Below are 115,343 nucleotides of genomic sequence, written 5' to 3' on the forward strand. Positions count from 1 at the left end.
CGCGCCCAACACCTTCATCGACTGTGCCACGGCGGCGCGCACGACAGGCTCGCCGACACGTTGCACCATGCGGCGCATCGTATGGATGAGATGCGCCTCGGTCTGCTCGTCCTGCCCTTCCGACCCGTAAAGGCGGCCTGTCAGCATCAGGCCCCAGGATGAGGCATTCAGCAAAAGCGATTCACTTTGCCCGCGATGGCTGCCCCAATCGGCTCCCCCGATCTTGTCGCGGATCAGCGCATCGAGCGTGTGAGCGTCCGGCACACGGAGATAAGCCTCTGCGAGGCACATCAGAGCCACGCCTTCGTCGGTGGAGAGACCGTATTCGGAGAGAAAACGCTCCATCAGATGCGGGGCCGGATCGGCCCGCAGGGCAGACACCATCCCGGCGGCCTTGGCACCGGCACGCTTGCGTGCCGCTTCGTCCAGATTTATCGCGGCGAGGCGGCTTTTGACCACCGCCTCCTCGTCTTCATAGGGCGCGCGACGGATGGCAATACGAGGATCTGTGGCCATGGAGGCTCCGGAGGGCAGAATGGGTAAGGGTCGGTAACCTTCCGCAATGCTGCCCGCAAATACGTCTTCATTTCAACTCGTCGAAATACCAAGTCGGGCAGGATCACCGGCGAAATCACGAAGACCTAGACTTCTCTCACGAGATGACACCGCCCGGGAGATTCCTGCCCCGCCCCGACGCTCATACATGCGCCGGGACTGACAACGGCATTGCTCAACGGTTGTTGAATTGCGGCGAGCGCTTTTCCGTGAAGGCGAGCATGCCTTCTTTCTGGTCTTCGGTCGCAAACAGGGCCTGAAAGATCCGACGTTCGAAGCGAATGCCTTCCGCCATCGTCGTCTCATAGGCGCGGTTGACGCTTTCCTTCGCCATCATGACGGCCGGAAGAGAGAAGGATGCGATCTTCTGAGCGGCCTTCACCGCCTCTTCCAGGACATCTCCGACGGGCACGACACGGGAGACGAGGCCAGCGCGCTCTGCCTCGTCAGCCTCCATGAGACGCCCAGTCAGGCACATATCCATCGCTTTCGCCTTGCCGACGAAGCGGGTGAGGCGCTGGGTTCCGCCGGAGCCCGGGATGACACCGAGGCTGATTTCCGGCTGACCGAACTTCGCCGTTTCCGCCGCGATGATGAAATCGCACATCATCGCGAGCTCGCAGCCACCGCCGAGCGCATAACCGGCCACGGCCGCGACCAACGGCTTTCGTCGCTGGCCGACCTTGTCCCATTCGGAGATGAAATCGTCGCGATAGGCGGTGACGAAATCCAGCTCCTTCATTTCGGTGATGTCGGCACCCGCGGCAAAAGCCTTTTCGGAGCCAGTGATGACGATCGCACCGATCTTGTCGTCGGCCTCGAATTCGTCGAGTGCTGCATTGAGTTCAGCGACGAGACCGGCCGACAAGGCGTTGAGCGCATTCGGGCGGTTCAAGGTGATGAGCCCGGCGCGCCCGCGCCGCTCCACCAGAATATAATCGTAGGCCATGCCCCCTCCTGACTGACGTTTCCCTGGCGATAGCCGTAAAGCGGTTGCGCAAAAGCGGCAAGGCAACCTTGGCCTCATCTCTGACAGACAGGGCAATAGAACGTCGACCGGCCCGACTGCACGATACGGGAAACCACACCCGAACAGGTCGGCCGCGGGCACGGAAAATCTTCCCGGTCATAGACGGCAAAGCTCTCCTGGAAGCGGCCGACGGAGCCATCGGCCTGAACGTAATCGCGCAAGGAGGAGCCGCCCGCCGCGACCGCATCGGCAATGACGGCGCGGACTGCATCCACCAGCCGCGTCAGACGCGCGCTCGGCTCCCCATCCTGGCGCACCAAGGTTCCGGCCGCGCGCCGAGGAGACAGCCGCGCGCGCCATAGCGCCTCGCAAACATAAATGTTGCCGAGCCCGGCGATGACGCGCTGATCCATCAACACCGCCTTCAAGGGCGCCTTGCGGCCGGCGAACTTCGTCGCGAGCAGCGGGGCGGAGAGAGCATTGCCGGTCGGCTCCAGTCCGAGATGGGCGAAAAGCGGATGCTCCTCCAAATGGCCCGCTTCGCCGAGGGCCATGAAGCCGAAGCGGCGCGCGTCGTTGAAGACGAGATCGAGACCACCATCCAAATGAAACACGACATGATCGTGGACGGTCTTCTTTTTGTTGTCGAAATAGCGCCCTTCGGCCGGCGTCAGATTGAGGGATCCCTCGAATCGGAAGGAACCGGTCATGCCGAGATGCATGATGAGAATCGGGCCGCCAGCCGCGGTGTCGGTTTCCACCACAAGATATTTCGCACGGCGGCCGACATGGTCGATGCGGCGACCTTCAAGCGCGGCGGCAAAGCCGGGCGGCAGGGGAAACCGCAGATCCGGGCGGCGCAACTCGACCTTCTCGATCGACCGGCCTTCCAGAACCGGCGCCAGACCGCGCCTGATCGTTTCCACTTCCGGCAATTCCGGCATCGCCACTTATCCTTCATCTTTCCGCGTCACGCCGCATGGCGTGTCGCCAAGGCTTTCGTTATGGTCCGCGGCAACCGCGCCGCAACACCGGCGCCTCCGGATTTGTCCAGAGGATCAGCTATGAGTGAAAAGACCCAGTTCGGCTACCAAGAGGTGCCGATGGAGGAAAAGCAGGGGCGTGTCGACGACGTCTTCCATTCCGTCGCTCGGCGCTACGACATCATGAACGACCTGATGTCGGGCGGCCTGCATCGGCTTTGGAAGAACGCCATGGTCTCCTGGCTCGCCCCGCCCCATTCGGGACGGCCCTACCGGGTGCTCGACATGGCCGGCGGCACCGGCGACATCGCCTTTCGCATCTCCGACCGCTCGCGCGGGCACGCCGAGATCACGGTTGCCGACATCAACGGTTCGATGCTTGAAGTCTGCCGCGAGCGGGCCGAAAAGCACGGCTACACCAATCTCTCTTATGCGGAAGCCAACGCCGAGGAATTGCCCTTCGAGGACAAGAGCTTCGACGCCTATACGATCGCTTTCGGCATCCGCAACGTGCCGCGGCTCGACAAGGCGCTGTCGGAAGCCTACCGCGTCCTGAAACCGGGTGGGCGTTTTCTGTGCCTGGAATTCACGCCGGTCTCCACGCCGGTGATCGCGCAGCTTTACGAGGCCTATTCCTTCCGCGTCATCCCGATGATCGGGCAGGTCGTCACCGGCGATCGCGAATCCTATCAATATCTGGTGGAATCGATCCGCGTCTTCCCGAACAAGGAGCGTTTCGCCAGCATGATCTCCGACGCCGGCTTTGAGCGCGTCAGCTATCGTGACTATACAACCGGCGTCGTTGCCCTGCATTCGGGCTGGAAGCTCTAACGCGATAAAGCTCTAAGGTCGCACAGCGTGCTCAATCTCATCCGCCTCACAAAGGCGGGCTTTCATATCGTCCGCGCCGGCGCGCTTGGCTTCGTCGATGTCGACGAGGTGCCGCCGGTCGCGGCCCGTTTTGTACGTTTCGCGCGGCTTTTCGAGCCACGCGGGCTTTCGGATACCGAACGCGGCCGGCGCCTTTCGGCCCGGCTTCACCGGCTCGGTCCCTCCTATGTGAAGCTTGGGCAGTTCCTGGCCACGCGGGCGGATATCGTCGGCAACGATGCCGCCGAAGCCCTCTCGGGCCTCAAGGATGAGATGCCGCCCTTCCCGACGGAAGAGGCCAAGGCGATCATCGAGATCAATCTCGGCCGCAAGGTGGAGGAGATTTTCACCTCCTTCTCAGAGCCCGTGGCGGCCGCCTCCATCGCCCAGGTTCACCACGCGACGCGGCTCGTCGACGGCGAGGAGCGTGAAGTCGCCGTCAAGGTGCTGCGTCCGCATGTGCGGGGTGGCTTTCAGCGCGATCTGGAGACGTTTTATGCGGGGGCGCGCTTCCTGGAGCGGCTTTCGGCGGAAGGCAAACGGCTGAAGCCTGTCGCCGTCGTGCAATCGCTCGAACGCACCGTGCTCCTGGAAATGGATCTGCGCCTGGAAGCCGCGGCCTATTCGGAGCTGTCGGAAAACATCATCGGGGAAACGGAATTCCGCGTGCCGGCCGTCGATTGGGCCCATACCGGCCGCGACGTCCTGACGATGGAGTGGATCAACGGCATCAAGCTCCGGAATACCGCGGGCATCATCGAGGCCGGAATCGATCGCCAGAACCTCGCCCGCATCGTCGTGCAGTCGTTCCTGCGCCATGCGTTGCGGGACGGTTTTTTCCACGCCGACATGCACGAGGGCAATCTCTTCGTGGACCGGGAAGGACGTCTCGTCGCCGTCGATCTCGGCATTATGGGGCGCATCGGACCGAAGGAGCGGCGCTTCCTCGCCGAGGTTCTCTACGGCTTCATCAAGCGCGACTATCTCAAGATCGCCAAGCTGCATATCGAGATCGGCTATGTGCCGCCGATCCATTCGGCGGAAGATTTTGCGCAGGCGCTCAGAGCGATCGGCGAGCCGATCCACGGCCAGCGCGCGAGTGAAATCTCCATGGCGCGGCTTCTCGGTCTCCTCTTCGAGGTGACGGCACTCTTCAACATGCAGACGCGGCCGGAGCTGATCCTGCTGCAGAAAACCATGGTCGTGGTGGAAGGCGTCGCCCGGCGTCTCGATCCGGATTTCGACATGTGGGCAGCGGCCGATCCCGTCGTCACGGAGTGGATCTCCCGCCATCTCGGCCCCGTCGGGCGTCTTGAAGAGGCGGCGGATTCCCTGCGCGAGATCGGCAAATTCGTCGAGCACCTGCCGGACACTTTGACCCGCGTGGAATCGGCCGTCGACCGGCTCGCGGCGTTCTCCGCCGGCGGCATCAAGCTCGACGACCAGACGGTCGACCGGCTCGCCGACGCCGGAACGCACGAGCTCTTCTGGACGCGCTGGGCGGTGCGGCTCGGCGGGCTTGCGCTCGTCGTCATGGCGGTCGCCTCTCTGTGGCGCTAAAACAGGGCGAGCGACCGGCTTTTTCGACGGAGCGGCAGGCATGACGAAACTCAAGGACAAGCGCATCCTGCTCGTCATCGGCGGCGGTATCGCCGCCTACAAATGCCTGGAGCTCATCCGCCTCTTGAAGAAGGCGGGGGCGTCGGTCAGCACCGTCATGACCAAGGCGGCGCAGGAATTCGTGACGCCACTCGCCGTCGGCGCCTTGAGCCACGAACCGGTTTTCAGCGAGCTCTTCGACCGTCAGGCAGAGGAAGATATCGGCCATATCCGGCTGTCGCGGCAGACGGATCTCATCGTCGTGGCGCCGGCGACGGCGGACCGGATGGCGCGGCTTGCCGCCGGCCTTGCCGACGATCTCGCAGGTGCCGTGCTGCTTGCAAGCGACAAGCCCGTGCTTCTCGCCCCTGCCATGAATCCCAGGATGTGGGCGCATCCGGCGACACGGCGCAACGTCGCGCAGCTTCACAGCGACGGATACGGCTTCATGGGCCCGGAAGCCGGGGAAATGGCGGAAAGGGATGAGAGCGGCGAAGGCCGGATGAGCGAGCCACAGGCGATCTTTGCAGAGATCGTCCGGCGTCTCGGCAGCGATGTCGACACATCCGCGGCTTTGCGACCGCTATCGGGCCGGCGCGTTCTCGTCACCTCCGGTCCAACGCACGAGCCGATCGACCCGGTTCGCTATCTCGCCAACAGATCTTCCGGGCGGCAGGGGCATGCCATCGCTGCCGCTTTTGCCAGAGCCGGTGCGCATGTGACACTTGTTTCCGGGCCGGTCACGATCCCGGCGCCGGAAGGCGTGGACCTCGTGGCGGTGGAGACGGCGCGCGAGATGCTGGCAGCTGTCGAAGCCGCACTTCCCGTCGATATCGCAGTTCTCGCCGCAGCCGTCGCCGACTGGCGCACGGCGGAAGAAGCGGAGCGGAAACTGAAGAAGACGCAAACGGGCGCTCCGGCCCTCACCCTGGTGGAAAACCCGGATATCCTGGCGACGCTCTCCCGGCACGAGATGCGTCCGCGCCTCGTCGTCGGCTTCGCGGCAGAGACCAATGACGTCGTTGCCCACGCCCGCGCCAAACTTCAACGCAAGGGCTGCGACTTCATCCTCGCCAACGATGTCTCGCCCGCGACCGGAATCATGGGCGGCACGGAAAACGCCGTGCAGCTCATCGGGCCTGCGAGCCACGAAGAATGGCCGCGGATGAGCAAAGAGGCCGTGGCGGAACGGCTCGTCGCACAGCTCGGCTCGGAGCTTGCCACCAAGATGTGATGCGCCTCGGCCGCGCTGATCGCGGCCGGGCTTTCACATCTCGCCGGCTACTCGCCGCCCTGATTGATCTCTTTCGCCGAAGGCGTCTCGACGTTCCAGATCTCGCGAGCGTAATCGCGAATGGCGCGGTCTGCAGAGAACCAGCCGACACGTGCCGTGTTCAAGATCGTACGACGCGTCCAGTCCTCTTTGTCCATGAACGCGCGGTCGACCTTGCGCTGCTCGTCGAGATAGGCGGCGAAATCCGCCGTGACGAAGAAATAATCGTCATAGGAGAGCCGGTCGACGATGGCCCGGAAGCGGTTCGGATCCTCAGGCGAGAAAACGCCTGAGCCGATCGCATCGAGAACCGTCTTGAGGGTCTCGTTGCCGTCGATGACGGCGCGCGAATCGTAGCCGGAGATCCGATAATTGGCGACGTCCTCCGCGGTCAGGCCGAAGATATGGATGTTTTCGCGCCCGACCCGATCACAGATCTCGACATTCGCGCCATCGAGCGTGCCGATCGTCAGCGCACCATTGAGAGCAAGCTTCATGTTGCCGGTGCCGGAGGCTTCCATGCCAGCCGTCGAGATCTGCTCGGATAGATCGGCCGCGGGGATGATGCGCTCGGCGGTCGAGACGTTGTAGTTCGGCAGGAAGACGATCTTGAGCCTGTCGCCGATTACGGGGTCGCTGTTGACGGCCCGCGCGACGTCGTTGATCAACTTGATGATCAGCTTCGCCATCTCGTAGCCTGGCGCGGCCTTGCCGCCGAAGATCTTGACACGCGGCGTCCAGTCGGCAGCCGGATCGTTGCGGATGGCAAAATACTGCGCCACGGCCTCCATGATGTTGAGGAGCTGGCGCTTGTATTCGTGCATGCGCTTGATCTGCACGTCGAACATGGCGTCCGGCGAGACATGGATGCCGACGCGGCTCTGGATCTCCGCCACCAGACGGCATTTGTTCTCGTGCTTGGCGGCACGGAAGCGCTCGCGGAACGCGGCATCCTCTGCATAGGGCGCCACCGCTTCGATGGCCTCCAGATCACCGATCCAATCCTCGCCGATGGTCTCGATCAGGAGATCGCTCAAGGGCTTGTTGCACGAATGCAGCCAGCGGCGCGGCGTGACACCGTTGGTGACGCCGAGGATCCGGCTTGGATAGAGCGAATCGAGATCTTGGAAGACCGTCTGCTTCATCAGATCGGCGTGCAAGGCCGAGACGCCGTTGACGCGGTGGCTGCCGACGAAAGCGAGATGCCCCATCCGCACGCCCTGACCGTTGGTGTGATCGACGATACGCACCCGCTCCAGATCGAGCGTGCGCTTGGCGGCGGCCGCCGTTCGCAGATGCTGCTCGTCGATCCAGCGAATGATGTCGAGATGGCGTGGCAGGACGGAGCCAAAAAGCTGCAGCGACCAGCGCTCCAGAGCTTCCGGCATCAAGGTGTGGTTGGTGTAGGAGAGCGTTTCGCGTGTGAGCTGGAACGCCACCTCCATCGACAGGCCGTGCGTGTCGACGAGAAGGCGCATGAGCTCGGCGACCGCGATTGCGGGATGCGTGTCGTTGAGCTGGATCGCCACCTTCTCCGGAAGCTTGCTGATGTCGTCATGAGACGACAGGTAGCGACGCAGAAGATCCTGCAACGATGCAGAGGTGAAGAAGAACTCCTGACGCAGGCGGAGGTTCTTGCCTTCCTCCGTGGTGTCGTCCGGGTAGAGGATGCGCGACACCGTCTCGGCGCGCACCGCCGCCTCCATCGCGGAGAGATATTCGCCGCGGTTGAAGCGGTCGAGATCGACGCGCTTGGCAGGCTTGCCGGCCCAGAGCCGGAGCGTGTTGACATGGCGCCCGCGCCAGCCGGCGATCGGGGTGTCGTAGGCCGCGGCCAGCATGACTTCCGCCGGGTGCCAGACGGCCTTGCCTTCCGGCGTGGTGATGACCTCGCCGCCGAAGGGAATGTTGTAGATGACTTCGGGGCGCTCGAATTCCCAATTGTGGCCCGTGACCAGCCAATCCTCCGGCTCCTCCGCCTGCCAGCCGTCGTGAATGGACTGACGAAAGAGGCCGTTCTCGTAGCGGATGCCATAGCCGTGCGCCGGTATGCCCAGGGTCGACATGGAATCGAGGAAACAGGCCGCGAGGCGCCCAAGGCCGCCATTGCCCAAAGCTGCGTCGGGTTCGGAGCGCAGGATCTCGTCGTAATCGGCGCCGAGTTCCGTCAGCGCTTCACGCACAGGCGCCTCGAGTCCGAGATTGATGATCGTGTCTTTGAGCAGACGGCCGATCAGAAATTCCATCGACAGGTAGTAGACCCGCTTCTGGTCCTGCTCGTAGGCACGGCGGGTGGAGGCCATCCAATGATCAACAAGCTGATCCCGGACCGCCAGAATGAGCGCTGCGCTCCAATCCTGCCGGACCGAATGCTCCGGATCCTTGCCGACCGCATATTTCAGCTTCTCGATGATGAGCCTTTTCACATCTTCCGCATCCTCGATGCGGCGCGAAAGAGTGACGGCTGTCGCTGCATTCATGATCGCGCTCCTCGCGATTGTGGCCCGACGCGCATGCGCATCCAGGCAAGTTGTCACCCACACAAACGGCCGTGACAGCTGACCGGCCGGGCGGGATCCATGACGTTTGTGTTCGTGGCTTTGCAATCCCGGGGGCAAACCACCCTACGATTGCTTGCCTACAGGAATCGGCCGATCCTTGCCTGCCTCAATTTCCTGCAGCACCTGGCTGAATTGCGCGCGCAACTTGCTCTTCTCGACCTTCCCCATGGCGTTGCGAGGCAGGTCTTCGACGAAAATAAGAGCCTTCGGTTGCTTAAAGCTTGCCAGTTTTTGCGCAAGGACCGCGCTCAGCTTTTCAGCTTCGGGCGCTTCTTCCGCCGCGGGGACCACAAGAGCGATCACCGCCTCCCCGAAATCGGGATGCGGAACCCCGATCACCGCTGATTCCAGCACGCCCGCGCAGTCATCGAGGACAATTTCGATCTCCTTCGGATAGATGTTCAAACCGCCGGAGATGATAAGGTCCTTGGCCCGTCCGACGATGTGGACATAGCCGGCTTCGTCGATGAGGCCGAGATCTCCCGTGCGAAACCACCCATCATGGAATTCCTCCGCCGTCTTCTCCGGCATGCGCCAATAGCCCTTAAAAACGTTCGGTCCTTTCACTTCGATGACGCCGATCTCGCTCATCTTCTTTTGCGAACCCGTCTCCGGATCGGCGATGCGGAGATCGACGCCCGGCAAGGGCAGGCCGACCGTCCCGGGTCGGCGATCACCCTCATAAGGAGTCGACGTGTTCATGCTCGTTTCCGTCATACCGTAGCGTTCCAAGACCGCATGGCCGGTCCGTTCGAGAAAAGCAGCATGGGTTGCAGGTAGGAGGGGTGCGGAACCGGAAATGAAAAGTCGTACTTCTTGCACCAGTTTGTGCACTAGGCGCGGATCGTCAAGAAGACGAGTGTAAAATGTCGGCACCCCCATCATCACCGTGGCTTGCGGCAGCGCCTCGATCACTAGGTCGAGATCGAAGCGGGGCAGGAAAATCATCGACGCCCCGGCGGCAAGAACGACATTGCACGCCGTGAAAAGACCGTGGGTGTGGAAGACCGGCAGCGCGTGGAGAAGGACGTCATCTCCGGAGAACTGCCAGAGGTCCGTCAAGGTGAGGGCATTAGAGACGAGGTTGTCGTGGCTCAGCATCGCGCCCTTGGAACGGCCGGTCGTGCCGGACGTGTAGAGGATCGCGGCGAGATCGTCGTCGGCCCGCGCCAGCGTCTTGAATTGATCGCCGGCCGAAACGGTGAGCCGGTCGAGGCTCCCCGAGGCTTTTTCGCGCTTCTTGCGCACGCCGAGCGTCTCGAGCCGGGCCCCAGCCTCTTCCGCGATAGGCGAAAGGATCTCCGCTTTGGCCGGATCGCAGACAAAGAGGGCCGGCTCCGCATCGTTCAGAAAATACGCGACCTCCGCCGACGTGTAGGCGGTGTTGAGAGGCAGGAAGACGGCACCAGCGCGCACGGTCCCGAGATAGAGAAGCACCGCCTCGATGCTCTTTTCGACCTGAACGGCGACGCGGTCGCCGGGCTTCACGCCGAGCTTGACGAGCGCATTGGCAAAACGGGCGGAGCCTTTTTCCACGTCCGCATAACTGAGACTTCGCCCGTCCGTCAGCCGCGCAAAGGGCGCGGTTTTGGTCGCGGCGGGAAAAAGGGCGGCAAGGCGGGTATAGAGATTGCGATCCATGACCGGCATTCAGGCAGCTCACGCGTCCTTGAACAAGAGGTGGCGCGGCCGCAGCCAGAAAGGCCTTCAATCGCCCGTGATCGCCTCGGCCAGAAGACGCTTGCCGTCCTTCACGTCGCGGGCGAAATCGCGCCAGCTCGATTCCACGGCGACGGCCAACCATTGGTCGAGCGCAGAACGCGGCATCTCTTCCACCTCGGCGCCCGCCTTTCGGTAGATCTGCACCAGCCGATCGTCCTGCGCGCGGGATTCTCTCGCGGCCCAGGCTGTGACTTTGTCGCCCGCCGCTTTGAGTGCCGCGCGCTCGTCGTCGCTTAAGGCTTCCCAGCTCGGACGCGCGATGACGATCGGCTCATAGCTGAACCAGAGGGCGTCGCTTCCGGGCGCCGTCAGGCATTTGGCGGCACGCGCCAGTTCCGGGTCGGCAAGGACCGAGGACGAGGCAAGCGCCCCATCGATGACCCCGCCCGCAAGGGCGGCAGCGAGGCGCGCTCTCGGCGCCCGCGCCACCGATGCTCCAGATTTCGTCAAAATGGTCCGCAGGGGCTCGCCCTCGGCATGCAGGGTTTTGCCGGCCGTCGATGGCGGCCCTTCCAGACAGGCGCCGGAGGAGACAAAACCGCCGGCAAGCCAGGCATCGGCGAGAACGATCATGCCGGCATTGTCGAGATGGGTCTTGAGGTCGGCCATGAAGGCCGATTGGGCAAGGGCGTCCGCATCCGCATGCCGGCGCGCCAGACCGGGCATCGACGCCGCCCCAAAAATCGGATCGGAGGAGGTGGCCGCAGCGAGCGGCAGAGCCGCGATATCGACACGGCCGGTCGTGAGCCGGTCCCAGAGTGCCTCGGGTTCGAAGGCCTCCGGCTTTGCGTCCCCTGCCTCGCCCCTTGCCAGGCGCCTCAAGACGAGATCGGCCTTCTCGTCCCGGAGCGCAGTTTCGAGCTCGTCGATCATCGCACCAGCAAAGCTCTCCGCACCGCCCGCCGTCACCTGGCCGGTGCGCAGCATGGCGGCTGTGGCCGGGAATTCCGAGGCGAGGAGGCAGGCGAGGCTCAAAACCGCGAGGAGAGCGCAACGGAGAGGTGTGGCGCGGACAGGCGCGACGCAGACAGGCGCGGTGCAAACAGAGGAAATCGGCGCAGGGGCTCTTTGAAGATGCATCGAGGCTCCAGGCAGGCTTCGGTCGACCGCATGGCACCCTTTCGGGCACTGGCGCTGAAATCGGCCGGCGATGGTTACGAAAACGCACCGTCCGCGGGGAATTGGACGATTGAAGGGCGGGCCACGGAAAGCCCGGCTTGATTTCGTGCCGCTTAGGCCGTCATCTCGCGGACGCACCGGCAAGCGATTCGAGTTGCACATGAATAGGCTCGCTCAGGCGATCATTCTTTCATGGGGGTGGCGCCGACGGGGCATCGCTTTTTCGGCCGGAGCGGTTTCAGCCCTCGCACAAGCGCCCTTCTTTCTGTTTCCGCTCCTGTGGCTGACGCTGCCGGTTCTCGTGCTTCTTGTCGATGGCGCCGTGTCGTCACGGTTTTCCGGCCGCACCGGACGGTTGATGGCAGCATTCGGAGCCGGTTGGTGGTTCGGCTTCGGCTATTTTCTCGCCGGACTCTGGTGGGTCGGGTCGGCCTTTCTCGTGGAGGCTGACCAGTTCGGCTGGCTGATGCCCTTCGCCGTCGTCCTTCTGCCTGGCGGCCTTGCGATCCTCTGGGGCGTCGGAATCGTTGCGGCACGGCTCATCTGGTCGAGCAGCGGCTGGCGGATTTTCGCTCTCGCCTTCGGCCTCGGCAGCGCCGAATGGGTGCGCGGCCATCTCTTCACCGGTTTCCCGTGGAACGCCCTCGGTTACGCGTTGACGGCTGGCGAAGTGATGATGCAGTCGGCCTCGCTCGCCAACATCTATGCCTTGAGCTTCCTCGCCGTCGTCATCTTCGCCGCGCCCGTCACTCTCGTCACCGGCGAACGGCGCAAATATCTGGCGCCACTCCTGTCGGTGGCCGTGGTTCTGGCGCTCGCGGGTTACGGGCTTTTGCGCCTCGGCTCGGCCTCCGATGCGACCGTCCCCGGCACCAATCTGCGCATCGTCCAGCCGGCCGTCGACCAGGCCCAGAAATGGCTGCCGGAAAACCGGAACCGCGTCTTTCAGGATTATCTGACGCTCAGCGCCGAGGCGGGCGGCCATCCCCTCGACGGGCAGACGCTGGTGGTCTGGCCGGAAACCGCCCTGCCCTTCATCCTGACAGACGAGCCCGCGGCCCTTGCCGCCATCGGCCGGCTCCTGCCGCAGGGCGCACATCTCGCCACCGGCGCTGCTCGGCTTGAAAACGAACCGGACGGCAGCCGCCGGGTGTTCAACTCGATCTACCTCGTCGACAGCGACGGAACGATCGTCGGATCGTACGATAAGGTACATTTAGTACCATTCGGCGAGTACCTTCCGCTGCAGAATTTGCTCGATCGCATCGGGCTCCGGCAGCTGTCTCTGCTCGGCGGCGGCTTCTCGTCCGGCACCCGCCGGCGGACCCTCACTCTGCCGTCGACGCCGCCCTTCGTTCCGCTGATTTGTTACGAAATTATCTTTCCTGGTGAGATTCTCGCCGACGAGGGGGATCGCCCAAGTTTCTTTTTGAACGTCACCAACGACGCCTGGTTCGGCCACACCCCGGGGCCCTATCAGCATCTCCACCAGGCTCAAGTTCGCGCCGTGGAAGAGGGCATACCGGTCGTGAGAGCCGCCAATACCGGCATTTCGGCGATCATCGACGCCTATGGCCGCGTCCGGGTCAGTGCGGCACTCGGCGCCAAGACGTTCATCACCGGCGGTCTTCCTGAAACCGCTGAAATTCCCCTGGCCGCACGCTGGGATGGCATATTTACGTTAATTCACTTGTTAATCTGTTTTTCAGCCGGATTTTTGGCTCTCCGCCGAGAAAACGCGGTCGTACCATTGACTCCAGAGGTCTCCCGGCAGAAACGGTGACCCTAGGTTACGAAGTGATCGGACGCCACGAACCGACCCAATCGCGGGCATGATCGGCCCAAGAAAAATTGGCCGTAGCGTGTAAGGAAAAAACATGAACGAAAAGCGGAAGCCGAAGTCGCCGGACGAAATCGACGCTCATATCGGCAGACAGGTCCGGATGCGCCGCAAGATGGCCGGGCTGTCTCAAGAGAAGCTTGGCGAACAGCTCGGCGTCACGTTCCAGCAAATACAGAAATACGAAAAAGGTGCAAACCGCATCGCTGCGAGCCGACTCTTCCAGATCGCAGAGGTTCTCGGCAGTCCTCTGTCTTATTTCCTGCCTGACAACTCGGGAAATGGCGGCGAGGAAGGTTTCGCAGAGCGGCAGACTGCTTTCGTGATGGATTTCGTCTCAACGGCCGAAGGCGTGGAACTGAACCGTTCCTTCACGCACATCAAAAGCAGCAAGGTTCGCCGCCGTCTGATCGAGCTGGTTTCTGAAATCGCACGCGACCAGAACAACGACGCAAGCCAGGAATAGCTGTCGAAAGACGCCGAATCTGGCGATCTGAGGCTGGCTTCACCGATTTTTCTCATCAAGAGCAGCGTCGGGACCGCTCACGACATCTGAGCGGTCGCCCGGCCCACGCGATGGAGCTCGGCGCCGTGACGGCGCAGCCATCCGCGGGCCTCTTCGTAGCCGGGATAAGCTTCGCCAACGAGGCGCCAGAAGCGTGGCGAATGGTTCATTTCCCGCAGATGGGCGACTTCATGGGCTGCGACATATTGCAGCACATGCGGCGGCGCCAGAACGAGACGCCAGGAAAACGACAGCGTTCCGGTCGATGAACAGGAGCCCCAGCGGCTCCGCGTGTCGCGCACAGCGATGCGCCGGTGCCGCACGCCGAGCGCCGTGCAATAGCGGGCGACAGCTTCGCTGAGATCGTGGCGCGCCTGGCGTTTCAGCCAATCGGAGAGACGCCGCTCCAGATGGCGCGGGTCACCAGGAACGGTGACGACGGGTCCTTCATCCGTGTCCGCAACCCGCACGAGCCCGCGGGATGGACCCGCCTTGATGAGGCATTGTTCTCCCCGAAGCGAAAAGTACGATCCCGGCGCAAACGGGGTGCCGCCCTCATGGGCCCGCATCCTTTCGGCGAGCCAATCGCGGTGGCCGGCCAGAAACCTTTCGCCCGCCGAGAGCGGTACAAAGGCCGGCAGCGTCAAAAGCGGCTCGCCGGTCGCAGCATCGAGCCGCAGGATCATACGCCTTGCCCGGCTGGAGCGGCGCACCTTCACGGCAAGCTCGCGCTCCTGAAAGGCAAGACGGCACGTCTCGGGAGTTTTGGAGGTTTTGCGGAGGGAGAATCGCATAGCGCGCACTATGCCTCGTCTGCGAACGCCGCCAAAGGCATTGCTTCGGTCGCCCGCTCCACCTCGTCCAATGCAGCGGCCTCAATCCATGGCGGGACCATTCGCTCGCCGGACGATCTCGACCCGAAAGTCCATATTCGATAGCCTGAAACGACAAACGGGGCCCTGCGGGCCCCGCTGTCTTCGCAATCCGTTCCTGGACTTTAGAACGCGCCCTGCGTTCCGTCGTCCGTGCGCCGGCGGTACTCGGCCATGAAGCGATCGAACTCTTCCTTGTCCTTCGCCCGCCGCAATTCCTTCACGAAGGTCTCAAACTCGGTGCGCATGCCTTCGACCTTACGGCGCTCTTCCTCGATCCGCTCCAACTCACGGGCGCGGTACTCGTCGAAAGCGATATTGCCGGTGTCGCCGACACTGAATCCGGCCTGGCGCGTGATGCCGCCGAACTGGCTGCGGAATTGATTGCGCATGTCCTGTCCGAACCGGACCAATTCCTGGCCCCAGATCATCCAGGCCAGCATGGCAAGGCCGAGCGGCCAGAACAGAGCAAAACCGATCACCATCAGAAGAATGTTCAGCGGTGACCAGCGGCCCCGAGTCGAACAGGCCCGATTGGCAGTAACAGTTTGGTTCATCGAACTCCCCTCAAGCAGTGGATGAACTGGAGATGGGGAGCGCAAAATCGGGATTCAAGAAAAACCGGAAGCTGTTCGCCCCCTAGAGCTCTCGACCTCTCGCGACAGCGAGCGCGGCACTTCGGCCGCTCAGTGCGTCGACGGCGAGGTTCCGGCCAACGGAAAACGTCCGATCAGTGCCGCGTCTCGACGCTCATGCCCATCATGCGCCGCGCCTGTGCGACCCAGCTTTCGAGCGCCTCGCCTGCGTGAGGCGACATCTCCCCTTGCAAGGCTTCGATCGCCTCGCTCGTCATCTCGGCGAGCTGGCTCACCTGGAAGATGCCGAATTCGTTGAGGCTGTCGGCTGCGGCCGGTCCGAGACCGACGATCTCGTTCAGATCCGTCGCGACCGCCGGGAGGTTGTCGACGGCAAGCGCCGAGAAGCCCATCGCATCGGCAAAACGCGCATGATAATCCTCGCGCGGGTTGCTGCGCACGGCCTCCGCCGCCCCGTTCAAGGGCTTGGCGTCCTCCCGCGCGAAGCGGCGGATGAAATCTGCGATGACGGGCACGATCTCCTTGCGGAACCGGGTGCCATTGAAGACGCCGTAATGGCCGACCTTCGGCTGCAGGTGGTGGTGCTTCATCTCCTCGGGCAGGCTGGAGCACAGGGACTGCGCCGCTTCCGTCTGGCCCACACCGGAAATGTCGTCGCGCTCACCTTCCACCGTCAAAAGCGCCGTCTTCGTGATGAGTTCCGGGCGAACGAGGCGCCCGCGATGGCGCATCTCTCCGCGCGGGAGATCGTGGCGGATGAAGACAGTTTCCACCGTCTGCAGATAAAACTCCGCCGTCAGATCCATCACGGCGAGATATTCGTCATAGAAGTCGCGGTGCTTCTCGGCGCTGTCGCCGTCGCCGTCGACGAGGTGCTGAAAGAACTCGTGATGGGCGCTCACATGCCGGTCGAGATTCATGCTCATGAAGCCCGAGAGCTGCAGGAAGCCCGGATAAACGGCGCGCATGAAACCCGGATGCGGGAAAGGCACGTTCATGATGACGTGGCGCCGGAACCAGTCGACGCTCTTGCCGTCGGCAAACATGTTGACCGCGGTCGGATTGCGCCGCGTGTCGATCGGCCCGCCCATCAGCGTCATGGAGGCGGCCTGACAGGGGTCGTCGTCTTCCGCCATCACGGCGGCGGCGGCAAGGACCGGGACGGAAGGCTGGCAAACCGCCATGACATGCGTGCCGGAGCCCAGATGGTGCAGCATCTCGACGATGTAATCGACGAAATCGTCGAGATCGAAATGCCCCTTGGACAAGGGCACCATGCGCGCATCGGTCCAATCGGTGATGAAGACCTCGTGGAAGGGCAGCATCGCTTCCACCGTTCCGCGCAGCAAGGTGGCGTAATGGCCAGACATCGGCGCGACGATCAGAAGTTTCGGATCGCGCGGGCGTTCAGACGGCAGGTCGCGCTTGAAGTGGAGGAGATCGCAAAAGGGTTTCGACCACACCACGCGCTCTTCGATGGCAACGGTCTTGCCGTCGACCTCGACATCTTTCAGGCCGAACTCCGGCTTGCCGTAGCGCCGCGTCGTGCGCTCGAACAACTCCGCCGCAGCCGCGACCGAACGGCCGAACGGCGTCTCCGCGAACGGGTTGAATGGATTCTGGAAGGCGAGCCGCGTCACATCGGCCATGGCCCGCCACGGCGCAAGCACGGCGTGATTGAGCTCGTAGAACTGATAGATGCCCACGTTTCCCGCCCTTTCTTTCGCCGTGACGCCGATGTCCGGGGAATTGCGGCGTCGCAGCATAGTCTTCGGCATTGCAGAATAGGCCGTTTAGTTTCAAAGGCAACTGCGGCACGCCAAAAGTCTTCAGGCGCGATGCTTGCGCGGACCTGTTATTCGCCAAGCTGAAGCAGCGCGCCCGACCGGCGTGCTGAGCGCAAAAACGCAGCAAAAGCGATGGATGCGGCGGTCAAATAAACAAGATTGAGACCGCCGGCCCACAACATCTCGCTCACATCGAAGCGATTCTCCAAAATAAGAGCCCGCATGCCCTCGAAAACATGCGTTGGCGGCAAGGCGAGCGAGATGGGCTGCAGCCAGGCGGGCAGAACGGTGACGGGATAATAGACGCAGGCGAGCGGAAGCAGGAGGAACGAGACGCTCCAGACGAAACTCTCCGCACCGAGCCCGTTGCGCAGAACGATGCCGCAAGCGAAAAGCCCAACCGCCCAGCTGGTTATGATCAGATTGGCGAAAAAGGCGGCGAGCGCCAGACCCATCCCCAGAAGGTTGAAGCCGAAAAAGACGATCGCCATCACCGTCACCGGCACCAACCCGATCAGGAGCCGGATGATGCTCATCACGCCGAGTGCGGCCAGAAGCTCGTACATCCTGAGCGGCGTCATCATCAGATTGCCGAGGTTGCGCGACCACATCTCCTCCAGGAAGGAGACCGAGAAGCCGATCTGACCGCGCAACAGGATGTCCCACAAAAGGACCGAGCCGATCAGGGCGCCGCCGGCGAGTGCGGTGACGGAGGTCTTTTCCGCGAGATAGGCCTGCAGAAACCCCCACATCAACAACTCGACGGTCGGCCAGTAGACGATGTCGAGGAGCCTCGGCCAGGAATCTTTGAGAAGATACCAGTAGCGCAGAACGAGCGCGAAGATGCGGTTGAGGGAGGCAGAGAGCATCGTGTCGTCCTTGAGCGTTCCGGCGGCGAAGAGGCTCGCAAAGAGGCTGGGCGAAGCGGCCGCCCGGTGATCGTAGACCCGCCGCCGCAGCGCGAAAAGCCGGAGAAAAACGCCGCTGACCGGGCCCCGACCCATCGCGTCGCCCCTTTCCTCGCACCGCCCCTCCCTTCGGCGACCATCATTGCCTAAGGTCCTCGCCACCGAATTCAGCGAAGAGGAAGCCTCATGGTCTATGGCATTATCGGCGTCGGAGCGATCGCTGAGGCGATCGTGGAAGGCTTGTGCAGCGTCGACGTGGGCGCACCCGCAATCGTGCTGTCACCTCGCAATGCCGAGATTGCCGCCGATCTTGAGCAGAAATACGCAAGCGTCACGGTCGCGGAGGACAATCAGGCGGTCATCGATCGCTGTTCGGTCGTGATCCTTGCCGTCAGACCTCAGCATGCGGCGGCGGCGCTCAAGGATCTCGTCTTTCCCAAAGAGCGTCCGGTCATCAGCCTTTTGGCCCGCACGCCGCTTGCGCAGCTTGCCTCACTCGTCGCCCCGGCCACAGAGATCGCAAGAGCCATCCCGCTGCCGCCCGTGCGCACGCGCTCAGGCATCACGCCGGTGTTCCCAGCCGGCGGAGAAGCCAAAGCCCTGTTCGATAGGCTCGGCAGCGCCGTCGAGCTGCCGAGCAAGGAAAGCTTTGAGGCTTTCGCCACGGCTTCTGCGACGGTCGCGGCGCATTTTGCCTATCTCGACACCATCGCCGGATGGCTCACGGCTCAGAACGTGCCGCAGGAGGCCGCATCCCAGTATATGGCGACGGTCTTCGCCGGTGTGGCGGGCTCGCTTCAGAGCGAAAGGCCGGACTTTGAGCGGCTCGCCAAGGATCACGCGACACCTGGGGGCATCAACGAAGCTTTTCTCACCGCCCTCATCTCGGCCGGGGTCTTCGACAAGGTGAGGGACGGGCTCGAGACGCTCGCCGCAAAGACTTCGCTTTCCTAGAGGTTTCAGACCACGTCAGGCCGCCTCGCCCTGCCTGCGGCCGCGAGCGACATCGAGGAAGACGTCTTCCATCGTCTCGCGGCCATAGCGCGAGATGAGCTCCGAGGGGGCGCCCTGATCGACAATCACGCCGCCCTTCATCATGACGACATCATCGCAGAGGCGCTCCACTTCGGGCATGTTGTGCGAGGCGAGGAGAATGGTGGCGCCGCGTTCGCGGCGATAGCGCTCCAGATGGGTGCGCACCCAATCGGCCGTGTCGGGATCGAGCGAGGCGGTCGGCTCGTCGAGGAGGAGGACCTCGGGCCGATTGATCAGGGATTTCGCGAGCGCCACGCGGGTTTTCTGTCCCGCGGAGAGCTTGCCCGACGGACGGTCGAGAAAATCCTGAAGCGCCAGCTCGACGGCGAGCTCATCGATGCGATCCTTGAGGTCGGCGACACCGTAGAGCCGTCCGAAAACCTTGAGGTTCTGCCGCACGGTGAGCCGCATCGGCATTTCCACATAGGGGCTTTCGAAATTGATCCGGTGGAGAACCTGGTGGCGCTGATGGGCCATGTCGGCGCCGAGGATGCGGGCTTCCCCCGAGCTCGGCGTGATCAATCCCATCAGCATGGCGATCGTCGTCGTCTTGCCGGCACCATTGCCGCCGAGGAGCCCGGTGACGGAGGCAGCAGGCACCGAGAAGCTGATGCCGTCGACGGCGCCGACCGGGCCATAGCGCTTGCCGAGGCGGGTCACCGCAATCGGGTTGACACCCAGCTGTTGCATCCTCGTGGTCCTCACGCAGTGCTTCGCCCATGCCGGGCGGAGATCTTGCGTCCCCCGCTCGAACGGCTGCGGAAGCGTTTCCTGAGATTACGGATGGACGGCCGGCACTTCCAGCCTCAGTCGCGTGGCTCGCGGGTCACATCTTCGCCGAACCCGCCTTCGACGAGGGCGGCGAGCGCCTCAAGTGCTGCATCCGCGTCCGGCCCGACGGCGGCGATATCGATGAAGCAACCAGGGGCTGCGGCGAGCGTCATCAGACCCATGATCGAGGTACCGCCCACGCTTTGCCCGTCCTTGATCACCACCACCTCTGCATCGAAACAGCTTGCGAGCTTCACGAACTTTGCCGAAGCACGTGCGTGAAGGCCCCGCTTGTTGCAGATGGTGAGGCGCCGCAAAGGCAGGCTACCCAGGGCGATCGTGGTCATTTGGCCGATAAGATCCGACTGGCGACGTTGATATATTTCCGCCCGGCATCTTGCGCCGCGACCGTCGCCTCGTCGAGCTCCGCATCGCCGCGGATGCTTGCGAGTTTGATCAGCATCGGCAGGTTGACGCCGGCCACGACCTCGATGCGGCCAGGTTCCATCACCGAAATCGCAAGGTTCGAAGGGGTGCCACCGAACATATCGGTCAACAGGATCACGCCATCGCCGGCGTCGACCTCCTGCACCGCCTGAACGATGTCCTGGCGTCGATCCTCCATATCGTCGTCGGGACCGATGGAGATCGTCGCGCAGCCCTGCTGAGGCCCCACCACATGTTCCAAAGCAGCGCGAAATTCAGAAGCGAGCTGACCGTGGGTGACGAGGACTAATCCGATCATACGGGGTTTGCCGATCCATTGTGCAAGGGTTGTCATCTTGGCCACAAAAATGCGTCACCTTGCAAGTCCCTCGCTCGCCTGAAGGGCTGCGGCGAGGGCCGTTCGGACGAGCAGCAGCGTCGCAGGGCTCCGTGCCGGAGCCGGTTGGCGCGGCAGGCGTATCCCGGCGATCTCCGTCATGAGCTCCTCGGCATCCGGCAGGCGTTCGAGGGCCGCCTCAGGGACGAGGTCGATGACGAGGTGAATCACCGCTGCCTTCTCATGAGGCAGCCGCACCAGCCCACGGCCCCGCAGCTCTATCAGCCCCTCGGTCGCTGCCGGCGGCGTGGCGACGAGGCGATCGTGGCAGGCGGTCAAATCGCAGTAATCGTCGGCAACGAGGCGCCCACCCTCCGCAAGGATCGACCAGGCGAGCATGGATTTGCCGCTCCCTGACGCGCCGCGAATGAGAATCCCGGCCCCTTGCCAGAGAACGGAGCTTGCGTGCAGCCGCAGCGACATGGATCCCTCAATCGGCTGCGGGCAGGACGACCGTGAAGCGTGCGCCCGCGATGGAGCCGCCCGGATTGCGCCGATTTTCCGCGGTGATGGTGCCACGGTGCGCAACCACGATCTGCCGCGAAATCGCAAGGCCGAGACCGGAATTGTTGCCGAAAGCCTCCTTCTCGGGGCGGTCGGTGTAAAAGCGCTCGAAAATGCGCTCGAAATTGTCTTCCGGGATGCCGCGGCCGTCATCGTCGACCACGACGACGATCCGCCCGGGCACGCGTTCGGCCACGACCCGCACCACACCCTCGTCGGGAGAGAAGGACAGAGCGTTGTCGATCAGGTTGTTGAACACCTGACCAAGACGGCTGTCATGGCCGAGGACATAGAAGGCGTCCTTGCCGAACTTTCCGGACTTGAGGCTCAGGGTGAGCTGGCTCGGATCGGTGGTGCGCACTTCGCGCGCGACACTCACCACCGCCTCGAGAAGGCGGGCGATATCCACCGGCTCCGTGTCCTCGCGTGCCAGTTCGGCATCGAGCCGGGAGGCATCGGAGATGTCGCTGATCAGCCGGTCGAGACGACGAACGTCGTGCTTGATGACAGCAAGAAGCCGTTCGCGGTTTTCCTCGCTTCGCGCGATCGGCAGGGTTTCGACCGCACTCCTCAGCGAGGTCAGCGGATTCTTCAGTTCATGCGCGACGTCGGCGGCAAAGCGTTCGATCGCGTCCATGCGGCTGTAGAGGGCGTTGGTCATGTCGCGCAGCGAACGCGCCAGATGGCCGATCTCGTCCTTGCGCTCGCCGAAATCCGGGATCTGCATACGCGAGCGCACGCCGCGGCCGACCCTTTCCGCGGCCTGGGAGAGGCGGCTGATGGGACCTGCGATCGTGCTCGCGAGCAGGATCGACAAGAGAACGGTCGAACTCGCGGCGACCAGAAAGACCCGGAAGATGCCCATACGCTCGGCATGGACGATCGCATCGATGTCGCCCGATTCGGTCGACAAGAGCAGTGCACCGAGGACGGCCCGGAAGCGCTGCACGGGAACCGCGACCGAAACGATCAAGCCGCCGTCTTCTCCGACGCGCACGACGGACCCCGCCTGGCCTGAAAGGGCGTTGACCACTTCGGGATAGGCCCGGCCATCGCCGGCACCGACCTCGTGATATTTCGGCAGATCGCCGCGCCGCAGCCAGAGACGCAGCTTGTCCCAGGACTTTTCCCACCACGAGCGGGTTTCTTCCGGCGCGGGCAGATCGAAGCGCAGGATCTGGCCACGCGTATAGAGACCCTTGGAATCGACGATCAGATTGCCTTCCTGATCGTAAAGGCGGCCACGAATGCGCGTCGGCGTCATCAGCCGCTTCAACAGCGGCGCGACGCGCTCCGGATTGATCGGAAAATCGGCCGACGTCTCGCCGACATCGAAGGATGAGACGCTTTCGCCCGCCTGCAATTCCAGGAGCTTGTCCGGGTCGATGGTGATCGCGTCGGTTTCGACGGTCGCCTGTGCGGCGATCGCCGCGGCAATGATCTCACCCTGCGTTCTCAGGCTTTCGACGCGGGCATCGATCAGGCCGGCGCGAAACTGGTTGAGGTAAAGAACGGCAAGGACGAGCGCGATGAGGCCGGCGAGATTGAGGGTGACGATGCGGCGGCTGACGCTCGAAAAGCTCGCCTGGGCAAGGATCGACAGACCTCTGGCGAACGGCAAGACCAGGAGCCGCCGCCAGCGCCGGCGCGCCCGCAGCGGTTCATTTTGCCGCGGGGTCTCATCACGCCTGTGCGTCTCGCCTGGATGCGTCTCAGCCACCATGGGCTAAAGCGCTCTCATGTCTCGCGGAAGCGATATCCGACACCGTAGAGGGTCTCGATCATGTTGAACTCGTCATCGACGGCCTTGAACTTCTTGCGGAGCCGCTTGATGTGGCTGTCGATGGTGCGATCATCCACATAGACCTGATCATCATAGGCCGCATCCATCAGTGCGTTGCGGCTTTTGACCACGCCAGGGCGCTGGGCCAGCGCGAAGAGAATCAGAAATTCCGTGACGGTCAGGGTCACATTCTCGTTATTCCACGTGCAGGTGTGGCGCTCCTGATCCATGACAAGGGCGCCGCGCTCCAATGTCTTCGAGCTGTCGCCGGTGCGCGCGGGGCCCATTTCCTTCGGCTGAGCGCGGCGCAGGACGGCGCGCACCCGTTCAACCAAAAGGCGCTGCGAGAACGGTTTCTTGATGAAATCGTCGGCGCCCATCTTGAGGCCGAAGAGCTCGTCGATCTCTTCGTCCTTCGAGGTCAAAAAGATCACCGGCAGGTCGGTCTTCTGCCGCAGCTTGCGCAGGAGCTCCATGCCGTCCATGCGCGGCATCTTGATATCGAGGATGGCAAGGTCCGGCGGGGCCTGCGTGAGCCCGTCGAGCGCGGAGGCGCCGTCATTGAATGTCGTGACGCGATAGCCTTCCGATTCCAGCGTCATCGCCACGGAAGTCAGGATGTTGCGATCGTCATCCACGAGTGCGATGGTCGCCATGGGTGATGCTCCTACGGGTGGTTAGCGGCGACAAAGACTTCGCCTGCGCCGCTCTTGTGACAGAATGCGAACGAATTGTGGCAGGTTGCACAAAAAATGCCGTTGCGGAACATGAGAAATCTGTAAGGTTCCGTAACTTAAGGGATGCCTGCCATCGCAGAGGCACAACTGCGAATTAGGGATCAGAGTTGCAAATGTCGCTCTTGCGACTGCGCACGACACCCGTCTATGCAGAAACAGGGGTAGCCGGCTCCGGGGGGATGTCCGGCTCAAGAACATATAGGAGTGAGTGGTGGAGGAGAGTGGCAAGCGCAACCCCGCATGCGGGGTCGAAGCTGTTGGGCTTGATAGGGTCAAAAGGGTTTTCTGGAATCTTCCGCAGGCGGAGCTTGCCGAGCACGCCATCCGGCGGGGCGAGGCCCGCTTTTCTTCAGATGGCGCAGTCGTCGCCACGACGGGCAAGCACACCGGCCGGTCCCCCAAGGACAAATTCATCGTCCGCGACGAGAAGACGGAAAACACCATCTGGTGGGGCGGCAATGGCGCCATGGAGCCGGAGGCGTTCGAGCGTCTGCGCGAAGACTTTCTCGCCCACGCCGACGGCATGACGCTCTATGCGCAGGACATGTGCGGCGGCGCCGATCCGGTGCATCGCCTCAACGTCCGCGTCTACACCGAGCTCGCCTGGCATTCGCTGTTCATTCACAACCTTTTGCGCGTACCGGACGCAGAGGCCCGCGCCTCCTTCCTGCCGGAGTTCACGGTCATCGACCTGCCGAGCTTCAAGGCGGATCCCGAGCGGCATGGCTGCCGCACCGAAACGGTGATCGCCGTCAACTTCTCAAAGAAGCTCATCCTCATCGGCGGGTCCGCCTATGCCGGCGAGATCAAGAAGTCGGTCTTCACGCTTCTCAACTATCTCCTGCCGGAGAAGGGCGTGATGCCGATGCATTGCTCGGCCAACGAGGCGGAGAACGGCGACGTCGCCATCTTCTTCGGCCTGTCGGGCACCGGCAAGACGACCTTGTCGGCCGATCCTGAGCGCACGCTCATCGGCGACGACGAGCATGGCTGGAGCGAAAACGGCGTCTTCAATTTCGAAGGCGGCTGCTATGCGAAGACGATCCGGCTTTCCGCGGATCAGGAGCCGGAGATCTACGCCGCGTCCACGCGCTTCGGCACGGTTCTGGAAAACGTCGTCCTCGACGAGGACACGCGCAAACCCGATTTCGACGACGGATCGCTGACGGAAAACACCCGCTCGGCCTATCCGCTCGATTATATCGCCAATGCGAGCGACACGGGCATGGGCGGCCAGCCCAACCACATCGTCATGCTGACCTGCGACGCGTTCGGCGTTCTGCCGCCGATCTCCAAGCTCTCGGCCGAGCAGGCGATGGTGCATTTTCTGTCTGGCTATACCGCCAAGGTGGCGGGCACCGAACGTGGCGTGACGGAGCCGGAGGCGACTTTCTCGACCTGCTTCGGCGCGCCGTTCATGCCGCGCCTTCCCGCCGTCTATGGCGACCTTCTGCGCGAGCACATCAACAAGCACGCCGTCACCTGCTGGCTGGTCAACACCGGCTGGAGTGGTGGCCCCTATGGCGTCGGCAAGCGCATGCCGCTGAAGCTGACGCGACGCCTGCTGGAAGCCGCGCTCGAGGGCACGCTTGAGAAGGCGCCGATGGAGAAGGAGCCGGTCTTCGGCCTTGAAATCCCGACCGAGCTCGAAGGCGTCGATAGCAAGGTCCTGCATCCGCGCGAAACCTGGAGCGACAAGGCCGCCTACGACCGTCAGGCCGAGAAGCTCCTTGAGATGTTCTCCGAGAACTTCAAGCAGTTCGCTGGCGACGTCGATGCGGAAGTTCTCGCCGCCGCGCCGCGTCTGAAAGACGCCGCCGAATAGGCGACGCCATCATCTTTGTCGTCACGGCCGGCGTATCACAACGGTGCGCCGGCCGTTTTGTATCTGGCTTCGAGCCCGTTCGATTGATTTCGGGTAGCCAGTTCATCGTTTCGGTCTCACCTACGGCTTAGCGAGGCTTCATGGGCAAAGAGCAGGCAAAGGGTGCGGTCGCCTGCGGCCATCCGGAGACGGCCGCCGCGGCGATCGCCATCCTGTGCGAAGGCGGCAATGCGGTGGATGCCTGCATCGGAGCACTCCTGACCGCCTGCGTCACCGAGCCGATCCTTGCCGCGCCGGGTGGCGGCGGCTTTCTCATGGCCTATGACGGCGCGCAGCCGCATCTCTTCGACTTCTTCTGCGACGCGCCCCTTGCTTTGCCGCCTGACGGGGAGATCGACTTTTTCGAGATCCATGCCGATTTTGGCGAAACCACCCAATCCTTCCATATCGGCGCCGGCGCGGCGGCAACGCCCGGGTTCCTTGCCGGGATCGCAGCCGCCTCGGAAAAGCTCGGCCGCCTGCCGCTCAGCGATCTCGTGGAGCCCGCGATCGCAGTCGCCCGCAAGGGCGTGACGATCGAGCCGTTGCAGGCGCGCATGTTCGAGATCGTCGAACCGATCATCACGGCGGATACCGACGTACGCCGGCTCTTCGCGCCTTCGGGACGCCTCCTGCGCGCCGGAGATCTCTTCCGCAACGAGGCGCTCGCGGAGGCCTTCCAGGAAATCGGAGCCGGGCGCCTTGCCACGCTCGAGGCGGCGATGATCGAGCAATGTGCCACGCATGGCGGCCTCCTCGAAACCGCGGATTTCCGCCGCTACGAGGTGCAGGAGCGCGTTCCGCTTGCGCTTGCCCTCGGCGAAACCACGCTTTTCCTCAATCCGCCCCCGTCACTTGGAGGCGCCCTTTCGGCGATCGCGCTTCAGGCGCTCGTCCGGCTGACACGAAGCGACGGGCCCGCCAGGCTGACAGCTCTCAAGGAGATGGAGAAAGCCCGTCTTTCCGGCAATTTCGACACGCTTCTTGGAGACCGGGACGACGAAGACCCGGCAAGCCGCGTCGTCAGCCGCGGCACGACGCATGCGAGCGTCGTCGACCGCGCCGGCATGGCGGCGGCCGCCACCGTCTCCAACGGCGAGGGCAACGGGCGGATGGTGCCGGGAATGGGCTTCATGCTCAACAACATGCTGGGCGAGGAGGATCTCAATCCGAAAGGTTTCCACGCCTGCGAGGCAGGCATGCGCCTTGCCTCCATGATGGCGCCGACGCTGGCACTCGGCCCGGAGGGCGAGATCACCGCCTTCGGCACGGGAGGATCTTCGCGCATCCGCACGGCGATCTTCAACGTCGCCGCGAACCTCTTTCTGGAACATGCGGATGCGGGCACGGCCGTGTCGGCGCCGCGCCTGCATTTCGAGAACGGACAGCTCGATGTGGAAGCGGCCGGCGAGCGGGCCGATCTCGCACGGCTCCGAGACATCGAGCCGGAGCTCAGGGCCTGGCGCGAGCACTCGCTTTATTTCGGCGGCGTGCATGTTGCCGAAAGTGACGGACATGGCCGCTTTTCCGGCGCCGGCGATGCGCGTCGCGGCGGCGTCTTCGCCCGCGCCTGAGGCCTTAGCTTTTGAAGAAGGTCAGGTAGGCGGGCCGACGGCCTTCCCGCAACGCCTTCGCTTCGTAGCGCGTGCCCGGCCAGCCGGGATAGGGCTCGCGCCAGTCCGCCGCCGTCTCGGCCGGCCAGGCGAAGCCGCCATGGCGCAAGGCGCGGATCATCGTCCAATCGACATAAGAGGGAATGTCGCTTGCAAAGCGAAAGACCCCGCCCGGACGCAGCGCCCGATGAATGCGCGCAAGATTGTCGGCGTTGACGAAGCGGCGCTTCCAATGCCGCCGCTTCGGCCAGGGATCAGGATAGAAGAGATCGACGCGCGAAAGGCTTTGCGACGGCAGCCAATCGAGGAGATTGGCCGCATCGCCATCATAAAGACGGATGTTCGTCAGCTCTTCGCCCTTGATCGCAGCGACGGCCTTCGCCATGCCGTTCACGAAAGGCTCGACACCGAAAAAGCCGCAAGACGGCGTCTTGCGAGCTTCGTGGATCAGATGCTCGCCGCCGCCGAAGCCGATCTCCAGGCGCAGATCCTCGACGTCAGCCGCAAAAAGCCCCGACAGATTGCCGGGCGCCGGCTCGCTCAGATCGAGCGCGAGCTGCGGCAGAAGGCGCTCCATGAGCGCCTCGCGATGGGCAGTGAGCCTCTTTCCCTTGCGGCGCCCGTGAAGCGAGCTTGTGGTCGGCCGGTCCGCGGCCGACCCATTCTCAGAGCGCGTCGCGGATGCTGTCGGCGAGATCGGTCTTTTCCCAAGAGAAGCCGCCATCGGCCTCCGGCGCCCGGCCGAAATGACCATAGGCCGCCGTGCGGGCGTAGATGGGGCGGTTGAGCTGCAGGTGCTGGCGGATACCGCGCGGCGAGAGATCCATCACCTTATTGATCGCACGTTCAATGTCGGAGGAACGTACGTTCTTCGCCGTGCCGTGCGTATCGACATAGATCGAAAGAGGCTTGGCAACGCCGATCGCATAAGAGACCTGGATGGTGCAGCGTTCGGCGAGATCGGCCGCGACGATGTTCTTGGCGAGATAACGCGCCGCATAAGCCGCCGAGCGATCGACCTTGGTCGGATCCTTGCCGGAGAAGGCACCACCGCCATGGGGCGCCGCACCGCCATAGGTGTCGACGATGATCTTGCGTCCGGTCAGGCCACAATCGCCGTCCGGGCCGCCCACCTCGAACTTGCCTGTCGGATTGACGTGCCAGGTGGTCTCGTCGTTGATCCAGCCTTCCGGAAGCGCCTCGTAGACGAAGGGCTCGACGATCTTGCGCACATCCGCGGAGGTCAGGCCTTTGGCATGCTGCGTCGACACCACGATCGAATGCACGCCGACCGGCACGCCGTTTTCGTAGCGCACCGTCACCTGCGATTTGGAATCCGGCATCAATTCCGGCGCACGGCCGGCATGACGCGCTCCTGCCATCAGATGGAGAATCTTGTGCGCATAGAGGATCGGCGCCGGCATGAGCTCCGGCGTCTCGCGGCAGGCGAAGCCGAACATGATGCCCTGGTCGCCGGCGCCTTCTTCCTTCGCCTCGCCCGCATCGACGCCCTGGGCAATGTCGGGAGATTGTTCATGAAGAAGCACATCGACCTGGCAATTCTGCCAGTGGAAGCCTTCCTGGTGGTAGCCGATGTCGCGGATCGCCTCGCGGGCGCATTGTTCGACGACGGCCGCATCGACTTCGGGAGAGCCGCGCACCTCACCGGCGATCAGGACACGATTGGTCGTCGCCAGCGTCTCGCAGGCCACACGGGCCTCGGGAAACTTCGCCAGATGGGCATCGACCACGCAGTCCGAAATGCGGTCGCATACCTTGTCGGGATGGCCCTCAGACACCGACTCGCTGGTAAACAAGAAATGTTCTCGGGGCACGCACACGCCTCCTTTGAATATGGGAGAGCTACCCGAAGGCTGATCCGCACGGGCAGGAAGGTCGTTTGGTGGGTCTTGCCCGGGAGGGACGTCGCCGTCAAGGTCGCTTTGCATGCGCGAGGCGCGCCTGTTGTCGCGATGACATAAATCCTTCTAATTGCCGAAGATACGGCCGAAGAATCCGCCAATGCCTCCCTCGCCGCCATTGCCGCGCTGGGGCCGCGACGGACCGGCATGCGTGCGGTCGCTGTCGCGGTTGAGGATCCAATCGCGGTATTGCGCATCGCCGCCGGGTCCCGCGGCCGATGGCTGTCCCGTCCCGGGGTTTTGTGCGATCGCAGGGCTGTAGAGCCCCTCGCCCGGCAGAGCTTCCACCGCAACGCCGCGATGCGCCGCCTTCATGAAATCTGCCCAGATCATCGACGGCAGATTGCCGCCCGAAGCCTTCTTGGTTGGCGAATTGTCATCATTGCCGACCCAGACGCCCGCCGTCAGATTGGCCGTGTAACCGACGAACCAGGCGTCGCGCCAATCCTGGCTGGTGCCGGTTTTGCCACCGGCAGGCCAGCCAGGAATCTGGGCCTTACGCCCGGTTCCGATCTCCAGCGTCGCCTTCATCATCTCGTTCATCATGGCGACGATCTGCAGATCCACGACGCGTCCGAGCCCCGGGCTGGAACGCTGGAAGAGCGTCTTGCCGTCATCGGTGACGACACGCTCGATCGCGTGCGGGAGGACAGCGAAACCGCCATTGGCAAGTGGCGCATAAGCACCCGTGAGCTCCAACAGGCTCACTTCCGAGGTTCCGAGTGCGATCGTGGCGTTGGCCTTGAGGTCGGAGCTGATGCCCATGCGGTGGGCGGTCGCGACGACGTTTTTCGGCCCGACCTCCGCGGCGAGCTGCGCGGCCACGGTGTTCAGCGAGCGGGCAAGCGCCGTCTTCAGCGTCACCGGCCCTTCGTACTTGTTGGAATAATTGTGCGGCTCCCAATTGCCGATCCGCACCGGCTTGTCGACGCGCACCGTCTCCGGCCTGAGACCCTGTTCGAGAGCCGTCAGATAGACGAAGGGTTTGAAGGAGGAGCCGGGCTGGCGCTTCGCCTGAACCGCGCGGTTGAACTGGCTCTTGGCATAGGATCGCCCGCCGACCATGGCGCGGATCGCACCGGTTCCGTCGAGCGCCACCAGAGCGCCCTGATGCACGCCGTATTTGTCGCCGTTCGCCTTCAGGCCTTCGACAAGCGCCGATTCTGCCTCGCGCTCCAGCGACAGATCGATGGTGGTGTAGACCGTAACGTCTTCGTCGACCGCGCCGACATACGAGGGCAGCCGATCCATGACGAAATCGGCGACGTAATTTTCCGCGTGAACACGATGACGCGAGGCGATGCGCGGCGGATTATCCTTGGCGTGCTTTGCCTGCGCGGCCGTGACAAAGCCTTCGCGCACCATCGCATCGAGCACGAGACGGGAGCGCGCCTCGGCCGCATCGAAATTGCGATCTGGCTGATAATGCGACGGCGCCTTGACGAGACCCGCCAGCATGGCCGCTTCCGCCAGGTTGAGATCGCTTGAATCCTTGGCGAAGAAGCGATGGGCCGCAGCATCGACGCCATAGGCGCCACCGCCGAAATAGACCCGGTTCAGGTACATCTCCAGGATTTCGCCCTTGGAGTATTTGTGCTCCAGCCAGAGCGCCAGAAGCATTTCCTGGATCTTTCGCCGGATCGAGCGCTCCGGCGTCAGGAACATGTTCTTGGCGAGCTGCTGGGTGAGCGTCGAGCCGCCCTGCACGACACCGCCGGAGACGAGATTGCGTACGACGGCGCGGGAAAGACCGATCGGATCGACGCCGAAATGCTGGCGGAAACGATGGTCCTCGATGGCGATGACCGCCTCGGGCACATAATCGGGAAGTTCGGCGAGCCTGACCGCCTGGCCGCCCGTGTCGCCACGATTGCCGATCAGGGCCCCATCGACAGCGAGGATGCGCACATTGGGCGGCCGCTCCGGCACCCGCCATTCCGACGTCGGCGGCATCTGGACGCCGTACCAGGCAATGATGCCGACGACGGCGATCAGGCCCCACACGGCCAGAACAGAACCCCAGTAGAACGTGCGCCGCAGAAATCCGCCGCCGGATCCGCGCGCCTTTTTTCTGCGTGGCGCGGAGGCGCGGCTCTTCGCCGTCTTGGCTTTCGGCTTGCGCTGCGACGTCCCGCCGGCCGGCCGGTCGCGCGCCTCGACGCGGATGCCGCCGCTCTCGCCGAGCCGCGGCTCGACGCGCTGCTTTGCCTTCCGCCCCGCCATCAGATGTCCTGCACTGCCATAATGGTCCGGTGTAACGCTAAAAGCGGCAATTTAAGGCCGGGTTAACCACCATCTTAAGGCTCTCGTCACGCAGCAAGATCGGCAACGACGGCATCGAGGACGACGAGGCCGGCAGGCGTCGCACGCAGGCGGCCGTCCGGTTCGAGCTGCATCATGCCGTGTTCCACGAGGTCTTGGATCCGGCTTTCCTGCAGCGGGCGGCCGGCAAGCGCCTGATAACGGGCAAGATCGATGCCCTCGACGAGACGCAGACCCATCACGAGGAGCTCGTCGGCCTCCTCCTCGACGCTGAGAAGACGATCCTCAATGAGGCCGTTGCCCGCTTCTTCGACGCGGTTGCGCCATGTCTCGGGATGCGCCTCCGCCACGGTCGCGAAACGCCCGCCCTCGCCGCGCACGCGGCCGTGGGCGCCCGGGCCGACGCCGACCCATTCGCCATAGCGCCAGTAGGTGAGGTTGTGACGGCTTTCCGCCCCAGGCTGCGCATGGTTGGAGATTTCATAGGCCGGGAGGCCGGCGGCATTCGCCATCTCCTGCGTCAGCTCGTAGAAATCGGCCGATGCGTCGGGATCCGGCAAAATGAGCTTGCCGGCCCGGTGGAGAGCCGCAAAGGGCGTGCCGGGTTCGATCGTCAGCTGATAGAGGGACAGATGATCCGCTGCAAAGCCGATGGCCTCGCCGAGCTCGCGCCGCCAATCCTCGAGCGACTGGTTCGAGCGCGCATAGATGAGATCGAAGGACAGGCGCGGAAAGATCTCGCGGGCGAGTTCCACGGCCGTGAGCGCCTCGGCGCGGTTGTGCAGCCGGCCGAGCGCCTTCAGCGAGGCGTCGTCGAGGGCCTGCACCCCGAGCGAAACCCGGTTCACCCCCTCTTTGCGATAGGCGCGGAAACGCTCCGCTTCGACGCTCGATGGATTGGCTTCGAGGGTGATTTCCGCGGTTTCCGCCACCGGCCAGTTCGCGGCAACCGCCTCTAAAAGAGCGGCGACCGTGGCCGGCTCCATCAACGACGGCGTGCCACCGCCGAAGAAAATGCTCGTCACTTGCCGCCCGCGCGTGCGTTCGGCAAAAAAGCCGAGCTCGCGCCGGAAAGCCGAAACGAAGGCCCCCTGATCCACTTTCTGATGCCGCACATGCGAGTTGAAGTCGCAATATGGGCATTTGGCCGCGCAGAAGGGCCAATGCAGATAGATGCCGAATTGCGTCTCCGCGGCCGGGATCATGCGGCATCAATCTCCGTTGAGACCGAGGCAGGCGACGGCGAACGCTTCGAAGGCTCGCGCCCGATGCGACAGCGGATTGCGTTCACCGGGCTTCCAGCCGTGTTTTTCTTCCGCACTCATCTCGCCGAAGGTGCGCTGATGGCCTTCGGGCTTGAACATCGGATCGTAACCGAAGCCGTGTTCGCCGCGCGGCGGCCAAACCAGCGTGCCCTCCACTTTTCCTTCAAAGCTCTCCACCACCCCGTCGGGCAAAGCGAGCGCCAGGACACAGACAAAGGCACCGCCGCGGGCCTCGGGCGTGACCGCCCCCTGCATCTGAAGCTTTTCTTCGATGTTGCGCATCGCCTGGGCAAAGTCCTTGTCCGGCCCCGCCCAGCGGGCCGAATAGATGCCGGGATCGCCGTTCAGAGCGTCGACCGTGAGGCCGGAATCATCGGCAAGAGCTGGAAGACCCGCGGCTTCGCAAGCCGTGCGGGCTTTCAAAATCGCGTTCTCGGCGAACGTCGAGCCGGTCTCCTCCGGCTCGATCAGTCCGAGATCGGCCGCGGAATGAACCGTGAAGCCGAACGGATCGAGAAGCGCACGGATCTCGGCCACCTTGCCGGGATTGTGGCTCGCAACGACCAGGGGTCCGGGCTCCAAGGCCAGTTTCAGCATCACTCGACCGCCATTTTCTGGAGATCGACGAGACGGCCGGTACCCTTGCGCGCCAGGCCCATGAGAGCGAGGAGCTCTTCTTCGCTGAAAGGCTTGCCCTCCGCCGTCGCCTGCACTTCGACGAGATTGCCGCTGCCGGTGATGACGAAGTTTGCGTCCGTTTCCGCGTCGGAATCTTCCGCATAATCGAGATCAAGCACCGGCTCCCCGCGATAGATACCGCAAGAGATCGCCGCCACATGGTCGGTGAGAACGGGAGCCTTGACGATGTCGCGGGCGCGCATCCATTCGAGCGCGTCGTGCAGCGCCACCCAGGCGCCGGTGATCGCCGCGGTGCGGGTTCCCCCATCGGCCTGGATGACGTCGCAATCGACCGTAATCTGGCGCTCGCCGAGAGCCTTCAGATCGACGACCGCGCGCAATGAGCGGCCGATCAGGCGCTGGATTTCCATGGTGCGGCCGCCCTGCTTGCCCTGGCTTGCCTCGCGGCGCATGCGATCGCCGGTCGAACGCGGCAGCATGCCATATTCGGCCGTCACCCAGCCGCGGCCACCGCCGCGCAGCCACGGCGGCACCTGCTCAGCAACACTTGCCAGACACATCACCTGCGTGTCGCCGAAGCGAACGAGGCACGATCCTTCCGCATATTTCGAAACCCGGCGCTCAAGCGAGACGGCGCGCATCTCCTCGGCGGCCCGTCGCGATGGGCGCATGAAATCCTCCTTCAAGAATGTCCGCCCTGTTACGCATTCCATCCGCCCACGGCAAGGCGAGTGCCTTGCGTGAAGGCCGCGGCGAAGCAATATGAGGCATCAAAGGTGCCCCGGCACCGGGGAACGTCCCATGATGAAATCGGAAATGCTGACAGCTTTGGACGACCGTTCGCGGGAGATCTTTCGACGCATCGTCGAGAGTTACCTGGAACGCGGCGAGCCGGTCGGCTCGCGCAACATCAGCCGCCTTCTGTCGACGGCCTTGTCACCGGCTTCGGTGCGCAATGTCATGTCGGACCTGGAATCCATGGGCCTCGTCTTTGCGCCGCATACGAGCGCCGGACGCATGCCCACGGAAATGGGCCTCAGGTTCTTCATCGATTCGTTTCTGGAGGTCGGCGGTCTCAGCGACGGCGAGCGGCAGGCGATCGAAAAGCAGGTGCGCACCGGCGACGGCGAGAAGAGCGTCGAATCGCTGCTGACGGAGGCGAGCCAGACCTTGTCGGGCTTGTCGGAAGGCGCCGGCGTGGTGGTTGCCGCCAAACAGGATCTGCGGCTCAAACACATCGAATTCGTGCGCATCGAGCAGGACCGGGCGCTCGTCGTGCTGGTTGCCGATGACGGCACGGTGGAAAACCGCGTCGTCACCGTGCCGCGCGGCCTGCCGACCTCGGCTTTGACGGAAGCCTCCAACTATCTCAACGCCCATATCCGCGGCCGTACGCTGGCGGAAGCGCGCGCCGAGCTCGAGCGCAAGCGCGAAGAGCGCCGACAGGCCATCGACGCCTTGTCGGAGACGATTATTTCGGAGGGGCTGGCGCAATGGTCGGGGCCGGCACAGGAGCCGGCCACCCTCATCGTGCGCGGCCGATCCAAGCTTCTGACGGATCTCAGGGCGATCGAGGATCTGGAGCGCATCCGTATCCTCTTCGACGATCTTGAGACCAAAACGGACATCATCCAGCTCCTCAACCTGACGGAAGAAGGCGAAGGGGTGCGCATTTTCATCGGCTCGGAGAATAAATTGTTTTCGCTCTCCGGCTCGTCGCTCGTCGTGGCGCCTTTTCGCGACAGCGGAGAACGCGTCGTGGGGGTGCTCGGCGTGATCGGCCCGACGCGACTGAACTATGCTCGCGTCATCCCCGTGGTCGATTACACGGCACAGCTGATGACGCAGCTCATTCGCCGCTGAGAATGTGTGATTAGACACCGGTTGCGGGCCTGCGGGTTGATTTTCCCCGTGCGAGCCCTGATATGCCGCTCGACTTGAGATCACCTACGAGAGATCGAAGCTTCGCGATGGATACCGAAAAGCGTAACACCGAAACCAACGAAGCGCCGAGACAGGACAACGAGCCGCCGCTTGGCGCTGGCGCCGAATATGCAGCGGACGCAGCAGAGGCCGCAGAGGCAGACGCCGCCGCGCAGGCCGCCGAGGACGCCGCCGCACAGGAGAGTGTGGAAGAGCTGATCGCCCGGCTGGAGGCGGAGAAGTCCGACCTCACGGACCGGCTTTTGCGGGCTGCCGCCGAGGCCGAGAATCTTCGCCGCCGCGCTGCCCGCGACGTGCAGGATGCGCGTCGCTATGCCATGACCAAATTTGCGACCGACATGCTGCAAGTCGGCGACAATCTGCGCCGCGCGCTGGGTGCCGTCGACGAAAAAGCCTGGGGCACGGAAGATCCGGAGCTGAAGGCCCTGCTTGAAGGCGTGCAGATGACGGCACGCGAGCTCGAGCGCATTCTGGAGCGCCACGAGGTCGTGATGATCCCGGCGATGGGCGAGCGGTTCGATCCGCATCGCCATCAGGCGATGTTCGAGGTCCCGGACCCGAGCGTGCCGGCCGGCACCATCGTGCAGGTCGCCCAGGATGGCTACATGATCGGCGACCGGGTTCTGCGCGCGGCCCTCGTCGGCGTCGCCAAGGGCGGCCCGACCCCGGACAAGGCGGCCAATCAGGCGCCGAAGCCGGAGGCGCAATAAGCGCTATTCCAGCCGAATTTGACCAATGCGCCTCCTCGCAAGAGGGGGCGTTTTTCTTTGGGAAGCGCCGGGCGGCGTGAGCCGCGCGCGGGAGCGTCGCCTGCCGAAAGGCCTGCACAAATCTGCGACCGGCTCTCTGGAGACTTGACCCGTCGCCGGCTTTCCTGCCTTTCGGGAGGCGGAGGCGACATGGACGATCAAGCAGCACTTTTTTCCATCATCAAGGAACGTTCCTTCCGCCAGGGCGGCGAGTTCACGCTCGTCTCGGGGCGCAAGAGCACGATCTATTTCAACCTGAAACCGACGATGCTCGACCCTGAAGGCGCACGCCTCATCGGTGCGGCCGTCGCGGCAAAAGCGCACGAATTGAAGCTCGCTTATGTCGGCGGGCTCGCCATGGGCGCCGTGCCGCTCGTCTCGGCGACGGCAGCGATGAGCGCGGTTGCCGGCACGCCGGTGAAGGCGATCTTCGTGCGCAAGGAAGCGAAGGGCCACGGCACGCAGAGCCAGATCGAAGGGCTCGCAGAAGGCGAGAGCCTCGCCGGCCAGTCTCTTCTCGTCGTCGAGGACGTCACCACCACCGGCGGATCGGCCATGCAGGCGATTTCGATCTTGCGGGAGGCCGGTGCCCAGGTGGAGCATGTGTTGACGCTCGTCGATCGGCAGGAAGGTGCGGAAGACGCCTTCCGTCAGGCCGGCATCACGCTTCACGCTCTCTTCCGCAAAAGCGATTTCGGCAAGGACCTGGCCTAAGCCCCGGCGCGAGCGAGCCTAGTCCTCCTTCGTCACCCGCCGCAGCGTCAGATTGATCCGCCCGCCCTTCGGCAACAGCGTCGAGGTGCCGGCGATGATCCGGTCGACACCGTGGAAGGCGAGACGCGCCTTCCCGCCGAGCACGAGCGCATCGCCCGATTTCAGGCGCAGCGAGCGGGTCGGATCTTTGCGGCTCTCTCCGCCGATGCGAAACACCGCCTCGTCGCCGAGCGACAGCGACACGACGGGTGCTGCGAGATCTTCCTCGTCGCGGTCCTGATGCAGGCCCATGCGCGTGCCGGATGCATAGAAATTGATGAGACAGGCTTCCGGCGGCTTCGAATAGCCGCCGAGTTGCGTCCAGGCGGCGAGAACAACCTCCGGAATCGGCGGCCATGGGCGGCCGGTCTCCGGATGGGTCGGCTGGTAGCGATAGCCGGCGCGATCGGACACCCAGCCGAGTTTTCCGCAATTCGTCATCCGCACCGAGAAGGGCTTGCCGGAGCGCGGCATGACGGGCGTGTAAAACGGCGCCTCTTGCAGGAGGGCGCGGAGCTCTTCGACGAGCTGCTCCTGCGCGCTCCGGTCCAGGAAACCCGGCGCCAGCTTGAAGCCATCAAGACCGTTCATGTCCATTTTCCAGCTCAAACTTTATGTGTTTTCAGACGCTTGCCCGCAGGCACGAGGAGCTGCGGCGACGGCATCACCAATATCTCGGTCGGGCGCCCGGCTTGCGCAACCTCAGGTCCCTTCTTACTTGCGGCTCCGAAACCCCCTTCTTATATGACCGTCAACGCGCGGCGGAGAGCCAGCGCGAAAGGTTTTTTCGAACGTCAGACCATGGGGGCTGGTGAAGGCGTTTTGCCTTGTGCGGATGCCAGAAGGGGTCCGGCCGGCCTGCCGACAAAGGAGTGATTGAACATGGCGAAAGTCATCGGCATTGACCTCGGCACGACGAATTCGTGCATCGCCGTCATGGACGGCAAGAATCCCAAAGTCATTGAGAATTCCGAGGGCGCGCGCACTACGCCGTCCATGGTGGCTTTCACGGAGGAAGACGAGCGCCTCGTTGGCCAGCCTGCGAAGCGGCAGGCCGTCACCAACCCGCAGCGCACCGTCTTTGCCGTCAAGCGCCTGATCGGCCGGCGTTTCGACGATCCGACGGTTGCCAAGGATCAGAAGCTCGTTCCCTACAAGATCGTGCGCGCCGACAATGGCGATGCATGGGTCGAGGCGAACAGCGAGAAATACTCGCCCTCGCAGATCTCCGCGATGATCCTGCAGAAGATGCGCGAAACGGCGGAAAGCTATCTCGGCGAGAAGGTCGAAAAGGCGGTCATCACCGTTCCGGCCTACTTCAACGACGCGCAGCGCCAGGCGACCAAGGACGCCGGCAAGATCGCGGGTCTGGAAGTTCTGCGCATCATCAACGAGCCGACCGCGGCCGCCCTCGCCTACGGCCTCGACAAGAACGACGGCAAGACCATCGCCGTCTATGACCTCGGCGGCGGCACCTTCGATATCTCGGTGCTGGAAATCGGCGACGGCGTGTTTGAGGTGAAGTCGACGAACGGCGATACCTTCCTCGGCGGCGAGGATTTCGACATGCGCCTCGTCGATTATCTTGCCGACGAGTTCAAGAAAGAGCAGGGCATCGACCTCAGGAACGATCCGCTCGCATTGCAGCGCCTCAAGGAAGCCGCGGAGAAGGCCAAAATCGAGCTGTCCTCCTCGCAGCAGACCGAGGTGAACCTGCCCTACATCACCGCCGATTCGTCGGGCCCGAAGCATCTCACCATGAAACTCTCGCGCGCCAAGTTCGAGAGCCTGGTGGATGACCTCGTGCAGCGCACGGTCGATCCGGTGAAGGCGGCGCTCAAGGATGCCGGCATCGCGGCCGGCGACATCGACGAGGTGGTGCTCGTCGGTGGCATGACGCGCATGCCGAAGGTCCAGGAAGTGGTGAAGAACCTCTTCGGCAAGGAGCCGCACAAGGGCGTCAACCCGGACGAGGTCGTCGCCATGGGTGCGGCCATTCAGGCCGGCGTGCTGCAGGGCGAAGTGAAGGATGTTCTGCTTCTCGACGTGACGCCTCTGTCGCTCGGCATCGAGACGCTGGGCGGCGTGTTCACGCGCCTCATCGACCGCAACACGACGATCCCGACCAAGAAGAGCCAGGTCTTCTCCACGGCCGAAGACAACCAGAACGCCGTGACGATCCGGGTCTTCCAGGGCGAGCGCGAGATGGCGGCCGACAACAAGATCCTCGGCCAGTTCAATCTCGAAGGCATTCCGCCCGCACCACGCGGCATGCCGCAGATCGAGGTCACCTTCGACATCGACGCCAACGGCATCGTCAATGTCTCGGCGCACGACAAGGGCACCGGCAAGGAGCAGAAAATCACCATTCAGGCCTCGGGCGGTCTTTCCGACGAGGACATCGACAAGATGGTGAAGGAAGCGGAAGCCAACGCCGACGCCGACAAGAAGCGGCGTGAGGTGGTGGAGGCCAAGAACCAGGCCGAAGCGCTCATCCACGGCACCGAAAAGTCGCTGTCTGAGCACGGCGACAAGGTTGACGGCGAAACCAAGCAGGCGATCGAAACCGCGCTTGCCGAGTTGAAGGAAGCCGCCAAGGGTGACGACAAGGCCGATATCGAGGCGAAGTCGCAGGCCCTTGCAATGGCCTCGATGAAGCTCGGCGAGGCCGTCTACAAGGCGCAGGAAGAATCCGGTGCCGAAGGCGGTGCGGAAGGCGGTGCGGAAGCCGACGGCGAAGCCTCCGGCAACAAGGACGAGGATGTGGTCGACGCGGATTTCGAGGAAATCCAGGACGACGACCAGAAAAAGTCCGCGTAACGCCAATGATCGAGAGCCCGAGGCATCGCCTCGGGCTCGTCATTTTCGCCCAGTCCATGGCCATTGCTGCAATCCTCGCCGCGACTTCTCCCTTCCGCTGTATCTTTCGTGCGGATGGCGGAGAAAATCGCGCGGGAACGCCGCAGGGAAAGCGTCTTTGCTTTTCGTCGGCTTGGCGGGCATCACGATTTGCAGTGGTAAATAAAAGCAATCGGCGCAACCTGCGCCCGTCTCGCATTGCAGCCGTCCGGCGCGCCCGCTACACGCAGGGAAAGCGCAGCCGCGGCAAATTCGCATTGCGGCCGGTGGGGGTTGTGCCTTTCGCATCAATCAAGAGGAGCGCCTGAGCCGTGGCCAAGCGCGACTATTACGAAGTTCTGGGGGTTGGCCGAGAGGCCGACGAGAAGGCTCTCAAATCAGCCTTTCGCAAAATGGCCATGCAATACCATCCGGATCGCAATCCGGGTGATGAAGAGGCCGAACATCGCTTCAAGGAAATCGGCGAAGCCTACGAGGTGCTGCGCGACCCGCAAAAGCGCGCCGCCTACGATCGTTTCGGCCATCAGGCCTTCGAGAACGGCGGCTTCGGCCGCGGTGGCGGCGCCGGTGCCGGGGCTGCAGGCTTCGGATCCTTCTCCGACATCTTCGACGATATCTTCGGTGAGTTCATGGCCGGCGGACGCCGCTCCGGCGGACGCGAGCGCGGTTCCGATCTCAGATACAATCTCGAAGTCACGCTCGAAGAAGCGTTCAACGGCAAGACGGTGGAGATCGAAGTTCCGACCTCCGTCACCTGCGACGTGTGCTCGGGTTCCGGCGCGAAGCCAGGCTCTTCGCCGACCACCTGCCCCACCTGCCGCGGCGCCGGACGCATCCGCGCCACACAGGGCTTCTTCCAGATTCAGCAGACCTGCCCGACCTGCCATGGCCGCGGCACCGTCATTTCCGACCCTTGCAACAAGTGCTCGGGCTCCGGCCGGCTTTCGGAGCGGCGTACCCTGTCCGTCAACATTCCCGCCGGCATCGAGGACGGCACGCGCATCCGGCTTGCCGGCGAGGGAGAGGCGGGTCTCAGAGGCGGACCGGCGGGGGATCTCTATATTTTCCTGTCGATCAAGCCGCACGAGTTCTTCCAGCGCGACGGCGCCGACATTTTCTGCCGCGTGCCGGTGTCCTTCACCACGGCCGCGCTTGGCGGTCAGTTCGAAGTGCCGACGGTCGAAGGCGGGCGCACGCGCGTGCGGGTGCCGGAGGGGACCCAGACCGGCAAGCAGTTCCGCCTCAAGGGCAAGGGCATGCCGATCCTGCGCTCGCGCAATTTCGGCGACATGTATGTGCAGATCGTCGTCGAAACGCCACAGAACCTGTCGCGGCGCCAACGCGAGATCCTTGAGGAATTCGAAAAGGCGCAGTCGGAAGACAACAATCCCGAATCGACGGGTTTCTTTGCCCGGGTGAAGGATTTTCTGGAATCCCTCGGCGACACATAAGTTTCATGGAAATGCCTGAAATGGGGGAAGCGGCGCATTACTTTATGAGTGCCGTGACAAAAGCATGAAAGGTCGAAAAATGGTCCAAACGGGGACGCCTCTAGCGGAACGGATCGAAGACGAATTCCGCTTCTTCAAGACTTGGGCCCAACGCCCTTTGAAAATGGGGGCGGTTTCGCCGTCCAGTCGAGCCTTCGCCCGCATGATGATCAAGCACGGCCGGCCCGACCCGGAGGGCTGGACATTGGAACTCGGGCCCGGCACCGGCGTCATCACCGAGGAGCTCATCCGCTCCGGCATTCCCCAGGAACGCCTCGTCTGCGTGGAGTTCGAGCAGCATTTCTATGAGCTGCTGAAGAAGCGCTTCCCGAGGGTCAATCTCATCCGCGGCGATGCTTTCGACCTTCAGAACACCCTCGGCGAGTTCGCCGACACCAAGTTTTCCGCCGTCCTCTCCGGCGTTCCCGTGCTCCTCATTCCCGAAGAGAAGCGGCGCCGTTTCATCGAAGACTGCCTGTCGCGCGTGCGCCCCGGCGGAAACCTGACGCAGCTTTCTTACTCCTTCACCTCGCCGCAGAAATCCGTGCCCGGCTCCTTCACGGTGGAGAAGTCGCCGTGGGTCGCCTTCAACCTACCTCCCGGGCGCGTCTGGATCTTCGAAAAAGAGGCTGCCTGATGGCCATTCGGGTGCTGGTGCTGCCGGGCTCGCTCAGCTCCGGTTCACTCAACACCCGGCTTGCCGCAGCCGCCACCAAGACGCTCGCCCTTCGCGGCGCGGAGGTGACGCGGGTATCGCTCGGCGATTACCCTTTGCCGTTCTACGAGGGCGATGTGGACTTGCGGGGTGGCGTCCCGGAGAAAGCCCGCGCCCTTGCCAGGCAATTGCGGGCGCACGATGCCGTCTTGATCGTAAGCCCGGAAGACAATGCGGGCATCCCGGCCGTGTTGAAAAATGCCATCGACTGGATGGGCCGGGAGGACGTGAAGTCCTTCCGCGACCGCGTCTTCGCACTCGCATCGGCGTCGAGCGACCCGTTCGGCGGTCTTTGCGGGCTCCTCGCCCTGCGGCAGGTGCTCGAGGCGAGCGCGCTCGGCGCTCTCGTGATCCCCGAGCATTTTCTTCTGCCGGACGCCGAGAACGCCTTCGACGAGCGCGAGGAGCTGAAGGATCGTACGGCATCGCGGCGCCTCGACGGCGTACTTCAGGCGTTGATGCAGCGTGGCGCCGCTCTCAAGCTCGCCCGTGAAAGCTGAACTGGGGTTCGCCCGATGCAAGGCTCGGCAAGTTTTGCGGGACCTTCGCAGGCGTCGAGACTGCGCCGCGAAAAGCCCGTATCTGCTGCCGTTTTCGTATCGGGGCAGGCTCCGCCAGCTTTTGCGAGACAGCCCCACGCAGGTTCCCTATCGTCAACTGGCGGTCGAGAGGCGGAGCGCCTGCGACTTGCTGGCCTCTGCCCACCATGGTAACCGCGCGCCAAGCAACTGATCTTCCACAATCCGAGAACCGCATGTCCCAGAACGAAGATTTCATCGTCAAAGATCTTTCGCTGGCCGATTGGGGCCGCAAAGAAATCGAAATCGCCGAGACCGAAATGCCGGGCCTCATGGCGCTTCGCGAGGAGTTTGGCGAATCGAAGCCCCTCAAGGGAGCACGCATCGCCGGCTCGCTGCATATGACGATCCAGACGGCGGTCCTCATCGAGACGCTGGTCGCACTCGGCGCCGAAGTGCGCTGGGCCTCGTGCAACATCTACTCGACGCAGGACCACGCAGCCGCCGCCATCGCGGCGGCCGGCATTCCGGTCTATGCGATCAAGGGCGAGACGCTTCCCGAATATTGGGATTACGCCGACCGCATCTTCGAATGGCCGAACGGCGAAACCGCCAACATGATCCTCGACGACGGCGGCGATGCGACGTTGCTCGTCCTCCTCGGCGCCCGCGCCAAGGACGATCCGTCCCTCATCTCCGATCCTCAGAACGAAGAGGAAGAGGCGCTCTATGCCGTGATCAAGCGCCGGCTGGAGAAGGACCCCGAATGGTTCGTGAAGGTGCGGAGCGCCATCCGCGGCGTCTCGGAAGAGACCACGACGGGCGTCATGCGCCTCTACGACCTGCAGCGCAAAGGCCTCCTTCCCTTCCCGGCCTTCAACGTCAACGACAGCGTGACGAAGTCGAAGTTCGACAACAAATACGGTTGCCGTGAATCGCTCGTCGACGGCATCCGTCGCGCCACCGACGTGATGATGGCCGGCAAGGTCGCTCTCGTCTGCGGTTACGGCGATGTCGGCAAGGGCTCGGCCCAGTCCCTCCGTGGCGCCGGCGCCCGGGTGAAGGTCACGGAAGTCGATCCGATCTGCGCCCTGCAGGCGGCTATGGACGGCTTTGAGGTCGTCACGCTCGACGAGGCGGCCCCGGAGGCCGACATCTTCGTCACCGCCACCGGCAACAAGGACGTCATCACGCTCGACCATATGCGCGCCATGAAGGACATGGCGATCGTCGGCAATATCGGTCACTTCGACAACGAAATTCAGGTCAGCGCACTGCGCAACCTGACATGGACCAATATCAAGCCGCAGGTCGACATGATCGAGTTCCCGGACGGCAAGCGGATGATCCTCTTGTCGCAGGGGCGTCTCCTCAATCTCGGCAACGCCACCGGCCATCCGAGCTTCGTCATGTCCGCCTCCTTCACCAATCAGGTGCTGGCGCAAATCGAATTGTGGACGAAGTCGGATAAGTACGAGAACCAGGTCTACGTGCTGCCCAAGCATCTCGACGAAAAGGTTGCTTCTCTGCACCTCAAGAAGCTCAACATCACGCTGACCAAGCTGCGGCCGGATCAGGCGGAATATATCGGCGTGTCGCCGGATGGGCCGTTCAAGGCCGACCATTACCGCTACTGATCCGTTTCAACGAAGCGCTTCATCGGGCCGGTCGCTCCCCAGCGGCCGGCCCGATTGTTTTATTAACTCGCGGTAACCTTTTCGACTTTCGGCGAAGCGGGTAAGGTACGATTCGGGTGTGAATGCCGGGGCGGTCACCCGGTATCAAGCAGACGTGGCGGAGACGATATTGAACCGGCAGGCCCGGCACAGAGCGATTCGAGCTTCGGGCAGGCTCATCCCCGGCGTCGCGACCGCCGCCCTGTTCGCCTTTTCCGCCGATAGTGCGTTCGCCCAACCGCTTTTCGGAGAAGGAACGGGTTTTTCCCAGATTCTCTGGCTCGCCATTACGGCGGGCTTCGCCGGTGCCGCCGCGATTGCGCTATCGCTCCTGTTGCGGCGCGACCGCGACAACGGCCTTGCCGCCGCGCAGCAGCAAATCGCCCGGCTCAAGCAGGCGCTCGATCGCTCCGAAGCGCTTCTTGCCAGCGACGACCAGAAAACCCTGTGCTGGAGCCGGCCCGACGCGGCCGCAGACGTTCATGGCACGTTGCCGGAGCATGTCGGCGCGCCGACCTCCGGAGAGCTCTTCCTCGATTTCTTTTCCTGGCTCGAACCGCGCAGCGCCGAAGAGCTGCAATGGGCTCTCGATCAGCTCTGGAAGACGGGCGAAGCCTTCCATCTCTCGCTGCGCACTCAGACCGACTGCTTTTTGGAGGCGAACGGGCGCACCAGCGGCCCCCGCGTCATTTTGCGCCTGCGCGAGCTGACCGGCGAACGCCGCTCGTTCGCGGAGTTGAAAGAACAGGCGGGCGTCGTCATCGCCGAAATGACGGCGCTGCGCAGCCTCGCCGAAGCGCTGCCTTTCCCGCTGTGGCGCCGCAATCAGCACGGCCGGCTCAGCTGGGCGAATTCCGCCTATGTTCAGGCCGTGGGCGCGTCCGATCTCACCATGGTGACGACGCGTGGCACGGAATTGCTGGAGCCGGCGACGCGCGGCGCCGTGCGCGAGGCGCACCGCGACGGTGCCCATTTCCATTCGGTTGCCCCGGTCGACATTGCCGGGGCCGAAAAGCAGATGGAAATCTTCGACATCAAGGTCGAGAACGGCACGATCGGTCTTGCCATCGACGTGACCGAAGTCGAGACCGCGCGCCAGGAGCTCAAACAGAATATCGAGGTCAACTCCCGGCTCCTCGACCAGCTTTCGACGGCCATCGCGGTGTTCGACGGCGAGGCGCGGCTGCAATTCGCCAATGCCGCCTTCCGGGCTTTGTGGGATCTGCCGGCGCGCTTTCTTGCAACCGGGACCGAAGAGGGCGTCCTCCTCGACCAGATTCGGGCCGAGCGACGCCTGCCGGAACAGGCGAATTATCGCGAATGGCGGCGCCAGCATCTTGAGCATTACGCCGATCCGCAGCCGCGCGAGGAAATGTGGCACCTGCCCGACCGGCGCTCCTTCCGTATGATCGCGACGCCCAACCAGCAGGGCGGCTTCACCTATATCTACGAGAACGTCACCGAGCGCCTGTCCCTGGAAAGCCGGGTCAACGCCCTGTCGCGCATGCAGGGAGAGACGCTCGACCACCTGACCGAGGCCGTCGGCGTCTTCGGCTCGGACGGGAGGCTCAGGCTCTACAATCCCGTGCTCGCCGAGATGTGGCAGCTGTCACCGGACTTCCTTAAGGAAGAGCCGCATATCTCGACCCTCATCGGGCATTGGATGCTGTTCTTCCCCGAGCAGGGCGCCTGGACGAAGATCTCCAACGCCATCACGCGGATGGAGGCGGCCGAGAGCCTCGCGGGGCGGATGGAACGGCGCAACGGCTCCATCATCGAATATTCCACCGTCCCGTTGCCGCAGGGCATGACGCTGCTCACCTTCGCCGACGTGACGGAGAAGGCGGAGGCGCATCGCTTCCTGGAGGAACGCAACAGGCTGCTTGAGGAGACGGACCGGCTGAAATCCGATTTCATCCAGCACGTCTCCTACGAGCTGCGCTCGCCGCTCACATCCATCATCGGCTTCGCGCAGATCCTGGCCGCCGGCGCCGCGGGCGAGCTCAACGCTCAGCAGCGCGAATATATGGACCACATCGCGCAATCCTCAGATTCGCTCCTCGTCCTCATCAACAACATCCTCGATCTCGCCACCGTCGATGCGGGCATCATGGAGCTCGAGATCGACGAGGTGGATATCAGCGAAGTCGTGCACGGTGCCGTCGTCGGCGTGCGCGACCGCATCGAGGAGAAGGACATCGACCTGTTCATCCAGGCCGACGAGACGCTTGGGCATTTCCGCGCCGACGCATCGCGCGTGCGCCAGATCCTCTACAATCTTCTTTCCAACGCCATCAATTTCTCGCCGCCGGGAAGCCGCGTGGAAATCCGCGCGCAGCGCCAGGACGGTTCCGTCGTCTTCGTCGTGCGCGACCAGGGGCCAGGCATTCCGCCGGAGATCCGCGACGACGTCTTCGAACCCTTCGAGGGCACGGCACCTGAAGGCGGCCGGCGCGGCGCCGGCCTCGGCCTGTCGATCGTCAAGCGGCTCGTCGAACTGCATCAAGGCGACATCGCCATCGATTCCGAACCTGGCGAAGGCACTACGAGCTGGGTGCGCCTGCCTGCCGATATCAGCAAGGCTCAAGAAGCCGCCGAATGACTGGCGGGGACGCGAGCGAGCTGACGGGGGCGGCGGCTGGGCCAGACTTCAGGCTGCACCTCCAAGACGAAGCGGCGACGGACCGGCTCGCGGAAGATTTCGCGGCCGCTGCAAGACCCGGCGATCGCATCCTCCTTTCGGGCGATCTCGGCAGCGGCAAGACGAGTTTCGCGCGCGCCTTCATCCGCAGCCTGGCGGGCGATCCCTCCTTCGAAGTGCCGAGCCCGACCTTCCCGCTCCGCATCGATTATCCGTTCGCACGCTTTCCGGTCGTGCATGCCGATCTTTACCGGCTGGGGGCCCCAGACGAGGCGGAGGAGATCGGGCTTTTCGACCTTGCAGACGACACCGTGCTTCTCGCCGAATGGCCTGAGCTCGGCGACCTTGCCTGGCCAGATGCCGCCACTCTCAGTTTTGCACTCGCAACCGAAGGACGCGACGTTGTGATCGCGGCCGGGGGCGACTGGGGCGAGCGGCTGACACGCAGCTTCGCGATCCGCCGATTTCTCGATCGCTCGGGACGAGCCGGCGCCACACGCAATCCGATCCTCGGCGATGCGTCCGGGCGCAGTTACGAGCGTATCGTAAACGGCGCCGAGGCGATCTTGATGAATGCGCCCGCCCGCCCCGAGGGACCGGCGGTGTGGCAGGGCAAGAGTTACGACGCGGTGGCGCATCGGGCGCGCGATCTCTCAGCCTTCCTCAAGGTCGGTTCGCTGCTTGCTGAACGCGGCGTGCGGGTGCCGGAGGTCCTGGCGCAGGATGTGAGCGACGGGCTGCTTCTGGTGGAAGATTTCGGCAGCGAGGCGATCATCACCGCCGAACGGCGCCCGCTCATGGAGCGCTATGAAGCCTCGGTCGACCTTCTCCTGCGCCTGCATCTTTGCGAGAACTCCGCGGACGCTTCGCCATCTCGCAGTGCCGGCGCGCCCGATTTGCCGCCCTACGACACCGACGCGCTTCTCATCGAGACGGCCCTCTTCGCCGAGCATTTCGCCGGGCGCGAGGCGGGGCCGGAGATGAGCGAAGCGGCGCGCGATGAGTTTCTGGCGCTCTGGCGCACGCTCTTCGAAAGTCTTGCGGGCCGCGAGCAGGTGATCGTGCTGCGCGATTATCATTCGCCGAACATCATCTGGCGCAAAGAGGCCGACGGGACCGACCGGGTCGGCGTCATCGATTTCCAGGACGCTCTGTTGGGCGATCCCGCCTATGATGTCGCATCGCTCGCACAGGATGTGCGCGTCGACATCGACGAGGCGGAGGAGGAGCTGCTCGTCGCGCGGTATATCCGAGGCCGCCGCGCCGCAGATCCCGCCTTCGACGAGGCGCCCTTCCGCGATGCCTATGCCATTCTCGGCGCACAACGTGCCACGAAAGTGCTCGGGGCCTTCGCGCGGCTTGCACACGAGGGCAAGCCGGCCTATCGCAGCCATATCCCGCGCATCCGCGCGCGGCTCCGTCGCAGCCTCGACAGGCCGGTTCTGTCGGAGCTTCGCCGGTGCTATGACCCCTATCTCTGATCGTTTCGGAGTTGCCGCACTTGGCCGTTCTCTCCACCGCCATGGTGCTGTCCGCTGGCTACGGCCGGCGTATGCGCCCGCTTTCCACCACCACGCCCAAACCTCTGATCGAGGTCGCGGGCAAGGCTCTCATCGACCATTGCCTTGACGGCCTCGCGGCCGCCGGCATCGAGAAGGCCGTCGTCAACGTCCATTACATGGCGGACCTCGTTGAGGCGCATCTCGGACGCCGGCGCGCGCCCAAGACCGTCGTCTCCGACGAACGCGCAAAGCTTCTCGATACGGGGGGCGGCTGCCTCAAGGCCCTGCCGCTTCTGGGCGAGGGCCCGTTTCTCCTGCGCAATTGCGATTCCTTCTGGCTCGAAGGCGTGCGCCCCAATCTCGATTGGCTGATCAGCGGCTGGAACGACGAGGAGATGGACGGGCTTCTCCTCCTCGCCTCGACCGTCGCCTCGGCCGGCTATTGGGGCACCGGCGATTTCATGCTCGGCAAGGACGGGCGCCTGACGCGCCGGGCCGAGCGGACGGTGGCGCCCTTTGCCTATGCGGGGGCTGCGATCCTGTCGCCCCGGCTCTTCCGCGATCCGCCCGGAGAGGTCTTCTCTCTCAACGCGCTTTTCGATCGCGCCCTGGAAGAAGGCCGGCTTTTCGGCGTGCAGCTCGACGGTCTGTGGATCAACGTGGAAAACCCGGAGGCCGTCAAAGCCGCAGAAATGGCCATTCTGGAGAGCGCCGCCTGAACCGATGACGACAAACGCCGGCAAGCAGGACCGACCACACGTTTACACACTGCCTGCCGGTGTCGCCTTTCTCGATGAGCTGGTGGAGGCGCTCTATGACGGGCGTCTTCCCGGTGCCGGGCGTTTCGACGATCCGCTGGCGCTCGCGGATCTCACGCTTTATCTGCCGACGCGCCGCGCCGCCCGCGCCATCCGCGGCAGCTTTCTCGCCCGCAGCCGCGCCGGCATCATTCTACCGAAGATCCGCACGCTCGGCGATCTTGACGAAGACGAGCCGCTCAGCGCGCTCGATGGGCTCGATGCGGAGGATTTGTCCCGACCGGTGATGGCACCGCTTTCCCGGCAATTGATTCTGACGCGGCTCGTGCTCGGCTGGTCGGGCGCGATCGCGCGGCAGAAGGCGGGTCTCGGCGACGAGCCGTCGCTCATCCCGGCATCGCCCGCCGATGCGGCGCGCCTCGCCGCCTCACTCGCAACCCTTCTCGACGATGTCGGCCTTGCGCCGGAGCGCTGGCAGGCGCTCGGCCAACTCGCGCCCGACGATCTCGCCCGCTACTGGCAGATCACCCAGGAATTCCTGAAGATCATCTCGGAAGCCTGGCCTGCTATCTTGGTCGAGCGCGGCCTCGCCGATCCGGGCGCGCAGCGCGACCTGCTTCTGCGGGCAGAGGCGCACCGTCTCGCCGAGCGGGGATCGAATGGCCCAGTGATTGCAGCCGGCTCCACCGGCTCGGTGCCGGCAACGGCGGAGCTCCTTGCCGTCATCGCCCGCCTGCCGAACGGCGCCGTCGTACTGCCGGGTCTCGATCAGGATCTCGATGCGGCCGGATGGGAGGCGATCGGCGATGCGCGCAACGACCCCGCCGATGCCGGTCATCCGCAATTCGGGCTGAAGAAGCTGCTCAAAAGCCTAGGCTGCGTGCGCGAGGAGGTCATCCCGCTCGCATCCGCCCCCGTTGGCCTCAGCCGGCGTATGCGCTTCGTTTCGGACGCGCTCCGGCCGGCCGCCACCACCGATATCTGGGCAGAGACGGTGCCTGCAGCTGAGGCTCTCGCTGACGCGCTCGACCACGTCGCGCTGATCGAGGCCGCCGAAGAGCGAGAGGAGGCCTTGGCGGCTGCGCTCGTCCTGCGCCGGGCCGTGGAAGAGGGGCAAACCGCCGCCCTCATCACGCCAGACAGGGCACTCGCCCGCCGCGTCTCTGCCATGCTGGAACGCTGGCAGATCCGCGTCGACGATTCCGGCGGCATGCCGCTGTCGCTGACACCGCCCGGCATCCTGGCGCGGCTCATCGCGGAGGTGGCCTGGCGCGGTGCAGCCGCGATCCCGCTTCTCGCACTTCTCAAACACCCGCTCGCTCGCTTCGGCTGGCCGGCAGGGCGCGTGCGACACGCCGCCCGTGTCCTGGAACGTGCCGTGCTGCGCGGCCCCGTCCTTGCCGAAGGTCTGGCGCCGCTTCAGCGCACCTTCCACAAACGCCGTGCCGAGTGGCTGGCGAAGGAGGCACGAAGCGCGGCCCTCAACGGGCTCGAAGAGCGCGATTGGGACGAAGCGGAGGCACTTTTAGGCGAGCTCCTGGCTGCGCTTCAGCCCATGCTGGACGTGCCGAGAGAGGCGCCCTTCTCCACACTCCTCGAGGCGCATGTGGCGGCACTCTCAGCCATCGCACGCGACGAGGAGAGCGGCCCTGGCGAGCTGTGGCAGGACGAGGCGGGCGAGGGCATGGCCGCGCGCCTCGACGCGCTCACGGAGGCGGCGCCCGAGGGTCCGGAGCTTTTCTGCGGCGATTATCCGGCACTTTTCGAGGCGTTGATTGCCGATGTCCGGGTGCGCCGGCGTGGCGGCAACGATCCGCGCGTGCACATCTGGGGTGCGCTCGAAGCCCGTTTGCAAAATGTCGACGTCGCCATTCTCGGGGGGCTCAACGAGGGCGTCTGGCCGCGGCCTTCGCAGAGCGATCCATTTCTCTCTCGGCTGATGGCGGCCTCGATCGGGCTCGATCCGCCGGAGCGTCGGCTCGGCCTTTCCGCCCACGATTTCTATCAAGCGCTCGGGCATCCACAGCTCTATCTCAGTCGCTCGCTGCGGCAGGGTGCCGAACCGATGGTGCCGTCGCGCTGGCTGCAACGGTTGACCGCTCGTGCGGGCGAGGGCGCAACAGACGCATTGCGGGCACGCGGCGACGAGATTTTGGGCATGACCCGTCTTATCGATCGGCCGGAGACGAGTATTTCGCTCGCCGCCCCGGAGCCGCGGCCGCCGCTCACCGCCCGCCCCAAACGGCTTTCCGTCACGCGCATCGAAACGCTCATTCGCGATCCTTATGCGATCTACGCGCAATATGTGCTGGGCCTCTCCGCCTTCGAGGAGATCGCCTCGCCCGCCGGCGCGGCTGAGCGCGGCATGCTGATCCACGACATTTTGGAGAGATTCATCAAAGAGCGCCCCGCCGGCCCTTATGACGAAGCGGCGAAGACGCACCTTGCCGAGGCGGGCAGCGCAGCTTTTGCGGCCTACGAGGATTGGCCGGAAGTGGCGGCACTGTGGTGGCCGCGCTTTCAACGCATCGCCGATTGGTTCCTCGCCCAGGAGCGCGGCCGCATGGAGGTCCAGAAACGGCATGTGGAAGCGACGGGCGACTGGGCCCTCAGCCCGGAATTCCGCCTGACGGGTCGGGCCGACCGCATCGATCTTCTGGACGACGGGCGGCTTGCCATCATCGACTACAAGACCGGCACGCCGCCAAGTGCCAAGGCGGTCCTATCGATCAGCCCGCAATTGCCGCTCGAGGCGCTGATGGCGCGGCGCGGCGCCTTCAAAGACACGCCGTCCGGCGAAACCGCCGAACTCCTCTATTACCATCTCTCCGGCCGTGGCGAAGGCGGGCAGGTGCACGCGCGCGGCTTCCGCAAGCCGACGAAAAGCGAGCCGGGCGTCAGCCTGGAGGAATGCCTGCGCGCGACGGAAGACAAACTCATCGCGCTCATTGCGCATTTTGCGCAGGCCGAGACGCCTTATCTTTCCAACCGCGTGCCGCGCTCGGAGCGAGAATTCGGCAGCGATTACGACCATCTTGCCCGCATCGGGGAATGGTCGCTCGGCGAGGGCGAGGAATGAAGCGTCCGGCGAGCCCCACCGAACGCCAGCAGTGGCAAGCCTCCGATCCCGCCGCCTCGGCCTGGGTCGCCGCCAATGCCGGTTCCGGCAAGACGCATGTCCTCACCCAGCGCGTCGTCCGCCTGCTGCTTGCCGGAGCCGATCCCGCCGCGATCGTCTGCCTTACCTACACCAAGGCCGCGGCGGCGGAGATGTCGGGCCGAGTCTTCAAGATGCTCGGCGAATGGGCGACGCTCCCAGACGCAGAGCTGATGGAGGCGATCTCCAGAAGCCAGGGCGAGACGCCACGGCCTGAAACGCTGACGCGGGCACGCCGGCTCTTTGCGCAGGCGCTGGAGACGCCGGGCGGCCTCAACATCCAGACGATCCACGCGTTTTGCGAGCGGATCCTGCACCAATTCCCTTTCGAGGCGAATGTCCCGGGGCATTTCGAGGTGCTGGACGAGACGGCGGCCGAGGGGCTTCTCCTCGAAGCGCGGCAAGCGGTGCTGCGCGCCGCCAAAGCGGACGGTTCCCGCATAGGTACCGCCTTCACCCGGCTTGCAACCTTGAGATCCGATCAGGACATCGAGGCGGCGCTGGCGGCAGTTGTGACCGAGCGGGACCGGCTGGAGCGATGGATCGCGTGGGCGGCGAGGAAACCCCACGCCCCCTCCGAGGACATCGACGGTGCGATTGCCGATCTCCGGCGCCGACTGGGGCTCAAAGACGATGAGAGCGAAGAGGCGCTGTGCACGGAGATCTGCCGCGCCTCGGGCTGGGCATCGCGAGATTGCCGAAGCTTGTGCGATGCCCTTTCGGCGGAGGCAGCCAACCGCACCGACGAGGGCGCACGAACCGCGCTGGAAGCGATCCTCGCCCATGAGGGCGGACCGCTCGAAGCCGATTTTCGCGCCGCCTTCTTTCTGACCGCAAAGCCGGAGGGCTGGTCCCCCCGCAGCGAGAGCCGGCGGTTTTCCGCTGCCTTCCGCCGCAGCCGGGACGGCCTCGACGACCTCTTTTCGGCCGAGGCCGCGCGCCTTCAGCCCTTGCGCGAACGTCTGTCGCTGGCACGCACGGCGGAAGCCACGGAAGCGCTTCTCCTCATCGCAGGCGCCATCCTGCAGCGTTACCGCATCCTCAAGCAGCGGCGTGGCTTCCTCGATTTCTCCGACCTCATCCTGCGCGCCCGCAATCTCCTGCAGCGGCCGGAGGTGGCGGCATGGGTGCAATACAAGTTGGACGCGGGCATCAGCCATCTGCTCGTCGACGAGGCGCAGGACACCTCTCCCGACGCCTGGGCGATCGTTGAGCGGCTGGCGGAAGAATTCTTCGCCGGCGAGAGCGCCGAACGTCGGCCGCGAACGCTTTTTGCCGTCGGAGACGACAAGCAATCGATCTACGGTTTCCAGGGCGCCGAACCGCGGCTTCTTGCCGAGCTCGGCCGCAAATTCAAAGACCGCGCCGTGGCGGCGGCGCAGGAGTTTCGCGCCGTCTCGCTCGGCGTCTCCTTCCGCTCCACGCAGGCGGTGCTCGACGCGGTCGACACCGTCTTCGACGGGCCACTCTCCGAACGGGTGACGCGTCTCGGCTATCAGCGGCATCAGGCCTATCGGCAGAATGTGCCAGGACGCGTCGAGGTCTGGCCGCGCATCGTCCGGCCGAAAGGCGAAATGCCTGAGGATTGGTGGCAGCCCTTCGACGCGCCGGCGGAATCTGAACGCAAGCTCGCAGAAGAGATCGCCGACGAGGTCGCGGCCCTGCTTCACCCTGAGGCACGGCTTCCCTCCGGCAAGGCGATCTCCGCCGGCGAGATCATGATCCTGACGCGCAAGCGCGGCAGTTTCGCGCGCGCCATGGTGCGGGCACTCAAAGCCCGCAACCTGCCGACGGCCGGCGCCGACCGGATCGCACTCGCCGACCACATCATCGTGCAGGACCTCCTGGCGCTCGCCGATGTCGTTCTCCTGCCGGAAGACGATCTGCAGCTTGCGGCGCTCTTGAAATCACCGCTCTTCGGTTTCGACGACGACGATCTGATGGCACTTGCGATCGGGCGCGGCAGGGAGAGCCTTTTCTCACGGCTTCGTGCAAGCGAAGACCCCCGTCACAGTCAGACGGCGGAACGCTTGCGTCATTTGATGGCAATGGCGGACCAGATGCCCCCCTTCGCCTTCTATACGCGCCTCGTCGAGGCCGAGGGGGCGCGCAAAGCCTTCCGAGCCCGGATGGGCAGCGAGGCCGACGACGTGCTCGACCTTTTCCTCTCGGCCGCGCTCAGCCTGGAGCGTGTCGCGCCGCCCGGCCTGCAGGCTCTGGCGGCGGCACTTCGTGAAGGCGGCGGTGACATCAAGCGCGAGCTTTCGGAGACAACGGACGCCGTGCGCGTGATGACCGTGCATGGGGCGAAGGGGCTCGAAGCCGACATCGTCTTCCTCGCCGATACGGGCGGTCAGATCGCGGCACCCCAGCACCGCGACGCGCTCGCCTTCATCGGCGACGACGAGGATCCCGCTTTCATCTGGCGCCAGAGCAAGGAAGACGCGACCCCGCAGCAACGCGAGGTGGAGGCAAAGGAGGCAGAGGCCGCACGCGACGAATATTTCCGGCTCCTCTATGTGGCGATGACGCGGGCGCGCGACGTTCTCTACGTCACAGGTATCAGGGGCGATCGCACACCCAAGGATGGCTGGTACGCGGCGATCCGGAATGCGCTTGCGGCAGAGAAGGATGGGGACGCCGAAGATCCGTCCGACGATGAGCTCGCCGAGCGCATGCACTTCTTTGGGCTGGAACCGGGCGACGGTCCACCGCCCGCGCTCGAAGAGAGGGTGGAGACACCTTCGGTTGCTCCTCCCGTCCTACCGGAATGGGCAGAGCGTCCGGCCGCGCCCGCACCGCGGCCACCGCAGCCGCTTCGTCCCTCCAGTGCACTCGCCGAAGAGGATCCGCCCGACAGCGCACCGGCACCGGTCATTGCCGGACGGAGCGCGGCGATGCGCGCCGCAGCCGGCCGTGGGCGGGCGATCCACCGGCTTTTGCAGTTCATGCCCGACTGGCCGACCGACGAGCGGCAGCGGCGCGGAGAGCTCCTTCTTGCGCGCGACTGGCCGGAGGCCGCGCCCGCGGATGTTGCGGCCGCGCTTTCGGAGGCTGCAGGCGTCCTCGCGCATCCTGACCTTGCCGGGTTCTTCGCATCGGGGAGCCGGGGTGAAGTCTCCCTCGTCGGCGAGATCGCGACGTCCCACGGGACGTTCGCCGTCGGCGGGCGCGTCGACCGCATGGCTGTCACGGAGAGCGTCGTCCTTCTCGCCGATTACAAGACGAGCCTGTCGCCTCCCGCCTCGCTTGCTGCGGTCGACGAAGGGATGATTCGCCAGCTGGCCCTTTACGCGCGTCTTCTCGGGCCTCTTTATCCCGGGCGGAGGGTCCAGGCGGCTCTCGTTTTCACCGCCGGTCCGCGCATTTTCCCGGTGTCTGCCGAGCGTCTCGCCGAAGCGCTCGCACCTCTCGACATCGTGCATGGCAGTCCGTCTTCCGGCACGCCGCTCGCTTGACCGACCCCGAGCCCCTCCCTACGTTCCTGGTGAAATCTCAGGAGAATCTCAATGACCACCGAAACCGTTAGCGACGGCTCCTTCGAGGCCGACGTGCTCAAGTCCGAGACACCCGTCGTCGTCGATTTCTGGGCGGAATGGTGTGGTCCCTGCAAAATGATCGCGCCGCATCTGGAAGAGATCGCGGGCGAAATGCAGGGCAAGGTGAAGATCGCCAAGCTCAATGTCGACGACAATCAGCAGACTGCGATCAAGTACGGCGTGCGCTCCATCCCAACGCTGATCATGTTCAAGGGCGGGGAGCCCGTCGACATGAAGGTCGGCGCGAGCGCCAAGAGCGATCTGCAGAAGTGGATTGCCGGCGCCGCCTGAGCCGCGGCGTTTTCTTCGGCGCCTCCGTTCGATCGGCGGCGCGATGTTTCGACGGCCCTTTGCCTAAACCGGCAGAGGGCCGTTTTCTTTGAGCACCTGCCCTGCGAGATAAAGCGAACCGCAGATCAGGATGCGCGGCGGCTCCGTCGCCATCTCGCCGATCGCCTGCAAGGCGGTCCGCACATCGGGCGCAGAGCGCGCCGGCAGCCCGACCTCGTTGGCACGCACGGCAAGCTCGCGCGGGTCGAAGCCCGCATGTCCTTCGACCGGCACCGTGAAGACGTATTGGGTGAGGCTGTCGAAGGCGGAGAAGAAGCCGTGCGGATCCTTCGTCGTCAGCATGCCGGTGATGAGGAAGAGCGGCTTCGGCGCACGATCGAAGAGCGAGGCCATTTCCGCTGAAATCACCGAGCCGGCAGACGGATTGTGCCCGCCGTCGAGCCAGACCTCGCTCCCGGGAGGAGACGAGGCGACGAGTGGACCTTCGGAAAGACGCTGAAGCCGCGCCGGCCATTGTGCCTCGCGCAGGCCCTGGCCGATCGCTTCGGCGCTGATGTCGACGCCAATGGCCCGGAGTGCCGCGACAGCCGTCCCCGCATTGTCGATCTGATGCTGACCAAGAAGCCGCGGCAAAGGCAGGTCGAGCAATCCGTCCTCGTCCTGATAGACGAGACGGGCGTTTTCGCCGTGCGCAGCCCATTCTTGATTGTGGCGGAACGGAACGGCATGCGCCGCTTCCGCCTCGAGGCCGAGGAGCGCCATCACATGCTCGTCCTGGCGGCCAATGACGGCGGGTGCGCCAGCCTTCAGAATGCCCGCCTTCTCCATGGCGATCTCGGCGATTTCGGTGCCGAGGAACTCCGCATGGTCGAGGCTGATTGAGGTGACGACGGAAGCGAGCGGCCTGGCGATCACATTGGTCGCGTCAAAGCGACCGCCGAGCCCGACCTCGATCAAGGCGAAATCGGCAGGCCGTTCGGCAAAGAGCTTGAAGGCGATGGCCGTGGTGATCTCGAAGAAGGTGATCGGCTCGCCGGCATTCGCCTCGCGTACGGCCTCGATCGCATCCATGAGCGTCACGTCATCGACCAGCTGGCCGCCCCCCGCCGCGCCCAGCCTGATGCGCTCGTTGAAGCGCACGAGATGCGGCGAGGTGTAGACATGCGCCGTCTTGCCGGACGCCTCCAGCATGGCGCGCAGAAACGTGACGACGGAGCCTTTGCCGTTGGTGCCCGCGACATGGATGACCGGGGGCAGTCGCTCCTGCGGGTTGCCGAGGCGCTCAAGCAGCCGGGCGATGCGCTCAAGCGAGAGATCGATACGCTTCGGGTGCAGCGCCAGAAGCGCTTCAAGTCTCTCTTCGAGTGAGGCCATCTATCAGGCCGGCTGCGGCCCGGATGCCGCAGCCGGCTCTTCCGCCGGCTTCTCGGCCGCCGTTGCCAACTGCGCCTCTTCCGCAAGCGTGTCTTCGTCGATCGTCGGCTCGGGGGGAGGTTCGGGCAGCTTCATCAACAGACGGCAGAGGCGGGCCACCGTCGGGCGCAGATCCTGACGCGCGACGACCATGTCGATCATGCCGTGTTCGAGAAGATAATCGGAGCGCTGGAAACCCTCGGGAAGCTTTTCACGAATCGTCTGTTCGATGACGCGCGGGCCGGCAAAGCCGATAAGGGCGCCAGGTTCGGCGATATGGATATCGCCCAGCATGCCGTAGGAGGCGGTCACGCCACCCGTCGTCGGGTTGGTGAGAATGACAATATAAGGCAGTCCGGCTTCCTTCAGCCGATCAACCGCGACCGTCGTCCGCGGCAATTGCATGAGCGAGAGGATGCCTTCCTGCATACGCGCACCGCCCGATGCGGTGATGAGCACGAAGGGCACGCCACGTTCATACGCCGCCTCGGCGCCGGCAATCAGCGCTTCCGCTGCGGCCATGCCGAGCGAACCGCCCATGAATTCGAAATCCTGTACGGCAACGATGAGGGAGACGCCCTCCACCTTGCCTTCGGCAACCAGGATCGCATCCTTGAGGCCGGTCTTCGCCTTCGCGGCCTTCAGCCTGTCCGAATAGCGCCGTTCGTCGCGGAAGCGCAGGGGATCGGTGACCGGCTCCGGGAACTCGATTTCCTGCCATTGCGCGAAATCGAGAAACAGACGCAGCCTGGTGCGCGCATCGATGCGCTGATGATAGCCGGAGCCCGGGAAGACGAACTGGTTCGCCTCCAGATCCTTGTAGAAGACCATGGTGCCGGTCTCCGGGCATTTGACCCAGAGATTGTCCGGCACTTCGCGTTTGGTCCAAAGACCGCGGATCTTCGGGCGGACGACGTTGGAAATCCAGTTCAACGGTGTCTCCTATTCGGCGGCCATCTGGCGTGCGAATCGCACGCCCTCGGCCAGCTCCTGCACCAGCGCCTCGACGGCGGCAACCGTGCCGTCGGTCGCGTGGCCTTGTTCATCCAAGCTTCCGGCGACCGCCTGCACGATCGCAGAGCCGACGACGACCCCATCGGCGGTGCGGCCGATGGCGGCTGCCTGTTCGCGCGTTCTGACGCCGAAACCAACGGCGACCGGCAGATCGGTATGCGCCTTGATGCGCTCCACCGCGGCCGCCACTTCGCTCGTCTTGGGAGCGGACGAACCGGTGATGCCGTTGATCGAGACGTAATAGACGAAGCCGGAGGTGTTTTGCAAAACTGCCGGAAGGCGTCTGTCATCGGTCGTGGGCGTGGCAAGCCGGATGAAATTGAGCCCGCCCTTCAGGGCCGGGATGCACAATTCGTCATCCTCTTCCGGAGGAAGATCGACGACGATGAGCCCGTCGACCCCGGCCGCGCAGGCATCGGCGACGAACTTCTCCGGCCCGTATTGGTAGACCGGGTTGAAATAACCCATCAACACGATCGGCGTATCGGCATCGGTTTCGCGAAAATCGCGCACGAGGGCGAGCGTCTTCTTCAGCGTCTGCCCGGCGTTGAGGGCGCGAAGGCCCGCCGCCTGGATCGCGGGACCATCGGCCATCGGATCGGAAAAGGGCATGCCGAGCTCGATGATGTCGGCACCGGCCTTGGGCAAAGCGGCGAGAATGCGCGCGCTTGTTTCAAGATCGGGGTCGCCGGCGGTCACGAAGGTGACAAGGGCCGGCCGCAATTCCTGAGCGACGGCCGCAAAGCGGCGCGCGATCCGGCCGCCGGAAGACATCTCAGCTGACATGGTCTCTCACTTCGATGGTCACGGCGAAAGCGAAGAAGCCGTTGCGGTCGATATGCTCGCGCGCGACTTCCGCATCGAAGGCGATGCGCGGATTTTCGTCGTCGGGAATGTTGCGGAGGAAGACGAGGTTTTCGCTGTTGCGAACGCCTTCCGCCTCCTCGCGATGGTCGCCGGCACGGATGGCAACGTAGTGGTCGCGATTTTGCAGCGAACGGTAGATCTCAAAATAGGTCATCGTCCCCCCTCAGATCTCCATATCGAGATGCTCGGCCACAGCGAAGATGTCCTTGTCGCCGCGCCCGCTCATATTCATGACGATGATCTGGTCACGGTCCATCTGCGGCGCAAGCTTCAGCACGTGGGCCAGAGCATGGGCCGGTTCGAGCGCCGGGATGATGCCTTCAAGGCGGGTGCACAGCTGGAAGGCGTCGAGCGCCTCGCGGTCGGTCGCCGAGACATAGGTGACGCGGCCCGTCTCCTTCAGCCAGGCGTGCTCCGGCCCGATTCCCGGATAATCGAGACCGGCGGAGATCGAATGGCCTTCGAGGATCTGGCCGTCCTCGTTCTGGAGAAGATAGGTGCGGTTGCCGTGGAGGACGCCAGGCCAGCCGCCGTTCAGTGAGGCGGCATGACCGTTCTCCACCTCGAGACCATGGCCGCCGGCTTCGACGCCGTAGATCTGAACGGCCGGGTCATCGAGGAAGGGATGGAAAAGCCCGATCGCATTCGAGCCGCCGCCGAGACAGGCCACGAGCGCATCCGGGAGCCGGCCTTCCAGCTCCTGAAGCTGGTCCTTCGTCTCATTGCCGATCACCGCCTGAAAATCCCGCACGAGCTCGGGATAGGGATGCGGGCCCGCGGCCGTGCCGATGATGTAATAGGTGTCCTCGACATTGGTAACCCAGTCGCGAAGCGCCTCGTTCATGGCGTCCTTCAAGGTGCCGGCGCCGGCGGTGACGGGTTTCACCTCGGCGCCGAGAAGGCGCATGCGGAAGACGTTCGGCTTTTGCCGCTCCGTATCGGTCTTGCCCATATAGATCGTGCAGGGAAGGCCGAAGCGCGCCGCCACCGTCGCCGAGGCGACGCCATGCTGGCCGGCGCCGGTTTCGGCGATGATGCGCGTCTTGCCCATGCGGCGGGCAAGCAGGATCTGGCCAAGGCAATTGTTGATCTTGTGCGAGCCCGTATGGTTGAGCTCCTCGCGCTTGAAATAGACCTTGGCGCCGCGGCCGGCGCCAGCCTCCTCGCGCAGATGCTCGGTCAGCCGCTCGGCATAATAAAGCGGGCTCGGTCGGCCGGAATAATGCTTGGCGAGATGCGCAAGCTCGGCCTTGAATTCCGGATCGGCCTTGGCGCTCTCATACGCCTCTTCGAGCTCGAGGATATTCGGCATCAAGGTTTCGGCGACGAACCGGCCGCCGAAAATGCCGAAATGACCGCGCTCGTCCGGGCCGGTGCGGTAGGAATTGGGCTTCATTGCTGGCTCAGCCATCAGGGCAATACCTTCACAGTCAAACGTTGCTCAGGCCGCAGCGACCGGGGCGGCATTCGCCGCAGGCCTTGCATCTTCCGCTCCTTCGCAGCGCGCATCATGGGCGCGCACCGCCGCGACGAAACGAGCGATTTCGGCCGGATCCTTCTCGCCCGGCGCCCGCTCGACACCGGAGGATACATCGACGGCCGGCGCGCTCGTCGCCGCCAAAGCGGCGCCAATATTGTCGCCATTGAGGCCGCCCGACAAAAACCAGGCCATACCGGGCTCAAAGCCCTCCAGGAGCCGCCAGTCGAAGGCCGCGCCATTGCCACCCGGCCTCGTCGCGTCTTTCGGCGGGCGCGCGTCGAGAAGCAGACGCTCGACATGACCGGCGTAAAGCGACGCCTTGTCGAGATCCGCACGCTCGCCGATGCCGAGCGCCTTGACCGTGCGCAGATGGAAGCGTGAGCGGATTTCCGCCGTACGCTCCGGCGTTTCCGAACCGTGCAGCTGAATGAAATCGGGCTTCAGATCGCGCGCAATCTCGTCGATGAGATCGTCTTGCGCATCAACGGTCAGCGCGACGATGCCCACACGACCTCGTGCAGGTGCGGCGAGGTCCACCGCGCGCGCAACCGAGAGCGATCGAGGGCTCTTCGCGAAGAAGACAAAGCCGATCCAATCGGCACCGGCAGCGAGTGCCGCGTCGATGTCTTCAGGCTTCGTCAAACCGCAGATTTTGACCTCTGTCTCCATCGCCTTCCAGTCGCACGAATCCGCACTCTTGTCCAACGTCAGCAGGGGTTTGGGGCCCCTCATCACCCTTTGTCGGAGGCCTGTTCGGCGGCCATCGCCTCCACCGCGGCAACGAGCCGCGCGAGATCCTGGGGCCGCGACAGACGGTGGTCGCCATCGCGCACCAGCGTCAGGATCGCATCGTCATAGCAAAGTCGGTCGAGAAGCGCCTCGGTATGGCGCCAGGGGACATCGGTATCGCGCATCCCCTGCAGAATGTGCACCGGGCACCCGATCTCGATCGGATTATCGCCGAAAAGATGCTTTTCGCCGTCCTCGATCAACTCTCGCGTCAGGATATAGGGCTCGGCAGCATAATCGGAAGGCTGTTCGATGAAGCCCTTCTCGGCCATCTGCGCCCGCTCCGCCTCGCCGAAATGGTCGCTCATCAATGCCTTGGTCATATCCACGGCGGGGGCGATCAGGACCATGCCCTGAAGACGGTCCGTTTCGCCGCGCTCTGCCAGTTCCTTCGCCAGAAGGAGGGCGATCCATCCACCCATCGAGGAGCCGACGACGATCTGTGGCTCTTCGGCGAAGGTTTCGAAAACGGCGAGCGCCTCCTCCAGCCAGCGCGAAATGGTGCCGTCGCGGAAGGCCCCTTCCGATTCGCCATGACCGGAATAATCGAAACGGGTCGCCGCGTGACCACTCTCCGCGGCCCATCTGTCCAGGGCCGCGGCCTTGGAGCCGCGCATGTCGGACTTGAAACCGCCGAGCCAGAAAACTCCGGGCAGGCCTCCGTCGGAGCTGCGGCCATTGCGCCTCAAAACGGCGATGCGGCGCTTTTCTTTCCCCTCCCCGACGGCGAGGCTTTGCAAGTCAGTCTCCGTCATTCTAAGTCTCGCTCCTCGCAGCTCGGCTGTGGACTATGGCGCAGGAGGTGCGCCGAGCCCGTGCCGGCGTCAACCCGTCCACAGCCGCTTTCGTTCATGTCAAAGACCATCCTGCAGGTAATCCCCCAGCTCGAAACCGGCGGCGCAGAGCGCACCGCCGTCGACATGGCCGCGGCCGTCGTCGAAACGGGCGGGCGGGCCCTCGTCGCCAGCGAAGGCGGGCGCATGGAAGAAGAGCTGCAGGCGAAGGGCGGGGAAGTGGTGCGGCTGCCGGTCGCCTCGAAGAACCCTTTCGTGATGGCCGCCAATGCCCGCCGGCTCGCCGCGCTGATCCGCAAGGAAAAGGTCGATCTCGTTCATGCCCGCAGCCGTGCGCCCGCCTGGTCGGCGCTTCTCGCCTGCCGCATGACCGGCGTGCCCTTCATCACCACCTATCATGGCATCTACAATCAGAACGGCGCCGTCAAAGGCCTCTACAATTCAGTGATGGCGCGCGGGACGGAGGTCATCGCCAATTCCGATTTCACCGCCCGCATCATCATGCAGCGCCACGGCACGCCGCGGGAACGCATCCGCACGATTTACCGAGGCACCGACCTTGCCCGCTTCGACCCGGTGGCGGTGCCGGAGGCACGCATCGAGGCGTTGCGCCAGGCGTGGGACCTGCCCGCAGAGCAGCCCGTCATCCTCAATGTCGCACGCATCACACAATGGAAGGGTCAGCCCACCCTGATCGAGGCGGCGGCGCGGTTTGCAGAAAGCAAGGATTTTGTCCTCGTTCTGGCCGGCGACGCACAAGGCCGAGAAGCGTATCTCGCCGGGCTGCGCCGGCAGGTTTCGGAGGCGGGGCTCAGCGAACGCGTGCGCATTCCCGGTCATTGCGACGACGTGCCGGCAGCGCTTGCGCTCGCCTCCGTAGCTGTCGTCGCGTCCGTCGAGGCGGAAGCCTTCGGGCGCTTTGCGGTGGAGGCACAAGCCATGGGCGTCCCGGCCATCGTCACCGATCTCGGCCCTTCGCGGGAGACGGTCCTCGCCCCGCCGGAGGCCGGAGAGGCGGAGAGAACCGGCTGGCGCGTGCCGGCGGGCGACGCCGCGGCACTTGCCGAAGCCCTTGACCACGCCCTTTCCCTTACCCATCTGGAGATCGACGATCTGGCACGACGCGCCAGATCCCACGCGTCGCGTTTTTCCCTCGATGCGATGACCCGGGAGACGCTGGCGCTTTACGAAGAAGTTCTGTCGAGAGGCGAAAATACCTAAGACAGATCCCGGCGGGTTGGCCCTGCGACCTTGTTTCGATGAGGTTTTTCTCGGCCCTGCGTTCCGATTTACGTCTCGAAATGCTATTGTGCCCACCCAGCGTGGCTTGCGAGCCCGCTCCAAGCCTGCAAGACAGCAATTATATAAGGAGAGCTGACCATTCGCAGACCCCATCGTGCGCCACCTCCGGTGAAGGAGGGGCCCCGCGTCAACGACGAGATCCGGCTTCCCGAGATCCAGTTGATCGATCATGAAGGCACTAATCACGGCGTCATTTCCACGGACGAGGCCAAGGCCATCGCCGCGGAAGCGGGGCTCGATCTCGTCGAGATCTCGCCCAATCAGCGACCGCCCGTCTGCAAGATTCTGGACTACGGCAAGTTCAAATACATCTCGCAGAAGAAGGCCTCTGAGGCGCGCAAGAAGCAGAAGACCGTCGACGTCAAAGAAGTGAAGATGCGGCCGAACATCGACACGCACGATTACGAAGTGAAAATGCGCAATGCGCGGCGCTTCGTCGAGGACGGCGACAAGGTCAAAGTGACGATGCGCTTCCGTGGGCGCGAAATGGCGCACCAGGAACTCGGGCTGCAAGTCCTCAATCAGGTTCGTGACGAGTTGGAAGACCTTTCCAGGGTGGAACATGCCCCCAAGATGGAAGGCCGCCAGATGATCATGATCCTGGGTCCTGATCCGCGGAAAATCGCAGCTCTGCAGAAGGCGCAAAAGGAAGCCGAGAAGGCTCGCAAGCGCGAGGAACGCCTCGCGGCGCAGCGGGACGGCAATGCATCGGACGAGGCCGAAGAGCCTGAGATGGAGGCCGAAGATCCCGAGCTCGACGCCGACGAGGCGAACGAGGCGGAATCGGAGGACGATACCGATCGGCAGACGGCTCAGGCGGCAGCCGAGGCATAACCGAAAGACCCGGCCCCACGCCCCCGCAAGGCCATCTCGCCTGCGAGCGGCGGTCGGGCGGCTTCTTTCGAGCGAGAGCCGGAGTTATGGCGGCGTTCGGCATGTCTGTTGCCGGGCCGCCGCATCATCGGCTTGCGGCGGCTGACGGCTCCGCGGAGCCGCAGTGACCATCTCGTGAAAATCGGCAGGGGCGGCGCCCTTGCCTTTGATTTGGCGCTTATCTATAAGCGCGCCTGCCGGATCGCCCGGCTATCTGCCTTCGGGCGGATTGGGCATGCCGTGGCGATCCAGAAAGCTCATACATGAGCCGATCAGGGATGGGCTCCGCATCCGGCGGGGCCTCTGCCTTATGGAAAGGAGAGCAAAATGCCCAAAATGAAAACGAAAGCGGGCGCCAAAAAGCGCTTCAAATTTACCGCCTCCGGCAAGGTCAAAGTGGCAGCCGCCGGCAAGCGCCACGGCATGATCAAGCGCACGACGAAATTCATCCGCAGCGCGCGCGGCACCATGGTGCTCAGCGATCAGGATGCGAAGATCGTCAAAAAATACATGCCCTACCAGCGTTAAGGAGAGCGGATCATGGCACGTGTGAAACGCGGCGTGACGGCTCACGCCAGGCACAAAAAGGTCATCAAGCAGGCGAAGGGCTATTACGGTCGCCGCAAATCGACCTTCCGCGCCGCCAAGCAGGCGGTGGAAAAAGCAAATCAGTACGCCTATCGCGATCGGCGCGCGAAGAAGCGCAATTTCCGCGCTCTGTGGATCCAGCGCATCAATGCCGCTGCGCGCCTCAACGGTCTCACCTATGGCCGTCTGATCGACGGGCTCGGCAAGGCCGGCATCGAGGTCGACCGCAAGGTCCTGTCCGATATCGCCATCCATGAGCCGGAAGCGTTCACGGCGCTCGCCAACAAGGCGAAGGATGCTCTCGCTTATCTCAAGGATCATACGCCGAACGAGTTCGAGGCCGCCGTCCGCTGACGCCGGTCGAAGCATGCGATATCCAAGGGCGGCCACGGGCCGCCCTTTTTCGTTGCGGCGATTTCCGAACGGCAGACGCTTGCGTCAGAAAGGCGAGAGGTCTTTTCTCCGGCGCGCGATGACGCTAGAGCGGTTCCCACCATGACCGAAGACACTGATCTCCTCGCGCTGGAGCGCGACATCCTCGAGCGCATCGACACCGCTGAGAACGAGGCGGCGCTGGAAGACGCGCGCATCGCTTCGCTCGGCAAGAAGGGTGTCGTCTCGGAACGCCTCAAAGGGCTCGGCAAGATGACGCCGGAGGAGCGCCAGGTCGCTGGCCCCGCCCTCAACGGCCTCAAGGCGCGCATCACCGAGAAGATCGAGGCGCGGCGCAGCATCCTCAAAGAGAAGGCGCTGACGGAGCGGCTGAAGAGCGAGACGATCGACGTCACGCTGCCGGCACGTCCCGAACAGCGCGGCACCATCCACCCGACGACTCAGGTCTGGCAGGAAGTGATCGCCATCTTCGCCGATATGGGGTTCTCGGTCGCCGAGGGGCCGCATATCGAGAACGACTGGTACAATTTCGGCGCGCTCAACATTCCCCCGGAGCATCCCGCCCGGCAGGAGATGGACACTTTCTATCTGAAGCCGAAGGAAGACGGCTCGCGCATGGTGCTGCGCACGCACACCTCGCCCGTGCAGATCCGCACGATGGAAAACGAGACGCCGCCAATCCGCATCATTGCGCCGGGACGCACCTTCCGCTCCGATTCCGACCGCACCCACACGCCGATGTTCCACCAGATCGAGGGCCTCGTCATCGACGAGACCACGCATATGGGCCATCTGAAGGGCACGCTGGAGGCCTTCTGCAAGGCGTTCTTCGAGGTGGACGACGTGAAGATGCGTTTCCGTCCGTCGCATTTTCCCTTCACCGAACCGTCCATGGAGGTCGATATCGGCTGCCATTGGGAAGGCGGCGAGCTGAAAATCGGCGAGGGCGACGATTGGCTGGAGATTCTGGGCTCCGGCATGGTCCACCCGAACGTCATCCGTGCCGGCGGTCTCGACCCTGAAAAATATCAGGGCTTCGCCTTCGGCATGGGGCTCGACCGCATCGCCATGCTGAAATACGGCATCCCCGATCTGCGCGCCTTCTTCGAGGCGGATCTGCGCTGGCTCCGGCATTACGGCTTTGCTTCGCTCGACATGCCGAGCGTTGCCGAAGGCTTGAGTTGATGCCTCAGGGAGTGCGGCTTCTCCCGCTCTTCTGTCTGATCCTCGGCCTTGCAGCATGCCAGACTGCACCGGCTCCCTCATCGGCGTCCGAGGACACCGTCACTGTGGGCAATTGGACCGTTCGCACCGGCGCAGCGGTTCGTGTCGACGCCGTCTATTCGAAGTGATCCAATAGAACTCCCCCTCTGGTCGCGCCACAAGCTTCGCACAACCTATCGATGTGCAATTTTCCCGTGCAGTCCGCCCTTCCCCCCGGCGGAGAGCGATGGGAAATGACATTATGGAAACAGAATCCGCGCTGCGGGAGCGGCTCGCCTTTCTCAACATCGGGCAAGCGGAGCGCGATCAGCTGCACGCGATGTGGCCGCTGATCGAAACAGCCCTGCCCGCAATCATCCACCGCTTCTACGACCATGTCGGCAAGGTCCCGCATCTCAAAGCGATGATGGGCAACAAGCAGGAGAGGCTGGTGGGCCTCCAGGCGGGGCATTGGGGGCACCTCTTTTCCGGGGCCTTCGACGACGCCTATTTCGCCTCAATCCGGCGCATCGGCCTCATTCATCACAAAATCGGGCTCGAGCCACGCTGGTATATCGGCGGTTATGCCTTCGTTCTCAATGAGCTCGTCCGCCATATCACGTCGCTGCGCCGCATCGGCCGGCGCACCGGCAATCAATGGCTGACCACGATGAACAAGGCGGTGATGCTCGACATGGACATCGCCATCTCCGTCTATGAAGAGGTTCTCATCGAAGAGCGCCAGCGCCGCGGGGCAGTGCTCGCAGACGCGATTTCGGCCTTCTCCGTCGCCGTGGAAGAAAGCCTCTCCGTATCTCGCCAGGCAAATCTCGACCTGTCAGCGAGTGCCGAGACGCTCGACGGCACGACCGGTTCGGCGAGCGCGCTTGCCACGCAGGTGGTGGCCGCGGCCGAGCAGACGGCCTCCAACATGCAGGCAGGAGCGGCTGCAGCCGAAGAGCTCGCAGCCTCCGTCCGCGAGATCGCCGAACATACCGGACGCTCGGCGAAAATCGTCTCAAGCGCCGTTATCGGCACCAAGACGACGAGACAATCGGTTTCTGGTCTCGCCGGGCATGCGCGCCAGATCGGCGACGTCGTCGATCTCATCAACCAGATCGCATCGCAAACCAATCTCCTGGCTCTCAACGCCACGATCGAGGCAGCACGCGCCGGCGAGGCCGGCAAAGGCTTTGCCGTGGTCGCCCAGGAGGTGAAAGCGCTCGCCGGCCAGACCGCGAGGGCGACGACGGAAATCGTCAGCCTCGTCACCGCCATCCAGGCTGCGACGCAGGAGACGGAAGCTTCCATCGGCGACATCAGCCGCATCATCGAGGAAGTGAGCGAGACGGCAACGGCAATCTCGGCTGCGGTCGAAGAGCAGAACGCGGCGACCGCCGATATCGCCAACAACGTGCATCAGACCGCGGACAACGCACGTTCGGTGGTGGAGAGCATGGAGATCCTCAATTCCTCCACGACGGACGCCGCCAGTGTCGCTCATCGGGTCAAGATGGCGAAGGACACGCTCGACCGGGAGCTCGGCCGGCTGCAGGGCGACATCTCGAAGTTTCTGGAGACGGCGCAGGCCGCCTGAGGCCCAAGGCACAGGGCGGCAGAGTTCGACCGCCTTCGCCGGCGTTTCAGCGCTGGTGCGGAGAGCGGAAACTCGAGCTTATACGCGCACTGAGATTTGTCTCCTGGTCCCACGAACAACGAAAAACCGGCGCCGCCTGCGTGCGGCGCCGGTTTTCATGATGACAGAGAGGCTCTCCCCGGCACGGATCGGGCGTTCCCGAACGCCGACGACCAGCGCTTCTGCGTCGCTCTTCGTTGCTGTCGCGACACCTCGCCTGCCTGCCGACCTTGCTTGGGGCGGCAGAGGCGTCTAGGGATCGGCAACGATCGCGACGAAGACGAACATGAAATTCACTCTCTCCTGGCTCAATTCCTTCCTCGACACCGACGCCTCGGCGGAGGAGATCGCCGACAAGCTCACCATGATCGGTCTCGAGCTTGAAAGCCTCACCAATCCGGCCGATGCGCTGAAGCCCTTCGTCATCGCGAAGGTGCTCGAAGCCAAGCAGCATCCGAACGCCGACAGGCTGCGCGTCTGTCAGGTCGATCCGGGAACGGGCGAGGCCATTCAGGTGGTTTGCGGGGCACCCAATGCCCGCAGCGGAATGATCGGCGTTTTCGCGCCCGTGGGCTCTTACGTTCCAGGCACGGGCATCGAGCTCAAGGCCGGTAATCTGCGCGGCGAGGCCTCGAACGGCATGCTGGTCTCGGAACGCGAATTGATGCTCTCCGACGATCATGAGGGCATCATCGACCTTCCCGACGACGCACCGGTGGGCACGCCCTATGCGACCTGGGCGGGACTGGACGATCCCGTCATCGATATTGGCGTGACCCCGAACCGGCCCGACGCTCTCGGCGTCTACGGCATCGCCCGCGATCTTGCCGCGGCCGGGATGGGCACGCTGAAGCCGCTCGATGCCACACCGGTCGAGGGAGCCTTCAAGAGCCCGATCGGCGTCGAACTCCGTTTCGCGGACGGCGATACGAGCCCGTGCCCGCATTTCGTCGGCCGCTATATCCGCGGCATTAAGAACGGCCCCTCTCCCGCCTGGATGCAAAAGCGGCTGCGGGCCATCGGGCTTCGCCCGATCTCGGCGCTTGTCGACGTCACCAATTACATGACCATCGCCTATGGCCGGCCGCTGCACGTCTTCGATGCCGCGAAAGTCAAAGGCACGATCCATGCGCGCCTGGCAAAGCCCGGCGAAACCATCGAGGCGCTCGACGGGCGCACCTATACGCTCGACGGGACGATGACGGTGATCGCCGACGATTCCGGGCCTGAAGGACTTGCCGGCGTCATGGGCGGCGAGGCGTCCGGCGTCAGCGAAACGACGACGGACGTGTTTCTGGAATCGGCCTATTTCGATCCGATCCGCACCGCCTCCACCGGCCGCAAGCTCAACCTTCTTTCCGATGCGCGCTACCGTTTCGAGCGCGGCATCGACCCGGCCTTCACCGAGCCCGGCGCTGAAATCGCCACCCGGCTCATCCTCGAGATGTGCGGGGGCGAAGCCTCCGAGATCGTGATCGCCGGCGAAGCGCCGCTTCGAAACGCCAATGCGCGTCTGCGCATGAACCGCGTGACGACGCTCGCGGGCGTGGAGATCGCACCCAGGGCCCAGGTCGATATTCTGGAAAGCCTCGGCTTCGCCGTTGCCGGGACCGACGAGGAGATCGTCGCGTCGATCCCCTCCTGGCGTCCGGACGTGAATGGCGAAGCCGATCTCGTGGAAGAGATCGTGCGCATCCACGGGCTTGAGAAAATCGCTCATGTCATGCTGCCGCGCACGGAGGCCGTCACCAAGCCGAAGCTTTCCGTGCAGCAGCGCCGCCGCTTCAAGGCTGCCCGTGCGCTTGCGTCGCGCGGCTTCAACGAGGCCGTCACCTGGTCCTTCCTGCCGTCAGATCAGGCGCGTCTTTTCGGCGGCGGCGAAGACCTTCTCGCCCTCGACAATCCGATCTCGACGGAGCTTTCCGACATGCGGCCGTCGCTGCTTGCGGGACTGATCGCGGCCGTTTCCAGGAACGCCGATCGCGGCACGGAAACACAGGCGCTTTGCGAGGTGGGACAGGTCTATCCGGGCGACAGGCCGGAGGATGAACGCCTCCACGCCTCTGGCATCCGTCTCGGCGTGACCGGGCCGCGCAGCGCGCTTCAGGCCCCGCGCGACGTCGATCTCTTCGACGCCAAGGCGGACGTGCTCGCGGCTCTCGAACTTCTCGGCGCGCCGGTCGACAAGGTGCAGGTGCAGGCAGAGGGCCCGAGCTGGTACCATCCGGGACGTGTCGGCACGGTCACGCTCGGCCCGAAGAACAAGCTCGCGACATTCGGCGAACTTCATCCCCACGTTTTGGAAGCCTTCGACGTCTCGGGGCCGCTCGTCGGCTTCGAGATCGACATCGACGCCATTCCGGTGCCTAAATCGCAGCGTGCCGCACGCGCGGCATTGAAGATTTCGGGCTATCAGACTGTCCGGCGCGACTTCGCCTTCGTCATCGAAGACAGTGTTCCGGCAGAAAAGCTGGTGCGCGCAGCCAAGGGCGCAGAAAAGAGCCTGATTACCCAGGTCAATGTCTTCGACGTTTTCAGGGGCGCGGCGATCGGCGAAGGCTATAAATCGATCGCCATCGAAGTGACGCTGACACCTGAAGACCGGACACTGACGGAAGCGGAGATCGAGGCAGTTTCGAGCCGCGTCGTCCAAGCCGTCGAGAAGGCAACAGGCGGGCAGTTGCGGCGCTGACGCCCAAAGAGACCTTCCACAGCTTGTGGTAAAGCTGTGGAAATCTCACAATTCGAGATAAAGAACGTCCGACGTCTCAAGATGTTGGTGAGTGTTTATGATTTGTTCTTCCCGAGCGGAAGGCTCGCGATCAAAGCAGGAACATCGTCTTCAGACGATCTCGTCCATCACCTCGTCTGAGAGGTTCTCTGGGACGATCGTCACGGGGATCGGAAACGCCAGGCCGCCTTTTTGCGCGATCGAGGAGACGAGCGGGCCCGGCCCCTCCGAGCCACCGGAAGCGGCGAGCACGAGAATGGCGATATCCTCGTCTTCTTCGATGAGCTTGCGGATCTCGTCGGCGCGCTTGCCTTCGCGAATGACGAGCTCGGGCTCGATCTTCGACACATCGGCCATGCGCGAGGCGAAGCGCCCAAGAATGTTCTCCGCCTCTTCCATGGCTTCGGCACGCATCACTTCTTCGACGCCCAGCCAGTGCTGGAAATCACCAGGCTCAATGACGAAGAGCATGGTGACGGCGCCGTTGGTGCGCTCCGCACGCTTTGCGGCATAGCGCATCGCGCGCACGCATTCCGGCGTGTCGTCGATCACCACCAGGAATTTCCGCTTGTGGCCCTCTGCCCGGGCGCGTCTCGGCCGCATCATGCGCTCATGCTGCCATTGGCGGGAGCTGTCAGCAAGCGCGGGATCGCCGTCATGCGGCAGGCCCACTCTTGGCATGCGGCCGCAAGAGGCCGACCACGTCCTTCACCTCGTCCATGATCGGATCGGCAATGGCCCGCGCCCGGTCCGCGCCACGGGCGAGAAGCGCGTCGATCTCGGCCGGATCGGCGAGGAGGCGCCGCATTTCGTCCGCGATCGGGGCGAGCCGGGCGACCGCAAGATCGGCCAGCGCCGGCTTGAAGGCCGCAAATCCCTGGCCGCCATATTCCGCGAGCACGGCTTCCTTGCTGGTGCCGGCGAGCGCGGCATAGATTCCGACGAGGTTTTCGGCGCCGGCGCGCTCCTTGAGCCCCTCGAGCTCGGAGGGAAGCGGCTCCGGATCGGTGCGAGCCTTGCGCACCTTCTGCGCGATCGCATCGGCGTCGTCGGTCATGTTGATGCGCGAATAATCGGAAGGATCCGACTTCGACATTTTCTTGGTGCCGTCACGCAGGCTCATGACGCGCGTCGCGGGCCCCGTGATAAACGGCTCCGGCAGCGGGAAAAACTCCTCCGCAAAGCCGTGGGCGGCGATCGATTCGGCGAAGTCGTTGTTGAACTTCTGCGCGATGTTGCGGGCGAGTTCGAGATGCTGCTTCTGGTCCTCGCCGACCGGCACATGCGTTGCCCGGTAGACGAGAATGTCCGCGGCCATCAGGTTGGGATAGACGAAGAGGCCCGTGGAGACGTTCTCACGGTCCTTGCCCGCCTTCTCCTTGAACTGCGTCATGCGGTTGAGCCAGCCCATGCGGGCGACGCAATTGAAGACCCAGGCGAGTTCGGCGTGAGCCGCCACGGCCGATTGATTGAAGATGATCGAGCGCTCGGGATCGACGCCGCCGGCGATATAGGCGGCGGTCAGTTCGCGAATGTTGGAGCGAAGCTCCTTCGGATCCTGCCACAGGGTGATGGCGTGGAGATCGACGACGCAATAGATGCAATCGTGCGTCTCCTGCATCTTCACCCAGTTCACCATGGCTCCGAGATAATTGCCGAGATGCAGCGAATGGGTCGGTTGCATGCCGGAAAAGACACGGTGTGGATGGCTTGTCATGGGGTATGTCCGAAGGAAACGGTGGGAATTTGGGATGCCGTTATCGCCGCTCGATCACCACCACGCAAGGCCGCTTCACGCAGCCCTGCGCCGCAGGAGACCGGCGAGCGCGCGCAGGTCGGCCGCACCGATCAGATGCGCCACGGCGAAGTAAACCGTGGCCGCGACGGCACATAAGCCAAGCAGCAGACCAAAGCGCACGAGGAAGGGTTCGCCCGGCGCCATCAGAGGCGCCAGCCAGAAGGCGCCGGCGTAGAGCACACCGCCCAGAACGGCCGATGCTGCGACAATGCGCGGCGTCCGGCGCAGGACGACGTTGTCGACGGTCCAATGGCCGCGACGGCGCAGCGTCAGAAGAAGCAGCGTGATGTTGGTCCAGCCGGAAACCGCCTCGGCGGTCGCAATCCCCGCCTCGGCGAAAATCGGAAAGAGCGTCAGAGCGAGCGCGACGTTGATCGCGACGGCAATGGCCGAGAACATCATCGGGGTCTTGGTGTCCTCGCGGGCGAAATAGCCGGGCGTGAACACCTTCACCAGAACGAAGGCGGGGAGGCCGAAACCGAAAATGCGAAGGGCTGCGGCCGTCGCCTCGCGTGTTTCCACGGAGAAGGCTCCGCGCTCGAAGAGGACGCTCACCAGCGTTTCGGGAATGGCGATGAGGGCGGCGGCCGCCGGCAACGTCAGGAAGAAGGCGAATTCGAGCGCACGGTTCTGCACATGCGTCGCCTCGCGAAAATGCTCCGCCTTCAAGGTGCGCGACAGTTCCGGCAGAAGGACGACGCCGATCGCGATGCCCACCACACCCAGCGGCAGCTGATAGAGCCTGTCGGCATATTGCAGGATCGAGATGGCGCCCGCCTTGGTGGAGGCAATGATTTGGCCGATGAAGAGATTGATCTGCGTGATGCCGCCGGCGGCGGCGGCAGGTGCAGCAAGCCAGAGAAGCCGCTTCACACTCGGTGTCAGCCTCGGCCGCTTCAGGCGCATATGGAAACCGATGCGCCGCGCCGCCCAGGCGACCATGGCGAGCTGCAGAACACCCGCCACCAGCACCGACCAGGAGAGGATGCGGCCGACCTCGGGGCCGCTCATGTCCTTTAAGAAGGTGACGGCGAGTGCGGCGATCGTCGTCACGTTGAGAAGGACGGGGGCGAGCGCGGGGATGAAAAAGGTGCGATGGGCGTTCAAGACGCCCGTCACCATCGCCGTCAGCGACATCAAGACGAGATAGGGGAACATCACCCTGAAGAGCTCGATCGTCAGGGTGAACTTGGCCGGATCTTCGCGGAAGCCCGGCGCCAGAATGGTGACGATGAGCGGAGTCGCCACCATCACGAGGGCGGTGAGGGCTAGAAGCACGAACATGAGCGCCGCCAGCACGTCCTCGGCGAACAGGCGGGCCCGATCCTCCCCGTCGCCTTCGAGCGTGCGCGAATAAAGCGGCACGAAAGCCGCGTTGAAGGCGCCTTCTGCAAAAAGCCGGCGAAACAGGTTCGGAAAACGAAACGCCGCGTAGAAGGCGTCCGCCACCGGCCCGGCGCCGAGGGCGGCAGCGATCAGCATCTCGCGGACAAAACCGAGAACCCGGCTGGCGAGCGTTGCGCCGCCGACAGAGACGAATTTTTTGACGAGACTCACGGGCGGCGGCTCATTGTGGAGAAAAGCGCGTGGGAAAGACGAGAGGCAAGAAGGCCGCCCTTCAAGAGGCGGCCAAGGCCGCCGCGTCCGCGGCAGCACCTTCGATAATCGCTACGAGCTCGCGGCGGATGCGCTTCTGGCGCGCCTGCGCCGTGATCTTCTGGCCGAGAAGATCCGTCACATAGAACGTATCGACCGCGCGTTCGCCGAAGGTGGCGATGTGGGCGGAGGCGATGTCGAGACTGAGATCGGCGATCACCCTCGTCAGATCGTAGAGAAGCCCGATGCGATCGAGACAGGCGATCTCAATCACCGTGAACCGATCGGACAGAGAATTGTCGATCTTGACGTCCGGCTCGATGGTGAAGGCATCCTGCTTGGCCGGACCTTCGCGCCGCTTGGCGAGCATGTCGGGAAGATGCACATGCCCGGCCAGCGCTTGTTCGATCAGGGCTGCGACCCGCTCGGCGCGCCGCCTCTCATCCGCATCCGCCTCGAAAGCGCGGGAGACGACGATGGTATCGAGAGCGCGACCGTCCGTGGTGGTGAAGATTTGCGCGTCGACGATGTTCGCGCCCGTCGCCGAGCACGCCCCGGCCATCAAAGCGAGAAGTCGCGGATGGTCGGGCGTCAGGATGGAAATCTCGGTCACGGCCTCGAAATCGCGCACCGTCACTTCGTGGGCGAAAGGCCGGGTGCCGTCACCCGTGCGGCGGATGAACTCGGCGTGCCGGACCTGATCTTCGAGCGCCGTGCGCAGCCAATAGGCCGGATAATGCAGTTCGAGCAGACTTTCGCGCTCTTCTTGCGGCCAATCGGAAAGCCTGGCGGACAGCTCGGCGCGGGCGCGGGCGATGCGCTCGTTGCGGGCAATCTTGGAATGGCCGCCCGTCAGGATCAGCTCGGTCTCGTTGTAGAGCGTGCGCAGGAGCTGACCCTTCCAGCCGTTCCAGACGCCGGGCCCGACGGCGCGGATATCGCAGACGGTGACGATCAGAAGCAGCTTCAGACGTTCCGTCGTCTGCACCACCTTGGCGAAATCCATGATGGTGCGCCGATCGGCAAGGTCGCGAGACTGCGCCGTCATCGACATGGTCAGATGCTGTTCCACGAGCCAGGCGACGGTTTCCGTCTGCTGCGCGGTCAGGCCGAGCCGAGGGCCGACCTTTCGCGCAATGCGCGCGCCGGCGATGGAATGATCCTCCACCCGCCCCTTGGCGATGTCGTGCAGAAGAAGCGCCACATAAAGCACCGTCTTGTCGGGGATCTCCGACATGAAATCGGTGCACAGGGGCAGATCTTCGCTGAGACGCCCGCTTTCCAGTGTAGCCAGCGTTCCGATCGTGCGGATCAGATGCTCGTCCACCGTGAAGTGGTGATACATGTTGAACTGCATCATCGCGACGATGCGCCCAAACTCCGGCAGGAACTTCCCGAGCACGCCGGTTTCGTTCATCTGCCGCAGAACCACCTCCGTATTCTCGCCCGAACAGAGAATTGAGAGGAAGAGCCGGTTCGCCTCCGGGTCCTTCTGCAGATCCGGACCGATCAGTCGGAGCGATTTGGTGATGAGGCGCACCGTGTCGGGATGGAAGGCGTGGCTGCCTTCCGCGGCATACTGAAAAACGCGGATGAGATTGACCGGGTCGCGGGTAAAGACGCCCTCGTCGCGCTCACGCAGCCGGTTGTTCTCGACATAGAAGTCGCCGAGGAAAGCGGCCTCCTGCCGCCGCACCTTGAACGTCCGCAGGAGACGGTTGAGGCGCGCTTCCTTCTTCTGCTGACGCTCTTCGAGAGCCGCACAGACGATGCGCGTCAGGTCGCCCACATCCTTCGCCACAAGAAAATAATGCTTCATGAAGCGTTCGACGGCTTTGAGCCCGGGATGCCGGGTGTAGCCGAGCCTGCGGGCGAGCTCCGGCTGGAGATCGAAAGAGAGGCGTTCTTCCGCCCGGCCGGTGATGAAGTGCAGATGGCAGCGCACGGCCCAGAGGAAGTCGTCGCATTTGCGGAAGAGACGGTTTTCGGCACGGCTCAGGAGGCCCGCCTCGACAAGGGCCTCGCCGCCGGCATGCGTCTGATAGACGTATTTGCCAATCCAATAGAGCGTCTGCAGGTCGCGCTGACCGCCCTTGCCCTCTTTGACATGCGGCTCCACCAGATAGCGTGACGTGCCGATGCGAGCGTGCCGCGAATCGCGCTCTGCGAGCTTGGAGGCGATGAATTCCGGTGCCGTGCCCGCAACCACCTCCTTGTTGAAGCGCTCCTGCAGATCCTTGAACAGACTGTCTTCGCCGCAGAGAAAGCGCGCTTCCAGAAGCGCCGTGCGCACGGTCATGTCCTGCCTGGCCATGCGGATCGATTCCGTCACCGTGCGGGTCCCGTGGCCCACTTTGAGGCCAAGATCCCACAGCATGTAGAGAACGAATTCGGTCACGCTCTCCGACCAGGCCGTGGATTTGTAGGGAAACAGAAAAAGCAGATCGATGTCGGAGCCGGGCGCAAGCGTGCCGCGGCCATAGCCGCCGACGGCGGCAACCGTCAGCCTCTCGGCGGAGGAGGGATTGCTCGCCGGATAAACGAGGCCGCCGAAATCGACGAGCGCCACGATCATGGCATCGAAGAAGGTCGAAAGCCTCTGTGCGGCCCTAACCCCCTTGCCGTCTGCCTCCAGATCTTCGCGCACTTTGGCACGCGCTTCGCCGAGGGCGGCCTTGAGCCCCGTAAGAAGCTGCGTCCGCGCCTCGGGCCTCGCCGGATCGCCTTCGACGATAGGCGCACCAAACACCTCCGCCAGTCGCGCGGGATCGATCGGCAAATCCGCATAACGGGAAAAGTCGAGATCTATTGCAGAACGGAGTTCGGTCTCAGTGACGCTCATGTCTTTGCCGATCGACGCAGGCGTTTCAGTTCAAACAATTGGTCGAGAGCCTGCCTTGGGCTGAGCTCGTCCGGGTCGAGCCCGTCAATATAAGCCAACAGCTTCGTGGTTTCTTCATCGATCTCGACACGCGCCGGCCTTGCGGCGAAGAGTGGCAGGTCGTTCAACAACTCCGCCGGGCTGGACTTGCGGTCGGCCGCCTCCAACCGGTCGAGGATGATGCGCGCACGGGCGATGACCGGCGCGGGCAGACCGGCGAGTTTTGCGACCTGGATGCCGTAGGATCGGTCGGCAGCGCCGGCCACGACCTCGTGCAGGAAGACCACATCGCCCTTCCATTCCTTCACCCGCATCGTGGCGTTGTCGAGGCGGGGAAGCTTGCCGGAGAGCGCGGTGAGCTCGTGATAATGGGTGGCGAAGAGCGTCCGGCAGCGGTTCTGCTCGTGCAGATGTTCGACCGCCGCCCAGGCGATGGAAAGGCCGTCGAACGTTGCCGTGCCGCGCCCGATCTCGTCGAGGATGACGAGGGCGCCGGGGCCCGCCTGATTGAGGATCGCCGCCGTCTCGATCATCTCTACCATGAAGGTGGAGCGGCCGCGGGCGAGATCGTCGGCCGCCCCAACGCGCGAGAACAGGCCGTCGACGACACCGATATGCGCGGATTTCGCCGGGACATAGGCGCCGGTCTGGGCGAGGATCGCAATGAGGGCGTTCTGGCGCAGGAAAGTCGACTTGCCCGCCATGTTCGGGCCGGTGACGAGCCAGATGCGGCCCGTCTCGTCTTCTGCGTTGCCCAGCTGGCAGGAATTGCCGACGAAACTGTCGCCCGAGCGGCGGAGCGCCTGCTCCACCACCGGATGGCGCCCCTCCTCCACAATGAAGGCGCGGCTTGCGTCGATATGCGGGCGAACGCAGTTTTCCGCCGCCGCGAATTCGGCAAAGCCTGCGGCGACATCGAGGGCGGCCAGTGCCTCGGCCGTCCGGCGGATATCGCCGGCAAGCGCTGCCGCCGCCTGCGCGAGATCGGCGAAGATCTGCAGCTCGATCGCAAGCGCCCGATCGGCGGCGGAGGAGATCTCCCGCTCCAGCTCTCCGAGCCGGGGGGTGGTGAAGCGCATCGCGTTGGCAAGTGTCTGCCGGTGGATGAAGCCCGATTCCTCTTTCTGCAGAGGTGCGGCCTGGGCGGCACTCGCCTCGACGAAATAGCCGAGCACGTTGTTGTGGCGGATCTTGAGCCCGCGCACGCCTGTCGCCTCGCTGTACTCCTTCTGCAGCGAGGCAATGATGCGACGGCTCTCATCGCGGAGAAGCCGCAGTTCGTCGAGGTCGGGAGAGAAGCCCGCCCGCACGAAGCCACCGTCCCGCTTGAGGAGCGGCAGGTCCTCGGCAAGAGCTGAGTCGACCGACTGACTGAATTCCCGAGGCGCCTCGGAGAGAACACCGGCGATCTCCTTAAGCTCTGATTCTGCGGGTAAATCGATCTCGGCCAAGAGATCCGACAAAGACAGAGCGACCCGCAGGCCGGAGGAGAGAGCGGCAAGATCGCGAGGACCGCCGCGGTCCAGGGTCAGGCGCGTGAGGGCGCGCAGAAGATCAGGTGCCTCACTGAGAATGCGCCGCATTCTGGTTCTGAGCGCGTCTTCCTCAAGAAGCGTCGCCACGCTGTCGAGGCGAAGATTGACCGCGGCCGGATCGGTCAACGGGCTCGCCAGACGTTGGGCGAGAAGACGGGAGCCCGCGGGCGTCACCGTGCGGTCGATCGCCTCGATCAGCGACCCCTTCTTCTCGCCATGCAGCGTGCGGAAGAGCTCCAGATTGGCCCGGGTGGCCGCATCGATGCGCATCGCCGCGCCATCATGCTCGCGGCGGAGCGGCGCGATCGGCGGACGCGCCGAGATCTGGGTCTTTTCCACATAGGCGAGAATCGCGGCAGCCGCCGCCGTCTCGGCGCGCGAGAAATCGCCAAGGCCATCGAGAGAGGCGACGCCGAAATAGGTCGTGATGCGTGCGCCGGCCGTCCCCGGCTCAAAAAACGAGGCCGGCAGCGGCGACAAAGTGGCCCCGACGAGGGAGACGGCCGCTGAGAGCGCCTGATCGCTCGCCAGCCTGTCGACGACGAGCACTTCGCTCGGCTCGAGCCGGGCAAGACAGCGCTCGAGCCCGCCCGCCGGCACGGTTGTGACGCAGAACTCGCCGGTCGAAATGTCGATCCAGGCGAGCGCATGGGCCGGGGCCTCGCCATCGGAGGCCGGGATCCGGCCGACGGCCGCCAGAAAGTTGTTGCGCCTTGCGTCGAGCAACGTCTCTTCGGTGAGCGTGCCCGGCGTGACGAGCCGCGTCACCTCGCGCCGAACCACGGATTTGGAGCCGCGGCGCCGGGCTTCTGCCGGATCTTCCGTCTGCTCGCAGACGGCAACCCTGAACCCCGAGGCGATCAGCTTCTGCAGGTAATCGTCGGCCGCGTGCACCGGCACGCCGGCCATCGGAATGTCTTCGCCGAGATGCTTGCCGCGCTTCGTCAGCGCAATGCCGAGGCAGCGCGACGCCTTCTCCGCATCGTCGAAAAAGAGCTCGTAGAAATCGCCCATGCGATAGAACAGGAGGCAATCCGGATTGGCCGCCTTGATCTCGATATATTGCTCCATCATCGGCGTCAGCTTCGGCGCTGGCGCCTCCTTGAGGGCAGGCTCGTCAGGGCGGGGCTCCGGAGACGACACCGGAGCGGTTTTTGTGGCGGAAGCGATCGGCATGCGCGAAGCTTAACGACAGCATCGCGCCGATGCCACATCGTCGGGGCGGAAGGCCCCAACATTCCAACGCTGCGACGCTTGCATATTGACGAATATGTAGCGGACAGAAATGCATGGGAGCGCTTGCGGCGGTGTCTGGCTGCTGCTACCTCGCCCGGAAGGGAGTACCGGATGGACACTGAGGATCTTATCGAGCGCCGTCGTTTGCGGCGTCGCGCCAGTTTCTGGCGGGTCGTCGCCTTCGTCGTGGCGATCGTCGCCGTGGCATTTTTCGTGCGGCAATCCGGTGTCGTCGGCGGATCCGGCGACCAGATCGCACGCATCTCGGTGGAAGGCTTCATCCCGACACGTCCCGACGCAGTGGACCTCCTGAAGCAGGCGGCCGACACGGACAGCGTGAAAGCCATCATCCTGCGCATCGATTCACCCGGCGGCGCTGCATCCGGTGGCGAGGCCCTCTATAAGGCCGTGCGCGATGCGGCTCAGAAGAAGCCCGTCGTCGCGACGATCGAGGGTCTCGGGGCCTCTGCCGCCTATATGACGGCCATCGGCGCCGATCATATTCTGGCGCGCGAGACGGCCCTGACAGGCTCGATCGGGGTGATCCTGCAATTCGCGACGGTCCAGGACCTGCTCGAGAAGCTCGGCGTCAATTATGTGGAAGTGAAAAGCAGCCCGCTGAAAGGCGAGCCGACGCCGTTCGAGACGCCGAGCCCGGAAGCGCTCGCCATGGTGCAGTCGGTCATCGACAGCTCGTACGATTGGTTCGTCGGCCTCGTGGCGGAGCGCCGCAACCTTCAGCCCGACGCGGCGCGCCGGCTTTCCGACGGAAGCATCTTCACCGGGCGTCAGGCCGTCGAAAACGGCCTGATCGATGCCGTCGGGGGTGAAGACGAAGCCAAAGCGTGGCTTTCGGCAGAGCGCAACGTCTCTGCCGATCTGCCACTCAATGACTGGGAGAAGGACGAGGGGACCTTCTCCGGCCTCACCTCCGCCGGAGCGGCGGTGGTGATGAAGGCGCTCGGTCTCGAAGACCAGTTTCAGGCGCTTTTGGGTACTCTGCCGCAGCGGCTCGCTGTTGACGGGCTCGTATCCGTTTGGCAGGGTAATTCTTCAATAAGATCAGGTCGCTAGGGGGCCGGCGGTGATCAAGTCAGAACTCGTACAGAAGCTCGCGGACAAAAATCCGCATCTCTATCAACGGGATGTGGAAGCGATCGTGAATGCCATTCTGGAAGAAATCGTCGGGGCTCTGTGCCGTGGCGACCGTGTCGAACTCAGGGGTTTCGGCGCGTTTTCGGTGAAGAACCGGCCGGCTCGCACCGGCCGCAACCCCCGCACGGGGGAAGCCGTTTCCGTCTCGGAGAAATACGTGCCATTCTTCAAGACAGGTAAGGAAATGCGGCTCAGGCTCAACGGCGGAGACGAATAAGGCGATGCAACAGCTCGCTTGGCTCATCAAGTGGATCATCCTTCTTCCGATCCTGGTGGTGATCGCGCTTCTCGCCGTCGCCAACGATCAGACGGTGGCGCTCAGGCTCAACCCGTTCGACGCCGACGATCCCGTTCTCAGGGTCGAGCTGGCCCTGTATCAGGTGGCGTTCGCAGCCTTTGCTGTCGGCGCCATCTGCGGCGGCATCGTCATGTGGAACGGGCAGCGCAAATATCGCCGGCAGGCCCGCGAAAAGCGGCACGAGGCGGCAGCGCTGCAGGCTCGCGCCGACAAAGCGGAACGGCAGGGGCGTGAAAATGCCGGCCTTCTCGCGGGGCCGGCGCCGCGCGCCTGACGGCGGATCTTGTGATGCGCGTCATTCCAGCTGCGGATATCGCGGATGTTCTCACCTTTCCCGAGCTCATCGAGACGCTGAGAAGCGCTTTTCGGCAAGGGGTGGTGACACCGGTCCGCCACCATCATTCGATCCAGTTTCCCGATCAGGCGGAAGCGACGCTGCTTCTCATGCCGTCGTGGAACGACTTCGACCAGCAGGGCCATTCCGAGCGCGGCTATGTCGGCGTCAAGATCGTCACGGTCTTTCCCGACAACGCCAGCCGCGCCAAGGCGGCCGTCGCCGGGGTCTATCTTCTCTTTTCCGGCAAGAGCGGCGAACCGCTCGCCGTCATCGACGGCTCTGCCCTGACGGTGTGGCGCACGGCGGCGGCCTCTGCGCTCGCCGCGTCCTATCTCGCCAGGCCCGATGCCAAGCGTCTCTTGATGGTCGGGGCCGGTGCGCTTGCCCCCTACCTCATCGAAGCGCATGCGGCCGTGCGCCCGATCGAGGAAGTGCTCATCTGGAACAGACGCCCTGAAAAGGCGGAGCGGCTTGCCGAACGACTGCGCCCGCGGCGCTATCGTCCTCACTTCACCGAAGATCTGGAAGGCGCCGTGCGCGGTGCCGACATCGTTTCCTGCGCCACCTTGTCGAACCATCCGATCGTCAAGGGCGAGTGGCTGAAGCCCGGCGCCCATCTCGACCTCGTTGGCGGGTTTCGCCCGGAAATGCGCGAAACCGACGACGACGCGATCCGCCGCGCTCGCGTCTTCGTCGACACGCGGGAAGGCGCGATGAAGGAGGCCGGCGACATCGCACAGCCGCTCGAAAGCGGCGTCTTGACGGCAGACGATATCACCGCCGATCTCTTCGAGCTCACACGCGGCGAAAAGGCCGGCCGCCGCTTCTACGATCAGATCACGCTGTTCAAATCGGTGGGCACGGCGCTCGAAGATCTCGCCGCGGCGATCCTGGTGTTTTCGCGCGCCTGACCCCTCGTCTCGGCGAAGTCTTCTCGGGGCGCTTGAAACGGCGGCGACAAAATCGTATATCGGCGACAACAATTCTCGAATACCGTCGAGAGTGGGTCCTCCGGGTCCCGCTCTTTTTTATTGCCGCCACTTGGCTCAAGCCGTTGCTGCAAGGCGGGTTTCCGCATCTTCGGGAGGAAGATGACCGACACAGACATGCACACTCCGTCGAGCGAGCGATTGATCCTCGAGACCGGACTGGAAGCACGTATCGCGCATATCGCCGAGCCCGTCGTTGCGGGTCTCGGCTACGAACTCGTGCGCGTCAAAGTGTTGGGCCAGAACGGCATGACCGTACAGATCATGGCCGAGCGCCCGGATGGCACGATGGGCGTCGACGATTGCGAAGCCATCAGCCGCGACCTGTCGCCGGCTCTCGATGTCGACGATCCGGTCGGACGGCCTTACAATCTCGAAGTGTCCTCTCCCGGCATCGATCGCCCGTTGACGCGGGTGAAGGACTTCGAATTGTGGGCCGGCCACGAAGCGAAAATCGAAATGGCGGCCTTACAGAACGGCCGTAAGCGCTTCCGCGGCATCCTGCTCGGTGTGCGCGACGGCACCACGGGCATGCGGGTGACCAGCGAAGGCGGCAGCGAGGATGTGTGGCTTCCGCTTAGCGAGGTCGCCGATGGCAAACTCATCTTGACCGACAAGCTGATCGCGGCGACCCAGGCGGACCGCCAAAGCGACTGAACGACGAACGAGGGTCAGGGATTTCGGTCCCGATCACTTCAGGCCCGCAAGGGCAAGGGTAACAGGCCCGGTGGGCCGGGAAACGGAGCTGTCCAATGGCAGTGAGTGCAAACAGGCTCGAACTTCTGCAGATCGCCGACGCGGTGGCGCGGGAGAAGAGCATCGACCGGCAGATCGTCATCTCCGCCATGGAGGACGCGATCCAGAAGGCGGCCAAATCGCGCTATGGCGCGGAAACCGATGTGCGCGCCGAGATCGATCCCAAGACCGGCGACATCCGTCTGCAGCGTCTCCTGGAAGTGGTCGAAACGCCTGAGGATTTCGCCACGCAGATCGCGCTTGAAGATGCCCGCGGCCGCAACCCCGCAGCGCAGGTCGGCGACTTCATCTCCGAACCGCTGCCGCCGCTCGATTATGGCCGCGTCGCCGCGCAATCGGCCAAGCAGGTCATCATGCAGAAGGTGCGCGACGCAGAGCGCGACCGGCAGTACGAAGATTACAAGGACCGCATCGGCGAAATCGTCAACGGCACGGTCAAGCGCGTCGAATACGGCAATGTCGTCGTCGATCTCGGCCGTGGCGAAGCGATCATCCGCCGCGACGAGCTCATCCCGCGCGAGAACTTCCGTTACGGCGACCGCGTGCGCGCCTATGTCTACGATGTGCGGCGCGAGCAGCGCGGGCCGCAGATCTTCCTGTCGCGCACGCATCCGCAGTTCATGGCGAAGCTCTTCACCATGGAAGTGCCGGAAATCTACGACGGCATCATCGAGATCCGCTCGGTGGCACGCGATCCGGGCTCGCGGGCGAAGATCGCCGTCATCTCCAACGATTCATCCATCGATCCGGTCGGCGCCTGCGTCGGCATGCGCGGTTCACGCGTGCAGGCCGTGGTCGGCGAATTGCAGGGCGAGCGCATCGACATCATCCCCTGGTCGCCCGATGCGGCGACCTTCATCGTCAATGCCTTGCAGCCGGCGGAAGTCTCCAAGGTGGTGCTCGACGAAGATGCGGAACGCATCGAGGTCGTGGTGCCGGAAGATCAGCTGTCGCTCGCCATCGGCCGTCGCGGCCAGAATGTGCGCCTCGCCTCGCAGCTCACCGGCTGGGATATTGACATCCTGACGGAAGACGAGGAATCGGAGCGCCGCCAGAAAGAATTCCAGGAGCGTACGGAACTCTTCCAGAACGCGCTCGACGTCGACGAGATGGTGGCACAGCTTCTCGCCTCGGAAGGTTTTGCCGACGTGGAAGAGATCGCCTTCGTGGAGATCGACGAACTCGCCACCATCGAAGGCTTCGACGAGGACACGGCCGAAGAGCTGCAGATGCGCGCCCGCGAGTATCTGGAGGCCCTCGAAGCCGAACAGGACGAAGAGCGCAAGAAGCTCGGCGTCGCTGACGAGCTCAAGGAAATCACCGGTGTGACGACGGCCATGCTCGTCGCCTTCGGTAAGAACGACGTGAAGAGCGTGGAAGATCTCGCCTATTGCGCCGTCGACGATCTCGTCGGCTGGACGGAGCGCAAGGACGGCGAGACGAAGCGCTTCCCGGGCATCCTCGACGACTTCTCTCTGTCGCGCGAAGAGGCGGAAGAAATGGTCATGGGCGCCAGGCTCTATGCCGGCATCATCACCGAAGCCGATCTCGCAAAACCCGAAGAGGAGAGCGACGAGGCTGAGGAGGAGGAGACGGCATCAGCGTGATCGAAGCGGCTCCAGCTCTTGCAGAAAAGCACTCCGGCCCCAAAATAGGGAGGAGGCGAATGTGTGCCGTCTCCCGCCAGGTGCTGCCGGAGGACAGGCTGATACGCTTCGTCACATCTCCCGAAGGCGACGTCGTCGCCGATCTCAAAGCACGCCTCCCCGGGCGCGGCATGTGGCTCGAAGGGCGGCGACCCGTCATCGAGGAAGCCCGACGCAAGAATGTCTTCGACCGTGCTTTGAAGACCAAAGCGAAGGTCGCCGACGATCTCGGCGATCAGGTCGCTGCGCTGCTGAAGAGCCAGCTTCTCGGCCGTCTCGGACTTGCAGCAAGAGCGCGGCAGGTGGTGTGCGGCTTCGCCAAGGTCGAAGCGGCATTGCGATCCGGAGAGGCGATCTGCCTCGTCCATGCCGTCGAGGCGGCGGCTGACGGACGCAACAAGCTGGCCGGTGCCGTGCGGCAAGGTCTGGCCTCGACCGGCACAGACGAGCCCCTTCTCGTCGCCCATTTGACGACCGCCGAATTGGGTTTGGCATTGGGGCGGCCACATGTGATACATGCTGCCGTGCTGGATGGCGCGGCGGGACGAAGTTTTCATGACGCGGCGCTGCGCAATCTCCGCTTCGACAACGAGATCTGTCAGCAGCCGCCAGACCGCGAACACGATATTGACGTCGCCGACCGGCGATGAATGGGAATAGGCATGAGCGAGACGACAAGCAAAGGCGACAAAACGCTTCGCGTAGGGGGCCGTAAAACGCTGTCCTTGAGGCGTGACACAGATACGGTGCGCCAAAGCTTCTCCGGCGGACGATCGAAAGCAGTCGTGGTGGAGAAGAAGCGTCGCCGCCACGGGGGCGGCGATCGTCCCGATGCGCCCGAAACGCCGATCCAAACCACAACGCGCCCGACGCAGGCCGCCAAGGCTCCGCCGCCACCGCCCACGCCGCCCGTGCGCGAGCAGCAGCAGCGTGGCCGCACCGGCCTCGTGCTGAAATCCTTGACCGAGGACGAGCGTGACGCCCGCGCCCAGGCGCTGGCCGATGCCCGCGTCCGCGAAGCGGAAGAACGCCGTCAGGCCGAGATCGAGGCTGCACGCCGGGCCGAGGAAGAAAAGCGCCTCGCCCAGGAGCGCGAAGAAGCCGCACGCCGTCAGGCCGAAGAAGACAAGCGCCGCGCCGCGGAAACGGAAGCGCGCCGTCGCAGCGAAGAGGCCACCGGCAAGCACGCGGCCACACCGGACGCCGGGGAACAAGCCTCAGCGCCGGCTGCCGCGACGTCTGCGCCTGTCGCAACGGCCAAGGCCGCAAAGGCAGCTCCGGCTGCCGCCGGCGGAGCCGCGGGCAATGCCGACGAGGCACCCAAGGAAATCCGCGCGGTGCAGAGGCCGAAGCGTCCCGAGGTCGCCAAGCCGGCCAAGAAGACGACAGGTGGCGGCGATCGCCGCCGTGGCCGCCTCACCGTCACGAACGCCCTTGAAGATGGCGACCGCGAACGTTCGCTCGCTTCGATCCGCCGCAAGCGCGAGAAGGAGAAGCGTCAGCAATCCGGCTTCTCCCCGTCGAACGAGAAGATTACGCGCGACGTCGTCATCCCGGAGGCGATTTCCGTGCAGGATCTCGCCAACCGCATGGCCGAACGCGCCGTCGACGTGATCCGGCTTCTGATGAAGTCAGGTACGATGGTGAAGATCACCGACATTCTGGATGCCGACACCGCGCAAATCGTGGCCGAAGAAATGGGTCACAAAGTGCGCCGCGTGGCCGCGTCCGACGTGGAAGAAGGTTTGTTCGACGAGCCGGATGACACGGAAGATCTGCTGCCGCGGCCGCCGGTCGTCACCATCATGGGCCATGTCGACCACGGCAAGACCTCGCTTCTCGACGCGATCCGCGAGACCAAGGTCGTCGCCGGCGAGGCGGGTGGCATCACCCAGCATATCGGCGCCTATCAGGTTGAGAAGAACGGTCAGAAGATCACCTTCATCGACACCCCGGGCCACGCGGCCTTCACTGCAATGCGTGCCCGCGGCGCCCAGGCGACGGATATCGTCGTTCTTGTCGTGGCGGCCGACGACGGCGTGATGCCGCAGACGGTCGAGGCCATCAATCATGCGCGCGCCGCTGGCGTGCCGATGATCGTGGCGATCAACAAGATCGATAAGCCCGATGCCGATCCGATGCGCGTGAAGACCGATCTTCTGCAGCATTCGGTGGTGACGGAATCGATGTCCGGCGACACGCTCGAGGTCGAGGTTTCGGCCACCAAGCGGATGAATCTCGACGGGCTTCTGGAAGCCATCCTGCTGCAGTCGGAGCTTCTCGACCTCAAGGCCAATCCCAACCGCAGCGCGGAAGGCATCGTCGTCGAGGCGCAGCTCGATCGTGGCCGTGGCCCGGTCGCGACCGTGCTCGTGCAGCGCGGCACGCTGCATTCCGGCGATATCATCGTGGCCGGTTCTGAATGGGGTCGCGTACGCGCCCTCATCGACGACACCGGAGCCCAGGTGAAAGAGGCCGGGCCGTCCAGGGCCGTCGAGGTGCTCGGCTTCCAGGGAACGCCTGAAGCCGGCGACCGCGTCGCGGTCGTGGACAGCGAAGGGCGTGCCCGAGAGATCTCTGAATATCGTCAGCGCGTGCGCCGCGAGAAGGCGGTCGCCCGTCAGACGGGACAGCGGGGATCGCTGGAGCAGATGATGAACCAGCTGCAGGTGGAAGGCACCAAGACCTTCCCGCTGGTGATCAAGGGCGACGTGCAGGGCTCGGTCGAAGCCATCATCGGCGCTCTCGACAAGATCTCTACGGACGAAGTCGCCGCAGACATCGTGCATTCGGGCGTCGGTGGCATCACCGAATCCGACATCACGCTGGCGGCGGCCTCCAATGCGGCGGTCCTCGGCTTCAACGTGCGTGCCAACAAGCAGGCACGTGAGGCAGCGGCCCGCGACGGCGTGGAGATCCGCTACTACAACATCATCTACGACCTCACCGACGACGTGAAGGCAGCGATGTCGGGCATGCTCTCACCGGAGCGGCGCGAAACCTTCATCGGCAATGCAGAGATCCTGGAGGTGTTCAACATCACCAAGGTCGGCAAGGTCGCCGGTTGCCGCGTCACCGAAGGCAAGGTCGAGCGTGGGGCCGGTGTGCGCCTCATCCGCGACAACGTGGTGGTGCACGAAGGCCGGCTTTCGACGCTCAAGCGCTTTAAGGACGAAGTCCGCGAAGTGCCGGGCGGGCAGGAATGCGGCATGGCCTTCGAGAAGTACGAGGATATGCGCGTCGGCGACATCATCGAGTGCTACCGCGTCGAAGAAGTGGCTCGGACGCTTTAAGCGTCGGCCCTTCGCCGGGTTCTCCAGAGCTTCGCCTCCGGCATAGCCGGGGGCGTTGACGCTCACGTGGCTCGGCCCCGGTTCCATCGTTGTCGGGATGCGCGAGCCCCGCTGCCGCCGATCCACTCATCAACGCCGTTGCCTTGAAGACCATGTCCCGTTTCGAAAGTTCTCACTCTGCCGGCCCCTCGCAGCGTCAGCTGCGCGTGGGCGAGCTCGTCCGCCATGCGCTCGCCGAAGTCCTGCAGCGCGGCGAAAGCAACGACCCGGGGCTCGATGGCGTCATCGTCACGATCGCCGAAGTCAGAATGTCAGCGGATCTCAAACATGCGACCGCTCTCATTCATCCCCTCGGAATCGAGGATGGAGACGGCGTCGTTGCGGCGCTCAACCGCAATGCGCGTTTCCTGCGCGGGCGGATCACGCCTGCGCTGCGCCAGATGCGCGCCATGCCGGATCTCAAATTTCGCCTCGACACGCGCTTTGAGGACGACGCGCGTATCGACGAATTGCTGCGCTCGCCGGAAGTGCAAAAAGATCTCAATGACGACGATGAAGAGGAAGGCCGCTAGACATGTCCCGTCGGCGCAACAAAGGCCGCGACGTTGACGGCTGGCTCGTCCTCGACAAACCCGTCGGCATGACCTCCACGGAGGCCGTCGCCAAAGTGAAACGCGCTTTCGACGCGAAAAAGGCAGGCCATGCGGGGACCCTTGATCCGCTGGCCTCCGGCTGTCTGCCGATCGCCCTCGGCGAGGCGACGAAAACCGTCGCCTTCGTCATGGATGGCCGCAAAGTCTACGAATTCACCGTGCGCTGGGGCGAGAAAACGGAAACCGACGATCGCGAAGGACCGGTCGTGGAGCGCTCCGACGTTCGGCCGAGCGAAGACGACATCCGTGCCCTCATTCCCGATTTCACCGGAACGCTGTCGCAAGTGCCGCCGCGCTATTCGGCGGTGAAGATCGCCGGCGAGCGGGCCTATGACCTTGCGCGCGACGGGGAGACGGTCGAGCTCGAGCCGCGCGAGATCGTCGTGCACCGCCTCGATCTCGTTGAATGTCCCGATGCCGATCACGCGATCTTTCACGCCGAATGCGGCAAGGGCACCTATGTCAGGGCATTGGCCCGCGACATGGCTGAGGAGCTCGGCACCGTCGCGCATGTCTCCGCCCTTCGCCGGCTCGTCGTTGGACCTTTCGGTGAAGACGACATGGTGCCCTATGCGGAGCTCGAGGCGAATGCCGAGACGCCGGGCGCCTTGTTGCGCCCCGTCGAGGCGGGGCTCACCGATCTTCCCTCGATCCGGATCGACAATCATGCCGCGATGCGGCTCAGAAACGGTCAGGCCGCGTTCCTCCGCGGTGCGGACGCCCCTGTCGGCGGCAGCGCCTACACGGTTTCGGAAGGCCGCCTCGTCGCGCTCGTCGACATTGCCGGCGGCGAAATGAATCCTCGGCGCGTTTTCAAGCTTTAGCGCGCCGAAGAACGCGCAGAAGCGGCTTAAAGCTGGAAAAATGCCGCATTCTCGCTTATATGGTCGCTGGCGCCGCCTGCCCCTCGGGTCGCTGGGCGGCGTTTCTTATAAGGCCTCGGCTGGACGACATCCCGGCTGATGGCATCACCACGAAAGGATACGAGATGTCGATCACACCCGATCGCAAGCAGGAACTGATCAACGAATACGCCACGAAGTCGGGCGATACCGGCTCGCCGGAAGTGCAGGTCGCGATCCTCTCTGAGCGCATCGCCAACCTGACGGAGCATTTCAAATCGCACGCCAAGGACAACCATTCCCGGCGGGGCCTCTTGAAGCTCGTCTCGCAGAGGCGTCGGCTCCTTGATTACCTGAAGCGCAAAGACGCGGAGCGTTATCAGGCGCTCATTTCCCGTCTCGGGCTGCGCCGCTAGGCGCCTAATACAGGCAGCGGACGGCAAAGGCCGCCGCTGCCTTTTTGATGTTCAAGGCTGGAACGGCCATGGCAGGATCGCTGGATGGTCTCGCTGCCGGGACCGGAGCGAAGACCTTCCCGCCATCTTGCGCATGGTCCTTCTCGCCTCCATACGAAAGGCAGAACACCCATGTTCGATCACCAGACAGTTGAAATCGACTGGGCCGGGCGTCCGCTCCGGCTCGAGACGGGCAAGGTCGCCCGTCAGGCGGATGGCGCCGTCGTCGCCACCTACGGCGAGACCACCGTCCTCGCCACCGTCGTCTCCGAGAAGGAACCGAAGCCGGGCTTCGACTTCTTTCCACTGACGGTCAACTACCAGGAAAAGTACTACGCGGCAGGCCGCATTCCGGGCGGCTTCTTCAAGCGTGAGGGACGTCCGACCGAAAAAGAGACGCTGACCTCGCGCCTCATCGACCGGCCGATCCGTCCGCTTTTCGCACCGGGCTACAAGAACGACACCCAGGTGATTGCGACCGTCCTGTCGCACGACCTTGAAAACGATCCCGATATCGTCGCCATGATCGCGGCTTCCGCGGCCCTCACCCTTTCGGGCGTTCCCTTCATGGGCCCGATCGGCGGTGCGCGCGTCGGCTACATCAACGGCAGCTACGTTCTCAACCCGACCGTGGACGAGGTGAAGGAATCGCGCCTCGATCTCGTCGTTGCCGGTACCGGCGATGCCGTCCTGATGGTGGAATCGGAGGCCGACGAGCTTCCCGAGGACGTCATGCTCGGTGCGGTGATGTTCGGTCATAAGGGCTTCCAGCCCGTCATCGACGCCATCATCAAGCTTGCGGAGCGTTCCGCCAAGGCGCCGCGCGCCCATGAGGTCGAAGACCGCAGCGCCCTTCTCGCCCAGGTCCGCGACATCGTCGCGGACGATCTGAAGTCCGCCTACCTCATCGCCGACAAGGCCGAGCGCAAGGGCGCGGTCGATGCCGCCAAGGCGAAGGCGGTTGAGGCGCTGACCGACGAGACCAATCCGGAAGCCCCGTCGAAGCAGGTTGTCGGCGACATCTTCAAGAAGCTCGAAAGCGAGATCGTCCGCGGCCGCATCCTCGACGAAGGTGCGCGCATCGACGGTCGCGACCTGAAGACGGTCCGCCCGATCGTGGCCGAAGTCGGCATCCTGCCGCGCACGCATGGCTCGGCCCTCTTCACCCGCGGCGAGACGCAGGCCCTCGTGGTCGCGACCCTCGGCACCGGCGAAGACGAGCAGATGATCGACAGCCTCGAAGGCACCTACAAGGAAGCCTTCATGCTGCACTACAACTTCCCGCCGTTCTCGGTCGGCGAAACGGGCCGTATCGGCTCGCCGGGCCGCCGCGAGATTGGCCACGGCAAGCTCGCCTGGCGCGCCATCCACCCGATGCTGCCGCCGGTGCACGAGTTCCCGTACACGTTCCGTGTCGTCTCCGAGATCACGGAATCGAATGGCTCTTCGTCGATGGCGACCGTCTGCGGCACCTCGCTTGCTCTGATGGATGCCGGTGTGCCCCTGAAGAACCCGGTCGCAGGCATCGCCATGGGCCTCATCAAGGAAGACGACAAGTTCGCCGTCCTCACGGACATTCTCGGCGACGAGGATCATCTCGGCGACATGGACTTCAAGGTCGCCGGCACGACCAGCGGCGTCACGTCCTTGCAGATGGACATCAAGATCCAGGGCATCACCGAAGAGATCATGCAGATCGCGCTCGACCAGGCGAAAGACGGCCGCATGCACATCCTCGGCGAGATGTCGAAGGCGCTGACGCAGGCCCGCCCGGAGCTCGGCGAATATGCGCCGCGCATCGAGACCCTGAAGATCCCGGTCGACAAAATCCGCGAAGTCATCGGTTCCGGCGGTAAGGTCATCCGCGAGATCGTCGAGAAGACCGGCGCCAAGGTCGACATTTCCGACGACGGAACGGTTAAGGTGGCCTCGCCGAACGGGGAATCGATCCGCGCGGCGATCAAGTGGATCCGCTCCATCACCGACGATCCGGAAGTGGGTGCGATCTACCGTGGCACCGTGGTGAAAACCGTCGATTTCGGCGCCTTCGTCAACTTCTTCGGCTCCAAGGACGGGCTGGTGCACATTTCCCAGCTCAACAACGGCCGCCCCGCCAAGGTGACCGACGTCGTCAAGGAAGGCGACGAGGTCTATGTGAAGCTCATGGGCTTCGACGAGCGCGGCAAGGTGCGCCTGTCCATGAAGGTCGTGGACCAGGAGACCGGCGAGCCGATCGAGCCGGAAGCCGCCTGAGCGGCCTTGCAGACAGAAACACGAAAGGGCGCCCGCGAGGCGCCCTTTTTTTGGATATTATGCCTCCCGCGGAGGTGCTTTTCGGGCCGTCGTTGCGGAGAGTTCGAAAATCCTCAGCCGTTGGCAACGAGACGGATGTTGCGCTCGCCCCCACGTGTCGGGCCCGGCGCCGGAGTGGCCGAGCCATCGCCGCTAACATCTGCTGCCGTTTTCGCGGCGGAACTGAGCGCGGCGGTCGCCAGCGCCTCTTGTCCAATCACCTCTTCAACGGTGACCGGCTCGCCGTAGAAATAGCCCTGGGCGAGGTTGCAACCGCTCTCGCGCAGGAGATCGCGATGCGCCTCGTTTTCCACGCCCTCGCCGACGACCGCCATGCCAAGCGACTGACCGAGGCGGCACACCGCTGACACGACGGCGCGGGCCTTTTGCGGGTCGGAGATGCGCGACAGGAAGGTTCGGTCGAGCTTGATCTTGTCGAAGGGATAGCGAGACAGAAGGCCGAGGCTCGAGGTTCCGACACCGAAATTGTCGAGGACGACGGAGACGCCGGCTTCGCGCAACCGCTCAAGCCGCGAAAATGCCGCCTCTTCTCCACGTCCGAGAATGCTCTCATTGACCTCGATTTCGATGCGATTGGGCGCAATATCGGAGTTCGCCAAGGCTTCGGCGATGTAGGTCTCCGTGCCATCGCGTTGCAGCTGCGCGGCCGACAGATTGACCGCAACCCGGACACCCCCAGGCAGCGCACGACAATCGCGCGCGACCTGGCGGATCACCCATTCTCCCATCGGAATGATCAGGCCCGTCTCCTCGGCAACCGACAGGAACATCGATGTCGGGACGAGATTCTCATTGGTGAGCTTCCAGCGCAGAAGCGCCTCGTAGCAGACGACCTCGCCGCTCTTCAGATCATATTGCGGCTGATAGAGGAGGGTGAAGAGGTCATTCTGGATGGCATAGCGCAGGCCGTCTTCCAGAGTTTCACGCGAGCGCTGGTCCTCTGCCATCTTCGGATCGAAGAAGCGCCAGGTTTGGCGTCCCCCCGCCTTGGCCCGGTAGAGTGCGAAATCGGCATTTCGGATCAGGGTCTTGGCAGTGTCGCCGTTGTCCGGACCGACGGTGATGCCGATCGAGCAACCGATGGTGATCTCGTGGCCTTCGATACGGAACGGCTGCTCGATCAGCCGGATCATGCGATCGGCAAGCGATGGCAGAGCATGGTTGTCGTGGACGACAGGAACGATAACGGCGAATTCATCGCCCGAAAGACGGCAAAGCAGATCTTCGTCTCGCAGCGAGTTCTTCAAGCGCTCCGCCGTCGCACGCAAGAGATTGTCGCCGACCGGATGGCCGAGCGTATCGTTGATGCTCTTGAAGCCATCCAGATCGAGGATCAGGAGGCCGATCTTGTGGGTCTTTTCGGAGGCTCTGGCGAGCATTTGTCCGAGACTCTGTTCGAACTTTTTCCGGTTGCCGAGGCCGGTCAGCTCGTCGTGCATCGCAAGGTAGACGAGATCCTGCTTCTCGCGCTGCATTTGCTGCGTGCGGTAGGTGTAGCCCGCCATGAAGGAGAAGAACGTCACAACGGCGATGCCGGTCAGATAGACGAGCTGGCGGTTGAACGTCGTCAGGAGCTGGGACGCCTCAAATGTCTGATCGAAGCGGACGGCGACCTGGCGCCCCTCGGGAGTGACCGGAAAAACGACCCACGTCGCAAAATTGGGCGAAAGAAACAGCGATTCATCGACGGCGTGAACCGAACGTTGCGGGTTCCCGGGGTGGCTCGCCCCCGTCTCCAGGATCGGCCGAAGCTCGTTTTCTGAGCGGCCTTCGTCGCCAACCACGGTCACGATGCCCGCCTGCGGATCACCGACGGCCAGGGTATCGATCGCAAAGGAGCGCAGAAGCGGCCCGTTGAGCGCTTCGGAGCGCCCATCGAGAAGACCGTCCAAGCCGCTTCGGCCGTGGCGGGCACTCTCATACCAGGCCGTGGCGACAAGCGCGGCCTCGTTCTTCAGAACCGAGCGGATCTGGTAATGGCCGACAAGAAAAATGCCGACGACGACACTGACGGCGATGAGGACCGCAAGAAGCGGAGAGACGAGCCTCTTGCTGATCAGACGCATCCTCAATCCCCGTCGCTGCGATGGCTGTGCCATCCGATCGTCGGGACGCTAGGTCACCGCGCTTAGAGAAGCGTAAATGGAGGCTGCGAGAAGCTGTGGGAAACGGGGATATCGGCGCGACGAAATGGCAAGCCGACCAAACCTCGACTTACGAAAGCGGCCTATTCGGAGGCCGCTTCCTCGTCGATGATATCTTCTTCGCGCTTCAACATCTCCAACCGCGGCATGGAGACGGTGCTGTAGCCGGAATCGACGAAGTGAATCTCGCCCGTGACCGCCGCCGAAAGATCGCTCAACAAATAAAGGGCGGCACCGCCCACGTCGGAGATCGTCACGGCCCGACGGAGCGGCGAATTCGCCCGCTGATAGTTGAACATGAGCCGCGCATCGGAGACGCCCGAACCGGCGAGTGTGCGCACCGGGCCCGCCGAAATCGCGTTCACGCGAATACCCGCCGTGCCGAAATCGCTCGCCAGATAGCGCACCGAGGCCTCGAGCCCCGCCTTGGCAACGCCCATGACATTGTAATTCGGCATGACGCGGGTCGAGCCCGCATAGGTCAGGGTGAGCGCGGAAGCGCCCGGCGACATCAACGGCGCCGCCCGCCGCATGATGTCAGTGAAGGAGAAACAGGAGATCACCATCGTGCGCACGAAATTGTCGCGCGAGGTATCCACGAAACGGCCCTTTAGCTCGGCGCGATTGGAGAATGCGATGGCGTGGACCAGGAAGTCGAGCTGTCCCCAATCGTCGGCGATCTTCGCGAACAACGAGTCCATCGAGGCGTCATCCTCGACGTCGCAAGGATAGATGTGGGTCGAGCCGACGCTTTCGGCCAGCGGCTTCACGCGTCGCCCAAACTGTTCGCCCTGATAAGTGAAAGCGAGCTCGCCGCCATGGTCCGCAACCGCCTTGGCGATGCCCCAGGCAATCGAATGATCATTGGCGACACCCATGACGAGGCCGCGCTTGCCTTCCATCAGGCCTTTCATTTGAGACATCAGGAACCGAGCCGTTGAAACACCAAAGTGGCATTGGTGCCGCCAAAGCCGAAGGAATTCGACAGGGCTGTGTTGATCTCCACGCCGTCGCGCCGCTCGCGCAGAATTGGCATGTCGGCGAAGGCGGGATCCATCTCCTCGATATGAGCACTCTCGCAGATGAAACCGTTTTGCATCATGAGAAGCGTGTAGATCGCTTCCTGAACACCCGTGGCGCCTTGCGAATGCCCGGTCAGCGATTTCGTCGCCGCGATCGGTGGACATGCATCGCCTGAGCCGAACACCTCCCGGATCGCCTCGATCTCCTTGAGGTCACCGACCGGCGTCGACGTCGCGTGCGGGTTAATGTAGTCGATCTTCTCGCCGACGTTCTGGAGCGCCATGCGCATGCAGCGGACCGCTCCCTCGCCGCTCGGCGCGACCATATCGACCCCATCGGAGCTGGCGCCATAGCCGACGATCTCGGCATAGATCTTGGCGCCCCGCGCCTTGGCGTGCTCCAGCTCTTCGAGGACGAGGACGCCCGCCCCGGCACTGATGACGAAGCCGTCGCGGTTCTTGTCGTAAGCGCGCGAGGCAATGGCCGGACGATCGTTGTACTTCGTGGACAGCGCACCCATGCCGTCAAACAGCACCGACAGGGTCCAATCGAGCTCCTCGCAGCCGCCGGCGAACATCACATCCTGCTTGCCATATTGAATTTGCTCGCAGGCATTGCCGATGCAATGGTTGGACGTCGCGCAGGCGGAGGAGATCGAATAATTGACGCCCTTGATCTTGAACCAGGTCGCAAGCGTCGCCGAAGCCGTCGACGACATGGCTTTCGGCACCGCGAAGGGGCCGACCTTTCGCGAGGAACCTGTCTCACGGGTCTTGTCGGCCGCCTCGATGATGGCGCGTGTCGACGGGCCGCCGGAGCCCATGATGATGCCGGTGCGCTCGTTGGAGATGTCGTCCCTTTCGAGCCCCGAATCCGCGATCGCCTGTTCCATCGCGACGTGGTTCCAGGCCGTGCCGCCGCCGTGGAAACGCATGGCGCGCCGGTCCACGACCGTGCTGGCATCGAGCGTCGGCGCGCCGTGCACCTGACTGCGCAGGCCATGCTCGGCATAAGACGGCGCGAACACGATCCCCGAGCGCGCTTCGCGCAGGCTGGTGAGAACCTCCTGCGTATTGTTGCCGATTGAGGATACGATCCCCATACCGGTGACGACGACCCGTCGCATCACCTTCTCCCTTTGATAGTCCGGTCCTGGCGCGACTTACGCGGTGGCAACAGCCTGATTTGCCGTGAACAGCCCGACCTTCAGATCTTTTGCGCGGTAAATGACTTCGCCGTCGGCCTTCAGCCAGCCATCGGCAATGCCGAGCGTGAGTTTGGAGCGCAGAATGCGCTTCAGCTCTATTCCGTACTCCAGTCGTTTGACGGTCGGAAGAACCATGCCGGTGAATTTTACTTCGCCGACGGAAAGCGCGCGGCCCTTACCCGGCGCGCCGAGCCAGCCGAGGAAAAAGCCGAGAAGCTGCCAAAGGGCATCGAGACCCAGGCAGCCCGGCATCACCGGATCGCCATGGAAATGGCAGGGAAAGAACCAGAGGTCGGGACGTACCTCCATCTCGGCACGGATCCGCCCCTTGCCGTATTCGCCACCTTCGTCAGCAATCTCCGAAATACGGTCGAACATCAGCATCGGCGGCAGCGGCAATTGCGCATTGCCCTCCCCGAAAAGCTCTCCCCGCCCGCAGGCAAGAAGGTCCTCATACTCGAAATGGCTGCGCCGCTCATTCATTGCATTGGTCTTTCTGTGAGGCGGGTCATCTGGGTTCCTTAACGACAACCCGCTACCTAACATACCGCGTCGCGTAGCGAAACCGACGCGCGCGGCAACAGCGACACAGCGTCAGAGTTGTCAGAACGATACAAATTCGCATATAGGGCTAAAGGCAGCGTCCTTTAAACTCTTTGGCTGCCGAGAGCGAGCTGACATGACGGCTATACACAACCACAATTCGCCCGAGCAGCTGACCCGTTGGCTGCGTCGTGCCGGTCTGCGGCCGACGAGACAGCGAGTGGCCCTGGCCGGTCTGCTGTTCAAGAAAGGCGATCGCCATATTTCTGCGGAGCTTCTCCACGAGGAAGCGCAATCCATGCGGGTCCCGGTCTCGCTCGCGACGATCTACAACACCCTGCATCAGTTCACGGAAGCTGGGCTGCTGCGAGAAGTCGCAGTCGATGGGGCGCGGACCTATTTCGACACGAACGTGTCCGACCATCACCATTTCTTCGTGGAAGGTGAAAATTCGCTCATGGACATCGAAGGGCCGGTCAGCCTGACGCAGGTTCCAGAGCCGCCGGAAGGCATGGAAATCACCGCCGTCGAGGTCGTGGTCCGGGTGCGCCGCACGGACGCCTGAGACAGGCGCCTGACGGGGATTTCTCAGTCTTAGCGGCCGAAGAGAGCTTTGCGCCGAACGGGGTTGCAGCCACTCGCCTCATCGCGCGTTTCCCAGACAATTGCTGCAGCGAAGGGCCGCTGGCGCCTTCGCTGCCAAAGCGATCGGTCGTCAAATGGGAGGAGCTTCGATGGCCAATCTCAGGCTGAGAGGTGTCGATAAGGCCTTCGGCAAGGTCAAAGTACTTCAGGACATCAATCTCGACATCGAGGACGGGGAATTCGTCGTTTTCGTCGGCCCGTCCGGCTGCGGCAAATCCACGCTTTTGCGTGTGATCGCCGGGCTTGAGGACATCACCCACGGGACGCTCGAGATCGGCGGGGAAGCCGTCAACGATCGCACTCCGAAGGAGCGCGGCATCGCCATGGTGTTCCAGTCCTACGCGCTCTATCCGCATATGAGCGTGTACGACAACATGGCCTTCGGGCTCCGCCTCGACAAAGGGGCCGGGCGCGATGCGGTGGACAAGCGGGTTCGCGAGGCGGCGCGCATTCTCCAGATCGAGCCCTATCTCGACCGGCTGCCGAAGGAGCTTTCCGGGGGCCAGCGCCAGCGCGTGGCGATTGGGCGCGCGATCACCCGCGATCCGGCGGTCTTTCTCTTCGACGAGCCCTTGTCGAACCTCGATGCGGCGCTGCGCGTGCAGACGCGCATCGAGATCGCCCGTTTGCACGAGAAGATGCCCGACACGACCATGATCTATGTGACCCACGACCAGGTGGAGGCGATGACGCTCGCCGACCGCATCGTCGTGTTGAACAAAGGCCGGGTCGAGCAGGTTGGGACGCCGTTGGAGCTCTACCACCGGCCAGACAATTTGTTCGTGGCGAAGTTCATCGGATCGCCCGCGATGAACGTTCTAGCTGCCACCTTCACCACCGCGCAGGACACGCTGCGGATCGCACCCGACGGCGGCAAGGATCTCACTTTGCCGCGTCCCGAGGGGATTGCCGTCGCACAAGGCCCTGGCCATCTCGGTGTCCGCCCGGAAAGCCTCCGCCTTGCGGAAATGGACGAGGAGGCACTGATCGAAGGCGAGGTCACGCTGGTGGAGCTTCTGGGCGAGGTCACGCTCGTCTACGTCGATATCGGCCGCCAGGACGATCCGGTGGTGGCGAAGCTTGCCGGGGAAGTGGCGATCGAGCGCGGCGAAAGCGTGCGTCTCGCCGCCGATGCCGCGGATTTGCTGCTCTTCGACGAGAGCGGCCGGGCCCTTTCCAGAGATCGCCTGCAGAAAGCGGCCTGACCGCCCGGCTTTGGCGAGAGTAGCTCGACGGGCGAAAGGCCCCGGTTTGGGCGAGACCGCCTGCGGCAGCGCCGCCCTTTCTGAGGATGATCACCGGAGGACGCCCGAACGCAACCTCGGACGCCCCCGTCGGAGGCCCCCTTGGACGCCCCTTGGGGTCCCCCTTTCAAGCGCCCCCTTTACGACGTCACGCGGGCGGAGGGCTCTACGGTTTTTCCGCGGGCACTTTCATCATGCGGCCGCGGCGAGCAGAGAGGCGCTCTGGCGGTAGCTCAAGGCCTCGGCCACATGGATGCGGCGCACCTTTTCCTCCTGATCGAGATCGGCGAGCGTGCGGGCGACTTTGAGAACGCGATGGTAGCCGCGCGCCGACAAGCCCATCGCTTCTGCGGCATCGCGAATGAGACGGGCACCGGCCTCGTCCGGAGCTGCGACATCTTCAACGACGCGGCTGCCGGCGCGCGCATTGATACGCAGGCCCGGCAAGCCGCGGGACATATAGCGCTCCGCCTGCATCGCACGCGCCGCCGCGACACGCTCGCGCACCGCCGCGCTCGGCTCCGCCTCGGCGGGTCCGATCAGATCGATGGCAGAGAGTGCCGGCACTTCGATCCTGAGATCGATGCGGTCGATCAAAGGCCCGGAGAGCCGGGCCTGATAGTCGGCGGCGCAACGGGCGCCGCGCCGGCAGGTGTGCCCGGGCTCACCTGCCATGCCGCAGCGACACGGGTTCATCGCCGCGATCAATTGAAACTCGGCCGGATAGGTGACGCGGTGGTTGGCGCGCGCGATGGCGGCCTCGCCGGTCTCCAGCGGCTGGCGTAGCGAATCGAGCACGGCCGGTGTGAATTCCGGCAATTCATCGAGGAAGAGCACGCCGTGATGGGCAAGCGACACCTCGCCCGGTCGCGCATTGATGCCACCGCCGACCATCGCTGCCATGGAGGCCGAATGATGCGGCGCCCTAAAAGGCCGCTGGCTCGACAGCCGCCCGCCGGCGAGTGTCCCGGCGATCGAGGAGATCATCGACACGTCGAGGAGTTCGCGCGGCGCAAGCGGCGGCAGGATCGACGGCAGTCGGCTTGCCAGCATCGATTTGCCGGCGCCCGGGGGGCCGATCATCAGCATGTTGTGGCCGCCGGCTGCGGCAATCTCCAGCGCCCGTTTGGCGCTCTCCTGGCCGTGGATTTCGGAGAGATCGGGAAGGACCTCGCTTGCGGCACGAAGCGCGGGCTTGGGCTGAGACAGAACCTGACTGCCCGCGATGTGATTGGCGAGCGCTATCAGGCTCTTCGGTGCCAGAATGGCGAGGTCCTCCCCCGCCCAGGCCGCCTCCCCGCCGCAGGCGGCTGGGCAGATGAGCCCCTTCTTCAGAGCATTGGCGCTGATGGCGGCCGGCAGCACCCCCGCCACCGCTTCGATACGGCCGTCGAGGCCGAGTTCCCCAAGCACCACATGATCCCCGACGGCATCGGCCGGAATGGCGCCCATCGCCGCCATCAGGGCAAGCGCGATCGGCAGATCGTAATGGCTGCCTTCCTTGGGAAGATCCGCCGGGGCGAGATTGACGGTGATGCGCTTCGCCGGGAGGGCGAGGCCCGAGGCATGGATCGCCGCCTGCACACGTTCGCGGCTTTCCGCGACCGCCTTGTCGGGCAGGCCGACGATATTGAAGAGCGTGCGTCCCGGCGCGATCAGCACCTGGACATCGACGGGGATCGCTTCGACCCCGCGAAAAGCCACTGTCGTAACGCGAGAAACCATCGTCTCTGCCCCCGTTCTGATTGCAGAATGACTCAGCTTTCACGTGATGACAAGAACGAAAACGGAACGCGATCTGGGAGCGCACCTGTTGCGCAAGAGAAACAATAAGAAACGCATCGGTCACATTTCCGAGCTTCTGACCTCCCAGTCCTTGAAACTGCCATCGCCGAGGACTTTATGACAGATACATAACACTCGCGGCGGGTCGACGCTGCGTATGCGAACAGGCGGCCGGGGCACATGGTCTGCGATTCGATTGAAAAAAGGCGCGCTTCGGCGCGCCTAAGGGCGTTTTTTGCGCCGGTTTGGGCGTTTGTCGCTGGACCGGAAACGATGCATGCGCAGGCGGACCGGCGGTCCCTGGCCGGCACCGTCGATCTCAGCCGGGCGATCCCGTTTGCGCGCGGCGGGCGGCGGCTCTGCTTTGTCGATCCCTCCAGAAAAGACCGCGGGATCAAGGTGCGACGACCGGATTATACGCTTGCCGACCAGCGCCGGTCAAAAGCTGCGTGGAAGCGTCTGCGCCCGCTCGTGCGCTTCGATGACAACCGCCAGGACGAGCACATCCTGCGCCGCCTCGGCCAGGTCCGCGGCGAGGCAGCCTTCGCGCATGTGGCACGGCAGTTCGGCTTCGTGCCGACAAGCCTCGGGATGGGGCTCTCGGTGGAGCTCATTCGCGACGGCGACGGCGAGATCTCACGTACGCTCGAAAGCTATCTGACGATCCACGGCTATTCGCCGGAATGTCAGGCAGCCGTCGAGACGTTTTGCGACCATCTCTTCACCTATCGTGTCCCGACGCGAAAAATCATGTTGTGCAATGTTCTCGTCCAGGAAGATGTCGACGGCCAAATCCGCCGCCTCGTCCTCATCGACGATTTCGGTACGACCAATTATTACCCGTTCTTTCTGCGTACCGACGCCTCGCAACAGCGGAAGGTCTTGCGAAAGGTCGACGATTTCGTCGCCCGCATCCACGGCTTCATCGCCGGCGACGTGATGCCCTCGGCCGTCTCGCTTCTCGACTGACGAAGCTCGCCCGGGCCAATCTTCGCCCGGGCAGATCTTGGCGCGGCAAGGCCTTCGCCGACAGTTGCCCGTCAGCCCTTGCAGCGCTTTTCGATCGCGTCCCACACCATCGCAGCCGCGTCGATATCCGAAAAACGCTGCAGCTCGCGGATGCCTGTGGGCGAGGTGACGTTGATCTCCGTCATCACGTCGCCGATCACGTCGATGCCGACGAGGATGAAGCCGCGCGCCTTGAGTTCCGGGCCGATACGGGCACAGATCTCGCGATCGCGATCGGTGAGTTCGGCGGCAACGGCCTTGCCGCCGACATGCATGTTGGAGCGCGCATCGCCGACTGCCGGGATCCGGTTGATCGCCCCGGCGGGCTCGCCGTCGACGATGATGATGCGTTTGTCGCCCTTACGTATCTCCGGCAGATAGCGCTGCACGACGAAGGGCTCGCGGAAGGTCGTCTCGAAAAGTTCGATCAGCGAGGAGAGGTTTTCGTCCCCCTCGCTGATACGGAAGACCGCCGCGCCGCCATTGCCGTAGAGCGGCTTCAGGATGATGTCGCGATGCTTTTCGCGGAAGGCGCGGATCGCTGCGATGTCCCGGGAAATCAGCGTCTCCGGCATCAGATCTGAGAATTCGGTGACGAAGAGTTTTTCCGGTGCGTTGCGCACATGGGCGGGATCGTTGACGACGAGGGTCTTCGGATGGACCCGCTCCAAGAGATGCGTCGCCGAGATATAGGCCATGTCGAAGGGCGGATCCTGGCGCATCAGGACGACGTCGAAATCTTCGAGCCCGAGCTGCTGTTCCGCCTCGTCGAGATTGTAATGGCGGCCGACCTCGTCGGCGACACTCACCGCCCGCATGCGGGCAAAGACGCGGCCGGCCTCCATCGAAAGGTGCCGCGGCTCGTAATAAAAGAGGCTGTGGCCGCGCTGTTGCGCCTCCAGCATCAGCGCGAAGGTCGTATCGCCGCGAATATCGATCTGAGCGATCGGATCCATCTGCACTGCGACTGAAAGGGCCATTGGTCTCTCCGTTCTTCCGGCTTCTGCGTTAGCCGCGCTTCATTCCCGATGCAATCAAGTGGCCCGATGCAATCAAGTGGGCCGGAGGCAATCAATTGGGAGGGCGAAAGGCGTCCGCAAGATGCCGGGGTAAACGAAAAGGGGAAACGAGAACGAGATCGAAGCGCTGCGTGAACTCCATGGCGGCGGGATGCCGCGAGGTCCAAACGCTTGCGGCGGCGCCGATGCGCCTTTCGCTGCGTGGGGTGAGCGCCCAGTCTGCCGCCTCTCTCTCACCGCGAAGCTTCACCTCGACGAAGGCGACGGTGCGGCCGCGACGGGCAATGAGATCGATCTCGCCAAGTGGCGTCCGGTAGCGGCGTGCGAGGATCCTATACCCCTTCATCATGAGGAAGAGCGCCGCCGCCATCTCGGCCATATGGCCCTGTCGGTAGGCCCGGCGCCGCTTGTCGCTCATTCAGTGCCCCCGCCTCTCACTCCTTGCCGAGCGAAAGCGCGCGCTGATAAAGCGCGCGCCGGGGCAGACCGGTTTCATCGGCCACCTCGCGGGCGGCATCCTTGACCCCCATGGTGCCAAGACGCTCAGCTAGCATGCGGTCGAGATCCTCCTCATCTAAGCCTGCGCCCGCCTCCTTGGGTGCGGGGGGCCCAACCACCACGACAATCTCGCCCTTGTCCTGCTCGCCGGCCGCATCGGCAAGATCGGCGAGCGAACCGCGCAAAAACGTTTCATGAAGCTTCGTCATCTCCCGGCACAGGCAGACGGGCCGGTCGCCGAGGATCTGTGCCGCGTCGCGGGCAAAGGCCCGGAGCCGATGCGGCGCTTCCAGAAGCACGAGAGCGAAGGGGAGATCGGCGAACCGGCGAAGCGCGTCGCGTCGCGCCTTCTCCTTCGCCGGCAGAAAACCCAGAAAAAGCGTCGCCTCAGCCGAAATCCCGGCAACGCTCAGGGCCGCGGTCAGGCTCGATGCTCCCGGAATCGGATGGACGGCAACACCTTCGGCGGCAGCACGTGCGACGAGCCGAGTTCCCGGATCGGAGACGACCGGTGTTCCGGCATCTGTGACGAGGGCCACGGCCTCGCCCTCCGCCATCAGCTTGACGAGGCGCTCGTCGACATCGGGATGGGAGTGTTCGTGATAAGCGGTGAGACGCGTGGTGATGCCGTAGCGCGACAGGAGTTTTCGGGTAACGCGGGTGTCTTCAGCCGCGATCACGTCGGCGGCGGCCAGAACCTCCAGCGCGCGGATGGTGATGTCGCCGAGATGGCCGATCGGCGTCGCCGTGACGTAGAGGCCCGGCTCGAGATGCGGCGCCGTCAATGCATGGCCCCGCATGACGAAAATTCTATCTCTGTCTCCGGCCATTCTCTGCGGCTGCCCTTGAGACGGCGCCACGCGCCGCTTATGACGAATGCCTAGGATCCAAAAGGGGGCCTGGCAACCATTCCGGGCGGGAGAGACGACGTGTTCAGGCGGAATTTTTCGATGCCGAGTGGCCTTTTCGGCTGGTTCGCGGCAACTCTCCTATTCCTGTTTCTGGCGGGATGCACCTCCATGTCGGGGAACGGCGGGGGCAATCTGCCGGTCAATCAGGGGCCTGCCGCTCCAACCGGCGAGGTCATCGGCAGCGGCGCCACTCGCGTCGCCATGCTTCTGCCGCTGACGGCGACGGGCAATGCCGGCAATGCCGCGCAGGCATTTCGCAATTCCGCCGAGACGGCGATGCGCGACTTCCCCAACGTGCCGATCTCGCTCATCGTCTATGACACCGGTGGCACGCCGGCCGGGGCGCAGGCGGCCGCCCAGAAGGCGGTCTCAGAGGGAACCAAGATCGTTCTCGGACCGCTTTTCGCCTCATCGGTGAGCGCTGCCGCACCCGTGGCGCGCCGCGCCAATGCGCCGATGGTGGCCTTCTCGTCCGACACCGCAGTTGCCGGCCCGGGCGTCTATCTCCTCAGCTTCCTGCCGGGCTCGGATGCAGAACGCATCGTCTCCTATGCGGCGAGCGAAGGGCGGGAATCCTTTGCCGCGCTCCTGCCCAACAACGCCTATGGCACCGTCGTCGACGCGGCCTTCCGCCAGGCGGTCGCCAATTCGGGTGGACGGGTCGTCGCGATCGAGCATTACGACCTCACCGACGCCGACATCCGGGCGAAGACGGCCGATATCGCGGCGATTTCCTCACGCATCGATGCGCTTTTCATTCCCGACGCCGGCCAGGCGCCGGCCCTCATCTCGCAGGCGCTCGGCTCCGCCGGCAGCAACATCAAGCTTTTGGGCAGCGGCCAGTGGAACGATCCGGCCGTCCTCAACAACGGCGCGCTCGCCGGCGGCTGGTTCCCGGCACCGACGCGGCGCACTTTCGACGGGTTCGCCGCGCGCTATCGGGCGGCCTATGGCTCTGAGCCGCCGCGCAACGCGACACTTGCCTACGACGCCACGGTTCTGGCGGCCGGGCTCGTACGGCAGAATCCCGACGATGCGTTTTCCGCGAGCCTTCTCACCAATCCGAACGGCTTCAACGGCGTGGACGGCGTTTTCCGCCTCAAATCGGACGGTACCAATCAGCGCCAGCTCGCCGTTTACGAAGTCACCGGCTCCGGCGCCCGCCTGATCGACGAGGCTCCCCGTTCCTTCTCCGGCGCAGGCGGCTTCTGACGCAGCGCCGGTCTTCGCCTTCAAAACGTGCAATTTTAACTGTCTTTTAGAATTCGTCGCGACGTCGCGGAGCAAGCTTCGCATATTAGGGAGAGTTTCTTCCGAAAGAAGGATCGCGCCATGGATGCGGCCGGCACGGCGAACACCCCATTAAGAACGCGTGTCGCATGGGTCGACGTCGCCAAGGGTTTTTGCATCATCATGGTGGTGATGATGCATTCCACGCTGGGGGTGGAGAAGGCGGTCGGCGCCAACGGCTGGATGAATTACGTCGTCGAATTCGCCCGCCCCTTCCGAATGCCCGACTTCTTCATGATCGCGGGGCTTTTCCTGTCGGCCCGGATCACCGCACCTTTGCGCCTCTATGTCGACCGCAAGATCCTGCATTTCGCGTATTTTTACGTGCTCTGGCTCACCATCCAGTTCGTCCTGAAGGCCCCGGAATTCGCCTCGGACTATGGCTGGGGCGGCGCCTTGCTGTTCTATCTGAAGAGCTTCGTGGAACCTTTCGGCACGCTCTGGTTCATCTACCATCTGGCGATCTTTTTCGCCGTGACGCGCCTCGTCCACGGCCGCGTGCCCGCCTGGCTCGTCTGGCTGGTGGCAGCCGGGCTTGAGATCGCGCATATCAACACCGGCTCGATGCTGATCGACGAATTCGCTTCCCGCTTCGTCTATTTCTACACGGGCTTCATCCTGGCGGATGCGATTTTCCGCTTTGCGGACCGTGCCGACCGGCATCTCCTTTTCGGTGTCGGCTATCTGGCGGTCTGGAGTGCCCTCAACGCGGCCTGCGTGTTCGGCGGAATCTCGAAACTGCCCGGCATTTCGCTCGGCCTCGGTTTCGCGGGGGCGGTCGCGGTCTGCACCTTCTCCGTTCTTCTCGCCAAGACGTTCGTCTTGCGCCCCTTGACCTATCTCGGCGCCAATTCGATCGTCGTCTATCTCGCCTTCTTCCTGCCGATGGTGGTGACCCGCAGCATCCTTTTGAAGCTCGGTGTCATCACCGATATCGGCACGATCTCGCTTCTCGTCACGGCGGCGGGCGTCATCGGCCCGGTGATCCTCTACGAGTTTACCCGCCGTACCGGCTGGGGCACCTTCCTCTTCGTGCGCCCCGCCTGGGCCCGGATCGACCAGCCCTGGCGCAGCAAACCCGGACAGAAGGCGGCGATCGCTCCGGCGGAGTAAAACCTCTCTTCGCAGGGGATGCGGCGTGCGCCGGATCGGTTCTGCTTGAAATCGGAAGCGCGGCAGTCAAATCTCCGCGCCATGAGCTCCTCCGAAAAATCTGCCTCCGGCGCCGGCATGACATCCGGCGATCATCTCGTCCTCGTCGACGGCTCCGCCTTCATCTTCCGCGCCTTCCATGCCCTGCCACCTTTGACGCGCAAATCCGACGGCCTGCCCGTCGGTGCGGTCTCCGGCTTCTGCAACATGATCTGGAAGCTCCTGCAGGAGGGACCGACGCCGGAGAAAGGCGACGAGCCCACGCATTTTGCCGTCATCTTCGATTATTCGGCGAAGACGTTCCGCAACGAGATCTACCCCGAGTACAAGGCGCATCGGCCCGAACCGCCGGAGGATCTCGTTCCGCAATTCAGCCTGATCCGCGACGCGACGCGCGCCTTCAACCTCGCCTGCGTCGAACAGCAGGGATGGGAGGCGGACGACCTCATCGCCACCTATGCGAAGCTCGCCTGCGAGGCCGGGGCGCGCACGACCATCATCTCCTCCGACAAGGATCTGATGCAGCTGATCGGGCCCACCGTCATCATGTTCGACACGATGCGCGACCAGCTGATCGATGCCGAATTCGTCATGCAGAAGTTCGGCGTCTTCCCCGACAAGATGATCGATCTGCAAGCGCTGACCGGCGATGCGACCGACAACGTGCCGGGCGTGCCGGGCATCGGTCCGAAAACCGCCGCCCAGCTTCTGCATGAGTACGGAGACCTCGAAACGCTTCTCTCCCGCGCCTCGGAAATCAAGCAGAACAAGCGCCGCGAAAACCTCATCGAATTTGCCGAGCAGGCGCGCATCTCCAAAAAGCTCGTCGAACTCTCCACGAGCGTGCCGATCGAGGTGCCGCTCGGCGATCTCGCCGTGGAAGGCCTCGACGCGGCGAAGGCGATCGGCTTCTGCAAGGCGATGGAGTTCAACACGCTGACCCGCCGCATCGCCGAAAGAATGGAGGCCGACGCGGCGGCAATCTCCGCACCTACACTCGAAATCGCGGGCTGGGGTGCAGGCCCCGCCGCCCACGGCCCGGACCTTGCCGAGACGACGGGGGACGGGACGGGCGAGGTCGCAGCAGCTGGCGATGGGGCTTTCGCCGCCGAGCGCGGCTTTCTGGCGGCCCCCGCCGATCTTGCACGCCAGCGCGCCGAGACGGCGATTGAACCCAAGATCGATCCGAGCTCTTACGCATGCGTGCGCACCGTCGAGGCGCTCGAGGCGTGGATTGGACGTGCCTACGCGGCGGGGCGTCTCGCCTTCGATACGGAGACGACGAGCCTCAATCCCTTGCAGGCGACGCTGTGCGGCGTCTCGCTCGCGATCGCGCCGGGTGAGGCATGCTACGTGCCTCTCGGCCACCGTCGCCCAGATGCCGCCCCCCATTCCGACCTGTTTGGCGGGGGTGCAGAGACTGGAAAAGCCGCAGAAGCCGCGGCGGAAGGCGGTGCTGACTCTTCCTCTTCTTCCGATTCAAGCGATAGTGACTATACACAGATCGGCGAGGCCAGGGCGCTCGAACTCCTAAAGCCGCTCCTGGAAGATCCGACGATCCTCAAGATCGGCCAGAACCTCAAATACGACTGGCTGCTCTTGAAAGCCCGCGGCATCGAGATCGCGAGTTACGACGATACGATGCTGATTTCCTACGCGCTCGACGCCGGTTTCGGCCAGCAGCACGGGATGGACATTCTCTCGGAGCGCCATCTCGGCCACAAGCCGATCGCCTATAAGGACGTCTGCGGCACCGGCCGCGACAAGGTTACCTTCGACTTCGCGCCGATCGATCGCGCCACCTCTTATGCTGCCGAGGATGCCGACGTCACGCTACGGCTCTGGCTGGTCTTGAAGCCGCGCCTTGCTGCCGAAGGGCTCACCAATGTCTACGAGCGGCTGGAACGGCCGCTCCTGCCGGTGCTCGCCCGCATGGAAGAGCGCGGCATCAAGGTCGATCGCGACATCCTCTCGCGGCTTTCCGGCCGCTTCGCGCAGAAGGCCGCCGGGCTCGAAGCGGAGATTTTCGAGATGGCGGGCGAAACGTTCAACATCGGCTCGCCAAAACAGCTTGGGGAGATCCTTTTCGGCAAGCTCGGCCTGCCGGGTGGCCGCAAGACCAAGGGCGGCCAATGGTCGACGGACCTCAAGGTGCTGGAGGATCTGGCGGCCGAGGGCCACCCCCTGCCGATGAAGATCGTCGCCTGGCGCCGGCTCACCAAGCTCAAGGGCACCTATACCGACGCCATCCCCTCCTATCTCGACGCACGCGGGCGGGTGCACACGTCTTATTCCCTCGCCTCAACGACGACGGGCCGGCTCTCCTCCTCAGAGCCGAACCTGCAGAACATTCCCGTTCGCACTGAGGAGGGGCGTGAAATCCGCACCGCCTTCGTGGCGGAGGAAGGCACCCGGCTCCTCTCGGCCGATTATTCGCAGATCGAACTCCGGATTCTCGCCCATATCGCGGAAATCCCCGCGCTTCGCCGCGCCTTCGAGGACGGGCTCGACATTCATGCGATGACGGCCTCGGAGATGTTTTCGACGCCGATCGAAGGCATGGATCCGATGATCCGTCGGCGCGCCAAGGCGATCAATTTCGGCATCATCTACGGCATTTCGGCCTTCGGGCTCGCCGCCCAGCTCGGTATCGGCCGCGAGGAGGCGGGCGACTACATCAAGACCTATTTCAAGCGCTTCCCCGGCATCCGCGATTATATGGAGGAAACGAAGGAGAAGGCGCGCGACAAGGGCTATGTGGAGACGCTCTTCGGGCGCCGGGCACATTTCCCGAACATCAAGCACTCCAACCATTCGATCCGTTCCGGCGCGGAACGCGCAGCGATCAACGCTCCGATCCAGGGATCGGCCGCAGATATCATCCGCCGCGCCATGATCCGCATGGAAGATGCGCTCGCCGAGGCACAGCTTTCCGCGCGCATGCTCTTGCAGGTGCATGACGAACTGATTTTCGAAGTGCCGGAGGAAGAGGTGGAGGCGAGCCTGCCCGTCATCCGCGAGGTGATGGAAAAGGCGGCGGAGCCGGCCGTGGCGCTCAGGGTCCCGCTGCAGGTTGATGCGCGGGCTGCCGACAATTGGGAAGCCGCGCATTAGACAGCCGATCTAGTGCCCGCATCGCCAGCGAACCGGACAGGCGCCGACATGGCGCAGCGTTAGTCTGACATGCGCGCGCCCGGCCTCACCTCATCGGCGAGACCGGGCGCGGTGCAATCCTGCGGCCGGCATGCGTCGACCGCAATCGACAACGTAGCTTCCGTTACGCGGCGGTGCCGCCGGCACCGTTCGCAGGACCGGCCGGGGCCAGATCCAGGACTGCGCCCGACGCCTTCGGCTCGATCGGCTGCAGCTGCTTGCGTTCCTCGTCGGTCCAGGTGGCGATATGGATCACCGCCGCCGGCTCGCCGGGCTGGTTCGGATCGTTCACCGGTTCCAGGACGAGAAGGCCCGTGTTGTCGACGTAAAACGTATGGTCGCCGAAGTTCTGCTTCAGCGGCTCCATAGCCGGGTTGTCTTCCGGAATGGGTTCGGCACCCACGGTCTCACGGACCGCGGCAATCTGGTTGTCGCTGAGTTTCAAGCATAGCCCCCAAAGTTCGGGGTTCGGACCCGACGCCACCGAACGTCTGCGGGTCCATCTGTTGGGCGAAAGGGCGGCGCCATTCCTCGCAGGTAGGAGCCCCGCCTTGCTCCGCAAGGGGCGGAAAGCGCGCCCGGCGCGTTTTTATGCAGCTATTTCGTGTATTTTTGCAGTTTGACGTTGTTCCAGACACTTCACATTGTGGGGAACAGCGAAGGAAGGCTCGGGTTTTGCCAAAGAGCCAATTCCGAGGAGGGTAAGGATGGCCGCATCGAAATCGGCGCGCATCAAGATGCTCCTGGAGCGTCACGGTACCACCTATTGCGACGCGCTCGGCATCCCGATCGCCAAGAACACGCCCTCTCCCCTGTTTCGCTGGCTGACGGCGTCGATCCTGTTTTCCGCCCGCATCAGCGCCGACAATGCCTTTCGTGCCGCGAAGGCCTTGGCGGACGCCGGCTACACGACGCCCGACAAAATGGCGGCGGCGAGCTGGCAAGACCGCGTCGACGTGCTCACCTCGCATGGCTATGCGCGTTACGACGAGAGCACATCACGGATGCTCGGTGAGACCTCGGAGCTTCTTCTCGACAAATATCGCGGCGACCTCAGGAAATTGCGCGACGCGGCCGACGAGGAACCGGCCCAGGAGCGCAAACTCCTGAAGGAGTTCAAGGGCCTTGGCGATGTCGGCGTCGACATTTTCTTCCGCGAGGTGCAGCCGGCCTGGGACGAGCTTTTCCCCTTCGCCGACAAGAAAGCGCTCGCGGCCGCCAAAAAGCTCGATCTCGGCGAGGACGCCGAGGAGCTCGCGAAACTGGTGTCCCACAAGGATTTTCCGCGTCTCGTCGCGGCGCTCGTCCGCGCCGATCTTGCCCACGATCTCAGCGACATCGCCGGTTGATCGTCAGGCGGGGGCGAGCACTCCGCCGGCGGCGCGCTCGGCTTTTTGGATGCGCTTGTGCACATGCACCATGAAGGCGGTGGCAAAAAGGGGCGCCAGAAGATTGACGAGAGGCACGGCGGTGAAGCCCGCGATCACGAGGCCAGCCAGGAAGATGCGACCGGAATGCCGAAGCCGGAGGATCTTCGCCACGCGCCGATCGTGAAACCGCCGCGCTGCGAGATCGAAATATTCCCGGCCGAGAAGATAGCCGTTGGCGACGAAGAAAATGACGACACCGAAGCCGACGAAGAGAACGAGAGGCAAGGCGACGAGATTGACGCCGACGACCACGAGCGTGAACTGCAGGGTGGTGAGAATGCCCTCCATCAAGGGGAGCGCCCTGCCCACCGGCTCGCTCGGATAATGGTTCTTCTCCACCACCTCGGCGATCTCATCGAGGAAAATGCCGGCGAAAAGCGAGGTTGCCGGCGCAGCCAGAAAGGCAAGCCCGACGACGAGGCCGATGCCGGAGACGATCGTCAGACCGGTTTCGAGCCAGGGATAGGGCAGCGCCAGAAAGTGCACGACGAGCCCTTCGAGGACGAGCCACAAGACCAGCAAGAGCCCGAGCGTCAGGCTGACCGACTTCCACAACACGTTGCGGAACGGCGGCGAGAGGATTTCTTCCAGAGAGCGTTGGGCATCGTCGAGCATGGCGGCGAAGAGATAGGAAAAGCGCGACGAGCGGGCAAGCGCCGAGATTTGCAAAGCACCGCACGATCGGCTACCGCGCAAAAACCTTTTGGAGGGGAGTGAATGGCCGAACGGAAATACGATGTCCTGGCGATCGGCAATGCCATCGTCGATGTGCTGGCACAGGCGGACGATGCTTTTCTCGTCAGCGAGAAACTCGTCAAAGGCTCCATGCATCTGATCGAGGCCGATCGCGCCGAGACGCTTTACGACACGATGGGGCCGGGCCAGCTCATCTCCGGTGGCTGCGCCGGCAATACGGCGGCAGGTGTCGCCTCTCTGGGCGGTTCGGCAGCCTTCATCGGCAAGGTCGCGGACGACGAGCTCGGCCATTTCTACCGTCACGACATGCAATCGGTCGGTATCGCCTTCCCGGCGAAGCCGCTGGCGGAAGGAGCGCCGACGGCGCGCTGCCTCATTCTGATCACGCCGGATTCAGAGCGCACCATGAACACTTATCTCGGTGCCTGCCAGGAGCTCACCTCGGCAGACATCGACAAGGCGACGGTGGAAGCTGCGGAAATCACCTATCTCGAAGGCTATCTCTGGGATCCGCCGAAAGCGAAGGAAGCGTTCCGCACCGCCTCCGAGATCGCCCATGGCGCCGGACGCAAGGTGGCGCTCACCTTGTCGGATTCCTTCTGCGTCGATCGCTTCCGGTCGGAATTTCTGGAGCTGATGCGCAGCGGTGTCGTCGACGTCGTCTTCGCCAACAACCATGAAGTTCTGGCTCTCTACGAGACGAGCGACCTTGCGACTGGTATCGAATCGCTCGCGGCGGATGTCGGGCTCGCCGCGGTCACGCTCGGCGCGGAAGGCTCGCTCGTGGTGCGTGGAGGCGAACGCATCAACGTCCCGGCACCCGAGGTCGAGACGATCCTCGACAAGACCGGCGCCGGCGATCTCTTCGCCTCCGGCTTCCTCTTCGGTCTCGCCCGCAACGCACCGCTCGGCCGCTGCGCGGAGCTCGGCTCGCTCGCAGCCGGCGAGATCATTTCCCATCTCGGCGCGAGGCCCCAGGCCTCACTGCAGAGCCTCGCAGAACAGCAGCGGTTGTTAGCTGGCGTCTCTGCCTGACCATCTCAAGCAGATAAACGCTTTTTATTCAGCCAATTATAATATCAGTCGATCGACTGACTAAAAAACGGGGCACGCCTGATGTCGTGCCCCGCTCGTATTGCAACCTGAAGCCTCGTCCGGCCGGCCGGTGCGAAGCTCAGGACAAAAGCCTAGAGAATGAAGCGGCTGAGATCGGCGTTTCGCGCCAGATCGCCGACATGTTCCTCCACATAGGCGGCGTCGATCGTGACCGTCTCGCCATGCCGATCGGGCGCGGTGAACGAGATCTCGTCGAGGATCCGCTCCATCACGGTCTGCAGCCGCCGTGCGCCGATATTCTCCACGCTGGAATTGATCTCCACACCGAGCCGCGCGATCGCGTCGATGGCGTCGTCGGTGAATTCCAGCGTCACACCTTCGGTCGAAAGAAGGGCCACGTATTGCTTCACGAGGCTCGCTTCCGTCTCCGTCAGGATGCGGCGGAAATCCTCCTCCGTCAGCGCCCTGAGCTCCACCCGGATCGGCAGGCGGCCCTGCAGCTCCGGCAGGAGGTCCGACGGCTTCGACACATGGAAGGCGCCCGAGGCCACGAAGAGGATGTGGTCGGTCTTCACCGGCCCGTGCTTGGTCGCAACCGTCGTGCCTTCGACGAGCGGCAACAAATCGCGCTGCACGCCCTCGCGGGAGACATCGCCGCCGGCACGCCCATCGCGAGCGCAGATCTTGTCGATCTCGTCGAGGAAGACGATGCCGTCGTCTTCGACCGCCCGGATGGCTTCCTGGACGATCTGGTCGTCGTCGAGGAGGTTGTCGGATTCCTCGGCAATCAGGAGATCGTAGGAATCCTTGACGAGCGTCTTGCGCGTCTTGGTGCGGCCCTGGCCGAAGGCCTTGCCGAGCATCTCGCCGACATTCATGACGCCGACCGAGGCACCCGGCATGCCCGGCACCTCGAAACCACCCATCGGATTGGAGACGTCGCGAACCTCGATCTCGATCTCCTTGTCGTCGAGCAGGCCCTCGCGCAACTTGTGGCGGAAGCTGTCACGGGTCGTCGGGCTCGCATGCTGGCCGACGAGCGCGTCAAGAACCCGCTCTTCCGCCTGCAGATGCGCCTTCGCCTGCACTTCCTTGCGCTTCATCTCGCGCACCATGGCGATGCCGGCCTCGACGAGATCACGGATGATCTGTTCGACGTCGCGGCCGACATAGCCGACCTCGGTGAATTTCGTCGCCTCGACCTTGATGAAGGGCGCGTTGACGAGCTTGGCGAGGCGGCGGGAAATCTCCGTCTTGCCGACACCGGTCGGGCCGATCATCAGGATGTTTTTCGGCAGGACCTCTTCGCGCAGCGGGCCTTCCAGCTGCTGGCGGCGCCAGCGGTTGCGAAGGGCGATGGCGACGGCGCGCTTCGCCTCCTTCTGGCCGATGATGTAGCGGTCGAGCTCCGAAACGGTCTCGCGGGGGGAAAAAGTGGTCATGAGGCGGTCTCCGCCGTGAGGCTTTCGACGATGATGTTGTGATTGGTGTAGACGCAGATTTCGGCTGCGATCTGCATGGCACGGCGGGCAATATCCTCCGCATCGAGATCGGAATCGCCGAGAGCACGCGCCGCGGCGAGAGCGTAATTGCCGCCAGATCCGATGGCGGCCACGCCTTCCTGCGGCTCCAGCACGTCGCCGGTGCCGGTCAGAACCAGCGTCGTCTGCTTGTCGGCGACGATCATCATCGCCTCCAGGCGC

General features: G+C 64.0%; 95 protein-coding genes and 1 pseudogene (2 of these 96 only partly in view). 49 read left to right on the top strand and 47 right to left on the bottom strand.

Features of this window, described 5'->3' with window-relative positions; translation table 11 throughout:
• The 3 genes from putA to mutM form a co-directional block, all read right to left on the bottom strand.
• Positions 1-516, bottom strand: the start of a protein-coding gene (gene putA / locus BLP76_RS08970; protein ID WP_092811761.1) for a bifunctional proline dehydrogenase/L-glutamate gamma-semialdehyde dehydrogenase PutA. Its footprint begins 3,222 nt before the window's first position; only the first 516 of its 3,738 coding nucleotides appear in the window; its start codon is at positions 514-516; its stop codon lies beyond the left edge, outside the window.
• Positions 517-730: 214 nt separating this feature from the next.
• Positions 731-1,504 (bottom strand): enoyl-CoA hydratase, encoded by a 774-nt coding sequence (locus tag BLP76_RS08975; protein ID WP_092811763.1) that lies wholly within the window; start codon positions 1,502-1,504, stop codon positions 731-733.
• 74 nt (positions 1,505-1,578) lie between these two features.
• Positions 1,579-2,469, bottom strand: a complete 891-nt coding sequence (gene mutM, locus BLP76_RS08980; RefSeq protein WP_092811765.1) for a bifunctional DNA-formamidopyrimidine glycosylase/DNA-(apurinic or apyrimidinic site) lyase — start codon at positions 2,467-2,469, stop codon at positions 1,579-1,581.
• A gap of 120 nt (positions 2,470-2,589) precedes the next feature.
• On the opposite strand from mutM, the gene ubiE reads away from it, so the two are divergent.
• Genes ubiE through coaBC form a run of 3 tightly spaced genes read left to right on the top strand, consistent with a single transcriptional unit; the run spans position 2,590 to position 6,211 of the window.
• On the top strand, positions 2,590-3,339 hold the full coding sequence (gene ubiE, locus BLP76_RS08985; protein ID WP_092811767.1) for a bifunctional demethylmenaquinone methyltransferase/2-methoxy-6-polyprenyl-1,4-benzoquinol methylase UbiE: 750 nt from the start codon (positions 2,590-2,592) through the stop codon (positions 3,337-3,339).
• 27 nt (positions 3,340-3,366) lie between these two features.
• Positions 3,367-4,938, top strand: coding sequence for a 2-polyprenylphenol 6-hydroxylase (ubiB, locus tag BLP76_RS08990; protein ID WP_092811769.1), 1,572 nt, complete (start codon positions 3,367-3,369; stop codon positions 4,936-4,938).
• Between the two features lie 40 nt (positions 4,939-4,978).
• A complete protein-coding gene (gene coaBC / locus BLP76_RS08995) occupies positions 4,979-6,211 on the top strand; it encodes a bifunctional phosphopantothenoylcysteine decarboxylase/phosphopantothenate--cysteine ligase CoaBC (protein ID WP_092811771.1) in 1,233 nt (410 codons plus the stop codon).
• Between the two features lie 47 nt (positions 6,212-6,258).
• Here coaBC and BLP76_RS09000 read toward each other — a convergent pair whose 3' ends face one another.
• The 3 genes from BLP76_RS09000 to dctP form a co-directional block, all read right to left on the bottom strand.
• A complete protein-coding gene (locus BLP76_RS09000; RefSeq protein WP_092811773.1) occupies positions 6,259-8,730 on the bottom strand; it encodes a glycogen/starch/alpha-glucan phosphorylase in 2,472 nt (823 codons plus the stop codon).
• 144 nt (positions 8,731-8,874) lie between these two features.
• Positions 8,875-10,452 (bottom strand): malonate--CoA ligase, encoded by a 1,578-nt coding sequence (locus tag BLP76_RS09005; RefSeq protein ID WP_092812113.1) that lies wholly within the window; start codon positions 10,450-10,452, stop codon positions 8,875-8,877.
• A gap of 66 nt (positions 10,453-10,518) precedes the next feature.
• Positions 10,519-11,508 (bottom strand): TRAP transporter substrate-binding protein DctP, encoded by a 990-nt coding sequence (gene dctP / locus BLP76_RS09010; protein ID WP_170130419.1) that lies wholly within the window; start codon positions 11,506-11,508, stop codon positions 10,519-10,521.
• 304 nt (positions 11,509-11,812) lie between these two features.
• On the opposite strand from dctP, the gene lnt reads away from it, so the two are divergent.
• Together lnt and BLP76_RS09020 are read left to right on the top strand one after the other, a co-directional pair.
• Positions 11,813-13,435 (top strand): apolipoprotein N-acyltransferase, encoded by a 1,623-nt coding sequence (gene lnt, locus BLP76_RS09015; protein ID WP_092811777.1) that lies wholly within the window; start codon positions 11,813-11,815, stop codon positions 13,433-13,435.
• Positions 13,436-13,529: 94 nt separating this feature from the next.
• Positions 13,530-13,958 (top strand): helix-turn-helix domain-containing protein, encoded by a 429-nt coding sequence (locus BLP76_RS09020; protein WP_092811779.1) that lies wholly within the window; start codon positions 13,530-13,532, stop codon positions 13,956-13,958.
• Between the two features lie 77 nt (positions 13,959-14,035).
• Here BLP76_RS09020 and BLP76_RS09025 read toward each other — a convergent pair whose 3' ends face one another.
• From BLP76_RS09025 to BLP76_RS09040, 4 genes are all read right to left on the bottom strand, one after another.
• On the bottom strand, positions 14,036-14,791 hold the full coding sequence (locus BLP76_RS09025; protein ID WP_092811781.1) for a M48 family metallopeptidase: 756 nt from the start codon (positions 14,789-14,791) through the stop codon (positions 14,036-14,038).
• A 203-nt stretch (positions 14,792-14,994) separates the two neighbouring features.
• Positions 14,995-15,426 carry a DUF2852 domain-containing protein gene (locus tag BLP76_RS09030; RefSeq protein ID WP_092811783.1) on the bottom strand — a complete coding sequence of 144 codons (432 nt, stop codon included), beginning with the start codon at positions 15,424-15,426 and terminating at the stop codon, positions 14,995-14,997.
• A gap of 173 nt (positions 15,427-15,599) precedes the next feature.
• On the bottom strand, positions 15,600-17,243 hold the full coding sequence (gene phaZ, locus BLP76_RS09035) for a polyhydroxyalkanoate depolymerase (RefSeq protein ID WP_274605685.1): 1,644 nt from the start codon (positions 17,241-17,243) through the stop codon (positions 15,600-15,602).
• A 77-nt stretch (positions 17,244-17,320) separates the two neighbouring features.
• Positions 17,321-18,121, bottom strand: a complete 801-nt coding sequence (locus tag BLP76_RS09040) for an ABC transporter permease (RefSeq protein WP_092812115.1) — start codon at positions 18,119-18,121, stop codon at positions 17,321-17,323.
• A gap of 225 nt (positions 18,122-18,346) precedes the next feature.
• Here BLP76_RS09040 and BLP76_RS09045 point away from each other — a divergent pair, with 225 nt between their 5' ends.
• Positions 18,347-19,114, top strand: a complete 768-nt coding sequence (locus BLP76_RS09045; RefSeq protein WP_092811787.1) for an NAD(P)-binding domain-containing protein — start codon at positions 18,347-18,349, stop codon at positions 19,112-19,114.
• 15 nt (positions 19,115-19,129) lie between these two features.
• Here BLP76_RS09045 and BLP76_RS09050 read toward each other — a convergent pair whose 3' ends face one another.
• The 6 genes from BLP76_RS09050 to BLP76_RS09075 form a co-directional block, all read right to left on the bottom strand.
• Positions 19,130-19,885: an ABC transporter ATP-binding protein gene (locus BLP76_RS09050; protein WP_092811789.1), complete on the bottom strand. Its 756-nt coding sequence runs from the start codon at positions 19,883-19,885 to the stop codon at positions 19,130-19,132.
• 116 nt (positions 19,886-20,001) lie between these two features.
• Positions 20,002-20,313 carry an HPr family phosphocarrier protein gene (locus BLP76_RS09055; RefSeq protein WP_092811791.1) on the bottom strand — a complete coding sequence of 104 codons (312 nt, stop codon included), beginning with the start codon at positions 20,311-20,313 and terminating at the stop codon, positions 20,002-20,004.
• Entirely contained in the window at positions 20,310-20,711 is a 402-nt protein-coding gene (locus tag BLP76_RS09060; protein WP_092811793.1) for a PTS sugar transporter subunit IIA, read from the bottom strand. The genes BLP76_RS09055 and BLP76_RS09060 overlap by 4 nt, the downstream gene beginning before the upstream one ends.
• Positions 20,712-20,765: 54 nt before the next feature.
• The gene (locus BLP76_RS09065) at positions 20,766-21,212 is read right to left on the bottom strand and encodes an HPr kinase/phosphorylase (RefSeq protein ID WP_092811795.1); all 447 of its coding nucleotides are present in this window, start codon (positions 21,210-21,212) and stop codon (positions 20,766-20,768) included.
• A 7-nt stretch (positions 21,213-21,219) separates the two neighbouring features.
• Positions 21,220-23,016, bottom strand: a complete 1,797-nt coding sequence (locus BLP76_RS09070; RefSeq protein ID WP_092811797.1) for a sensor histidine kinase — start codon at positions 23,014-23,016, stop codon at positions 21,220-21,222.
• Between the two features lie 14 nt (positions 23,017-23,030).
• Positions 23,031-23,732, bottom strand: a complete 702-nt coding sequence (locus BLP76_RS09075; RefSeq protein ID WP_092811799.1) for a response regulator transcription factor — start codon at positions 23,730-23,732, stop codon at positions 23,031-23,033.
• 292 nt (positions 23,733-24,024) lie between these two features.
• Here BLP76_RS09075 and BLP76_RS09080 point away from each other — a divergent pair, with 292 nt between their 5' ends.
• Positions 24,025-25,638, top strand: a complete 1,614-nt coding sequence (locus tag BLP76_RS09080; RefSeq protein WP_092811802.1) for a phosphoenolpyruvate carboxykinase — start codon at positions 24,025-24,027, stop codon at positions 25,636-25,638.
• A gap of 140 nt (positions 25,639-25,778) precedes the next feature.
• The gene (locus BLP76_RS09085; RefSeq protein WP_092811804.1) at positions 25,779-27,251 is read left to right on the top strand and encodes a gamma-glutamyltransferase; all 1,473 of its coding nucleotides are present in this window, start codon (positions 25,779-25,781) and stop codon (positions 27,249-27,251) included.
• Positions 27,252-27,255: 4 nt separating this feature from the next.
• Here BLP76_RS09085 and trmB read toward each other — a convergent pair whose 3' ends face one another.
• The 6 genes from trmB to rph all read right to left on the bottom strand — a co-directional run bounded on the left by trmB (position 27,256) and on the right by rph (position 34,049).
• Entirely contained in the window at positions 27,256-28,014 is a 759-nt protein-coding gene (gene trmB, locus BLP76_RS09090) for a tRNA (guanine(46)-N(7))-methyltransferase TrmB (RefSeq protein WP_092811806.1), read from the bottom strand.
• Entirely contained in the window at positions 27,956-29,125 is a 1,170-nt protein-coding gene (gene metK, locus BLP76_RS09095; protein WP_092811808.1) for a methionine adenosyltransferase, read from the bottom strand. The genes trmB and metK overlap by 59 nt, the downstream gene beginning before the upstream one ends.
• 153 nt (positions 29,126-29,278) lie before the next feature.
• Positions 29,279-31,435: a transglycosylase domain-containing protein gene (locus tag BLP76_RS09100; protein ID WP_092811810.1), complete on the bottom strand. Its 2,157-nt coding sequence runs from the start codon at positions 31,433-31,435 to the stop codon at positions 29,279-29,281.
• Positions 31,436-31,521: 86 nt separating this feature from the next.
• Complete coding sequence (hemW, locus tag BLP76_RS09105) at positions 31,522-32,679, bottom strand: radical SAM family heme chaperone HemW (protein ID WP_092811812.1); 1,158 nt, start codon at positions 32,677-32,679, stop codon at positions 31,522-31,524.
• Between the two features lie 6 nt (positions 32,680-32,685).
• Positions 32,686-33,336, bottom strand: a complete 651-nt coding sequence (gene rdgB / locus BLP76_RS09110) for an RdgB/HAM1 family non-canonical purine NTP pyrophosphatase (RefSeq protein WP_092811814.1) — start codon at positions 33,334-33,336, stop codon at positions 32,686-32,688.
• Positions 33,336-34,049: a ribonuclease PH gene (gene rph / locus BLP76_RS09115; protein WP_092812117.1), complete on the bottom strand. Its 714-nt coding sequence runs from the start codon at positions 34,047-34,049 to the stop codon at positions 33,336-33,338. Before rph ends, rdgB begins: the two co-directional genes overlap by 1 nt.
• Before the next feature lie 130 nt (positions 34,050-34,179).
• On the opposite strand from rph, the gene hrcA reads away from it, so the two are divergent.
• The 3 genes from hrcA to pyrE all read left to right on the top strand — a co-directional run bounded on the left by hrcA (position 34,180) and on the right by pyrE (position 36,785).
• Positions 34,180-35,241, top strand: coding sequence for a heat-inducible transcriptional repressor HrcA (hrcA, locus tag BLP76_RS09120; protein WP_092811816.1), 1,062 nt, complete (start codon positions 34,180-34,182; stop codon positions 35,239-35,241).
• 107 nt (positions 35,242-35,348) lie between these two features.
• Entirely contained in the window at positions 35,349-36,032 is a 684-nt protein-coding gene (gene grpE / locus BLP76_RS09125; RefSeq protein WP_092811818.1) for a nucleotide exchange factor GrpE, read from the top strand.
• A 189-nt stretch (positions 36,033-36,221) separates the two neighbouring features.
• A complete protein-coding gene (pyrE, locus tag BLP76_RS09130) occupies positions 36,222-36,785 on the top strand; it encodes an orotate phosphoribosyltransferase (protein WP_092811820.1) in 564 nt (187 codons plus the stop codon).
• An 18-nt stretch (positions 36,786-36,803) separates the two neighbouring features.
• On the opposite strand, the gene BLP76_RS09135 is transcribed toward pyrE, so the two are convergent.
• Positions 36,804-37,415 carry an alpha-ketoglutarate-dependent dioxygenase AlkB family protein gene (locus BLP76_RS09135; protein WP_200170501.1) on the bottom strand — a complete coding sequence of 204 codons (612 nt, stop codon included), beginning with the start codon at positions 37,413-37,415 and terminating at the stop codon, positions 36,804-36,806.
• Positions 37,416-37,706: 291 nt separating this feature from the next.
• On the opposite strand from BLP76_RS09135, the gene dnaK reads away from it, so the two are divergent.
• The 11 genes from dnaK to trxA all read left to right on the top strand — a co-directional run bounded on the left by dnaK (position 37,707) and on the right by trxA (position 55,970).
• A complete protein-coding gene (gene dnaK / locus BLP76_RS09140; RefSeq protein WP_092811824.1) occupies positions 37,707-39,644 on the top strand; it encodes a molecular chaperone DnaK in 1,938 nt (645 codons plus the stop codon).
• A gap of 350 nt (positions 39,645-39,994) precedes the next feature.
• Positions 39,995-41,134 (top strand): molecular chaperone DnaJ, encoded by a 1,140-nt coding sequence (gene dnaJ, locus BLP76_RS09145; protein ID WP_092811826.1) that lies wholly within the window; start codon positions 39,995-39,997, stop codon positions 41,132-41,134.
• Between the two features lie 202 nt (positions 41,135-41,336).
• Positions 41,337-41,810 (top strand): class I SAM-dependent methyltransferase, encoded by a 474-nt coding sequence (locus tag BLP76_RS09150; RefSeq protein WP_170130420.1) that lies wholly within the window; start codon positions 41,337-41,339, stop codon positions 41,808-41,810.
• The gene (locus tag BLP76_RS09155; RefSeq protein ID WP_092811830.1) at positions 41,810-42,388 is read left to right on the top strand and encodes an NADPH-dependent FMN reductase; all 579 of its coding nucleotides are present in this window, start codon (positions 41,810-41,812) and stop codon (positions 42,386-42,388) included. The genes BLP76_RS09150 and BLP76_RS09155 overlap by 1 nt, the downstream gene beginning before the upstream one ends.
• Positions 42,389-42,642: 254 nt before the next feature.
• Positions 42,643-44,043: an adenosylhomocysteinase gene (ahcY, locus tag BLP76_RS09160; RefSeq protein WP_092811832.1), complete on the top strand. Its 1,401-nt coding sequence runs from the start codon at positions 42,643-42,645 to the stop codon at positions 44,041-44,043.
• Between the two features lie 169 nt (positions 44,044-44,212).
• Positions 44,213-46,684: a PAS domain-containing sensor histidine kinase gene (locus BLP76_RS09165; protein ID WP_092811834.1), complete on the top strand. Its 2,472-nt coding sequence runs from the start codon at positions 44,213-44,215 to the stop codon at positions 46,682-46,684.
• Positions 46,681-48,204 (top strand): tRNA (adenosine(37)-N6)-threonylcarbamoyltransferase complex ATPase subunit type 1 TsaE, encoded by a 1,524-nt coding sequence (tsaE, locus tag BLP76_RS09170; RefSeq protein ID WP_092811836.1) that lies wholly within the window; start codon positions 46,681-46,683, stop codon positions 48,202-48,204. Before BLP76_RS09165 ends, tsaE begins: the two co-directional genes overlap by 4 nt.
• 11 nt (positions 48,205-48,215) lie before the next feature.
• Positions 48,216-48,944 carry a nucleotidyltransferase family protein gene (locus BLP76_RS09175; protein WP_092811838.1) on the top strand — a complete coding sequence of 243 codons (729 nt, stop codon included), beginning with the start codon at positions 48,216-48,218 and terminating at the stop codon, positions 48,942-48,944.
• Positions 48,945-48,948: 4 nt separating this feature from the next.
• Complete coding sequence (addB, locus tag BLP76_RS09180; RefSeq protein ID WP_092811840.1) at positions 48,949-52,062, top strand: double-strand break repair protein AddB; 3,114 nt, start codon at positions 48,949-48,951, stop codon at positions 52,060-52,062.
• The gene (gene addA / locus BLP76_RS09185; protein WP_170130421.1) at positions 52,059-55,598 is read left to right on the top strand and encodes a double-strand break repair helicase AddA; all 3,540 of its coding nucleotides are present in this window, start codon (positions 52,059-52,061) and stop codon (positions 55,596-55,598) included. The genes addB and addA overlap by 4 nt, the downstream gene beginning before the upstream one ends.
• 51 nt (positions 55,599-55,649) lie before the next feature.
• The gene (gene trxA / locus BLP76_RS09190) at positions 55,650-55,970 is read left to right on the top strand and encodes a thioredoxin (protein WP_092811844.1); all 321 of its coding nucleotides are present in this window, start codon (positions 55,650-55,652) and stop codon (positions 55,968-55,970) included.
• A gap of 63 nt (positions 55,971-56,033) precedes the next feature.
• Here trxA and BLP76_RS09195 read toward each other — a convergent pair whose 3' ends face one another.
• The 7 genes from BLP76_RS09195 to BLP76_RS09225 all read right to left on the bottom strand — a co-directional run bounded on the left by BLP76_RS09195 (position 56,034) and on the right by BLP76_RS09225 (position 62,288).
• Complete coding sequence (locus BLP76_RS09195; protein ID WP_092811846.1) at positions 56,034-57,344, bottom strand: bifunctional folylpolyglutamate synthase/dihydrofolate synthase; 1,311 nt, start codon at positions 57,342-57,344, stop codon at positions 56,034-56,036.
• 3 nt (positions 57,345-57,347) lie between these two features.
• The gene (gene accD, locus BLP76_RS09200) at positions 57,348-58,316 is read right to left on the bottom strand and encodes an acetyl-CoA carboxylase, carboxyltransferase subunit beta (RefSeq protein ID WP_092811848.1); all 969 of its coding nucleotides are present in this window, start codon (positions 58,314-58,316) and stop codon (positions 57,348-57,350) included.
• Between the two features lie 9 nt (positions 58,317-58,325).
• Positions 58,326-59,183 carry a tryptophan synthase subunit alpha gene (gene trpA, locus BLP76_RS09205; protein WP_244514517.1) on the bottom strand — a complete coding sequence of 286 codons (858 nt, stop codon included), beginning with the start codon at positions 59,181-59,183 and terminating at the stop codon, positions 58,326-58,328.
• Positions 59,173-59,418 carry a hypothetical protein gene (locus tag BLP76_RS09210; protein WP_092811852.1) on the bottom strand — a complete coding sequence of 82 codons (246 nt, stop codon included), beginning with the start codon at positions 59,416-59,418 and terminating at the stop codon, positions 59,173-59,175. Before BLP76_RS09210 ends, trpA begins: the two co-directional genes overlap by 11 nt.
• 9 nt (positions 59,419-59,427) lie before the next feature.
• On the bottom strand, positions 59,428-60,675 hold the full coding sequence (gene trpB, locus BLP76_RS09215; RefSeq protein ID WP_092811854.1) for a tryptophan synthase subunit beta: 1,248 nt from the start codon (positions 60,673-60,675) through the stop codon (positions 59,428-59,430).
• A 30-nt stretch (positions 60,676-60,705) separates the two neighbouring features.
• Entirely contained in the window at positions 60,706-61,413 is a 708-nt protein-coding gene (locus BLP76_RS09220; RefSeq protein WP_092811856.1) for a phosphoribosylanthranilate isomerase, read from the bottom strand.
• A 62-nt stretch (positions 61,414-61,475) separates the two neighbouring features.
• The gene (locus tag BLP76_RS09225; RefSeq protein WP_092811858.1) at positions 61,476-62,288 is read right to left on the bottom strand and encodes an alpha/beta hydrolase; all 813 of its coding nucleotides are present in this window, start codon (positions 62,286-62,288) and stop codon (positions 61,476-61,478) included.
• A gap of 96 nt (positions 62,289-62,384) precedes the next feature.
• On the opposite strand from BLP76_RS09225, the gene BLP76_RS09230 reads away from it, so the two are divergent.
• From BLP76_RS09230 to pheT, 7 genes and pseudogenes are all read left to right on the top strand, one after another.
• Positions 62,385-63,548 carry a glycosyltransferase family 4 protein gene (locus tag BLP76_RS09230; RefSeq protein WP_092811860.1) on the top strand — a complete coding sequence of 388 codons (1,164 nt, stop codon included), beginning with the start codon at positions 62,385-62,387 and terminating at the stop codon, positions 63,546-63,548.
• A gap of 159 nt (positions 63,549-63,707) precedes the next feature.
• Positions 63,708-64,238, top strand: a pseudogene (gene infC, locus BLP76_RS09235) (translation initiation factor IF-3); the annotation flags it as partial.
• 591 nt (positions 64,239-64,829) lie between these two features.
• Positions 64,830-65,030, top strand: coding sequence for a 50S ribosomal protein L35 (rpmI, locus tag BLP76_RS09245; protein ID WP_092811866.1), 201 nt, complete (start codon positions 64,830-64,832; stop codon positions 65,028-65,030).
• A gap of 12 nt (positions 65,031-65,042) precedes the next feature.
• The gene (gene rplT, locus BLP76_RS09250) at positions 65,043-65,444 is read left to right on the top strand and encodes a 50S ribosomal protein L20 (RefSeq protein WP_092811868.1); all 402 of its coding nucleotides are present in this window, start codon (positions 65,043-65,045) and stop codon (positions 65,442-65,444) included.
• 141 nt (positions 65,445-65,585) lie between these two features.
• Entirely contained in the window at positions 65,586-66,668 is a 1,083-nt protein-coding gene (gene pheS / locus BLP76_RS09255; protein WP_092811870.1) for a phenylalanine--tRNA ligase subunit alpha, read from the top strand.
• 280 nt (positions 66,669-66,948) lie between these two features.
• Positions 66,949-68,283 carry a globin-coupled sensor protein gene (locus tag BLP76_RS09260; RefSeq protein ID WP_092811872.1) on the top strand — a complete coding sequence of 445 codons (1,335 nt, stop codon included), beginning with the start codon at positions 66,949-66,951 and terminating at the stop codon, positions 68,281-68,283.
• Positions 68,284-68,608: 325 nt separating this feature from the next.
• Positions 68,609-71,014, top strand: coding sequence for a phenylalanine--tRNA ligase subunit beta (gene pheT / locus BLP76_RS09265; RefSeq protein ID WP_092811874.1), 2,406 nt, complete (start codon positions 68,609-68,611; stop codon positions 71,012-71,014).
• Positions 71,015-71,164: 150 nt separating this feature from the next.
• Here pheT and BLP76_RS09270 read toward each other — a convergent pair whose 3' ends face one another.
• The 5 genes from BLP76_RS09270 to mutS all read right to left on the bottom strand — a co-directional run bounded on the left by BLP76_RS09270 (position 71,165) and on the right by mutS (position 80,039).
• Positions 71,165-71,659, bottom strand: a complete 495-nt coding sequence (locus tag BLP76_RS09270) for a universal stress protein (RefSeq protein ID WP_092812119.1) — start codon at positions 71,657-71,659, stop codon at positions 71,165-71,167.
• Positions 71,660-71,708: 49 nt separating this feature from the next.
• The gene (gene trpS / locus BLP76_RS09275; RefSeq protein WP_092811876.1) at positions 71,709-72,770 is read right to left on the bottom strand and encodes a tryptophan--tRNA ligase; all 1,062 of its coding nucleotides are present in this window, start codon (positions 72,768-72,770) and stop codon (positions 71,709-71,711) included.
• Between the two features lie 75 nt (positions 72,771-72,845).
• A complete protein-coding gene (murJ, locus tag BLP76_RS09280; protein WP_092812121.1) occupies positions 72,846-74,408 on the bottom strand; it encodes a murein biosynthesis integral membrane protein MurJ in 1,563 nt (520 codons plus the stop codon).
• A gap of 61 nt (positions 74,409-74,469) precedes the next feature.
• Positions 74,470-77,289, bottom strand: coding sequence for a [protein-PII] uridylyltransferase (locus BLP76_RS09285; RefSeq protein ID WP_092811878.1), 2,820 nt, complete (start codon positions 77,287-77,289; stop codon positions 74,470-74,472).
• Positions 77,286-80,039, bottom strand: a complete 2,754-nt coding sequence (gene mutS / locus BLP76_RS09290; RefSeq protein WP_244514518.1) for a DNA mismatch repair protein MutS — start codon at positions 80,037-80,039, stop codon at positions 77,286-77,288. Before mutS ends, BLP76_RS09285 begins: the two co-directional genes overlap by 4 nt.
• Positions 80,040-80,210: 171 nt before the next feature.
• Between mutS and sppA the strand changes: the two genes are divergently transcribed.
• From sppA to pnp, 12 genes are all read left to right on the top strand, one after another.
• Positions 80,211-81,173: a signal peptide peptidase SppA gene (sppA, locus tag BLP76_RS09295; protein WP_092811880.1), complete on the top strand. Its 963-nt coding sequence runs from the start codon at positions 80,211-80,213 to the stop codon at positions 81,171-81,173.
• A 10-nt stretch (positions 81,174-81,183) separates the two neighbouring features.
• Positions 81,184-81,471 (top strand): integration host factor subunit beta, encoded by a 288-nt coding sequence (ihfB, locus tag BLP76_RS09300; RefSeq protein ID WP_092811882.1) that lies wholly within the window; start codon positions 81,184-81,186, stop codon positions 81,469-81,471.
• Positions 81,472-81,475: 4 nt separating this feature from the next.
• On the top strand, positions 81,476-81,826 hold the full coding sequence (locus BLP76_RS09305) for a lipopolysaccharide assembly protein LapA domain-containing protein (RefSeq protein ID WP_092811884.1): 351 nt from the start codon (positions 81,476-81,478) through the stop codon (positions 81,824-81,826).
• A gap of 14 nt (positions 81,827-81,840) precedes the next feature.
• A complete protein-coding gene (gene lhpI, locus BLP76_RS09310; RefSeq protein ID WP_092811886.1) occupies positions 81,841-82,800 on the top strand; it encodes a bifunctional Delta(1)-pyrroline-2-carboxylate/Delta(1)-piperideine-2-carboxylate reductase in 960 nt (319 codons plus the stop codon).
• A 180-nt stretch (positions 82,801-82,980) separates the two neighbouring features.
• Entirely contained in the window at positions 82,981-83,535 is a 555-nt protein-coding gene (rimP, locus tag BLP76_RS09315; RefSeq protein WP_244514519.1) for a ribosome maturation factor RimP, read from the top strand.
• Between the two features lie 95 nt (positions 83,536-83,630).
• A complete protein-coding gene (gene nusA, locus BLP76_RS09320; protein WP_092811888.1) occupies positions 83,631-85,241 on the top strand; it encodes a transcription termination factor NusA in 1,611 nt (536 codons plus the stop codon).
• Complete coding sequence (locus BLP76_RS09325; RefSeq protein WP_170130422.1) at positions 85,238-85,930, top strand: RNA-binding protein; 693 nt, start codon at positions 85,238-85,240, stop codon at positions 85,928-85,930. The genes nusA and BLP76_RS09325 overlap by 4 nt, the downstream gene beginning before the upstream one ends.
• Before the next feature lie 12 nt (positions 85,931-85,942).
• Positions 85,943-88,573 (top strand): translation initiation factor IF-2, encoded by a 2,631-nt coding sequence (infB, locus tag BLP76_RS09330; RefSeq protein ID WP_092812127.1) that lies wholly within the window; start codon positions 85,943-85,945, stop codon positions 88,571-88,573.
• 152 nt (positions 88,574-88,725) lie between these two features.
• Positions 88,726-89,145: a 30S ribosome-binding factor RbfA gene (gene rbfA, locus BLP76_RS09335; protein WP_092811892.1), complete on the top strand. Its 420-nt coding sequence runs from the start codon at positions 88,726-88,728 to the stop codon at positions 89,143-89,145.
• Between the two features lie 2 nt (positions 89,146-89,147).
• On the top strand, positions 89,148-90,050 hold the full coding sequence (truB, locus tag BLP76_RS09340) for a tRNA pseudouridine(55) synthase TruB (RefSeq protein ID WP_092811894.1): 903 nt from the start codon (positions 89,148-89,150) through the stop codon (positions 90,048-90,050).
• A gap of 164 nt (positions 90,051-90,214) precedes the next feature.
• Positions 90,215-90,484, top strand: a complete 270-nt coding sequence (gene rpsO / locus BLP76_RS09345) for a 30S ribosomal protein S15 (protein WP_092812128.1) — start codon at positions 90,215-90,217, stop codon at positions 90,482-90,484.
• A 171-nt stretch (positions 90,485-90,655) separates the two neighbouring features.
• The gene (gene pnp, locus BLP76_RS09350) at positions 90,656-92,776 is read left to right on the top strand and encodes a polyribonucleotide nucleotidyltransferase (RefSeq protein WP_092811896.1); all 2,121 of its coding nucleotides are present in this window, start codon (positions 90,656-90,658) and stop codon (positions 92,774-92,776) included.
• Between the two features lie 113 nt (positions 92,777-92,889).
• Here pnp and BLP76_RS09355 read toward each other — a convergent pair whose 3' ends face one another.
• The 4 genes from BLP76_RS09355 to fabA form a co-directional block, all read right to left on the bottom strand.
• Positions 92,890-94,902 carry a putative bifunctional diguanylate cyclase/phosphodiesterase gene (locus BLP76_RS09355; protein WP_170130423.1) on the bottom strand — a complete coding sequence of 671 codons (2,013 nt, stop codon included), beginning with the start codon at positions 94,900-94,902 and terminating at the stop codon, positions 92,890-92,892.
• 161 nt (positions 94,903-95,063) lie between these two features.
• Positions 95,064-95,894 (bottom strand): enoyl-ACP reductase FabI, encoded by an 831-nt coding sequence (fabI, locus tag BLP76_RS09360; RefSeq protein ID WP_092811900.1) that lies wholly within the window; start codon positions 95,892-95,894, stop codon positions 95,064-95,066.
• An 8-nt stretch (positions 95,895-95,902) separates the two neighbouring features.
• On the bottom strand, positions 95,903-97,129 hold the full coding sequence (fabB, locus tag BLP76_RS09365) for a beta-ketoacyl-ACP synthase I (protein WP_092811902.1): 1,227 nt from the start codon (positions 97,127-97,129) through the stop codon (positions 95,903-95,905).
• A gap of 36 nt (positions 97,130-97,165) precedes the next feature.
• Positions 97,166-97,693, bottom strand: coding sequence for a 3-hydroxyacyl-[acyl-carrier-protein] dehydratase FabA (gene fabA, locus BLP76_RS09370; protein ID WP_092811904.1), 528 nt, complete (start codon positions 97,691-97,693; stop codon positions 97,166-97,168).
• A 196-nt stretch (positions 97,694-97,889) separates the two neighbouring features.
• Between fabA and irrA the strand changes: the two genes are divergently transcribed.
• A complete protein-coding gene (gene irrA, locus BLP76_RS09375) occupies positions 97,890-98,318 on the top strand; it encodes an iron response transcriptional regulator IrrA (RefSeq protein WP_092811906.1) in 429 nt (142 codons plus the stop codon).
• Positions 98,319-98,487: 169 nt separating this feature from the next.
• Positions 98,488-99,603, top strand: a complete 1,116-nt coding sequence (locus tag BLP76_RS09380; RefSeq protein WP_092811908.1) for an ABC transporter ATP-binding protein — start codon at positions 98,488-98,490, stop codon at positions 99,601-99,603.
• A 231-nt stretch (positions 99,604-99,834) separates the two neighbouring features.
• On the opposite strand, the gene BLP76_RS09385 is transcribed toward BLP76_RS09380, so the two are convergent.
• The gene (locus BLP76_RS09385; RefSeq protein WP_092811910.1) at positions 99,835-101,367 is read right to left on the bottom strand and encodes a YifB family Mg chelatase-like AAA ATPase; all 1,533 of its coding nucleotides are present in this window, start codon (positions 101,365-101,367) and stop codon (positions 99,835-99,837) included.
• A 333-nt stretch (positions 101,368-101,700) separates the two neighbouring features.
• On the opposite strand from BLP76_RS09385, the gene BLP76_RS09390 reads away from it, so the two are divergent.
• On the top strand, positions 101,701-102,396 hold the full coding sequence (locus BLP76_RS09390) for a YrbL family protein (RefSeq protein WP_170130556.1): 696 nt from the start codon (positions 101,701-101,703) through the stop codon (positions 102,394-102,396).
• A 71-nt stretch (positions 102,397-102,467) separates the two neighbouring features.
• Here BLP76_RS09390 and gshB read toward each other — a convergent pair whose 3' ends face one another.
• From gshB to rsmI, 3 genes are all read right to left on the bottom strand, one after another.
• Entirely contained in the window at positions 102,468-103,415 is a 948-nt protein-coding gene (gene gshB, locus BLP76_RS09395) for a glutathione synthase (protein WP_092811914.1), read from the bottom strand.
• A gap of 91 nt (positions 103,416-103,506) precedes the next feature.
• Positions 103,507-103,872 (bottom strand): YraN family protein, encoded by a 366-nt coding sequence (locus BLP76_RS09400; protein ID WP_092811916.1) that lies wholly within the window; start codon positions 103,870-103,872, stop codon positions 103,507-103,509.
• Positions 103,873-103,888: 16 nt separating this feature from the next.
• A complete protein-coding gene (gene rsmI / locus BLP76_RS09405; RefSeq protein ID WP_244514520.1) occupies positions 103,889-104,752 on the bottom strand; it encodes a 16S rRNA (cytidine(1402)-2'-O)-methyltransferase in 864 nt (287 codons plus the stop codon).
• A 150-nt stretch (positions 104,753-104,902) separates the two neighbouring features.
• Here rsmI and BLP76_RS09410 point away from each other — a divergent pair, with 150 nt between their 5' ends.
• The 3 genes from BLP76_RS09410 (at position 104,903) to polA (ending at position 110,419) form a co-directional block, all read left to right on the top strand.
• A complete protein-coding gene (locus BLP76_RS09410) occupies positions 104,903-106,075 on the top strand; it encodes a penicillin-binding protein activator (protein WP_092812130.1) in 1,173 nt (390 codons plus the stop codon).
• Between the two features lie 120 nt (positions 106,076-106,195).
• Complete coding sequence (locus BLP76_RS09415; protein ID WP_092811920.1) at positions 106,196-107,266, top strand: acyltransferase family protein; 1,071 nt, start codon at positions 106,196-106,198, stop codon at positions 107,264-107,266.
• 117 nt (positions 107,267-107,383) lie between these two features.
• Positions 107,384-110,419, top strand: a complete 3,036-nt coding sequence (gene polA / locus BLP76_RS09420; RefSeq protein WP_092812132.1) for a DNA polymerase I — start codon at positions 107,384-107,386, stop codon at positions 110,417-110,419.
• A gap of 163 nt (positions 110,420-110,582) precedes the next feature.
• On the opposite strand, the gene BLP76_RS09425 is transcribed toward polA, so the two are convergent.
• Entirely contained in the window at positions 110,583-110,903 is a 321-nt protein-coding gene (locus tag BLP76_RS09425) for a hypothetical protein (protein WP_092811922.1), read from the bottom strand.
• 262 nt (positions 110,904-111,165) lie between these two features.
• Between BLP76_RS09425 and BLP76_RS09430 the strand changes: the two genes are divergently transcribed.
• Complete coding sequence (locus BLP76_RS09430; RefSeq protein ID WP_092811924.1) at positions 111,166-111,807, top strand: HhH-GDP family DNA glycosylase; 642 nt, start codon at positions 111,166-111,168, stop codon at positions 111,805-111,807.
• A 3-nt stretch (positions 111,808-111,810) separates the two neighbouring features.
• On the opposite strand, the gene BLP76_RS09435 is transcribed toward BLP76_RS09430, so the two are convergent.
• Positions 111,811-112,557, bottom strand: a complete 747-nt coding sequence (locus BLP76_RS09435) for a sulfate transporter family protein (RefSeq protein ID WP_244514521.1) — start codon at positions 112,555-112,557, stop codon at positions 111,811-111,813.
• Positions 112,558-112,605: 48 nt separating this feature from the next.
• On the opposite strand from BLP76_RS09435, the gene BLP76_RS09440 reads away from it, so the two are divergent.
• Positions 112,606-113,619, top strand: coding sequence for an adenosine kinase (locus BLP76_RS09440; protein WP_092811926.1), 1,014 nt, complete (start codon positions 112,606-112,608; stop codon positions 113,617-113,619).
• A 152-nt stretch (positions 113,620-113,771) separates the two neighbouring features.
• Here BLP76_RS09440 and hslU read toward each other — a convergent pair whose 3' ends face one another.
• Positions 113,772-115,082, bottom strand: a complete 1,311-nt coding sequence (hslU, locus tag BLP76_RS09445) for an ATP-dependent protease ATPase subunit HslU (RefSeq protein WP_092811928.1) — start codon at positions 115,080-115,082, stop codon at positions 113,772-113,774.
• Positions 115,079-115,343, bottom strand: partial view of an ATP-dependent protease subunit HslV gene (hslV, locus tag BLP76_RS09450; protein ID WP_092811930.1) — the final stretch only. Its footprint extends 302 nt past the window's final position; the window shows 265 of its 567 coding nt (coding positions 303-567); the start codon falls outside the window, past its right edge — the gene reads right to left on this strand; it ends in the stop codon at positions 115,079-115,081. Before hslV ends, hslU begins: the two co-directional genes overlap by 4 nt.

Origin of the sequence: Afifella marina DSM 2698 (assembly GCF_900102695.1) — a bacterium.
Taxonomy (GTDB): domain Bacteria; phylum Pseudomonadota; class Alphaproteobacteria; order Rhizobiales; family Afifellaceae; genus Afifella; species Afifella marina.

Excerpts from the sequence above, each read along its gene's own strand:
- BLP76_RS08975 (WP_092811763.1), bottom strand. The coding sequence starts at position 1,504 with ATGGCCTACGATTATATTCTGGTGGAGCGGCGCGGGCGCGCCGGGCTC.
- mutM (WP_092811765.1), bottom strand. The coding sequence starts at position 2,469 with ATGCCGGAATTGCCGGAAGTGGAAACGATCAGGCGCGGTCTGGCGCCG.
- ubiE (WP_092811767.1), top strand. The coding sequence starts at position 2,590 with ATGAGTGAAAAGACCCAGTTCGGCTACCAAGAGGTGCCGATGGAGGAA.
- coaBC (WP_092811771.1), top strand. The coding sequence starts at position 4,979 with ATGACGAAACTCAAGGACAAGCGCATCCTGCTCGTCATCGGCGGCGGT.
- BLP76_RS09000 (WP_092811773.1), bottom strand. The coding sequence starts at position 8,730 with ATGAATGCAGCGACAGCCGTCACTCTTTCGCGCCGCATCGAGGATGCG.
- BLP76_RS09005 (WP_092812113.1), bottom strand. The coding sequence starts at position 10,452 with ATGGATCGCAATCTCTATACCCGCCTTGCCGCCCTTTTTCCCGCCGCG.
- lnt (WP_092811777.1), top strand. The coding sequence starts at position 11,813 with ATGAATAGGCTCGCTCAGGCGATCATTCTTTCATGGGGGTGGCGCCGA.
- BLP76_RS09020 (WP_092811779.1), top strand. The coding sequence starts at position 13,530 with ATGAACGAAAAGCGGAAGCCGAAGTCGCCGGACGAAATCGACGCTCAT.
- BLP76_RS09025 (WP_092811781.1), bottom strand. The coding sequence starts at position 14,791 with ATGCGATTCTCCCTCCGCAAAACCTCCAAAACTCCCGAGACGTGCCGT.
- BLP76_RS09030 (WP_092811783.1), bottom strand. The coding sequence starts at position 15,426 with ATGAACCAAACTGTTACTGCCAATCGGGCCTGTTCGACTCGGGGCCGC.
- phaZ (WP_274605685.1), bottom strand. The coding sequence starts at position 17,243 with ATGCCGAAGACTATGCTGCGACGCCGCAATTCCCCGGACATCGGCGTC.
- BLP76_RS09040 (WP_092812115.1), bottom strand. The coding sequence starts at position 18,121 with ATGCTCTCTGCCTCCCTCAACCGCATCTTCGCGCTCGTTCTGCGCTAC.
- BLP76_RS09045 (WP_092811787.1), top strand. The coding sequence starts at position 18,347 with ATGGTCTATGGCATTATCGGCGTCGGAGCGATCGCTGAGGCGATCGTG.
- BLP76_RS09050 (WP_092811789.1), bottom strand. The coding sequence starts at position 19,885 with ATGCAACAGCTGGGTGTCAACCCGATTGCGGTGACCCGCCTCGGCAAG.
- BLP76_RS09055 (WP_092811791.1), bottom strand. The coding sequence starts at position 20,313 with ATGACCACGATCGCCCTGGGTAGCCTGCCTTTGCGGCGCCTCACCATC.
- BLP76_RS09060 (WP_092811793.1), bottom strand. The coding sequence starts at position 20,711 with ATGATCGGATTAGTCCTCGTCACCCACGGTCAGCTCGCTTCTGAATTT.
- BLP76_RS09065 (WP_092811795.1), bottom strand. The coding sequence starts at position 21,212 with ATGTCGCTGCGGCTGCACGCAAGCTCCGTTCTCTGGCAAGGGGCCGGG.
- BLP76_RS09070 (WP_092811797.1), bottom strand. The coding sequence starts at position 23,016 with ATGGTGGCTGAGACGCATCCAGGCGAGACGCACAGGCGTGATGAGACC.
- BLP76_RS09075 (WP_092811799.1), bottom strand. The coding sequence starts at position 23,732 with ATGGCGACCATCGCACTCGTGGATGACGATCGCAACATCCTGACTTCC.
- BLP76_RS09085 (WP_092811804.1), top strand. The coding sequence starts at position 25,779 with ATGGGCAAAGAGCAGGCAAAGGGTGCGGTCGCCTGCGGCCATCCGGAG.
- trmB (WP_092811806.1), bottom strand. The coding sequence starts at position 28,014 with ATGGCGGCTTCTCTTGGGAAAAGACCGATCTCGCCGACAGCATCCGCG.
- BLP76_RS09100 (WP_092811810.1), bottom strand. The coding sequence starts at position 31,435 with ATGGCGGGGCGGAAGGCAAAGCAGCGCGTCGAGCCGCGGCTCGGCGAG.
- hemW (WP_092811812.1), bottom strand. The coding sequence starts at position 32,679 with ATGATCCCGGCCGCGGAGACGCAATTCGGCATCTATCTGCATTGGCCC.
- rdgB (WP_092811814.1), bottom strand. The coding sequence starts at position 33,336 with ATGCTGAAACTGGCCTTGGAGCCCGGACCCCTGGTCGTTGCGAGCCAC.
- rph (WP_092812117.1), bottom strand. The coding sequence starts at position 34,049 with ATGCGCCCATCGCGACGGGCCGCCGAGGAGATGCGCGCCGTCTCGCTT.
- hrcA (WP_092811816.1), top strand. The coding sequence starts at position 34,180 with ATGATGAAATCGGAAATGCTGACAGCTTTGGACGACCGTTCGCGGGAG.
- grpE (WP_092811818.1), top strand. The coding sequence starts at position 35,349 with ATGGATACCGAAAAGCGTAACACCGAAACCAACGAAGCGCCGAGACAG.
- pyrE (WP_092811820.1), top strand. The coding sequence starts at position 36,222 with ATGGACGATCAAGCAGCACTTTTTTCCATCATCAAGGAACGTTCCTTC.
- BLP76_RS09135 (WP_200170501.1), bottom strand. The coding sequence starts at position 37,415 with ATGAACGGTCTTGATGGCTTCAAGCTGGCGCCGGGTTTCCTGGACCGG.
- dnaK (WP_092811824.1), top strand. The coding sequence starts at position 37,707 with ATGGCGAAAGTCATCGGCATTGACCTCGGCACGACGAATTCGTGCATC.
- BLP76_RS09150 (WP_170130420.1), top strand. The coding sequence starts at position 41,337 with ATGATGATCAAGCACGGCCGGCCCGACCCGGAGGGCTGGACATTGGAA.
- BLP76_RS09155 (WP_092811830.1), top strand. The coding sequence starts at position 41,810 with ATGGCCATTCGGGTGCTGGTGCTGCCGGGCTCGCTCAGCTCCGGTTCA.
- ahcY (WP_092811832.1), top strand. The coding sequence starts at position 42,643 with ATGTCCCAGAACGAAGATTTCATCGTCAAAGATCTTTCGCTGGCCGAT.
- tsaE (WP_092811836.1), top strand. The coding sequence starts at position 46,681 with ATGACTGGCGGGGACGCGAGCGAGCTGACGGGGGCGGCGGCTGGGCCA.
- addB (WP_092811840.1), top strand. The coding sequence starts at position 48,949 with ATGACGACAAACGCCGGCAAGCAGGACCGACCACACGTTTACACACTG.
- addA (WP_170130421.1), top strand. The coding sequence starts at position 52,059 with ATGAAGCGTCCGGCGAGCCCCACCGAACGCCAGCAGTGGCAAGCCTCC.
- trxA (WP_092811844.1), top strand. The coding sequence starts at position 55,650 with ATGACCACCGAAACCGTTAGCGACGGCTCCTTCGAGGCCGACGTGCTC.
- BLP76_RS09195 (WP_092811846.1), bottom strand. The coding sequence starts at position 57,344 with ATGGCCTCACTCGAAGAGAGACTTGAAGCGCTTCTGGCGCTGCACCCG.
- trpA (WP_244514517.1), bottom strand. The coding sequence starts at position 59,183 with ATGTCAGCTGAGATGTCTTCCGGCGGCCGGATCGCGCGCCGCTTTGCG.
- BLP76_RS09210 (WP_092811852.1), bottom strand. The coding sequence starts at position 59,418 with ATGACCTATTTTGAGATCTACCGTTCGCTGCAAAATCGCGACCACTAC.
- trpB (WP_092811854.1), bottom strand. The coding sequence starts at position 60,675 with ATGGCTGAGCCAGCAATGAAGCCCAATTCCTACCGCACCGGCCCGGAC.
- BLP76_RS09220 (WP_092811856.1), bottom strand. The coding sequence starts at position 61,413 with ATGGAGACAGAGGTCAAAATCTGCGGTTTGACGAAGCCTGAAGACATC.
- BLP76_RS09225 (WP_092811858.1), bottom strand. The coding sequence starts at position 62,288 with ATGACGGAGACTGACTTGCAAAGCCTCGCCGTCGGGGAGGGGAAAGAA.
- BLP76_RS09230 (WP_092811860.1), top strand. The coding sequence starts at position 62,385 with ATGTCAAAGACCATCCTGCAGGTAATCCCCCAGCTCGAAACCGGCGGC.
- rpmI (WP_092811866.1), top strand. The coding sequence starts at position 64,830 with ATGCCCAAAATGAAAACGAAAGCGGGCGCCAAAAAGCGCTTCAAATTT.
- rplT (WP_092811868.1), top strand. The coding sequence starts at position 65,043 with ATGGCACGTGTGAAACGCGGCGTGACGGCTCACGCCAGGCACAAAAAG.
- pheS (WP_092811870.1), top strand. The coding sequence starts at position 65,586 with ATGACCGAAGACACTGATCTCCTCGCGCTGGAGCGCGACATCCTCGAG.
- BLP76_RS09260 (WP_092811872.1), top strand. The coding sequence starts at position 66,949 with ATGGAAACAGAATCCGCGCTGCGGGAGCGGCTCGCCTTTCTCAACATC.
- pheT (WP_092811874.1), top strand. The coding sequence starts at position 68,609 with ATGAAATTCACTCTCTCCTGGCTCAATTCCTTCCTCGACACCGACGCC.
- BLP76_RS09270 (WP_092812119.1), bottom strand. The coding sequence starts at position 71,659 with ATGATGCGGCCGAGACGCGCCCGGGCAGAGGGCCACAAGCGGAAATTC.
- trpS (WP_092811876.1), bottom strand. The coding sequence starts at position 72,770 with ATGACAAGCCATCCACACCGTGTCTTTTCCGGCATGCAACCGACCCAT.
- BLP76_RS09285 (WP_092811878.1), bottom strand. The coding sequence starts at position 77,289 with ATGAGCGTCACTGAGACCGAACTCCGTTCTGCAATAGATCTCGACTTT.
- mutS (WP_244514518.1), bottom strand. The coding sequence starts at position 80,039 with ATGCCGATCGCTTCCGCCACAAAAACCGCTCCGGTGTCGTCTCCGGAG.
- sppA (WP_092811880.1), top strand. The coding sequence starts at position 80,211 with ATGGACACTGAGGATCTTATCGAGCGCCGTCGTTTGCGGCGTCGCGCC.
- BLP76_RS09305 (WP_092811884.1), top strand. The coding sequence starts at position 81,476 with ATGCAACAGCTCGCTTGGCTCATCAAGTGGATCATCCTTCTTCCGATC.
- lhpI (WP_092811886.1), top strand. The coding sequence starts at position 81,841 with ATGCGCGTCATTCCAGCTGCGGATATCGCGGATGTTCTCACCTTTCCC.
- rimP (WP_244514519.1), top strand. The coding sequence starts at position 82,981 with ATGACCGACACAGACATGCACACTCCGTCGAGCGAGCGATTGATCCTC.
- nusA (WP_092811888.1), top strand. The coding sequence starts at position 83,631 with ATGGCAGTGAGTGCAAACAGGCTCGAACTTCTGCAGATCGCCGACGCG.
- infB (WP_092812127.1), top strand. The coding sequence starts at position 85,943 with ATGAGCGAGACGACAAGCAAAGGCGACAAAACGCTTCGCGTAGGGGGC.
- rbfA (WP_092811892.1), top strand. The coding sequence starts at position 88,726 with ATGTCCCGTTTCGAAAGTTCTCACTCTGCCGGCCCCTCGCAGCGTCAG.
- truB (WP_092811894.1), top strand. The coding sequence starts at position 89,148 with ATGTCCCGTCGGCGCAACAAAGGCCGCGACGTTGACGGCTGGCTCGTC.
- rpsO (WP_092812128.1), top strand. The coding sequence starts at position 90,215 with ATGTCGATCACACCCGATCGCAAGCAGGAACTGATCAACGAATACGCC.
- pnp (WP_092811896.1), top strand. The coding sequence starts at position 90,656 with ATGTTCGATCACCAGACAGTTGAAATCGACTGGGCCGGGCGTCCGCTC.
- BLP76_RS09355 (WP_170130423.1), bottom strand. The coding sequence starts at position 94,902 with ATGCGTCTGATCAGCAAGAGGCTCGTCTCTCCGCTTCTTGCGGTCCTC.
- fabI (WP_092811900.1), bottom strand. The coding sequence starts at position 95,894 with ATGAAAGGCCTGATGGAAGGCAAGCGCGGCCTCGTCATGGGTGTCGCC.
- fabB (WP_092811902.1), bottom strand. The coding sequence starts at position 97,129 with ATGCGACGGGTCGTCGTCACCGGTATGGGGATCGTATCCTCAATCGGC.
- fabA (WP_092811904.1), bottom strand. The coding sequence starts at position 97,693 with ATGAATGAGCGGCGCAGCCATTTCGAGTATGAGGACCTTCTTGCCTGC.
- irrA (WP_092811906.1), top strand. The coding sequence starts at position 97,890 with ATGACGGCTATACACAACCACAATTCGCCCGAGCAGCTGACCCGTTGG.
- BLP76_RS09380 (WP_092811908.1), top strand. The coding sequence starts at position 98,488 with ATGGCCAATCTCAGGCTGAGAGGTGTCGATAAGGCCTTCGGCAAGGTC.
- BLP76_RS09385 (WP_092811910.1), bottom strand. The coding sequence starts at position 101,367 with ATGGTTTCTCGCGTTACGACAGTGGCTTTTCGCGGGGTCGAAGCGATC.
- BLP76_RS09390 (WP_170130556.1), top strand. The coding sequence starts at position 101,701 with ATGCATGCGCAGGCGGACCGGCGGTCCCTGGCCGGCACCGTCGATCTC.
- gshB (WP_092811914.1), bottom strand. The coding sequence starts at position 103,415 with ATGGCCCTTTCAGTCGCAGTGCAGATGGATCCGATCGCTCAGATCGAT.
- BLP76_RS09400 (WP_092811916.1), bottom strand. The coding sequence starts at position 103,872 with ATGAGCGACAAGCGGCGCCGGGCCTACCGACAGGGCCATATGGCCGAG.
- rsmI (WP_244514520.1), bottom strand. The coding sequence starts at position 104,752 with ATGCGGGGCCATGCATTGACGGCGCCGCATCTCGAGCCGGGCCTCTAC.
- BLP76_RS09410 (WP_092812130.1), top strand. The coding sequence starts at position 104,903 with ATGCCGAGTGGCCTTTTCGGCTGGTTCGCGGCAACTCTCCTATTCCTG.
- BLP76_RS09415 (WP_092811920.1), top strand. The coding sequence starts at position 106,196 with ATGGATGCGGCCGGCACGGCGAACACCCCATTAAGAACGCGTGTCGCA.
- polA (WP_092812132.1), top strand. The coding sequence starts at position 107,384 with ATGACATCCGGCGATCATCTCGTCCTCGTCGACGGCTCCGCCTTCATC.
- BLP76_RS09430 (WP_092811924.1), top strand. The coding sequence starts at position 111,166 with ATGGCCGCATCGAAATCGGCGCGCATCAAGATGCTCCTGGAGCGTCAC.
- BLP76_RS09440 (WP_092811926.1), top strand. The coding sequence starts at position 112,606 with ATGGCCGAACGGAAATACGATGTCCTGGCGATCGGCAATGCCATCGTC.
- hslU (WP_092811928.1), bottom strand. The coding sequence starts at position 115,082 with ATGACCACTTTTTCCCCCCGCGAGACCGTTTCGGAGCTCGACCGCTAC.